88 protein-coding genes and 1 other RNA gene (2 of these 89 cut by a window edge) are annotated in these 115,343 nt (G+C 63.3%); 58 read left to right on the top strand and 31 right to left on the bottom strand.

Annotated features, from left to right (window positions below; translation table 11 throughout):
• The 3 genes in view from EK416_RS13995 to exbB are tightly spaced (at most 4 nt apart) and all read right to left on the bottom strand, a layout consistent with a single transcriptional unit that may run on beyond the window.
• Window positions 1-229, bottom strand: partial view of an energy transducer TonB gene (locus EK416_RS13995; RefSeq protein WP_127078521.1) — the 5' portion only. 641 nt of this gene lie to the left of the window's left edge; 229 of the gene's 870 nt are visible here — the first part of the coding sequence; its start codon is at window positions 227-229; its stop codon lies off the left edge, out of view.
• Entirely contained in the window at window positions 226-684 is a 459-nt protein-coding gene (exbD, locus tag EK416_RS14000; protein WP_127078523.1) for a TonB system transport protein ExbD, read from the bottom strand. The genes EK416_RS13995 and exbD overlap by 4 nt, the downstream gene beginning before the upstream one ends.
• 4 nt (window positions 685-688) lie before the next feature.
• On the bottom strand, window positions 689-1,663 hold the full coding sequence (gene exbB / locus EK416_RS14005; RefSeq protein WP_127078525.1) for a tonB-system energizer ExbB: 975 nt from the start codon (window positions 1,661-1,663) through the stop codon (window positions 689-691).
• A gap of 409 nt (window positions 1,664-2,072) precedes the next feature.
• Between exbB and EK416_RS14010 the strand changes: the two genes are divergently transcribed.
• From EK416_RS14010 to EK416_RS14025, 4 genes are read left to right on the top strand one after another with little or no spacing between them, the layout of a single operon-like run.
• A complete protein-coding gene (locus EK416_RS14010) occupies window positions 2,073-3,005 on the top strand; it encodes a siderophore ABC transporter substrate-binding protein (RefSeq protein WP_245434062.1) in 933 nt (310 codons plus the stop codon).
• A gap of 6 nt (window positions 3,006-3,011) precedes the next feature.
• A complete protein-coding gene (locus tag EK416_RS14015) occupies window positions 3,012-3,974 on the top strand; it encodes an ABC transporter permease (RefSeq protein WP_127078527.1) in 963 nt (320 codons plus the stop codon).
• Window positions 3,964-4,929, top strand: coding sequence for an iron chelate uptake ABC transporter family permease subunit (locus EK416_RS14020; RefSeq protein ID WP_127078529.1), 966 nt, complete (start codon window positions 3,964-3,966; stop codon window positions 4,927-4,929). The genes EK416_RS14015 and EK416_RS14020 overlap by 11 nt, the downstream gene beginning before the upstream one ends.
• On the top strand, window positions 4,926-5,684 hold the full coding sequence (locus EK416_RS14025) for an iron ABC transporter ATP-binding protein (protein WP_127078531.1): 759 nt from the start codon (window positions 4,926-4,928) through the stop codon (window positions 5,682-5,684). The genes EK416_RS14020 and EK416_RS14025 overlap by 4 nt, the downstream gene beginning before the upstream one ends.
• A 4-nt stretch (window positions 5,685-5,688) precedes the next feature.
• Here the strand turns inward: EK416_RS14025 and EK416_RS14030 are convergent, their stop codons facing one another.
• On the bottom strand, window positions 5,689-6,648 hold the full coding sequence (locus tag EK416_RS14030) for a helix-turn-helix domain-containing protein (RefSeq protein ID WP_164730032.1): 960 nt from the start codon (window positions 6,646-6,648) through the stop codon (window positions 5,689-5,691).
• 124 nt (window positions 6,649-6,772) lie between these two features.
• Here EK416_RS14030 and EK416_RS14035 point away from each other — a divergent pair, with 124 nt between their 5' ends.
• Window positions 6,773-9,091 carry a TonB-dependent siderophore receptor gene (locus EK416_RS14035; RefSeq protein WP_127078535.1) on the top strand — a complete coding sequence of 773 codons (2,319 nt, stop codon included), beginning with the start codon at window positions 6,773-6,775 and terminating at the stop codon, window positions 9,089-9,091.
• 59 nt (window positions 9,092-9,150) lie between these two features.
• The gene (gene fes / locus EK416_RS14040; RefSeq protein WP_245434063.1) at window positions 9,151-10,725 is read left to right on the top strand and encodes an enterochelin esterase; all 1,575 of its coding nucleotides are present in this window, start codon (window positions 9,151-9,153) and stop codon (window positions 10,723-10,725) included.
• 330 nt (window positions 10,726-11,055) lie between these two features.
• On the opposite strand, the gene EK416_RS14045 is transcribed toward fes, so the two are convergent.
• From EK416_RS14045 to EK416_RS14085, 9 genes are all read right to left on the bottom strand, one after another.
• On the bottom strand, window positions 11,056-14,364 hold the full coding sequence (locus EK416_RS14045; protein ID WP_127078539.1) for an ATP-binding protein: 3,309 nt from the start codon (window positions 14,362-14,364) through the stop codon (window positions 11,056-11,058).
• On the bottom strand, window positions 14,364-15,065 hold the full coding sequence (locus EK416_RS14050; RefSeq protein WP_127078541.1) for a hypothetical protein: 702 nt from the start codon (window positions 15,063-15,065) through the stop codon (window positions 14,364-14,366). The genes EK416_RS14045 and EK416_RS14050 overlap by 1 nt, the downstream gene beginning before the upstream one ends.
• A gap of 1 nt (window position 15,066) precedes the next feature.
• Entirely contained in the window at window positions 15,067-15,921 is an 855-nt protein-coding gene (locus EK416_RS14055) for an endonuclease domain-containing protein (RefSeq protein ID WP_164730033.1), read from the bottom strand.
• Window positions 15,922-16,436: 515 nt separating this feature from the next.
• On the bottom strand, window positions 16,437-18,371 hold the full coding sequence (locus tag EK416_RS14060; RefSeq protein ID WP_164730034.1) for an NYN domain-containing protein: 1,935 nt from the start codon (window positions 18,369-18,371) through the stop codon (window positions 16,437-16,439).
• Window positions 18,372-18,719: 348 nt separating this feature from the next.
• Window positions 18,720-21,893 carry an efflux RND transporter permease subunit gene (locus tag EK416_RS14065; protein WP_127078547.1) on the bottom strand — a complete coding sequence of 1,058 codons (3,174 nt, stop codon included), beginning with the start codon at window positions 21,891-21,893 and terminating at the stop codon, window positions 18,720-18,722.
• A gap of 26 nt (window positions 21,894-21,919) precedes the next feature.
• Window positions 21,920-23,011: an efflux RND transporter periplasmic adaptor subunit gene (locus tag EK416_RS14070; RefSeq protein ID WP_164730035.1), complete on the bottom strand. Its 1,092-nt coding sequence runs from the start codon at window positions 23,009-23,011 to the stop codon at window positions 21,920-21,922.
• A 91-nt stretch (window positions 23,012-23,102) separates the two neighbouring features.
• Window positions 23,103-23,693, bottom strand: a complete 591-nt coding sequence (locus tag EK416_RS14075) for a TetR/AcrR family transcriptional regulator (protein WP_127078551.1) — start codon at window positions 23,691-23,693, stop codon at window positions 23,103-23,105.
• Window positions 23,694-23,904: 211 nt separating this feature from the next.
• Window positions 23,905-24,360, bottom strand: a complete 456-nt coding sequence (locus EK416_RS14080) for a DUF992 domain-containing protein (RefSeq protein WP_127078553.1) — start codon at window positions 24,358-24,360, stop codon at window positions 23,905-23,907.
• A gap of 190 nt (window positions 24,361-24,550) precedes the next feature.
• Window positions 24,551-25,591, bottom strand: a complete 1,041-nt coding sequence (locus EK416_RS14085; protein WP_127078555.1) for a mitochondrial fission ELM1 family protein — start codon at window positions 25,589-25,591, stop codon at window positions 24,551-24,553.
• Window positions 25,592-25,878: 287 nt separating this feature from the next.
• On the opposite strand from EK416_RS14085, the gene EK416_RS14090 reads away from it, so the two are divergent.
• Genes EK416_RS14090 through EK416_RS14100 form a run of 3 tightly spaced genes read left to right on the top strand, consistent with a single transcriptional unit; the run spans window position 25,879 to window position 28,964 of the window.
• Window positions 25,879-27,450 (top strand): ArnT family glycosyltransferase, encoded by a 1,572-nt coding sequence (locus EK416_RS14090; RefSeq protein WP_164730036.1) that lies wholly within the window; start codon window positions 25,879-25,881, stop codon window positions 27,448-27,450.
• On the top strand, window positions 27,435-28,577 hold the full coding sequence (locus EK416_RS14095; protein ID WP_127078559.1) for a glycosyltransferase: 1,143 nt from the start codon (window positions 27,435-27,437) through the stop codon (window positions 28,575-28,577). Before EK416_RS14090 ends, EK416_RS14095 begins: the two co-directional genes overlap by 16 nt.
• Window positions 28,578-28,613: 36 nt before the next feature.
• A complete protein-coding gene (locus EK416_RS14100) occupies window positions 28,614-28,964 on the top strand; it encodes a DUF3147 family protein (RefSeq protein ID WP_127078561.1) in 351 nt (116 codons plus the stop codon).
• Window positions 28,965-29,078: 114 nt separating this feature from the next.
• On the opposite strand, the gene clpB is transcribed toward EK416_RS14100, so the two are convergent.
• Window positions 29,079-31,679 carry an ATP-dependent chaperone ClpB gene (gene clpB / locus EK416_RS14105; RefSeq protein ID WP_127078563.1) on the bottom strand — a complete coding sequence of 867 codons (2,601 nt, stop codon included), beginning with the start codon at window positions 31,677-31,679 and terminating at the stop codon, window positions 29,079-29,081.
• 107 nt (window positions 31,680-31,786) lie between these two features.
• Here clpB and EK416_RS14110 point away from each other — a divergent pair, with 107 nt between their 5' ends.
• Both EK416_RS14110 and ilvD read left to right on the top strand, forming a co-directional pair.
• Entirely contained in the window at window positions 31,787-32,551 is a 765-nt protein-coding gene (locus EK416_RS14110; protein WP_127078565.1) for an MOSC domain-containing protein, read from the top strand.
• Between the two features lie 136 nt (window positions 32,552-32,687).
• The gene (ilvD, locus tag EK416_RS14115; protein WP_127078567.1) at window positions 32,688-34,544 is read left to right on the top strand and encodes a dihydroxy-acid dehydratase; all 1,857 of its coding nucleotides are present in this window, start codon (window positions 32,688-32,690) and stop codon (window positions 34,542-34,544) included.
• Between the two features lie 285 nt (window positions 34,545-34,829).
• Here the strand turns inward: ilvD and EK416_RS14120 are convergent, their stop codons facing one another.
• The 5 genes from EK416_RS14120 to EK416_RS14140 form a co-directional block, all read right to left on the bottom strand.
• On the bottom strand, window positions 34,830-35,630 hold the full coding sequence (locus EK416_RS14120; RefSeq protein ID WP_127078569.1) for a DUF4167 domain-containing protein: 801 nt from the start codon (window positions 35,628-35,630) through the stop codon (window positions 34,830-34,832).
• Window positions 35,631-35,926: 296 nt separating this feature from the next.
• Entirely contained in the window at window positions 35,927-36,847 is a 921-nt protein-coding gene (gene prmC / locus EK416_RS14125; protein ID WP_127078571.1) for a peptide chain release factor N(5)-glutamine methyltransferase, read from the bottom strand.
• Between the two features lie 24 nt (window positions 36,848-36,871).
• Complete coding sequence (gene prfA / locus EK416_RS14130) at window positions 36,872-37,957, bottom strand: peptide chain release factor 1 (RefSeq protein ID WP_127078573.1); 1,086 nt, start codon at window positions 37,955-37,957, stop codon at window positions 36,872-36,874.
• A 260-nt stretch (window positions 37,958-38,217) separates the two neighbouring features.
• Window positions 38,218-40,470, bottom strand: coding sequence for a phosphoenolpyruvate--protein phosphotransferase (ptsP, locus tag EK416_RS14135; RefSeq protein WP_127078575.1), 2,253 nt, complete (start codon window positions 40,468-40,470; stop codon window positions 38,218-38,220).
• A gap of 83 nt (window positions 40,471-40,553) precedes the next feature.
• Window positions 40,554-41,810: an aspartate kinase gene (locus EK416_RS14140; protein ID WP_127078577.1), complete on the bottom strand. Its 1,257-nt coding sequence runs from the start codon at window positions 41,808-41,810 to the stop codon at window positions 40,554-40,556.
• An 84-nt stretch (window positions 41,811-41,894) separates the two neighbouring features.
• Here EK416_RS14140 and ubiG point away from each other — a divergent pair, with 84 nt between their 5' ends.
• Entirely contained in the window at window positions 41,895-42,653 is a 759-nt protein-coding gene (gene ubiG / locus EK416_RS14145) for a bifunctional 2-polyprenyl-6-hydroxyphenol methylase/3-demethylubiquinol 3-O-methyltransferase UbiG (protein WP_127078579.1), read from the top strand.
• Window positions 42,650-43,120, top strand: a complete 471-nt coding sequence (locus tag EK416_RS14150) for a GNAT family N-acetyltransferase (RefSeq protein ID WP_127078581.1) — start codon at window positions 42,650-42,652, stop codon at window positions 43,118-43,120. Before ubiG ends, EK416_RS14150 begins: the two co-directional genes overlap by 4 nt.
• A gap of 468 nt (window positions 43,121-43,588) precedes the next feature.
• On the opposite strand, the gene EK416_RS14155 is transcribed toward EK416_RS14150, so the two are convergent.
• The 4 genes from EK416_RS14155 to EK416_RS14170 form a co-directional block, all read right to left on the bottom strand.
• A complete protein-coding gene (locus tag EK416_RS14155; RefSeq protein ID WP_127078583.1) occupies window positions 43,589-44,107 on the bottom strand; it encodes a prolyl-tRNA synthetase associated domain-containing protein in 519 nt (172 codons plus the stop codon).
• A gap of 11 nt (window positions 44,108-44,118) precedes the next feature.
• On the bottom strand, window positions 44,119-44,991 hold the full coding sequence (locus EK416_RS14160) for a carbon-nitrogen hydrolase family protein (protein WP_127078585.1): 873 nt from the start codon (window positions 44,989-44,991) through the stop codon (window positions 44,119-44,121).
• Between the two features lie 37 nt (window positions 44,992-45,028).
• Window positions 45,029-45,283, bottom strand: coding sequence for a glutaredoxin 3 (gene grxC, locus EK416_RS14165; RefSeq protein WP_127078587.1), 255 nt, complete (start codon window positions 45,281-45,283; stop codon window positions 45,029-45,031).
• Between the two features lie 75 nt (window positions 45,284-45,358).
• Window positions 45,359-46,144, bottom strand: a complete 786-nt coding sequence (locus EK416_RS14170; protein ID WP_127078589.1) for a ComF family protein — start codon at window positions 46,142-46,144, stop codon at window positions 45,359-45,361.
• Window positions 46,145-46,200: 56 nt separating this feature from the next.
• Here EK416_RS14170 and EK416_RS14175 point away from each other — a divergent pair, with 56 nt between their 5' ends.
• A complete protein-coding gene (locus EK416_RS14175) occupies window positions 46,201-47,088 on the top strand; it encodes a methyltransferase domain-containing protein (protein ID WP_127078591.1) in 888 nt (295 codons plus the stop codon).
• A gap of 3 nt (window positions 47,089-47,091) precedes the next feature.
• Here the strand turns inward: EK416_RS14175 and EK416_RS14180 are convergent, their stop codons facing one another.
• Window positions 47,092-47,874, bottom strand: a complete 783-nt coding sequence (locus EK416_RS14180; protein ID WP_127078593.1) for a metal-dependent hydrolase — start codon at window positions 47,872-47,874, stop codon at window positions 47,092-47,094.
• Window positions 47,875-48,119: 245 nt separating this feature from the next.
• On the opposite strand from EK416_RS14180, the gene EK416_RS14185 reads away from it, so the two are divergent.
• Entirely contained in the window at window positions 48,120-48,329 is a 210-nt protein-coding gene (locus EK416_RS14185; RefSeq protein ID WP_181952143.1) for a hypothetical protein, read from the top strand.
• A gap of 309 nt (window positions 48,330-48,638) precedes the next feature.
• On the opposite strand, the gene EK416_RS14190 is transcribed toward EK416_RS14185, so the two are convergent.
• Complete coding sequence (locus tag EK416_RS14190) at window positions 48,639-50,423, bottom strand: B12-binding domain-containing radical SAM protein (protein ID WP_127078594.1); 1,785 nt, start codon at window positions 50,421-50,423, stop codon at window positions 48,639-48,641.
• A 213-nt stretch (window positions 50,424-50,636) separates the two neighbouring features.
• Here EK416_RS14190 and rnpB point away from each other — a divergent pair.
• The 26 genes from rnpB (at window position 50,637) to EK416_RS14320 (ending at window position 82,410) form a co-directional block, all read left to right on the top strand.
• Window positions 50,637-51,110: RNase P RNA component class A (gene rnpB / locus EK416_RS14195), an RNA gene on the top strand.
• 391 nt (window positions 51,111-51,501) lie between these two features.
• Window positions 51,502-52,755 (top strand): Coenzyme F420 hydrogenase/dehydrogenase, beta subunit C-terminal domain, encoded by a 1,254-nt coding sequence (locus tag EK416_RS14200; RefSeq protein ID WP_127078596.1) that lies wholly within the window; start codon window positions 51,502-51,504, stop codon window positions 52,753-52,755.
• Between the two features lie 299 nt (window positions 52,756-53,054).
• Window positions 53,055-53,762 carry a cobalamin B12-binding domain-containing protein gene (locus EK416_RS14205; RefSeq protein WP_164730038.1) on the top strand — a complete coding sequence of 236 codons (708 nt, stop codon included), beginning with the start codon at window positions 53,055-53,057 and terminating at the stop codon, window positions 53,760-53,762.
• 125 nt (window positions 53,763-53,887) lie between these two features.
• Window positions 53,888-54,274, top strand: coding sequence for a cell division protein FtsL (gene ftsL / locus EK416_RS14210; protein WP_127078600.1), 387 nt, complete (start codon window positions 53,888-53,890; stop codon window positions 54,272-54,274).
• A gap of 4 nt (window positions 54,275-54,278) precedes the next feature.
• On the top strand, window positions 54,279-56,162 hold the full coding sequence (locus tag EK416_RS14215) for a peptidoglycan D,D-transpeptidase FtsI family protein (protein ID WP_127078602.1): 1,884 nt from the start codon (window positions 54,279-54,281) through the stop codon (window positions 56,160-56,162).
• On the top strand, window positions 56,089-57,549 hold the full coding sequence (locus EK416_RS14220) for a UDP-N-acetylmuramoyl-L-alanyl-D-glutamate--2,6-diaminopimelate ligase (protein WP_127078604.1): 1,461 nt from the start codon (window positions 56,089-56,091) through the stop codon (window positions 57,547-57,549). The genes EK416_RS14215 and EK416_RS14220 overlap by 74 nt, the downstream gene beginning before the upstream one ends.
• Window positions 57,542-58,975 carry a UDP-N-acetylmuramoylalanyl-D-glutamyl-2,6-diaminopimelate--D-alanyl-D-alanine ligase gene (locus EK416_RS14225; protein WP_127078606.1) on the top strand — a complete coding sequence of 478 codons (1,434 nt, stop codon included), beginning with the start codon at window positions 57,542-57,544 and terminating at the stop codon, window positions 58,973-58,975. Before EK416_RS14220 ends, EK416_RS14225 begins: the two co-directional genes overlap by 8 nt.
• A 203-nt stretch (window positions 58,976-59,178) precedes the next feature.
• Window positions 59,179-60,264, top strand: coding sequence for a phospho-N-acetylmuramoyl-pentapeptide-transferase (gene mraY, locus EK416_RS14230; RefSeq protein ID WP_127078608.1), 1,086 nt, complete (start codon window positions 59,179-59,181; stop codon window positions 60,262-60,264).
• 5 nt (window positions 60,265-60,269) lie between these two features.
• Entirely contained in the window at window positions 60,270-61,679 is a 1,410-nt protein-coding gene (gene murD / locus EK416_RS14235) for a UDP-N-acetylmuramoyl-L-alanine--D-glutamate ligase (RefSeq protein ID WP_127078610.1), read from the top strand.
• Window positions 61,676-62,845, top strand: a complete 1,170-nt coding sequence (locus EK416_RS14240; protein ID WP_127078612.1) for an FtsW/RodA/SpoVE family cell cycle protein — start codon at window positions 61,676-61,678, stop codon at window positions 62,843-62,845. The genes murD and EK416_RS14240 overlap by 4 nt, the downstream gene beginning before the upstream one ends.
• A complete protein-coding gene (gene murG, locus EK416_RS14245) occupies window positions 62,842-63,972 on the top strand; it encodes an undecaprenyldiphospho-muramoylpentapeptide beta-N-acetylglucosaminyltransferase (RefSeq protein WP_127078614.1) in 1,131 nt (376 codons plus the stop codon). The genes EK416_RS14240 and murG overlap by 4 nt, the downstream gene beginning before the upstream one ends.
• Window positions 63,973-64,124: 152 nt before the next feature.
• Window positions 64,125-65,558: a UDP-N-acetylmuramate--L-alanine ligase gene (murC, locus tag EK416_RS14250; protein ID WP_127078615.1), complete on the top strand. Its 1,434-nt coding sequence runs from the start codon at window positions 64,125-64,127 to the stop codon at window positions 65,556-65,558.
• A gap of 4 nt (window positions 65,559-65,562) precedes the next feature.
• Window positions 65,563-66,510 carry a UDP-N-acetylmuramate dehydrogenase gene (gene murB, locus EK416_RS14255; RefSeq protein WP_127078617.1) on the top strand — a complete coding sequence of 316 codons (948 nt, stop codon included), beginning with the start codon at window positions 65,563-65,565 and terminating at the stop codon, window positions 66,508-66,510.
• A complete protein-coding gene (locus tag EK416_RS14260) occupies window positions 66,507-67,439 on the top strand; it encodes a D-alanine--D-alanine ligase (RefSeq protein WP_127078619.1) in 933 nt (310 codons plus the stop codon). Before murB ends, EK416_RS14260 begins: the two co-directional genes overlap by 4 nt.
• Window positions 67,427-68,374, top strand: coding sequence for a cell division protein FtsQ/DivIB (locus tag EK416_RS14265; protein WP_127078621.1), 948 nt, complete (start codon window positions 67,427-67,429; stop codon window positions 68,372-68,374). Before EK416_RS14260 ends, EK416_RS14265 begins: the two co-directional genes overlap by 13 nt.
• Complete coding sequence (locus EK416_RS14270; RefSeq protein ID WP_127078623.1) at window positions 68,371-69,645, top strand: cell division protein FtsA; 1,275 nt, start codon at window positions 68,371-68,373, stop codon at window positions 69,643-69,645. Before EK416_RS14265 ends, EK416_RS14270 begins: the two co-directional genes overlap by 4 nt.
• Before the next feature lie 80 nt (window positions 69,646-69,725).
• On the top strand, window positions 69,726-71,312 hold the full coding sequence (gene ftsZ, locus EK416_RS14275; RefSeq protein ID WP_127078625.1) for a cell division protein FtsZ: 1,587 nt from the start codon (window positions 69,726-69,728) through the stop codon (window positions 71,310-71,312).
• Between the two features lie 322 nt (window positions 71,313-71,634).
• Window positions 71,635-72,597 (top strand): UDP-3-O-acyl-N-acetylglucosamine deacetylase, encoded by a 963-nt coding sequence (gene lpxC, locus EK416_RS14280; protein ID WP_127079791.1) that lies wholly within the window; start codon window positions 71,635-71,637, stop codon window positions 72,595-72,597.
• A gap of 249 nt (window positions 72,598-72,846) precedes the next feature.
• A complete protein-coding gene (locus EK416_RS14285; protein ID WP_127078627.1) occupies window positions 72,847-73,710 on the top strand; it encodes an outer membrane protein assembly factor BamD in 864 nt (287 codons plus the stop codon).
• 202 nt (window positions 73,711-73,912) lie between these two features.
• Window positions 73,913-74,470, top strand: a complete 558-nt coding sequence (locus tag EK416_RS14290; protein ID WP_127078629.1) for a manganese efflux pump MntP — start codon at window positions 73,913-73,915, stop codon at window positions 74,468-74,470.
• 56 nt (window positions 74,471-74,526) lie between these two features.
• Complete coding sequence (gene recN, locus EK416_RS14295) at window positions 74,527-76,230, top strand: DNA repair protein RecN (protein WP_127078631.1); 1,704 nt, start codon at window positions 74,527-74,529, stop codon at window positions 76,228-76,230.
• Window positions 76,220-78,541, top strand: a complete 2,322-nt coding sequence (gene ligA, locus EK416_RS14300; protein WP_127078633.1) for an NAD-dependent DNA ligase LigA — start codon at window positions 76,220-76,222, stop codon at window positions 78,539-78,541. Before recN ends, ligA begins: the two co-directional genes overlap by 11 nt.
• A gap of 129 nt (window positions 78,542-78,670) precedes the next feature.
• The gene (locus EK416_RS14305; RefSeq protein WP_127078635.1) at window positions 78,671-79,435 is read left to right on the top strand and encodes an HAD-IA family hydrolase; all 765 of its coding nucleotides are present in this window, start codon (window positions 78,671-78,673) and stop codon (window positions 79,433-79,435) included.
• Window positions 79,436-79,649: 214 nt separating this feature from the next.
• Window positions 79,650-80,486 carry a hypothetical protein gene (locus EK416_RS14310; protein WP_127078637.1) on the top strand — a complete coding sequence of 279 codons (837 nt, stop codon included), beginning with the start codon at window positions 79,650-79,652 and terminating at the stop codon, window positions 80,484-80,486.
• Window positions 80,487-80,683: 197 nt separating this feature from the next.
• A complete protein-coding gene (locus tag EK416_RS14315; protein WP_164730040.1) occupies window positions 80,684-81,145 on the top strand; it encodes a PRC-barrel domain-containing protein in 462 nt (153 codons plus the stop codon).
• A 59-nt stretch (window positions 81,146-81,204) separates the two neighbouring features.
• Window positions 81,205-82,410 (top strand): MFS transporter, encoded by a 1,206-nt coding sequence (locus EK416_RS14320; protein WP_245434066.1) that lies wholly within the window; start codon window positions 81,205-81,207, stop codon window positions 82,408-82,410.
• Here EK416_RS14320 and EK416_RS14325 read toward each other — a convergent pair.
• Together EK416_RS14325 and EK416_RS14330 are read right to left on the bottom strand one after the other, a co-directional pair.
• A complete protein-coding gene (locus EK416_RS14325) occupies window positions 82,403-83,428 on the bottom strand; it encodes a TorF family putative porin (RefSeq protein WP_127078641.1) in 1,026 nt (341 codons plus the stop codon). The two genes, EK416_RS14320 and EK416_RS14325, sit on opposite strands and share 8 nt — an antisense overlap.
• Before the next feature lie 166 nt (window positions 83,429-83,594).
• Entirely contained in the window at window positions 83,595-86,123 is a 2,529-nt protein-coding gene (locus EK416_RS14330; protein WP_425376126.1) for a ligase-associated DNA damage response DEXH box helicase, read from the bottom strand.
• 142 nt (window positions 86,124-86,265) lie between these two features.
• Here EK416_RS14330 and EK416_RS14335 point away from each other — a divergent pair, with 142 nt between their 5' ends.
• The 4 genes from EK416_RS14335 (at window position 86,266) to EK416_RS14350 (ending at window position 89,711) form a co-directional block, all read left to right on the top strand.
• A complete protein-coding gene (locus EK416_RS14335; RefSeq protein ID WP_127078645.1) occupies window positions 86,266-86,556 on the top strand; it encodes a hypothetical protein in 291 nt (96 codons plus the stop codon).
• Window positions 86,557-86,645: 89 nt separating this feature from the next.
• Entirely contained in the window at window positions 86,646-87,656 is a 1,011-nt protein-coding gene (locus tag EK416_RS14340; protein WP_127078647.1) for a ligase-associated DNA damage response exonuclease, read from the top strand.
• A gap of 52 nt (window positions 87,657-87,708) precedes the next feature.
• Window positions 87,709-88,752 (top strand): Holliday junction branch migration DNA helicase RuvB, encoded by a 1,044-nt coding sequence (gene ruvB, locus EK416_RS14345; protein WP_127078649.1) that lies wholly within the window; start codon window positions 87,709-87,711, stop codon window positions 88,750-88,752.
• A gap of 368 nt (window positions 88,753-89,120) precedes the next feature.
• The gene (locus EK416_RS14350; RefSeq protein ID WP_127078651.1) at window positions 89,121-89,711 is read left to right on the top strand and encodes a hypothetical protein; all 591 of its coding nucleotides are present in this window, start codon (window positions 89,121-89,123) and stop codon (window positions 89,709-89,711) included.
• 511 nt (window positions 89,712-90,222) lie between these two features.
• On the opposite strand, the gene EK416_RS14355 is transcribed toward EK416_RS14350, so the two are convergent.
• On the bottom strand, window positions 90,223-91,281 hold the full coding sequence (locus EK416_RS14355; protein WP_127078653.1) for a L,D-transpeptidase family protein: 1,059 nt from the start codon (window positions 91,279-91,281) through the stop codon (window positions 90,223-90,225).
• Window positions 91,282-92,368: 1,087 nt separating this feature from the next.
• On the opposite strand from EK416_RS14355, the gene EK416_RS14360 reads away from it, so the two are divergent.
• Window positions 92,369-93,025, top strand: coding sequence for a response regulator (locus tag EK416_RS14360; protein ID WP_164730041.1), 657 nt, complete (start codon window positions 92,369-92,371; stop codon window positions 93,023-93,025).
• A 137-nt stretch (window positions 93,026-93,162) separates the two neighbouring features.
• On the opposite strand, the gene EK416_RS14365 is transcribed toward EK416_RS14360, so the two are convergent.
• On the bottom strand, window positions 93,163-93,573 hold the full coding sequence (locus tag EK416_RS14365) for a YchJ family protein (protein ID WP_342634632.1): 411 nt from the start codon (window positions 93,571-93,573) through the stop codon (window positions 93,163-93,165).
• 167 nt (window positions 93,574-93,740) lie between these two features.
• Here EK416_RS14365 and arfB point away from each other — a divergent pair, with 167 nt between their 5' ends.
• Window positions 93,741-94,163: an alternative ribosome rescue aminoacyl-tRNA hydrolase ArfB gene (gene arfB / locus EK416_RS14370; RefSeq protein ID WP_127078657.1), complete on the top strand. Its 423-nt coding sequence runs from the start codon at window positions 93,741-93,743 to the stop codon at window positions 94,161-94,163.
• 48 nt (window positions 94,164-94,211) lie between these two features.
• Here arfB and EK416_RS14375 read toward each other — a convergent pair whose 3' ends face one another.
• Complete coding sequence (locus tag EK416_RS14375; RefSeq protein ID WP_127078659.1) at window positions 94,212-95,576, bottom strand: TrpB-like pyridoxal phosphate-dependent enzyme; 1,365 nt, start codon at window positions 95,574-95,576, stop codon at window positions 94,212-94,214.
• 299 nt (window positions 95,577-95,875) lie between these two features.
• Between EK416_RS14375 and EK416_RS14380 the strand changes: the two genes are divergently transcribed.
• The gene (locus EK416_RS14380; RefSeq protein WP_127078661.1) at window positions 95,876-96,592 is read left to right on the top strand and encodes a TerB family tellurite resistance protein; all 717 of its coding nucleotides are present in this window, start codon (window positions 95,876-95,878) and stop codon (window positions 96,590-96,592) included.
• A 57-nt stretch (window positions 96,593-96,649) separates the two neighbouring features.
• A complete protein-coding gene (locus EK416_RS14385; RefSeq protein WP_127078663.1) occupies window positions 96,650-97,441 on the top strand; it encodes an N-acetylmuramoyl-L-alanine amidase in 792 nt (263 codons plus the stop codon).
• Here EK416_RS14385 and mutY read toward each other — a convergent pair.
• On the bottom strand, window positions 97,438-98,622 hold the full coding sequence (mutY, locus tag EK416_RS14390) for an A/G-specific adenine glycosylase (protein ID WP_210211005.1): 1,185 nt from the start codon (window positions 98,620-98,622) through the stop codon (window positions 97,438-97,440). The genes EK416_RS14385 and mutY overlap by 4 nt on opposite strands.
• Before the next feature lie 39 nt (window positions 98,623-98,661).
• Between mutY and EK416_RS14395 the strand changes: the two genes are divergently transcribed.
• From EK416_RS14395 to lepA, 9 genes are all read left to right on the top strand, one after another.
• Entirely contained in the window at window positions 98,662-99,291 is a 630-nt protein-coding gene (locus EK416_RS14395; protein ID WP_127078667.1) for a DUF721 domain-containing protein, read from the top strand.
• A 96-nt stretch (window positions 99,292-99,387) separates the two neighbouring features.
• The gene (locus EK416_RS14400) at window positions 99,388-100,032 is read left to right on the top strand and encodes a DsbA family protein (RefSeq protein WP_245434067.1); all 645 of its coding nucleotides are present in this window, start codon (window positions 99,388-99,390) and stop codon (window positions 100,030-100,032) included.
• 119 nt (window positions 100,033-100,151) lie between these two features.
• Complete coding sequence (locus EK416_RS14405) at window positions 100,152-100,937, top strand: DsbA family protein (protein ID WP_127078669.1); 786 nt, start codon at window positions 100,152-100,154, stop codon at window positions 100,935-100,937.
• 65 nt (window positions 100,938-101,002) lie between these two features.
• Window positions 101,003-104,461 (top strand): chromosome segregation SMC family protein, encoded by a 3,459-nt coding sequence (locus EK416_RS14410; protein ID WP_127078671.1) that lies wholly within the window; start codon window positions 101,003-101,005, stop codon window positions 104,459-104,461.
• 94 nt (window positions 104,462-104,555) lie between these two features.
• Entirely contained in the window at window positions 104,556-106,715 is a 2,160-nt protein-coding gene (locus tag EK416_RS14415) for a hypothetical protein (RefSeq protein ID WP_127078673.1), read from the top strand.
• Between the two features lie 132 nt (window positions 106,716-106,847).
• Complete coding sequence (locus EK416_RS14420) at window positions 106,848-109,265, top strand: response regulator (RefSeq protein ID WP_127078675.1); 2,418 nt, start codon at window positions 106,848-106,850, stop codon at window positions 109,263-109,265.
• Between the two features lie 292 nt (window positions 109,266-109,557).
• On the top strand, window positions 109,558-110,694 hold the full coding sequence (recA, locus tag EK416_RS14425) for a recombinase RecA (RefSeq protein ID WP_127078677.1): 1,137 nt from the start codon (window positions 109,558-109,560) through the stop codon (window positions 110,692-110,694).
• Window positions 110,695-110,861: 167 nt separating this feature from the next.
• Complete coding sequence (alaS, locus tag EK416_RS14430; protein WP_127078679.1) at window positions 110,862-113,546, top strand: alanine--tRNA ligase; 2,685 nt, start codon at window positions 110,862-110,864, stop codon at window positions 113,544-113,546.
• Window positions 113,547-114,053: 507 nt separating this feature from the next.
• On the top strand, window positions 114,054-115,343 hold the 5' portion of the coding sequence (gene lepA, locus EK416_RS14435; RefSeq protein WP_127079799.1) for a translation elongation factor 4. The gene runs 522 nt beyond the window's last position; 1,290 of the gene's 1,812 nt are visible here — the first part of the coding sequence; its start codon is at window positions 114,054-114,056; its stop codon lies beyond the right edge, outside the window.

The raw sequence follows: 115,343 nt of genomic DNA on the forward strand, positions 1-115,343 counted from the left end.
CCGCATCGATGGAGAGATCGATCATGAGCGCGGGGGGCGGTCCGGCGTTCGCCTGAATCTCAGGCTGTAGAGCAAGACCGAGGCCGACGAGCGCGGCAATCCCCGCAACTGTTGCGCAGGCGGATCCCCAAAGTGCAACCTCTGCGGCGCCGTTGCCGTTCCGCTCCAGCAATCTGTCGGAAAGCCGCATCAACGCGTCGTCGATGCCGCGAAAGCGAGACGCCGTCATGGGGCGCTCGGGGCGGACGGCGGCGGCACACCTACGGTTTCGAGCCCGACGAGCGCAACCTTCAGGTAGCCCGCATCGCGCAGCACGTTCATTACGGCCATGAACTCGCCATAGGGCACGCCCTTGTCCGCGCGGAGATAGATGCGCGTCTCGCGGTTGCCCGACGCAGCGGTGTCGATCGCTCCGGCCAGCGCATCGCGAGAAATCGCCTCATTGCCGAGCGCGAGCGTAAAATCGCCCTTGAGCGTAAGATACAGCGGCTTCTCAGGTTTTTGCGCGGGCTTCGCCGTGGAGGCAGGCAAGTCCACGTTCACATCGACGGTCGCGAGCGGCGCCGCCACCATGAAGATGATGAGCAGCACGAGCATCACGTCGATCATCGGCGTGACGTTGATTTCGCTCGCCTCCGGCAACTCGTCGCCGTTACCATGATTATCCAGAAATCCTCCGGCCATGGTCTTATTCCGCAGCCTGCCCGAAGCGCACGACGCGGCTCGACGGCACCTTGCGATAGTCGAGATCGCGGCTGATGAGGCACAATAAGCCAGCAGCCACGTCGCCGAGCAGCGCGCGGTAGGCCTGTATCCGCCGAACGAAGCCGTTGTAGACGATGACGGCGGGGATCGCCGCAACGAGCCCGATGGCTGTAGCCAGGAGCGCTTCGGCGATACCCGGCGCGACGACGGCGAGGTTTGTCGTCTGAGCCTTCGAGATGCCGACGAAGCTGTTCATGATGCCCCATACGGTGCCGAACAGGCCGACGAAGGGCGCGATGGAGCCGATTGTTGCGAGCACGCCCGTGCCTTGCGAGATGCGCCGCCCGGCCGACGCCTCGATGCGTGAAAGCATGAGTTGCACGCGCTGCTTCAGTCCCTCGCCGCCCGCGTGATCGATGGCACCATCTGACAGGGCCACCTCGCGCGCTGCCGCGGAGACCATTTCTCTTGCGGGACCGCCGTTCCTTTCCGTGGCCGAAAGCGCTTCGGCCATCGTCCGGGCCTCGCGAACGGCGTCGAGCGTGTGTCGCGCGCTCCGCCGGGCCCCGGCAAGCTCGATCGTCTTTGCGAGAAGGATTGTCCACGTCGCCAGCGAAGCCAACGCGAGGCCGATCATGACCGCCTTAACGAGGCTGTCCGCTGCCATGAACATGCCCCAGGGGGACAGGTCGCGCGGGAGATCGGAGCGTTGCACCACCGGTGCGGCTTGCGTGCCGGGCGCCGGCGCGGCTTCCGGCTGCGCGGCGGCCTGGGCCGACAAAAGAGGCGCCGAGCCGCGCTCGTCGCCCGGATGAGCGGATGCATGCGAGGGCGGTGCTGCGGGCGATGGAGGCGCGTTCTGCGCCAGCACCCTCGCGCCGGGATCGAGAGCGAGCGCCGCAAACAGCAGGACAGCGGAAAGCCGGATGGATTTCGCGAGCCGAACGCAATCAGTCATGTGAATTGCCGGTCTTTCGATGGTGACAATGGATGCGCTTCGCCACCTCTGCCCCCCGAACCTTGGTTCAATGATCCCGACGCCACCGATGTTCGCCATTTGGCAAGGGACAAGGCAGCGGACTCTCCTCCGGACGGAAACGCAGCAATGGCAATGCCCCGAACGAATACAGCATTACCATGATGGCGGGCAAGCCAGCCGGGCCTCAATGAATGGTTCTCATCAGAATTTGGTACGGAAGCACAATATTCGTGGCGCAATTGCACGAGATTTATAATTATTCTAATTACGCCGCTTGTTATAATTATTCTAAGTCTCGTATTTTTTACTTTGGCACGTCTGGCGCTTTGATTTTGCGCATGTTAAAGCGATGCGCCCTTTGCAAGGTGGGATGAAAAGGACGCGCGCCGTGTTGGCAAAAATTATACTTAACGTCGCCCTGATGCTGACCGTCGCATTGACGGTTTCGGTCCCTTCAACGGGCGCGCGGGCGGAATTCGTTATCGAGCACGCGCAAGGGCGAACCGTGCTGACGAAAAGACCCGAGAAGGTGCTCGTTCTCGACATCAACACGCTCGACATTGCGGATGCTCTCGGGGCGCAGCCCGCCGGTGTGCTGGGGTCGAACCTTCCGCCATGGCTCAGGAAGTATGCCGATCCGCGATATGCCCGGATGGGAACTTTGTTCGAACCGGATCTCGAAGCCATCAACGCGGCCGGTGCCGATCTCGCAATCGTCGGCGTGCGCTCGCGCGGCAAGCTGAAAGACGTGGCCGCGCTCGTGCCCGCCGTCGATCTCTCATTCGATCAGGACAGGATCGTGGAAAGCGTGAAGGCCAACATCGCAAAGGTGGGCGCGATTTTCGGCAAGGAGGCCGAAGCCGCGCGCCTCGTGGCCGACCTCGATTCCCGGGTGACGGCGTTACGCGCGCGTGCAACAGGTGCGGGAACTGCTCTGATCCTCGTCACAAATGGCGGCAAGGTGGGCGCATACGGCCCGACGTCGCGCATAGGCTGGCTGCATCGCGAACTCGGCTTCAAGACGGTAGAAAGCAAGATCGACGACCGCTTCCATGGCGGCGACGTGGTGTCGTTCGAGTACATCCTTGAGAAAAACCCGGACTGGATCTTCGTCATCGACCGCGACGCGGCTGTCGGGACCGCCAGCAGGGGCGGTTCGGCGGCAGCCGTGCTCGACAACGAACTCGTCCGGCAGACGAGCGCGGCAAAGCTGGGCAAGATCGTTTATCTCGACCCGTCGGCAGCCTATATCGCGCCGGGAGGTTATACGGCGCTGACAATTCTGATCGCGCAGATTCAGGCCGCGCTCGACCGGAAATAACGCGGCATGCGCACCCTCCTCTTAGCCATCGTCGCGATGCTGGCGCTCGCCTGTGTGAGCCTCCTCGTCGGGGTGACGCATATGCCCATATGGGCCCTACTTTCGGGGCATGATGACGGACATGCGGCGCGCATTCTCGCGATCAGCCGCATTCCGCGTACAATGGCGCTCATACTGGCGGGCGCGTCCATGGCCATCGCCGGCCTCATCATGCAGATGATGATCCGCAACCGCTTCGCCGAGCCGACAACATCCGGCACGGTGGAAGCCGCAAGTCTCGGCTTGCTGACCGTCACGATCATGGCGCCCGACCTGCCCGTGATGGGAAAAATGCTGGTAGCGGCCGCTTTCGCGCTCGCGGGAACGCTGCTGTTTGTGCGCCTCCTGCGGCTTGTGCCCCTCCGCGATCCGCTGATGGTGCCGCTTCTCGGCATCATGCTGGGCGGGGTGATCCACGCAGTCGCTACCTTCATCGCCTACCGCTTCGATCTCCTGCAGTCGCTGCTGGCCTGGACCATGGGCGATTTCTCTGGCGTTCTGCGCGGGCGATATGAACTGCTCTGGGTCGGCGGGCTGCTTGCCGCCGTCGCCTGGATCGCCGCCGACCGGTTCACCGTGGCGGGGCTCGGGCGCGACTTCACCACCAATCTCGGCCTCAATTACAAGCGCGTTCTGGCGCTCGGCCTTGTGATCGTCTCAATGGTGACATCGGCGGTCGTCGTGACGGTTGGCATGATCCCGTTCCTCGGTCTCATCGTCCCGAACGTCGTAAGCCTCACCGTCGGCGACAACATGCGCCGTGCGGTGCCGTGGGTGGCCGTGCTGGGCGCGATCTTCGTCCTCTCGTGCGACATCCTCGGGCGCATCATCCGCGAGCCCTATGAAATTCCGCTTGGAACCGTCGTCGGCGTCGTCGGCAGTGCAATGTTCCTTTGGCTCGTTTTGCGGAAGCGTTCGCATGCTGCCTGACCGGAACGCACGGCCGCGCACCGTCCTTTTGCTGCTCGCCGCGCTGGCGGTCGCGGCCATCGTTGCCTTCATGACCGTTGGCGCGAAAGGCAACTGGGACTTCGTGCTGAAGTTTCGCGGCCTGAAGCTCGCGGGGCTGGTGCTTGTCGCATGGGCGATTGCACTGTCGACGGTGCTGTTTCAGACCGTCACCAACAACCGCATCCTCACGCCTGCCCTCATGGGCTTCGACGCGCTCTACATCCTGATTCAGACGATGCTTGTCGCGCTGCTCGGGACGGCGGCCGTCGCCATGCTCGACCATAATTCCGTGTTCGCACTCAACGCCGTCGCCATGGCGCTCTTTTCCGGGCTGCTGTTCCGCTGGCTGTTCGCGGGCGAGGAACGCAGCCTCCACCTTCTGGTGCTCGCGGGGATCATCTTCGGCGTCTTCTTCAAGAGCCTCGCGTCGCTCATGCAGCGGCTGCTCGACCCGAACGAGTTCATGGTCCTGCAAGACAGCTTCTTTGCGAGTTTCAACCGCATCGATGCCACGCTGCTCGGCGTTTCGGCGGCGATCGTCGCTGTCGTCTCTGCCGTAGTGATCCCGATGCTGCCGCGTCTCGATGTGCTCGCGCTCGGCCGACCGATGGCGATAAGCCTCGGTGTCAACTATCGGCGCGAGGTTTCGCTCGTTCTCATCGCGGTGGCTCTTCTCGTATCGGCGTCCACGGCGCTTGTCGGTCCCGTCACCTTCTTCGGGCTGCTCGTCGCGAGCCTCGCGCATGCGCTGATCGGAAACGCTCGCCACGCGATGCTCATTCCGGCCGCTGTTCTTCTCAGCATAATTTTCCTCGTCGGCGGGCAGACGATTCTAGAACGCGTCTTCGGTTTCGACACGGCGCTTTCGGTCATCATCGAGTTCGTCGGAGGCATAGCGTTCATCATTCTCATCGTGAGAAAGGCCATCAGATGATCCTCGCGAACGAAGTCACGAAGCGCTACGGCGACGCGGTGGTGGTCGATGGCCTGAGCGTGACGATCCCGAAGGGTGGCATCACATCGATCATCGGTCCGAACGGAGCGGGAAAATCCACCTTGCTTTCGATGCTGGCCCGCCTCCTCAGAATGGACGGCGGCAGCGTCACCGTCGGCGGCCTCGACGTCACCACCACGGCGTCGGATGTGATCGCGCGGCGACTGGCCATCCTCCGGCAGGACAACCACCTGTCAGCGCGGCTCAGCGTCCGCGACCTCGTCACCTTCGGCCGCTTTCCCTATTCGAAAGGGCGCCCGACGCTGGACGACAAGCGCCACGTCGAGCGCGCGCTTTCCTATCTCGATCTCGGCGCGCTGGCCGACCGCTATCTCGACGAGCTTTCGGGTGGCCAGAGGCAGCGCGCGTTCGTCGCCATGGTATTGTGTCAGGACACGGATTATGTGCTTCTGGACGAGCCGCTCAACAACCTTGACATGAAGCATGCGCAGTCGATGATGAAAACGCTGCGTCAAGCGACGCGCGATCTCGGCAAGACCGTCGTCCTCGTGCTTCACGACATCAATTTCGCGTCGTGGTACTCGGATTTCATCGTCGCGCTGAAGGATGGCAAGCTTGCCGTCGCCGGCTCGGTGGACGAAGTGATCCGCGAAGATATGCTCCGCGGTATCTACGGGATGGAAATCCAGGTCCATGCGGTGGCAGGACGGCGGATCGCCCTCTATTACGAATAAGCCTTCAGGAATTCATGCGCGCGGTGCGCCCGGGCGGGAAGCCGTAGGTTCGCTTGAAGGCGCAGGTGAAGTTCGACGCGTTGGAATAGCCCGCGATGTAAGCCGCCTCCGCGATGGTGATGCCTTCGCGGCAGAGCGCCGTCTTCGCGAGTTCGAGTTTCCTCTGGCGGATGAAGGCCTGCACCGTGATACCGAAATGAGCCTTGAAGGCACGCTGCACGGTGCTGGCGCTTGCCCCTGTTTCACGGGCGATCTGTTCGATCGTGAGATTTTCCGAGAGGTTGGCGATGATGAAGTCGCGCACGCGGCGGCCCTGTCTCGCGGCGCTCAGCGAAGGCAGAGGATCATCCGCTCCCCGCTCCGCGAGCAGCGCATCGAACGCGAAGCGCAGCATGTCGAGCGCGCGCGCGTGCCTGTTGAGGCGGCAAAGCTCGGGACGCGAAACTGCCGGTTCCAGAAGCTCGCGCGCCGCCCAGACGAATTGGCGGCTCGGCGTCCAGGCAAAATGCGACAAATGCCTCGAAAGGAAGTCATGCAACGGCGGCGAACCTTCCGTCTCTTCGAGATAGAGACCGTCCAGCCAGTCCGGCGGGCATGAGATCTGAATTTTCCTCATTCCCGGAGAACTGCCGAAGTGGCCGAGAACACTCGGCCGCGTCAGGTTTATCATCATCGCACGTACCGGTTCAGCGCCGGCGCCACTTTGAAAAACGAAGTCCTGGTGGTCGATACGGAAGCGCTGGCTGCCCTGGAAGATCGCCATCAGCATCAATTTTGGCGGGATCTCGGAGAGGGTCGGAGCCGTTCGTGGCGCGGGAGCGACCGGAACGAGAGGCTTTTCCAGAATGCCCACCTTCGGCAGCAGCCGCTGTCGCTTTTCGACGGCGCTGGCGCCGTCATCGAACGCTTCGATTGCAGAATAGCGACAGTCTGAACCGAAGACGTCGCGATGGTCGTTTTGCATATCCTTTTGACATTCTCCCAAATTTCCAACGTCAGCCCCATAAGATATCCAGAGAAACATCTGGGTGCAAGCTAAGGTTTTCTGAGTATTTAAACCTTAGGTTGCGTAAAAGGGGCGGCAAAAAATGGGCACTACAACTTCAGACTATCAGAAGAATTATTATAACTGTAGATCGGCGACGATTACTGCGAGTTATTCTAGTTCCAGAATTTCAGTAAAGCGCGACCGTGTCCTAGCTCTGCTGGGCTGGAGCCTTGTCACAAGCGCGAGCCTTTTTACCCTGGACGCAGTCACGGTTCCGGTTCAGGCGCAAGGAACGGGCCAGATCGGCGAGATCGTCGTCGAAGGCAAAAAGAAGGTGAAAAAGCCCGCGCCGAGGCAGCAGGCCGCGCAGCCCGTCGAGTTGCCCCGGCAGGAGCCGCAGGCGCAGGAGGAGAGCGGCAACGGCCCGGTTCAGGGCTATGTCGCGCAGAAAAGTCTAACCGGCACCAAAACCAACACCCCGCTCATCAAGACCCCGCAGTCCATCTCCGTCGTGCCGCGCCAGCAAATCGAGGACCAGGCCGCGAAAACCGTGGCTGAGGCGCTCCGCTACACTGCGGGCGTATTTACGGAATATCGCGGCAGTTCGAACCTTCACGACGAAATGTTCGTACGCGGCTTCAGCTACGTGCCGCGCTACCTCAACGGCCTTCTCTACGGCTCCGGCTCTTTCGGCCAGATGGACCCGTATTTCCTTGAAAGGGTGGAGGTGATCAAAGGGCCCGCCTCGGTGCTTTACGGGCAGGCGAACCCCGGCGGCATCGTGAACCTCGTCAGCAAGCTTCCGACTGGCGAGACGCACCGCGAAGTCTTCGTCGAATTCGGCAGCGAAAACCGCTTCGCGACCGGCTTCGATGTCGGCGGTGTGGTCAGCCCGGAAATTTCCTATCGCGTCGTCGGCGTGGGCCTCGATAGCGATGGGGAGGTGAACTACACCGAGAAGAAGCGTGTCGGCATCATGCCTTCCGTGATGTGGACACCCACCGAAAACACAAAGCTCGTCGTGGATGGCATGTACACCTACGAGCCAAACGCGGGCTTTCGGAACTTCCTCGAAGCGAAAGGCACGATGTACCCGACGTCGTATGGCTACGTGCCGCATGACTTCTACATGGGCGAGCCCGGCTACGACAAATACGAACGCACGCAATACTACATCGGCTATCTATTCGAGCACCGCTTCGACCCGACGTTCACGGTGCGCCAGAGCGCGCGCATCTCGCGGATCGAGACCATGTTCAACACAATGGTCGAATGGGGCGTGGTCGACGACAACACCTTTTCAAGAAAGGCTGGGGCCGGCCCTGAGGAATTGACGCAGTTCACGGTCGACAATCAGGTGCAGGCCGACCTCAAGACCGCCTTCGTGAAGCACAAGGTGCTGGGCGGTGTGGATTACCGCTGGTCGCGGCGCGACTACCAGTGGGGCTATGCGGCGACTCTCAGCTATATCGACTGGAACAATCCCGTTTACGGCCAGCCTGTCGATACAAACATCGTCAACAACACCGACAACAAGACGATCACCGATCAGGTCGGCCTCTACCTTCAGGATCAGATCGAGATCGGCCGCCTGAACCTGCTTGCGGGCGTGCGCCACGATTGGGCCTCGAACGAGGTTACGGACTACCTCAAGAGCGGCGCGAAGACCTCACAGGACGACACCGCTACCACCTGGCGGGCAGGTGCGATCTACAATTTCGAAAACGGCATCTCGCCCTATGTGAGCTTCAGCCAGTCCTTCGAGCCGGTAACGCAGGCACCCGCCACGGGACAGGCTCCCTTCAAGCCGACGACCGGCGAGCAGTATGAAGCCGGCATCAAATATGCCCCTCCCGGCACGCGCATGCTGTTCACGGCGGCCGTTTTCGACCTGACGAAACAGAACGTGCTGACGCGCCAGAAATCGTCCGATCCCTATACGCAGATCGGCGAAATCCGCAGCCGTGGCCTCGAACTCGAAGCCCATGCGGAACTGACCGAGAATATTTCTGCGGTGGCGAGCTATAGCCATATCGACATGGAGGTGACGGATAACCTCGACAGCACGATTCTAGGCAAGATGCCGGCGCGCGTGCCGATCGATCAGGTGTCGCTCTGGGGCAAGTACGATTTCAAGGACGGTGCGTTCAACGGCCTCGGCCTCGGCGCGGGCGTGCGCTTCATCGGCGAGAGCTGGGGCAACGATACGAACACCTTCAAGGTGCCGGCGGTCACGCTTTTCGATGCTTCCGTCAGCTACGACCTCAGCGCTTCCTTCCCGAACCTCAAGGGTACGAAGCTTCAGGTCAACGCCACGAACATTTCCGACGAGCAGTATGTGGCATCCTGCGCCAGCGCCGGGGCGTGTTTCTACGGTTCCGGCCGTGCTGTGACGGGGCAGGTCAAATATTCATGGTAAAAGAGCGAACCCCATTCCCTGCCCGGTCTCTTGCCCGGGCGGGCCTTTTCGCGGTGATGATGACAACAGCTTTTCCGCATGCATCCATGGCGGCCGAGGGCCTTCCGCTTCGCCTCGATCCCGGCGCTTCGATAGAAGTGAATGTCGCGGCGACGGCTCCGGTCGTCATCGATGCCGGAACGCGCCCCGGCGATTACGTGGCGGGCGTGGTCGACGCCGGAGGCTCCGCAGTCACGCTCGAACTCTTGGCGGACGGCAAGCTCGTGCGACAGTTTTTCCTCAACGCGGCAGGGAGAAGCGATTTTCGCTATGTCGCCGATGAGGGTGACGTGCTGCGCCTCAGCGCGAGGGGGGCGGGGCGCGTGCTTGTCAGGCTCGACAAGCGCATCGGCGTGGCCGAACAGGTCGCGCCACCGAAAAAGCCGGTCAGCCCGATGATGGCGGACCTCGCCGCGAAAGTGGCGGCGGGCGAGAGCACGGATGCCTTCTGGCGGATTGCTGCCGAGAGGGGGACGCCCCTCGTCGAGCCGGGCCCGGAGGGCAAGGCGATCGTCACCTTCCTGATGCGCGGAGCCAGACGCGGCGTTCGCATTCTCGGCGCCCCGAGCACCGATCACGATCCGATGGAGCGGCTCGGCGACAGCGACGTCTGGTTCAAGACATATGTGCTCCCCTCCTCGACGCGGCTTTCCTATAAAATTGCGCCAGACGTGCCCGACCTCGCGGGCACCGAGCGTGAGCGGCGCGTCGCGATCCTCGCGACCGCAAAGGCGGACCCGCTCAATCGCGCGCCGTGGCCGGCAGAAGCCGGCGACGCCTACAATCAAAGCTCAACCTTCTCATTGCCGGACGCGCCCGCGCAGCCCTGGATCGCCCCCGTCGGCGCGCCTTCGGGCCAACTTTCGACCCTCGCCTTCGCAAGCGCGAAGCTCGGCAATGCGCGCGACGTGACGATTTACACCCCTCCGCACTTCAACCCGGCCGATCCCGGAACCGTGCTGCTCTTCGTGTTCGACGGTCGCGAGTATCAGGGCAAGGTTCCAACCCCGCTTATTCTCGACAATATGATCGCGGCGCGCGTGATCCCCCCAACGGTTGCCGTCTTCATTCCCAACATCGACGGCGATACAAGGGCTACCGAGCTTCCCGGCAACGAAACCTTCGCCGATGCTCTGGCAGGGGAGCTGCTTCCCGAGGTGCTTGCAGCGACCTCGCTCCGGCATAGCCCCGCGCGCACCGCTCTCGCGGGATCGAGCTTTGGCGGGCTGGCCTCATCGACCATCGCCCTTCGTCACCCGGAAGCGTTCGGGAATGCCATCAGCCTGTCGGGCTCCTATTGGTGGCACCCCGACGACGCCGAACCCGCGCGAGCGAATCATGTCGCCGCGCTCGTCGCAAAGACGCCTCGCCGAGACGTCCGCTTCTTCCTGAGCGCGGGGCTTTTCGAGGCTGGAGGCGGCGGACGCCCGAGCATTCTTGAGACAAACCGTCATCTGCGCGACGTGCTCGAAGCGAAAGGCTATGCAGTGATCGCGCGCGAATATGCGGGCGGCCACGACTATCTCGTATGGCGCGGAGCGCTGTCGGATGGGCTGCTGGCGCTCTTCGGCCGCGCTGAAATTAAGGCACCTTGAGGTGGCACGCCTCTGCGCGTTTGCAACTCTTTAAAGAGCGGCGGGTGCGAATCCGCCCTCACATTTTTGCTTTCCGCGAAGGGTTCCCAGCGGGATCGGAAGCTATTCGGCAGGCTGGCACACCCGGCCGAAAAAGATACGCTATCCCACCAATTATAATGGACAGCGAAATCAATAACTTGAAAGGTGTTGACGCACCATAGACATTGAAGATCAGAACTTCAAACGAACGTCTTCGTCGCTCAAGTCTGCGCCCCCATTTTTCCGCGTGCGCGCGTGGTCTAACAATGCGCTGATATCGCAGCGCGTATTCAAACCGAAAGATTGCGGCTACGTCAGCGACCCAGGGTAGGGGTTAATCGACACTGCGCGAGCCTTCTCCATTACCTCCCCAGCCGTCGGCGGGTTCTTGGCGTGCCAGCTCAGACAAAGCGGCGTCTGGATCTTGAACGGGCGGGCGGATCCTTCGGTCGAAAAATAAAACTCACCGAGCTTGAGGCGACCCACATCATCGGCTTCGCCGCCCTTTGCTCGAACCAGATCCTTGATCGCCTCGATGGCAGTCGGTGAACTCATCCTCCCGTAGACGTGCGTCGTGCAATTGGACACGATGCCGTTGTCGATGCCTTTCGGCAGCTGCGTCGCGAGGATCATTCCGAGGCCGTATTTGCGCGCCTGAGCCGCGAGCGACTTCGCACTTTCCTTGCACGGCGTGCCAACTTGCGACGGCACGAAATTCTGAGCTTCGTCCATCACGTAGAGCAAACCGGTCTCGCTCGGATTGGCCTTGATCCAGGTGAAAAGCGCCATCTGCAGCTGGTTCACGAAGGCCTGCTTGGCGGCCTCGCTTGCAAGCCCCGAGAAGTTGATGACCGAAATGCGCGTCCTGCCCTTCGCGCCAAAGAAAAGCTGGGCGGGATCGAGCTTCACACCGGCTGAGCGCAGCAGCGGATTCGTGTCGACAGCGGCGCGAAGCTGGTCGGCCATGTCGCTTGCGAGTTTGTAGGAGTCCTTGATCTGGCTCACTCCGTCGGGAAGCTCGGACAGAAGCCGGATGAAGTCTTCGAGCGAGTCTGTGCCGTCCTTCGCGAAGAAACGAAGCGCAGCGGCAAGCACGCCTTGTCTTAGCGTTGCCCTTTGGCCGCTGCCGCCGAGATAAGGCGTCAGCGTCGCGAGCGCCATGGCGATGGCCTGCTCGCGTTCGTCCTGAGCCTCGCGGCCCTCTCCGATGCGCGAGAAGTCAGGCAACAGCGGCAGCGACATCGGGCGGCCGCTGCTCGCGCCCGGCGTCCAGATCACGACATCCGTGTTCTCGTGATACCTCTCAGCCCTGCCGGCGTCCTCGGCAGACATATCGGCGGGCGTTTCCGGCCAGCGGTCGCCGAGACGCGAAAGGTCGTTGTTGATATCGAGAACGATGGCGGGAATGCCAAGAAGGGCGGCCTCCTCGACGATTCGCCGCAGCAGCACGGTCTTGCCGGAGCCCGATCCGGCGATGATGGCGACGTGGCGCGGCAGGAGGGCTGCGTCGAGAGATACGGGGTCGCCGAGCTGGCCGCGCTCGAACCTCCGCCCGAGCGGGATCAGACGCGGCGCGTTCTTTCGCTCATGCTGGCTGGCATCGCTTCTCGCGTGATCGCCGCTTTTAGGGGAGCCTGCACGCGTGCTGTCGCGCGCCGCGGAATTGCCGGGGGAAGACCCGTTGTCCGCTCCGTTGCCGGCGGGCCCCACCCCTCCGCTTCCGGGGCCACCTGCCGGGCCACCACTCGGCCTGTCGTCACCCGATGGGTTGCCATCGTCCGACAGGAACGGCGGCGGCGCAAGCTCCACGCTCCTGAAGAAATCCGTCTCGAACAACGGCTTCTTGCTGCGCAGCCAAGCCTCGAATTCGATATTGTCCTGCTTCGCGAGCGAACGAAGCGCGGCAAAAATACGGAGATCCTTTTCAGCGGGCACGATGATCTTGCCGCCCGCCTTCCTGAACTGATCCAGCAGCGTTTCGGTTTTCTTGCCCGTCGGGAGCGGAGAAGTGCGCAGCACATAGAGATGGCGGAATTTCAGCGCCGTATCGATGCCGGATGCCGTCATCGCCGCCTTGAGGCGCGACTGGAATGCGATTGCGTTTACGTGCTCGATGATGCGGAAGCAGTAATGCTGTTCGCGGTCGCCCTCGTCATGGAACGTGAAGGACACGCGCCCATGCAGCGAAGGCCGCTTCTGGTCGGGGTCGCGCTGCGCCTCGGCATCGATTGCATCGGGCAAGTCATAATGCTTGACGAGGAACTGAAGCGTGGAATCGAGCAGCGCGCGAAGGTCGTCCTCGCCCGCGGGCGTGAACAGCGGCGCGACATTGGCCGCCGCCACCTCGCGCTCGAACGCTGCTTCGATGTCGGCCCGTGGCGGCGCTGTCTCAGCGGAAGCTGCCTTGTCTTCCAGCGACAGGCATTCTGTAACGCGGCCTTCGGCGACGCATTTCCGGCGAAAGTCTTCGCAGCGCTTCAGAAGCTGGCGCGGCGTGTAGTCGACAGCGGCGTCCAACGACTCGCCTGTAAACGGCCATGTAGGATAGGGCGGCGTAAAGCCGTACTGCTCATAGGCTGGAGCCAGACGCGCTGCGATGAGCGCTTCCGCCGTCTCGCGCGTTTGCAGCGTTTTTAAAGGCAGCCCGCTCAGGTAGCGATCGCGGATCGAAGCCGTTGCGCCGCCCTCGATAATTTTCCAGGTCGCTTCGAGGCATGAAACAACCGTGACTGCTCGCCGCTTCTTCTCATGGATTTCCATCAAGCCTTCAGCGAGAAGCTCCACGATAGCCTTCGCCTCAAGTTCTTCTTCATTCGTTTGCTGTACCGCCCGAGCGCGTGCCTGCGCGTTGCTGGCGCTGACGATCGCATCAATCTGATCGACCGCGATGAGAGTGGGGCCGACAAGACTCATCAGCCATGAAAGCCCCTCGACGACCTTGATCGGTGAGTTCTCTTCCCTCAAACCGAGCGGCCGCGCTTCTTCCTGATCGACGTCCATCCCCTGCAGCCAGGCATGCGCAACGCTATGGTAGTCGAGATCCTCCGAAATCATCAGGACGAGTGCGGTCACCACGTCGCGATGCTTAAGGGTGGCGGAACGATCCACCCTCGACAGCGCCGAAAGGAAGAGTTTCACAATTTCGGTGACGAGCTCGCGGGCATCCTTCTGATACCATTTCGTTGCCGCCGCGAGATCGCTCTTGATACCGAGGTAATCGGCGAGACGGCTTATGAGCAGATCGTATTGGGTTTGCCGGCCAGGTGTCCGTACCTGCAGCGAACTCAGAAAACCGAGCGCAACGGACGACCAGAAATCTTTCACGCCGACGAAGTCGAGAAGGACGAACCATCCGTTTGCCCTCCAGACACGCCGACGCAATTCGCCGATTAGGTGGGTTTTTCCGAAGCCCGCCGGCCCGACAAGAACCTTGCCGAGCGGTTCATTGTCGCTTTCAACCTGCGTCCGCGACAGGAAATAATCCATGATGTCGTCGGTCGCCGACTGGTTGATGTTCGACACGTGATAGTGCGGGTCTGTCCAGACGCTTTTCAACTGTCTTGTCCAGTCGAAATTCACCGAACGAAAGGCTTCAAGCGGAGCTTCGGAAACAGGCATTATCTTTCAATCCAAAGAATATGACGAGGTTCACCGGCAAAGGAAATGGAAGCCGCGCGGTCGGCATCAGTGATCTCCGCGCGATTGTCGAGAGGATAGAGCACGGCAGCATCCTCTCGCTGCATGAGGGTAAGCGCTTCATCCAGCGTAGCGCGCTCCACATCCGCGAGCCGCGTGCGGATGTCCTTCAGAAGGGCACGCGTGTTGAAGCGGCCGCCGGTAGCGTCGAGATACGCGGTGCGGATGCGGTCGCGAAGCGAGCCTGCGGGCACCTTCGGCGGCGTCTTGTCATGGCCGTTCGCGCCATTCACCGGAGGTAGAGTCTGCGCGCCGAGCACGTCTGCCAATGCCAGTCCACGCGCGTTGAGGAAGGCATCGAGCTTTACGAGCCAGCCGCGCAGGATTTCTGCGCCGGCGTTCGATTGCGCGGGCAGCGCATGGCCCAGGTTTTCGTTGGCCCACGCCCAACCCTTGTCCGAAACCTCGATCCAAATCTTCTGGCCGACCTTCCACCATTTGATGAGCCCCGCGTCTTCCAGCGCTTCACGATCCGCCTTTTCCGGCGTCGGTTTCAGATCACCACGAAATGCACCAGCGTTTTCCTTGGCCAGTAGCGCCCACATTATGAGCGCCTGCTTTTCGGGCGACGTCTTCTTTCCGCCAGTCTTCTTGCCAGCTTCGGTCTTGGTCTTGGCTGCCACCTCAAACCTCCATTGTCATCGTCTGGCGGCGCAGGCGCACCAGATCGCGGATCTTTTCGAGGGCTTTTTCGCAGTCCTGCGCGATCTCATCATTGGCAAGGCGAAGCACGACATAGCCGCTCAGCATTAGCTCATAATCGCGATGGCGGTCGCGCGCAAAGGCTGACCGGCTTCCGTGGCTCTCATATCCATCAAGTTCCACAACCAGACGGCCCTCGGCCCACAGAAGATCCACCCGGGGCTGCGTACCGCGTTCGGTCGTGACCGTTTGGTTGAAGGCGAAGAGCGCGCCAAGTTCAGCGTCGGCCGCAAGCATCGTTGCCACCTTCTTCTCGATGTCGCTCAAAGGATGGGGCGAGCCGCGCCAAGGCGCGATCCAAGGGGCAAGGGCTTCGCTTCGTGGCACGGTCGCAGGTGCCCTTTCTCCCACGATGCGCGCGCCATGAAGAATGCGGTCGAAAGGTGGTTCGTTCGGCGGAAGACTGTCGAACAGGACGACGACGCCGCAAAACTGCGCGATCCATTCAAGCGCGCGCACGAAAGCGTCAGACGGCGCGTTGCTTTCGCCATCTGGGAACGTCACCGCCATCACAAGTCCGTCTGGCGCTATCGCCTTCGTTAACTGCTCGATGCTGGCGGCGAGGGAAAAGCCATCGACAAGCGGGAGCCTGGCGTGAAGTGCCGAAAGCGCAGCCAGTTCCGCCCAACGAGGCTGCACGCCCGCGACGTTTTTGGCCGCTTCGTTCGCCAGAACGCGAACGGCATGCCGCCCGAGTGAATCGTTGGTGCAAATGCCGAAGTCGACACCCGCCCCCGCGTACCAACGGGGCCACAGCCGCAACGCGGAAGATGCCATGAAGGAGGCAATCTGCTGGACTACGTCTTGCGAAGATCTCCACGGCTGGGTGGTCCGAAACAGCACCCGAATGAAGTTTCGAGGCAGTTCGGCTTGATCAATGAGTGTCCGCAGGTCGCCTGGCTCTAAACCGGCGAGGGAAAGCGGCATCCCCCGTTTGGCATTCAAGACGAATGTTGCGACATCTGCCGGATTGAGAACTTGGTCGCTATCGCAAAAAGGAAGCAAAGTCTCGTAACATTGATTGATAAACCTGCCGATCGCTTAAGCTTAGACGTGACGGCTTTGATTTGCAAGATTACAATGACCACTGGTGTTCTCTAAAAGCCCTCTGTCTGCAAGGCCTCCCGATGCACGCCATGTCGAGCACGGTCTGTTGGGGAACCGGCTTTTCACGATGCCCCGCTGAATCAAAAAGCTCCCGCCGAGGCGGGAGCTTTGTCAGCAGTGTGAAGGCGGCCACGGGGCCGCTTTTTTCGATGGTTGCGAGTTCACGCGGCGCGGATGCGCGCCCGTCAATGCTTGAAGCTGAACCGCTGTTTCGGCGCCTGCTCCGGCTCCAGCTCGCGATCGAACCCGAAATCCGGCGGGAGCGGAATATCACTGCGGGGATCCGGCGGCGGCAAGGCGGAATCCGCCATGTAGCTGCGTGGATTGGGTGCCGGCCTTTGCACACCGACCGGCGTCAAGGGCGTTGCCTGTTGACCAGCGCTGGAATTGATCGTCGTCTGGCCGACGGCCGACCACTGGCTGGCGCCGAACCAGACCTGAACGAGTTGATGCTCGTCTTCGGTGAGCTTCACTCCCGCATGGTGGCACTTCGCCAGCACGAAATCGCGATAGGCGCGCGCCACGGCCGCCGGGGAGCGGGTATGTTCAAGCCATGGGTCGATCTCGTCCACCGCGTCGAGCACGAAAGACACGTCCTTCATCGCGACGCGAAGCCCCTCGCGCGTGGCCCGCTCGACGACCGCCTGCGCTGTCTTCACGGGAGCGAATCCGCGCTCGTGAACCTCGGTCGCGATGAGCGTGAACAGCAGCTGATATTCGCTTGGAGGAAGCGGCGGCGCCTTGCAGGCGTCGTAGATGCGGGTGATCGAGGTTTGCAGTTCTGCGAGCTTGGACGAGCCCGTTTCCTGCGGCTGAGGTTGCGGAACAGGCTGCCTGTCCACAAGCTTCTGCGGAGCAGGCTGCGGCGACGCCAGATCGACGCGCTCCTCGATCCTGTGCCGCGTGGGATCGTAGACGAAATGCGGCGGCTTGTCCGTGAGACGGAAGTTGTCGGGCAGCGTGGCGTTGAGGAAGTTCAGGAATCCGCCGGAGCCTGCCCAGTTCGTGCCCAGCGTCTTCGCGTGACCGAGGATTTTTTGCGCGCGGTCTGCCAGATAGGCGATCGGAACGGGCTTCTCGGAGGATTGCACCACATCGAGGACGAGATTCAGGATCTCCGCCCCGATCGACTGGAAGTCCTCGATCAGGGATTGCACCGCCGAATTCGCATGCCCCGAAGGCAGCCTGCGCTTTGCCGGTTCCTGCGGAAGGTTATAGCCGCTGTAATTTGGCGCGGCGGGGATCGCCTGCGAAGGTGCTCCATAAGCGGGAGGCGCCGGAATGGCCTGGGCCGGTGCGCCGTAAGCAGGCGTCGGCGCGGGTATCGCCTGTGCGGGCGCGCCGTAGCCCTGAAACGAGGGATGACCGTTGAAGCCGGCTTGCGGCACTGCCGGAAGCGATGACGCTGGCGCATGCGCCGCCGGAAGAGTGGCGGGAGGCGTGTGCGAGCGGCTCTGCTCGTAGCCCGGCTGTCTTGCGCCGTCATAGCCGAGGCGCGGCGCACGGTCCTGACCGATCATCGGCGCATCGCCCGCCGTCTCGCCGAGAAGGAAGGAGATCATGTCGCGTTCTTCGATCCAGCCGTCGCTGAACGCCTTGTAGATATCCGCTGTGCTTTCATTCGCATAGACCACGGTGCGGCGGTCGTGCGAACGAAGATGATGCAGAACGGGCGTGAAATCGGCGTCGCCCGAAAGGACGATGAATTCGCCGAAGCGCGTCGGATGCTCCAGAAAATCGCGGATGTCGCACGCGATCTTGATGTCGGTGCCGTTCTTGAACTGGTTGGAAAGCGGCTGGCAATCCACAACTTCGAGCCCCGCCATCATGAAATTCACGCGGACGTCGGCGAAGTTGTGCGGATCGTGCGGGCCGCCACGGCTGACGAGCTTCCGGCCCGGATTGCCATAGCAGCGCGCCACGGCGAATCGCCGCCGCACATAATCGGAATGCGACTTGAAGCGGACAAGCCCGCCCGTCGCGATTCGAGCCATCCATTCAGCCGGATTGCGGGCGAATCGCCCGGCGGCTTCCTCGCTCTGGCGGCGCAAGGATAGATACACGTTGTCGAAATCGACGAACAACGCGGAAAGGCAGACCTCCGCGGACCCCGGAATCATAGCTCTATACCCCGCTCGGACCATCGTCTGCCAACATGACCCCTCAAACCGGCACACGATAGTTTATTTAAATTTATGGCCATTTAGCAAGGCTCCTGCTCAGCCCGCTCCAACTCCGGCCACTCTCATTTCGGAAACGTGAAGCGAATTGCAAAGCGGGCTCCTTGCCCCAGATCGAGCCTCGTCCGCATTCGAGGCCCGAAATCCCGCTGTCGCTCGCGCCACTCCGAGAAGCTAAGGCATTAAATGTTAAACGGCTCCCCCGTGCAAGCCCAACCTCCGCGCGCGGAGCTTATCCACATGGTGCGGAGCGGAGAGGACTGAAAACTCCCCGCGCCGTTGCATCTCCTATTGACCGGCCTTTACAAGCTCTGGCTGTACCGTGGCGTTTTCTTGCCCGGGCCGTTGGGTTCGTCTCTCGACGCCCGGCACAGCAACCCGGAACACAAGCGCGTAAAGCGCCGGCAGAAATGTCATCGTGAGCACCGTTGCGGCGAGGATTCCGCCCATCATCGCCACCGCCATCGGCCCCCAGAACGAAGACCCCGCGAGCGGAACGAGCGCCAGCACGGCCGCCGTCGCCGTCAGCATGATCGGGCGAAAGCGTCTGACCGCCGAGCCGACGATGGCATTATAGGTGTCGATTCCCGCAGCGAGATCCTGCTGGATCTGGTCCACGAGAATCACCGTGTTGCGCATGATGATGCCCGCGAGTGCGATCACGCCCAGAATCGCCACGAAGCCGAAAGGCATCTGCGTCACGAGCAGAGCGAACGAAGCGCCGATGATCCCGAGCGGCGCCGTCACGAGCACCAGCAGCGTGTGCGAGAAACTCTGCAATTGCACCATCAGCAGAAGGAGGACGACGATGACGAGGATCGGCACCTTCGCGGCAATCGACGTCTGCCCCTTGGCCGATTCCTCGACGCCGCCCTGCATTTCGATGCGATAGCCGAGCGGCAGACCAGCGCGGAGCGGCGCGAGTTCCTTGTAGATGGCGGTGACGACGTCGACCGACTGAACGCCATCCGGGATTTGTCCGCGAACGGTGATCGTCGGCAGGCGGTCGCGCCGCCATTCGACACCCGGTTCAAACACGAGCCGCGCCTTCGCGACCTGAGACACGGGTACGGCCCCGCCCGACGAGGTCTTGACGTAGGCGTTTTCCACCGCTGTAAGCAGGCCGCGCGTGCGATCGGGCTCGCGAAGAACCACGCCTATGGTCTGGTCCTTCTCCCGGAACTCCGCGAGCGTGTTGCCGGACAGCACCGTTTGCAGCGTCTGGCGCACCGCATTCGAGGTGACGCCGATAGCGCGCGCGCGGTCCTGATCGATATCGAGTTGCAGCGTCGGCGCAGGCTCAAGCCAGTTGTCGTGCAAATTGAAGACGAGCGGGTTCGCGGCGGCGGCCTTCGTCACCTCGTTCGCGATACGGCGTACCTCCGCACGGTCGGGCCCCTGCACGCGGAGCTGGATCGCCCAGCCCACCGGCGGCCCCAGCGTCAGCGGCTCTACCTTGAAGCGCACATTGGGGAATTCCGCCGACAGCAACGCGCGGATCCTGTGGACCACCGCATCGCGCATTGCCGTGCCTTCGGTGTTCTTCGGCAAAACGAGAAATTGCGAGAAATTCTTGGTTTGAAGCTGCTGATCGAGTGGGAGGAAAAAGCGCGGCGCGCCCTCGCCTACGAAGGCGGTGAAGGTCGCCACGTCGGGATCGGCGAGCAGCTTCTGTTCGAGCTTCTTCGCCGCGGCATCCGTTTCGGCGTATGACGAGCCCTCCGGAAGCCAGAGGTCGACGAGAATTTCGGGGCGATCCGAGCCGGGGAAGAACGACTTCGGCACGAACGCGAACCCGATGAGCGCCAGGATGAAGGTTGCGGCGGTGATCGAAACGACCTTCCTGCGATGCAGGATGCAAAACGCGATTGCCGCGCGGAGCCGCCGATAGATGGGCGTATCGTAGACGTCATGGTGCTCCGGGTTTTCCACCGGACGGTGACGCAGCATCGTGTGCCCGATATAGGGCGTGAAATAAACGGCGGCGAACCACGAGATGACGAGCGAAAGGCCCACCACCCAGAACAGGGAATTCACATATTCCCCCGATGTGCTCGCTGCGAAACCCACCGGGATGAAGCCCGCTGTCGTTATCAGCGTGCCCGTCAGCATCGGAAAGGCCGTCGATGTGTAGGCAAACGAGGCGGCCCGGACCTTGTCGAAGCCTTCGTCGAGCTTCCGCTCCATCATTTCGACGGCAATCATGGCATCGTCGACGAGAAGGCCGAGTGCGATGATCAGCGCGCCGAGCGAGATGCGCTGGAGATCGATTCCGATGATGAACATGGCGAGGAACGTCGCGGCGAGAACGAGCGGGATCGTCAGCGCGACGACCACGCCCGCTCGCCAGCCGAGCGCCAGCAGCGACACCGCGAGCACAATCAGCAGCGCCTCGCCGAGCGCCTTCAGAAACTCGCCGATGGCCTTCGTCACCACGGCGGGCTGATCGGAAATCTTCGTGAAAGTCACGCCCACCGGCAGTTCGTTATGAATCTGCGCGAGACCGGTTTCGAGCGTCTTGCCGACTTCCACCACATTATAGCCGTTCGACATGACGACGCCGAGCAGCACGGCCTCGTTGCCGTCGTGGCGGATGCGGGCGACCGGCGGATCTTCGAGGCCCCGCTTTACCTCCGCGATATCGCCGAGGCGGACGGTCTGCGCGCCCGCGCGAAGGCGAAGCTCGCGGATTTCATCGACGGTCATGATCGAGCCCTGAACGTCGAGCCGGACCGCTCGCTCGCTTGTCTGCACCGAACCGGCCGGCGCCTGACTGTTCTGCCCGTCCAGCGCCGCCTTGATGTCCGCTACGGCTATATTGCGTTCGGCCAGCACTCGCGACGGAATCTCGATGTAGACCTTTTCCGGTTGCACGCCGAGCAGGTCCACCTTGCCGACGCCCTCAACGCGGAGCAGGACATCGCGTGCGCTTTTCGCGAAGTCGCGCAATTCCGGATAGCTGAAGCCCTTACCCTCGATGGCGTAGAGCGCGAGGTAGGTGTCGCCGAACTCGTCGTTGAAGAAGGGCCCGACGACGCCCGCGGGCAGGTTCTGCTTGATGTCGCCGATCTTCTTGCGAACCTGGTAGAATGCATCGGGCACGTCGCGCCCCCTTGCATCGCCGCGCAATTCCACGAACACCACCGCACTGCCCGGATGAGTGTAGGACTGCACATAATCGAGATGGGGCGTCTCCTGAAGCTTGGTCTCGATCTTGTCGACAACCTGCTCCTGCATCTCGCGTACGGAGGCTCCGGGCCACTCGACCTGAACAACCATCATTCGGAACTGGAAGTCCGGGTCTTCCTTCTGGCCGAGGTTCTTCAGCGCATAGATGCCCATCGCGAGGATAAGAACCAGCAAGAACCGCGTCAGGCTTCCATGGCGAATGGCCCATGCGGAGAGATTGAAGCCGCCGTTGTCTTCGTGCCTTGCGGAAGCACGCTCGTTGGAGGGTTCCATTGTGTCGCGTCCCGATCGAGTTCTGTTCAGTAGGTCCGCGAGCCGTGGGCGGCTACCGTCGGGGAGAAATCCTGCGAGAGACGCACTTCCATGCCGTCTCTCAGAAACTGAATGCCGCCGCTGACAACGATCTCGCCCGGAATGAGGCCGGACGTTATGCGCACGCCATCCTCCGCCACTCCCCCGAGCGTCACTTCGCGGCGTGCGACCGTCTCGCGCGCCTTGTCAGCGACATAGACAACGGGCTTTCCCCCGTCTTCGGTAAGCGCGGTCAGAGGCACGACGACAGGCGGCGTCGCCTCCTTGACGCGAAATGTAACGGACGTCGTCATGCCAAGGCGCATTTCCGGCTTCGGATGCGCGATCGCCACGCGAACGGCATAGGTGCGCGAGGCCGTATCTGCGGCGCTGGCGATCTCGCGGATCTTGCCGTCGCTGCTTACTTCGGGCGCCGACCAAAGCGCGATGCGGGCAGGTTCGCCGACGCTGAGCCGCGCGATTTCATTCTCCGGCACTGCGGCCGCGACCTCTACGGATTCCGTGAGGGCGAGAGAAATCACCGCCTGGCCCGCGCTCACCACCTGCCCCGGCTCGGCGCGGACAGCCGTTACGATACCGTCCTTGTCGGCGACAAGAAGCGCATAGCTTGTTGCGTTCGCAGCCTGATCGAGCTGATCTTTCGCCGAGGTGTACGCTGCCGTTGCGGCGTCGTAGTCCAGCTTCCGCTGGTCATAGACGGCCTTGGCGATGAAGCCCTTCGGAAGCAGATAGGCCGCGCGGTCGAAGGCATCTTTCGCAACGTCGACGCGCGCCTTCGCGCTCTGAACACTGGCGCGAGCGCTGTTTTCCGCGAGCTTCAGGTCCACTTCGTCAAGGCGCGCGATCTTCTGGCCCGCCTTCACCTGTTCGCCGACATTCACGAAGCGCTCGACGATCTTGCCCGCAACTCGAAAGCCGAGCTGGCTTTCAATGCGAGGCGCAATCACGCCTGAGTAGGTGAGCGTGCGTTCAGCCGATGGCGGCTGGACGACGAAAGTCTTGACCGGGCGAGCGGGTTGCGACGCCTCCTGTTTGTCGCCGCATGCCGCGAGAGCGAGCGGGAGGAGAAGAAGGGTCACAGCACCCCGAACCTGCCACCGGGTGTGAAATGATGAATTCTCATAATCGTCATCAAAGGACAGCATGGATTCAGCCTCTTCTGCTTTTGCCTTAAGCCCTCAGGGCTGAAAGAACGAACGCGGCCATATCCGAGGCCGAAGGCGTCCTTGGGTTTGAACCGAATTGCGCGACGACGACCGGATGGGAGCAGACCATGATTGCGCCAACGGTGCGCCTCGCGGCCTGCTCAGGGTCTTGAGCGCGAAACTCGCCGGACGCAATGCCGCTTGCGATGATTTCGGCAACCATTTCGTCAATGAAACGAAGATGTGGCTCGATTACATCCCACTGCTCGTCCATGGCAACCACAACCATGTCGTGGACCTTCCTGTCATTGATGAGTGTGTTGCGAGTATGGTCCGACAGATGTTCGATGAACCGTGTCAGGCGGTCGCTCGCCGCGCCGCTTGCGCTTGCAATCGTCCGCAGACTGGTATGCAGCGTCGCGATGATGCGGGCGCAGATCGCCTCGTTGATCTCGGCCTTGGACCCGAAGAAACGGTACACGTTGGCGGGTGACATGCCGCATGCATGGGCGATGTCCGCGACTGTGGTCTTGGAGTAGCCGAAATGGCGAAACAGACGCTCGGCCTCCCCGAGGATGCGATCGCGCGTGATCTCAGCGGTCGACGTTTGCGTCATAGGCTATTTTCACCTGCGGCTGACTTGTGACGAATTTCGTTTTTTATCACTAATCAGAGAATGCGGCAGATGCAAGGTGGTTCCGTGGATGGCTGGCATTCACTTTTAGATAAGATTTATTGATAGCTCAAGAACGCGAAAAGCCCCGCAGGGCGGGGCTTTTCAAAGTGACGCTCTCGCTGAGGATGCCTTCGAGGCTTCCGCCGAGGCTTTAGCGCAGCTGCAGCCGAGCCGCGCCGGCGCCGACCGCGAGACCGGTCTGAGCCTTCACGCTGACGGGCTGAAGCGAAACGGTGCGACCGCTGCCGCCGACGAGGACATTCGCGCCCGCGCCGACGCCGAACGAGACGTCAGCCGATGCGCCGACATAATCGCCGCGCAGCGCGTGGCGGCGCAGGCTCGTCGGAGCGTAGACGGCCCAGACGAGGACGGCCTTGTCGCGGATGCCGACATCGGGGCCAAGGCGTTCGATCTTCGCGACGTAGTTTTCACGATGGCCGTAAGCGCTCGTAAAAACGCAGCGGGCTTCCTGCGTGGAGCCGACGAACACGCCCTGCGAAGGCGCCGTGAAGCAGCGCAACACGCCCGCGCGCACGCCGGCGTCGGCGGTCGTGGTCATTCCGAGCGCGATTGCGGCGCCCGAAAAGAAAGCAACAAGTTTATTCATAGTGTTCTCCCTCCATATTCGGTTCCCCACCTTCAAACTCCAGCTATGCGGCAAAGTTCCGGCACAGCGATGGCGGGGACGAATCGGACTCAAAGACAGGCACGATTTGAATGCTGCTATTTGAGTCGCAGCAGCCTCGTCCACAATAAAGTTGTGTCAAAATATTTCCGGTTGATTTGCTTTTATTATACTATCTTGAGTAGAGGTTGCGCAAATGCACCGTGAGTGCCTCCCGCAGAATGTGCGCCACCCGTTCCATCTCGCGGAGAGGCTCGTAAGTCCAGCTTTCTATTCGGCCGTCGAACATGCGAACGCGTCCGCTCCCTTCGAGACGCCGGACGAACTCCCCGAACTTGTTACGGCCGCCTTCTCGTCCGCGCCTGAACGGCAAACGGGCGATATGGACGGGCCTTCCCGTGCTTGCCGCCTCGGTGATCATGTTGATGGAATCGCACGTCACCACGAAGGCGTCCGCGTGCGCAAGCATGCCGAGATAGGGGTTCGCGCCGTTCTGACCGTCATAGATGTACGCGCCGGAGCCTGCCAGCGCCTCGGTGAGCGCGGCCATATTGGCCTCGCCCGTGCGCCGCGACCCGCTGACGAGAAGACCGAACCCTTGCGCCGCAAGCGCGGCAAGCTGCGCGCCCAGCACCGTCATATCCTCAGGGCGAAGGTCGTAGCGCGAATTGACGCCGCCGATCGCCACCGCAACACGGGGGCGGGGGATGGCGGCGAATGCGTCCGCCCAGCGAGGCGCCTCGGCCGCGAGCCTCGCCGGGGTTATGATGTGTAACGAGCCGTCCATCGTGACGATATTGTCACCCGTCACGCCGTCATGCCACGGCACCACGATGCGGTCGAACGAGCCACGCCGCACGACGGGATCCTGTATCTGCACCGTGAAGGTGCGTCCCTCGCTCGCCTCGCGCAGATATATAAGAGGCAGCGCGCCGGGCCGCCCGGTCGCGATGGCGATATCGGGCCACGGCGCTTCGAGCGATGCGCCGCTGCCGCTAAAGGCGAAGCGCTTGAATGCGGTGACGTACGGGCTGGCAATGCGCCACGGCTTGCGCAGCACGACGCGTTTCAGCACCGGTTCGAGGCCCATCGCTTCCGCAAGACCGAGCGACTGATTTTCGAGGCCGGGACGCCCGTCGCCGATAACCCAGCAACTCGGGAGCGGATGCGGCGACAAGCGGTCTCCGGCGGCTTCGGCAACGGTCTCATTCATGGCGTTTGCTCGCTTCTCTCGCCCTTCGCGCCGGTTGGCTTCCGCGCCACTTGACAGCCGAACGCAGAGCCCCGGCGCCGGATGGGTCCGCGCGACGCTCTAGCACGCACCTTCCATGGCGTAAACGGGCAGCCAATCGCAAGCGTACGACCCGGCACAAGGTCGGCCTTATAAAAGCGCCATCTGACGATTGCAGATGCCACCGGAAGGCGCGAGCTGCGCAATTGGAGTTGATGCACCGCGTCGTCTCGGCTATCGAGCCCGGGAACAAGGTTGGAGTTGTGCCGATGGTTTCGGTCGCGGAAGCGGCGTTGCGCGGGAAGGCAGATCCTTCGTCGCGGGCCCCTGTCGGGACCCTGGGGCTGACGCTCGGGCTCTTCGCGGTTTCATGCCTCATCGTCGCACGCTTCGTGCTTGCCGCGACGACCGACCTTGCCGAAGACGAAGCCTATTACTGGATGTGGTCGAAGCATCTGGCAGCCGGATATTACGACCACCCCGCCATGATCGCCTGGTGGATCCGCGCGGGCACCGAGATTTTCGGCGACACGGCTTTCGGCGTGCGATTCGTCGGCCTCCTGAGCACCGTCGCGGGATCATATCTCCTTTGGCGCGCGAGCCTTGCGCTGTTCGCCGACCGCGCGGCGGCGCTTCTTGCCGTCGTGTGGATGAACGGGACTATCCTTTCCGCCGCCGCCGGTATCGTCTCGACGCCCGACACGCCGCTCGCCTTTTTCGCGACATGCGTGCTGTTCGCGCTCGCGAAGCTTATCGAAACGGAGCGAGGCGCATGGTGGCTCGGTGTCGGCGGGGCTCTCGGCCTCGCCTTCATGAGCAAATACACCGCCGCGCTCATGCTGCCGGGCCTTTTTCTGTGGATGGCCGGCACGCGCGAAGGCCGCCGCTGGTTCCTGCGACCTGAGCCGTATCTCGGCGCTCTCGTCGCCATCGCGGCAATCGCCCCCGTCGTCTGGTGGAACTACGCCCACGACTGGGCGTCTTTCGCGAAGCAGGCGGCGCACGGCGTCAAGGACAAGCCTGCAAACGCCTTCGCGAGCGTCGGCGAACTGCTCGGCGGACAGGCGGGATTGGCGACGCCCCTCATATTCCTTTTCTGCCTGTGGGGCAGCTTTTACGCGCTCGCACGCGGATTGCGGCGCGGCGATGCGCGGTGGCTTCTGCTGGGCGGGATCGCCGCCCCGATGTGGGCATTCTTCATCGTCCACGCGGCGAGCCAGAAGATCCAGCCGAACTGGCCGGGGCTCGTGTACCCCTTCGCGATCCTCGCAGCCGTGCACGGCGGCCTTGCGGTGCTGGGGCATCGCCGCGCGCTCACGCTCCGCACCGCCTTCGTTGCCGCCCCTTTCATCGGCGCGGCTTTCACCCTTGTCGCGCTGCTTCAACTTGGCACGGGCGCGATTCCCATCGAGGCGAAAAAAGACCCGACGACGCGCATGAAGGGCTGGTCGGCGCTCGGCGCGGACATCGACCGTCTTCGGCGCGAGCATGGCGCGGGCCTCGTGCTGACGGATCGTTATGCCATCACGGGCGAACTGGCCTTCCACGGCATGGGCGCGGATGGCGTCGTGCAGATCAACGACCGGATCCGCTATTCCAATTTTCCATCGCCGGATGAATCCCGGCTGAAGGACGCGCCCGCGCTGCTGGTGCTCAAGGCGGGATCGCAGCAGAAGGCGTTCCCCGCCTTCGACAGCGCCGTTCAAATCGCCACCGTCACGCGACCGGGCGGATTGCAGCCCCGCGACGCTTATGCTGTATTCCTCCTCAGTGGATATCGCGGCGGCCTCTTCGCCTGCGATCCGGCGACCAGACAGGGCAAGACATGCAGCCAGATGTGACTGAAGCGCGGCGCATCGAGGCCGTACCCGCGATTGCCAAGGGGCCGGATCTCACCGTTATCGCGCCCACGTTCAACGAGCGCGACAACGTCGAGCCGCTGATCGAAAAGCTCGCCGCCGCGCTTTCCGGCGTCCATTGGGAAGTCATCTTCGTCGACGACGACTCGCCCGACGGGACCGCCGCCCATGTGCGCGAAGTGGCCCGCCGCGATTCCCGCGTGCGCTGCGTTCAGCGTCTTGGACGGCGCGGGCTGACGTCGGCCTGTGCGGAAGCCGTCCTCGCCTCCTCCGCCCCCTATGTGGCGATCATCGACGCCGACTTGCAGCACGACGAGACGCTTCTGCCGCGCATGCTCGAACTCCTGCAAAGGGAGCCGGAAACGGATGTCGTGATCGGCAGCCGCTACACGGAAAAGAGCCTGTCGGAAGGCTTCACGCGCGCGCGGCAGGCCATGAGCTTCATCGCCACGCGCCTCGCGCAGACCATCCTGCGGGCGAAGCTTTCCGATCCCGTATCCGGCTTCTTCATGGCGAAGCGCGAAGTCTTCGAGGGCTCGATCCGCAACCTCTCGGGCATCGGCAACAAGATCCTCGTGGATGTGTTCGCGTCGTCGCCGCGCCCCCTGAAGTTCAAGGAACTGGCCTACCAGTTCAAGGCGCGCCTCCACGGCGAAAGCAAGCTCGATACGTTGACCGTCTGGGAATATCTCGTCCTGCTTGCCGACAAGAGCCTCGGGCGCATCGTGCCTGTGCGCTTCCTGTTGTTCAGCCTCGTCGGCTTTACGGGCGTGCTCGTGCATCTCGGCGTGCTGCGCGCAGCCCTTGTCGCAACGCCGCTTTCGTTCGCGACCTCGCAGGCCCTCGCAACTCTCGTCGCCGCGATCTCGAACTTCTTCCTGAACAACTGGCTGACCTATCGCGACAAGCGCCTGACCGGCTGGCAGATCATACCGGGGCTGATCACCTTCCTGCTCGCATGCAGCGTCGGCGCGGTCGTGAACGTGGCGTTTGCTGAAACGGTCTTTGAGATGACCGCGCTATGGTGGCTCGCCGGGATCGCGGGCGCGGCGGTCAGCGCCGTGCTGAATTACGCGACGACATCGATCTTCACCTGGCGGAAGCGGTAGCGACGAAGCAAGAGACCAGGACGGGCAGTCGGGCAAATGACCTTTCTCTTCATCAAAGCCTTGGTTTCCGCTGCAATAATCGTCGCCGTTTCAGAAGTAGCGAAACGAAGCTCCACCACAGGCGCGCTCATTGTTGCTCTGCCGCTGGTGTCGGTGCTGAGTATGATCTGGCTCTGGGCTGAAACGGGCGATCGCGCGAAAATAGCGGCCCTTTCCGAAGCCACGCCGTGGTTCATTCTGCCAAGCTTGCCGATGTTTTTTCTGATCCCCGCGATGCTGCGTGCGGGTTATGGCTTCTGGATCACGCTTGGAGCGGGGCTTCTGCTCACCGCCGCGCTCTATATGCTGATAACCGTGATCCTTGCACGTATGGGCATTGCCCCGTAGTCGCGGCCTGTTTCCGTGTGACGCCTCTTCGCTCGTAAACGTTTCGGGCAAGAAGGCCGGGCGCTCGCCCGGCCTTCTGTCTTCTCAAAACAGCTTAAGTGATTGCGCCGCGCGTCAGGCCGCGAGGCTGAACGGGCGGTCGTTGATGATGAGCCCGTCCGAACCCGCCGTGATGCGCACCGTGTCGCCATCCTTCACGGCGCCCGCAAGGATCAACTCCGACAGCGGATCCTGCACCGCGCGCTGGATGACGCGCTTCAAGGGCCGCGCGCCATAGGCCGGCTCGTAGCCGCGATCCGCAAGCCAGTTCCGGGCCTTCTCATCGACATCGAGCACGATCTTGCGCTCGTCGAGCAGCTTCTGCAGGCGCTTGAGCTGGATGTCGACAATCGCACCCATCTCATCGCGGCGCAGCCTGTGGAACAGGAGAATGTCGTCGATGCGGTTCAGGAACTCAGGCCGGAAATGCGCCCGCACCACCGCCATCACCTGCGCGCGCACCTCAGCTTCGCTCTCGCCCTCCGGCTGGTTGACGAGATATTCCGAGCCGAGGTTCGATGTCATGATGATGATCGTGTTGCGGAAATCGACCGTGCGGCCCTGACCGTCCGTCAGGCGGCCATCGTCGAGCACCTGAAGCAGGACGTTGAACACGTCCGGGTGCGCCTTCTCGATCTCGTCGAACAGCACGACCTGATACGGCCTGCGGCGCACGGCTTCGGTCAGCGCGCCGCCTTCCTCGTAGCCGACATAGCCGGGAGGTGCGCCGATAAGCCGGGCGACGGAGTGCTTCTCCATGAACTCCGACATGTCGATGCGCACCATGGCGCTTTCGTCGTCGAACAGGAACGCCGCGAGCGCGCGTGAAAGCTCGGTCTTGCCGACGCCGGTCGGACCGAGGAACATGAACGAGCCGATGGGCCGGTTCGGGTCTTGCAAGCCCGCCCGCGCGCGCCGCACGGCGGTCGCCACGGAGCGCACCGCCTCCTCCTGGCCGATGACGCGCTTGCCAAGCTCGTCCTCCATACGAAGCAGCTTGTCCTTCTCGCCTTCGAGCATCTTTTCGACGGGGATACCCGTCCAGCGCGACACAACGCCCGCGATGTGGTCCGGCGTTACCGCCTCTTCGACCATGCCGGTTTTGCCTTCTCCCGCGGTTTCCATCGCCTTGAGCTTCTTCTCAAGCTCGGGAATCACGCCGTATGACAGTTCGCCCGCGCGCGCGAGGTTGCCCTTGCGCTGCGCCTGCTCAAGTTCGTTGCGAGCGGCGTCGAGTTCTTCCTTGACCTTCTGCGAGGAAGCGAGCTTGTCCTTCTCCTCCTTCCAGCGGCGCGTGAGGGCGTCGGATTTCTCCTCCAGATCCGCGAGATCCTTCTGAAGGCGTGCGAGACGATCCTTCGACGCGACGTCGCTTTCCTTCTTCAGCGCTTCGCGCTCGATCTTGAGCTGGATGATGCGCCGGTCGAGTTCGTCGAGTTCCTCGGGCTTCGAGTCGACCTGCATGCGAAGACGGCTCGCTGCCTCGTCCATCAGGTCGATGGCCTTGTCGGGCAGGAAGCGGTCCGTGATGTAGCGGTTCGACAGCGTCGCCGCCGCGACGAGCGCCGAGTCGGTGATACGCACACCGTGGTGAAGCTCGTACTTTTCCTTGAGGCCGCGCAGGATGGAGATGGTGTCCTCCACCGTCGGCTCGCTCACGAACACGGGCTGGAAGCGGCGGGCAAGCGCCGCGTCCTTCTCGATATATTTGCGGTATTCGTCGAGCGTGGTGGCGCCGACGCAATGCAGTTCTCCGCGTGCGAGTGCCGGTTTCAGGAGGTTCGATGCGTCCATCGCGCCCTCGGCCTTGCCCGCGCCGACGAGCGTATGCAGTTCGTCGATGAACAGGATGATGCCGCCCGCCGCTGCCGTGATCTCCGAGAGCACGGCCTTCAGGCGTTCCTCGAACTCGCCGCGATATTTCGCTCCCGCGATGAGCGCGCCCATGTCGAGCGCGAGAAGCTTCTTGTCGCGTAAGGATTCCGGCACGTCGCCATTGACGATGCGCAGCGCAAGCCCTTCGGCGATGGCGGTCTTGCCGACGCCCGGCTCGCCGATCAGCACGGGGTTGTTCTTCGTGCGCCGCGAAAGCACCTGGATCGTGCGGCGGATCTCCTCGTCGCGGCCGATCACGGGGTCGAGCTGGCCCTTCGCCGCCGCGTCCGTGAGGTCGCGGGCGTAGCGCTTCAGCGCGTCGTAAGCTTGTTCGGCGGATGCGCTGTCGGCGGTGCGGCCCTTGCGCAGATCGTTGATCGCGGCGTTGAGCCCGGTCGGCGTGACGCCCGCATCCGCGAGGATCTTCGAGGTCTGCGCGTCCTTCTCCATCGCAAGAGCAAGCAGAAGCCGCTCGACGGTGATGAAGCTGTCGCCCGCCTTGTCGGCGATCTTCTCCGCCTGATCGAGGACGCGCGCGAGTTCGGGCGCGATGTAGATCTGGCCCGCGCCTTGCCCCGTCACCTTCGGTATCTTGGCGAGCGCCTGCTCGACGCGCGCAAGCGCATCCTCGGGTCGGCCGCCCGACTTGGCGATCAGTCCGGCGGCAAGTCCCTCGCTGTCGTCGAGCAAGACTTTCAGAAGGTGTTCAGGTGTAAGTCTTTGATGTCCTTCGCGCAGGGCGAGCGACTGCGCGGACTGGAAGAAACCTTTCGAACGGTCGGTCAGTTTCTCGAAATTCATGGTTGCCTCGGTGGCTGCTAGACGCAGCCGCGTATCTGGACAGGAAGCAGGTTGATGCCGTCATATATGGCAGCATCATTCGTCAAAAAAAGGCTTCAGGCGCTCGCATGTCGGCTACGCCCAAGATAGTTTCACTGGTCCATTATCCCATGAAAGGGATGAACGGGATCGACGCGCCGAAAGCAGACTTAACACCCGGTGAAGGCATGCCTTTCGACCGGATCTACGCCATCGAAAATGGCGGTCACGCTTTCGACACGCTGAGCCCGAAATGGTTCCCGAAGGTGCATTTCCTGCAATTGATGCGAAACGAGCGGCTAGCCAGCCTGCACCTTGCCTTCGACGAGGACAGCCACACGCTCACGCTGTTCCGCGACGGCCGGCAGGTTGCGCGAGGCGCGCTGAAAACCAGGCTCGGCCGTCAGATGATCGAGCAGTTTCTCGCGGCCTACATGAAGGATGACCTGAAGGGACCACCGCGCATCGTGCATGCCGACGGCGATCAGTTTACCGACATCGCCGCGAAGGCTCTGCATGTCGTCAATCTGGAGACGGTGCGCGACGTTTCCCGCGTAACAGGCGTAGACCTCGCCCCCGCGCGCTTTCGCGCGAACCTCTATTTCGAGGGCTTGCCCGCGTGGGAAGAGCGGCACTGGGTCGGCAAGACGTTGACCTGCGGCGGCGCGCAGCTTGAGGTGTTCGCGGAAACGGCGCGTTGCGAGGCCACGAGCGTCGACCCGGCGACAGCGCAGCGCGGGATTTCCATTCCGGCGGCGCTGCAAGGCACATGGGGTCACAAAAACCTGGGGCTTTACGCGAAGGTTACGCGCGGCGGCGCGGTCGGCGTCGGCGATGTGCTCACGGTTGCTTGAGATACGCCACTTCATGAGCGCGCGCATCCTTGCCGCCGGGCAAAGAAAGCGCGACATACGTTTTTCGCTAGATAAGACAGCGCTCGCGGGTCTATGAACTCGCCGTAGTTATTCTAAAACAAGAAGGCGCACGACAATGCCGGACTATCGCTCCCGTACCTCGACCCATGGCCGCAACATGGCGGGCGCTCGCGGTCTCTGGCGTGCGACCGGCATGAAGGACGGCGATTTCGGCAAGCCGATCATCGCCATCGCCAACTCGTTCACGCAGTTCGTCCCCGGCCACGTGCATCTGAAGGATCTCGGCCAGCTCGTCGCACGCGAGATCGAGAAGGCGGGCGGCGTCGCCAAGGAATTCAACACCATTGCCATCGACGACGGCATCGCGATGGGCCATAGCGGCATGCTTTATTCTCTGCCGTCGCGCGAAATCATCGCCGACGCGGTGGAATATATGGTCAACGCGCATACCGCCGACGCGCTCGTGTGCATCTCGAATTGCGACAAGATCACGCCCGGCATGCTGATGGCGAGCCTGCGCCTCAACATTCCGACGATCTTCGTTTCCGGCGGCCCGATGGAAGCGGGGAAGGTCACAGTTGGCGGCAAGACGCACGCGGTGGATCTCATCGACGCGATGATCAAGGGCGCGGACCCAACCGTGTCTGACGAGGTGGCCGAAGCCTATGAGCGCGACTCGTGCCCGACCTGCGGCTCGTGTTCGGGTATGTTCACGGCCAATTCCATGAACTGCCTTACCGAGGCGCTCGGTCTTTCGCTGCCCGGCAACGGTACGATGCTGGCCACCCACACCGACCGCAAGGACCTGTTCCTCGAAGCGGGGCGGCGCATCGTCGAAATCACGAAGCGCTATTATGAAGGCAACGACGCCAGCGTGCTCCCCCGCTCCATCGCCAATTTCGAGGCCTTCGAGAACGCGATGACGCTCGACATCGCGATGGGCGGCTCGACCAACACGGTGTTACACTTGCTCGCCGCCGCGCAGGAAGCGGGCGTGCCCTTCACCATGACCGACATCGACCGGCTGTCGCGCCGCGTGCCGTGCCTCTCGAAGGTCGCGCCGAACATCGCCAATGTCCATGTCGAGGACGTGCATCGTGCGGGCGGCATCATGGGAATCCTCGGCGAGCTCGACCGCGGCGGGCTGATCAATCGGGGCTGCGGCACCGTTCATGCGCCGACCATCGCGGATGCGCTCGACAAGTGGGACATCGCGCGCACCAATTCGCCGGAGGTGCAGACCTTCTACAAGGCCGCGCCCGGCGGTGTCCGCACGGTCGAGGCCTTCAGTCAGGCCGCGCGCTGGGACGAACTCGACGCCGACCGCGCCAAAGGCGTCGTCCGCTCCGTGGAGAACGCGTTCTCGAAGGATGGCGGCCTCGCCGTGCTGTTCGGCAACATCGCGCTCGATGGCTGCATCGTGAAGACGGCGGGTGTCGACGCCTCGAACCTCACCTTTACCGGTCCCGCCGTGATCTGCGAGAGCCAGGAAGAGGCGGTGGAGAAGATCCTCGGCGGCGCGGTCAAGGAAGGCGACGTGGTGCTCATCCGCTATGAGGGGCCGAAGGGTGGCCCCGGCATGCAGGAAATGCTCTACCCGACGAGCTATCTGAAAAGCATGGGCCTCGGCAAGAAATGCGCGCTGATCACCGACGGGCGCTTTTCCGGCGGTACCTCGGGCCTGTCCATCGGCCACGCCTCGCCCGAAGCGGCAGAAGGCGGCGCGATCGGCCTCGTCGAGCAGGGCGACATCGTCGTCATCGACATTCCGAACCGCCTGATCCGCGTCGACCTGCCCGACGAAGTGCTGGCGAAACGCCGCGCGGCGATGGAAGCAAAGGGCGGGGCTGCATGGAAGCCTGTCAGCCGCGTTCGCCATGTGAGCCAGGCGCTGCGGGCCTATGCGGCGCTGACAACGAGCGCGGCGCGCGGCGCGGTTCGGGACGTTTCGCAAGTCGAGCGCAAGGGCTGAACGAGCAGCGCTCCCGTCTGAAAGGCTCGCCGCTGGCGTTGTTCCGCGACGGGCATCGGGTGCAATAGATAAGCCCGCCTACGATCGGCATCGATTCGACGCAAAAGCCGATTCGGCTGCGCCAATATCACTGCGTCGTGCCGCGTTCGATTGCGGCATGACCGCTGCAAGAACAGCGACAGGCGCGAAAAAAGCCCCGAGCGTCAGCGTCGGGGCTTTTCCAATTTTGCACTCTCGCGAGCCGCCAGAACGCTATCGAGGGCGTGCGCGACCGCTCCCGGCGTGTCAGGACGTGGAGTCGTCGGTTTTGGGGTCGATGACCGCCGCCACGGCAGGCGCGGCATTGGACAGCGCGGCGGTTCCGCTGCGGCCCGTGTAAGTCTTCACCGGAGCGGCTTCACCGATCGGGCGGCGGCGGCGGCGGCGCGGCAGGCGGTCGCCGTCCGGCGCGCCGTTATAAGCCTCGCCGTTTGAAACGCCGTTGACCGGCTGCGGTGCGCCGTCAACCGCGCTGCTGGGCTGCGGAGGAAGCACCACCGGCTGTTGCAGGAACTGCGGGAAAGCGTTCTGCGGGATATAGGGCTGCGGCTGCTGATGTTGATTGTAGGATGGGACGCGCTCGGGGCGCTCGCCGCGATCCGGGCGTTCGCCGCGCTCGGGCCGCTCGGCGCGTTCTGGGCGCTCCCCGCGGTCGGCGCGCTCGTTCCGCTCGGGCTGAAAGCGTTGCTGGGGAGCAAAATCGTCCCCGTCGCCATCATCGTCATCGGAGTCGAAATCGCGCGAATAGGCATCCTGTCCGCCGAACCGCCCGCCGTTGAGCGGCTGCTCGCCGCCGGTATTCTGAGCCTGCGCGGCAAGGATGATGCGGTTGTAATGCTCGGCATGCTGAAGATAGTTTTCGGCGGCCACGGAATCGCCGGAAGACATCGCGTCGCGAGCAAGAGACGTGTATTTCTCCGCGATATGCATCGCTGTGCCACGGATCTTGACGTCGGGACCACTCGATTCGTAGTTCCGGCTCATGGAATTCTGTGGCTTGCGGCCGCCACGATTGCGGCCTCTGCGGCTTTGCTGTCCTTGCCTCATGGGTCCTGTCTTGTCGAAGGTCACAAAAGCTCACCTCATGCAGACATGGCGTGTTGGTGCCGGTAAATGCCTGCAACAGTATAAAATCTCAGTCCAGCCTGCCTGTCAGTTCGAAGCAACGCTAACTTGAGAAGCAGATGTTTCTAGGCTCCGCGCAGTAAGAAACGTGAACCACGGATACCGCCGATGCCTGAAATCAGCACCCGGTCATAGCATCAGTTTTTTGGTAGCCTACGTTCCTACGCCTCGTCGTGTCTCAACCGCTGCGGGTTGACGAGGCCGCCTCTGCATTGACCCTATCCCGATCCAATCGGATTTCCAACCTTTTTTTTGCCGCGCATCGCGTCGTCAGACGGCTGTCTCACTCCTGCAACGGCTCGCTCGATCCCCGCCAGATCCGCAAAAATTTCCGTTTGGAATCCGACGTCGAGTTCCGTCAGCATGTCTCTAACCGACCGTGCCTGACGATGCCCCGTCTCGAAAACCACGATTCCTGACATGCGCAAAATGCGCGAAACTTGCGGCACAATATCCCGGTACGCCTTAAGCCCGTCTTTCCCCCCGTCCAGCGCAAGCGGGGGATCGAAATCCCGCACCTCGGCGCTCAATCCCGCGATGTCGGCTGTTTCAATATAAGGAGGGTTACACGTAATGATGTCAAAAGTTGCATCGGCAAGGGCACTGCCCCAATCTCCGCACAGGAAAATGGAACGGGACGCGAAGCCGAGCCGCGCGAAGTTCCTCCGTGCCGTTCGCAACGCCCCTTCGCTGCGGTCGATGCCGATTCCCGTCGCGTTCGGCAACTCCGACAGAAGGGCGGCGAGGATGCAGCCCGTGCCGGTCCCAAGGTCGAGGATGCGAAGCGGCGCGTTCGCGCAATGCCGGTCGCGCGCCCATACCAACGCGGTCTCGACGAGAACTTCCGTGTCCGGACGTGGATCGAGTGTATGCGGCGACAGCTCGAACGGCATGCCCCAGAACTCGCGCACGCCCAGGATGCGTGAAACCGGCTCGCCCGCGAAACGCCGCTGAGCGACATCGATAGCCCGATCCAGCACTGCGTGCGGAAGCGCTTCGTCGCGCCGGGTGACTGCCTCTTCCGGCGAGAAGCCGGCGGCATGCGCCGAGAGAAGACGCGCATCGAGAGCCGCCGACTCGATACCGGCCTGCCTGAACCTTTCGGTGAGATAGCGCACCAATTCCCCGAACGTCGTCATCCGCGCTCCGCTGCGCCCGTTGCCTCAGGCATGGGCCGCGGTTTCCGCGGCAAGCTGGCCAGCCTGATGCTCCGTGATCAGCGCATCGATGATCGTGTCGAGCCCGTCGCCCTCCATGATCTGCGGCAGATTATAGAGCGTCACATTGACGCGATGATCGGTCACGCGGCCCTGCGGAAAATTGTACGTGCGGATACGCTGCGAGCGGTCGCCGGAGCCGATCTGGTCCTTGCGTTCCGCTGCGCGGGCTTCGTCGGCCTTCGTGCGCTCCATGTCGTAAAGGCGCGCGCGAAGCACCTGCATGGCGCGCGCGCGGTTCTGATGCTGCGATTTCTCGCTCGACGTCACGATGATGCCGGTGGGAAGGTGGGTGATCCGAACCGCCGAATCGGTGGTGTTCACATGCTGGCCGCCAGCGCCGCTCGCCCGCATCGTGTCGATGCGGATGTCCTGCTCGCGGATTTCGATGTCGATATCCTCCGCCTCCGGCAACACGGCCACCGTCGCCGCCGAAGTGTGGATGCGGCCCTGGTTCTCCGTTTCGGGCACGCGCTGCACGCGATGCACGCCCGACTCGAACTTCATCCGCGCGAACACGCCCTTGCCGCTGATGGCCGCCACGATTTCCTTGTAGCCTCCGGCGTCCGCATCGCTGACCGAAAGCACGTTCACTTTCCAGCCCTTGAGGTCCGCATAGCGCTGGTACATGCGGAACAGGTCCGCCGCGAACAGCGCGGCTTCCTCGCCGCCGGTGCCCGCGCGCACTTCGAGGATGGCGCTTTTCTCGTCCGCCGCGTCCTTCGGCAGAAGCATGATCTGAAGCTCGTGCTCCAGCTTCTCGACGCGCGGCTCGGCCGCCTCCAGTTCCTCGCGCGCAAGCTCCACCATGTCCGGCTCGGAGGCCGGATCTTCGATCATCTGGCGCAGGCTGTCGCGCTCGTCTTCAGCGGCTTCGAGCGTCTTGATGGCCGCGACGAGCGGATCGAGGTCCGAAAATTCCTTTGAGAGCTTCTTGAACGTCTCCTGATCGCAGCCTTCCGAAAGCTGTGCCTGGATGGTTTCCCAGCGCCCGACGAGCCGCTTCAGTTTTTCTTTCGGTATGGATGCCATGAGTCGATCCCTGTTCATCACGACCAAACCCCACGGCCGGCGCGACGAAAACTTGTTATTTGCCTGATCGGCTGGCGCCAGGGCGCATACGTTTGATTACCGTCGCCTCAAGCTCGCGATCAAGCGTACACGCCCAAAGGGCACAAGCAACTAATTGAATAAGCGGAGTGAATTTCACATTTGATGGGAGTGCCGCAGCCTGTCGCGATCAAATGTCAAGTTCACTGCACCGGGCGTGCGCAGCAGCCCATATCCGTTCTCTAGATATCAATGTTTTCCTTCCGCGCAAACTCGGTCAGTTCGCGCCGGATGGTCGGGCAGTTTCCGTCGACGAGACCGTTCAGGGTCTCTGCGAGCTTCTGCGTGTCGAGGGAAAGGACCATGGCCTTGATGGGCCCCACCGATGCGGGCGCCATGGAGATGGAGCGGAAGCCGAGCCCGATCAACGCCATCGCATCGACAGGCCGCCCCGCCATCTCGCCGCACAGTGCGAAGTCGGTCTTGTGCGCTATGGCCTTCGTCGCGATCTCGCGCAGCACCTTGAGCGCTGACGGGTGCAGCGGATCGAATCGCCTGGCCACGCGCTCGTTTTCGCGATCCGCAGCAAAGAGGAATTGCAGAAGGTCGTTGCTGCCGACCGAAATGAAGTCCACCAGCGGAAGGATCTGATCGAGCTGGTAGAGAATGGCCGGGATTTCGACCATCACACCGATGCGCATCTCCGACGGCAATTCGTGACCGTGCCGCTTCGCGTGCTCGACTTCCTTGTCGATGAGTGCCTTTGCGCCGAGAAGCTCGGAAACGTCGGCGATGAAAGGCAGCATCAGCGAAAGCTCGCGTCCCGCCGCCGCGCGCATCAGGGCGCGGGCCTGCGTCCGGAACAGCGCGGGCCTGTCGAGGGACATGCGGATCGCGCGCCAGCCCAGCGCCGGGTTTTCTTCCTTCACGCGCCGAAGGTACGGCAGCACCTTGTCGCCGCCCACGTCGAGCGAGCGGAACACGACACGGCGGCTGGCGGCCATGTCGAGGATGCGGTTATAAGTCTTGCGCTGCTCCTCCATTTTCGGAAAGCGCGACGCGACCATGAACTGAAGTTCGGTTCGGTACAGGCCGATGCCATCGGCGCCGCTTTGATAGAGATGCGGCAGATCCACCGTGAGCCCGGCGTTCATGTTGAGCAGAACGCGCTCGCCGTCCTTGGTGATCGCCTGCACATGGCGAAGCTTGGAGAAGCGGGCCTGCCGCCGCGCGCGAAAACGCGCCTTGTCGGCGTAGGCGCGGATGAGTTCGAGCGACGGGCGAACGTGGAACTGCCCGGTCGCGGCATCCAGAATCGCCGGGTCGCCGTGATCGGCGATCGACAGCACGTCCGGCACCTGCACGAGCACCGCGAGATTGAACGAGCGCGCCACGATGGACACGTGCGAGGTCGCGCCGCCTTCCTCGATGACGAGGCCGCGCAGCTTGCGTGGATCGTAGCTCAGAAGTTCGGCCGCGCCCATATTGCGGGCGACGAGGATTGCGTCGTTCGGCAGGCGCTCGACATGCGTCTCCTGCCCCTGAAGCGTCCGCAGAAGCCTTGTCGACAGGTCGTCGATGTCGTGGCTGCGCTCGCGCCAGAAGTCGTCCCCAACCTTCATGAGTTGCGTGCGCATGTTCTGCTGAACGCGTTCCACAGCCGCCTCGGCGGTGAGCCCGGCCATGACGGCATCGCGCATGCGCCGCGCCCAGCCCTTGTCGTTCGCCAGCATCTGCACGGCTTCGAGAACGGCCTTGTGCTCGCTGTCCTGGGGCGAATCTTCGTGTTCGAGATGGCGCCTGATATCGTCCTTGAGGCGTTCGAGCGCGTCTTCGAGGCGCTTCAGTTCCGCAGGGATGTTGTCCGCGAAAAACTTCAGCACCACGGGGCGCGGCTCGTGCAGCGCGATGTGGCCGAGCGCGAGTCCATCCGCAAGCGGCGTGCCCTTGAGCGTGACCGACGTTTCGCGCCGCCCCGGCGCGTGGGATACCGCGCCCGCGAAAGCGCCCGATCCGATGAGTTCCGCTAGCACCATGGCCGTCGTTTCGAGCGCCTCCACCTCTTCCGTCGTATAGCGGCGCTCGATCTTGTTCTGCACCGTGAGAACGCCGATGGTGCGCCGCTCGCGCACGATCGGCACGCCGAGGAAGGAGTGGTAGTTCTCTTCGCCTGTCTCAGGCTTGTAGGAGAACGAGGGGTGTTTCTGAGCGTCGGGCAAATTGATGGGCTGTCCCCAGTCGGCGATCAGACCGACGAGACCCTCGCCCTTGTTCATGCGGAGCGCGTGAACAGCCTCTTTCTTCAAGCCCTCGGTAGCGAAAAGCTCGAGCGACTCGTCCGGCAGGCGGACATAGATCGAACTCACCTCGGCGATCATGTTCGAGGCGATGACTTTGACGATGCTATCCAGCTTGGCTTGCGGCTCTGACGCACTCGCCATGATTGCCCGCAAGCTTCGGATCAGCACCCATGGTGGACGTTGTGTCCAGGGCATCTGCCTGGTTCCAATAACCTGTTAGGTTGCGAGGGTAAGGCGCCCCTGCCACGCGAGCGCCCGAATTTCCGGTTCGTGTCGTTTCAGGTTCGGTCCAGACCGAACAAGCTATGCAGTGTGTTGACCGCCTCCTCGGTATGCGCCGCGCCGATGAGCACGCTGATCTTGATTTCGGACGTCGAGATCGCCTGGATGTTGATGCCCTTCTTGGCGAGAGCCTGAAACATCTCTGCGGCCACGCCTGCGTGGCTGCGCATGCCGACGCCGATGACCGACACCTTCACCATATCCGTGTCGCCGCGAAGGTCGCGATAGCGGATCGTATCCTGATTATCGCGTAGCACCTGTAGAGCGCGCGGCAATTCCGATGCCGCCACGGTGAAGGTGAGGTCGGTTTTCCGGCCATCCTCGGAAATGTTCTGCACGATCATGTCGACGTTGATGTTCGCTTCCGACAACGGCACGAAAATGCTCGCGGCAACGCCCGGCTTGTCCTCGATGCTCAGGACCGTGACCTTTGCCTCGTCTTTCGCGTAAGCAATGCCACTGACAACGTGATGTTCCAGCATTTCCGTTTCGTCGCAAACGAGCGTCCCGCACTTTTCGGATACTCCGGAGCGAGCGGGTTCGCATGATTCAGGGTTATCGAAGCTAGAACGAACTTGTACACGCACGCCTTGAGCCATTGCAAGCTCGACAGAGCGCGTCTGGAGCACTTTCGCGCCCAGAGACGCCATTTCCAGCATCTCCTCATACGAAATGCGGGGGAGCCTGCGGGCGGCGGGCACAATGCGCGGGTCTGTTGTATACACCCCATCGACGTCCGTGTAGATATCGCAGCGCTCCGCCTTGAGAGCGGCCGCCAGCGCAACCGCGCTCGTGTCGGAACCGCCGCGCCCGAGGGTGGTTATACGTCCTGAAGGGGCAATGCCCTGGAAGCCTGCCACGATGGCAACTTCTCCGCCTTCGACGCTCGCGAGCAGGTCAGACGTTTCGACGCGATCAATGCGCGCGACGCTGTGCGAATCGTCCGTGACAAGCGGGATCTGCCAGCCCTGCCAGGATCGCGCCCTGACCCCGATGGACTGGAGAATGATCGCCATCAACCCCGCCGTGATCTGCTCGCCCGACGACACGACGGCGTCATACTCGCGCAGGTCGTACAGCTCGTGAGCCTCCTTGCACCATCCGACGAGACGGTTCGTGTGGCCCGCCATGGCGGAAACCACGACAGCGACGCGATTTCCCGCTTCGACCTCACGCTTGACGTGGAGCGCCGAATTTCTGATGCGGGCGATGTCTGCGACGGAAGTTCCGCCAAATTTCATGACGAGCAGCATGGGACTGGCTATATGGTGCGAGAGTGAAGATAACGGTGCGACCGTATGCAGATTTCGCGCCGCAGGAGATCAGGAACGCCATTGATGGGGATTGAGGCAGAAACACGGCAGAGTCCGTCTCTGGACGAGACAGAGTTGCGGCATTTCGAGAGTCTCGCGAAGGAGTGGTGGGACGAACGCGGCAAATTCAGCGGTTTGCATGCTTTCAATCCTGCGCGGCTCGCATTTATCGTGGCGGAAGTCAAGCGCTGGCGAAAGAGCCAGCCTAATGAATTCCGCCCGCTTCAGGGGCTTGACGTTGTCGATATCGGCTGCGGCGGCGGCATCCTGTCGGAGCCGCTGGCCAGGCTGGGCGGCACTGTAACAGGAATCGACCCGGTAGAGGAGTCCGTCGGCGTCGCCCGAGCGCACGCGGCCAAGCTGGGCGTTCCGGTGACGTACCGCAACGCTACCGCCGAGGATCTGGCGCGCGAAGGGCTCACATTCGATGTCGTCGTCGCCTCGGAGGTGATTGAACATGTCGCCGACCCGCAGTCCTTCCTGAAGACCTGCCGCAGCCTCGCGAAGCCCGGCGGGCTGATCGTGCTGTCCACGCTGAACCGCACGTCGAAATCATACGGCCTTGCCGTGTTCGCCGCCGAACGCATCCTCGGCCTCGTTCCGCCCGGCACGCACGACTGGAAAAAGTTCATCAAGCCGGACGAACTCGCGGGCGCGCTGTGGGACGCGGGCTTCGCGGCCGCTCGGCGCGCGGGCATGATTTACAAGCCGCTGTCGGGTTCCTGGACGCTCTCCGACACGGACCTGTCGATGAACTACCTCATGTCCGGCGAGGCCGTTTGACGCTTCCCTGCCGCATCCGCGCACCCGTCCCCGGCGACGAGGCCGGATGGCGCAGGCTGTGGCAGGACTATCTCGCGTTCTATGGCGTTGCGGTTCCGCCCGATGTGACCGACGCGCTCTGGCGGCGCATCCTGGAGCCGCGCGAGCCGGTGCATGCGCTCGTCGCGGAAACGCGCCTCGGCTTTTTCAGCGCGGGTCAACTTGTCGGCTTCGCGAATTACGTGCTGCACGCGCACACGCTCGGACCGCAACCCGTTTGCTATATGGAAGACCTGTTCGTGGCGGCCGACGCACGCGGGCAGGGCGTCGGCCGCGCGCTCATCGAAGCGCTGATCCACAAGGGGCGGGTGGAGGGCTGGCCGCGCGTCACCTGGCACACGCATGAGGCGAACGAAGCCGCCCGCGCGCTTTACGACAAGATCGTGCCCCGCGACCCGTTCATTCGTTACAAGGTGAAGCTGCGGTAGCGGAGGTGAACGCAGCATAAACAAGCGCGCGCAAAGCCTTCCGTGTCCAGGACCAAAAGAGAAACCGGTTTCTGCTAAAGCTGTATCCGAATTGACCGATGGAGACGAGCTTGGTCCGGGTCCGGTTCTTCAGGGTGGTACTGGCGCTTCCGGCGGTGCTTTTTCTCGGCGCCCTTCTGATGTCATATGCGTCGGTGATCGACGTTCTGACGCTTTTCTTCCTGCTCTGGATCGCGGCAATCATTCACGTCGTCTTCCTTTTCGCCTTCCGCTGCCCGCGCTGCGATGTCTCGGCCTATGCGATGCACGCCGAGCATGGCGTCCGGGCTGCGTTGCCCGTGCCGAACCGCGTTTGCGTGAATTGCGGGTATGACTTCATCAAGGGCGACGCTGCGGCGCCCGAAGCGCCCGTCGCCGAACCCGCGTTAACCGTCACGAAAAGCGTCTCCGAGGTGGACTGGCGCGAACTCAGGGTTCCTCCGGCGGAGCCTTCAGAGGAAGTTCGCACCAACGCGGCTCGTGCCCGTTTACGCGAAGGAGCCGCATCAGGCCGTCCATCGCGATCGTCGTCGTCATGGTATTGACGAGCGGATGAGCGCTGACCGTTCTCGCCACGCGCATGCGTTCGTCGAAAATCGGCAGGACGCGCCGCTCCGTATCGTTCACCAGCGCGAACGGTGTGACGCTTCCCGGCAGCACTTTCAAAGCCGCCCCCATCGTTTCCGGCGAGGCAAAGGAGAAGCGCCCGTTTGCGCCGAGCTGTTTCGCAAGCGCCTTCAGATCGAGCGGCGGCGTAAGCAGATGCATGGTGACGAGGTAAAGCTGCTTTGCCTTGTCCTCGACCACGATATTCTTGACCGGAAACTCCCAGCGCGACACGTCACGGTCCGCGAGCCCCTGCGCCGTGTGCACTTCCTCGTGCTCCACTGTGTCGGACGCAATGCCGAGCGACGCGAGAAGACCGAAGAAGGCGCGCCAGTCATTCATGAAGACGCGCGTCAGCCGATCGCCTGAAGTGTGGCGCCCTTCGGCATCTGCACCACGCTGACCTCGAAGTCGCGCGCGTGATCAAGCGCCGGAATGCGGGCACGCACGCTGTCCACTTCCGCCGGATCGATGTCCGCGACGATCACGCCCGGATCGGTGTCGCCCTCGGCGATGATTTCCCCCCAGGGCGAGATGATCAGGCTATGCCCGAAGGTCGTGCGTCCATTTGCGTGACGGCCAGCCTGCGCGGCGGCGAAAACGAAGCAGCCGTTTTCGATGGCCCGAGCGCGAAGAAGCGTATGCCAGTGCTTCTCGCCCGTGACTTTCGTAAAGGCCGACGGCGCGGTGAGAAATTTCGCGCCCGCCTGGGCCAGCGCCTTGAACTGCTCTGGGAAACGGATGTCGTAGCAGGTGGCGACGCCGAGCGCGCCCCACGGAAGCTGCGCAACATAAGCGCGGGCGCCGGGGATGAAGGTGGCGGACTCGCGGTATGTCTCGCCGCTCGGCAGATCCACGTCGAACATGTGGATCTTGTCGTAGCGAAGCACGATATCGCCGTTCGGCGTGAACAGAAACGCGCGATTCGCCGCCTTGTCGTCGCCGATCTTCACCGCGATGGAACCGATGTGAAGCCACACACGCAACGTTTTCGCCAGGTGGGCGAAGTGTGCCACGCCTTCCGTTTCGGCCTCGGGAGCGATCTTTGCGAGGAGGTGGGGCGCGTCCACCTCCATCAAAAGCGTATTTTCCGGCGTCTGGATATAATGCGCGCCCTTGCGTGCCGCATCGCGTATCAGCGCTTCCGCCTCCAGAAGATTATCTCGAACGTCTTTCCCCGTCCGCATCTGGACGAGGCCCACTCGAAACGGATCTCTTTCGGCCATGCTCTTGCCTGCTCCTTAAAATGTCAGTCTATTTTGCTCAGCTTTGCAGCAGAGGATCAAGTTCGCCTTTCGCATCCAAGGCATGAAGGTCGTCACATCCGCCAATATGTCGCGATCCGATGAAGATCTGGGGAACCGAGGTGCGGCCGCCGACGAGGTCCGACATTTCGGCGCGCTTCGCCCGATCCGACACGTCGATTTCTTCGAAGGTTACGCCCTTGCGAGCGAGAAGGGCCTTGGCGCGACGACAATAGGGACAGGACGGCGTGGTGTAGATGGTCACTGGCTGCATGATGTGTTTCCTGGCGTTCAGACCCGCAAGCAGATGGTGTGCAAAGCGCCGCTGGTCCAGAGCCGGGAGCGTGAGCTAAAGCACATCTTCGCCTTCGTCAAGGAAAGCGGGAGCACCTCGCCAGACGAGTGCCACGGCGAGAACGTCGACTGCCCGCGCCCCCGCCGCGAGAAGCGCCGCCGCGCAAGCATTTGCGGTCGCTCCGGTCGTAATGACATCGTCCACGAGCAGCACGCGCTTTCCCGCTACGGCGCGCCGCCGGTCCGCACTGATGGCGAACGCTTCCGCGACGTTCGCGCGGCGCGCGTCATGCTGAAGGCCGACCTGCGCTTTCGTCCGCTTCGTCCGCTTAAGCGCCATGACCGAAGCCGGAACGCCGGACGCGCGCGACAGTCCCTGCGCGAGCAGCGCCGACTGATTGAAGCGGCGTTGCAGGAGCCGGAACCGGTGCAGCGGCACGGGCACGATGATGTCCGCGTCGGCCAGCAGGTCGCGCCCCGCATCGCGCATCAAGCGGAGAAACAGGGGCAGCGGCTCGTGCCGATCCTCGAACTTGAACCGCACGACGAGTTTTCGAATCACGCCGCCGTAAACGCAGGCCGCTCGTGCACGGTCGAAAATCGGTGGATCGGCGAAACCCTGAACCGAGAGATGCGGCCCGCTGCCATCATAGCCGGGAAGAGGGATGCCGAGCCTGCCGCAATAGGGCGCCGTGATTGGAACGAGGCCGCCCCAGCATTTCGCGCAAAGAAGGTTGTGCCGCGTGACCGGTGCGGCGCATGATACGCAGACCGGAGGCAGAATGAGTTCCGCCGAATAGCGCAGGCTTTCGGCGGCGAAACGGGCAACGGGCTTAAACATCGAATGCAGGGAAGAATGAATTTGTCTGAAATCGACAGTAATCCCGGACGAACGCATTGACCAGTCCCGGAATTTTCGACCGGAACCAGATTCGCCGCGCGCTGGCCCGCGCAAGCGGCACGCTTCCCGCGTCGGATTTCCTCATCCGGCACGCGGCGGAGGAGCTTGCGGATCGGCTCGGCGGGATAAGGCGGGAATTCGCGCGCGTGGCGGATGTCGGCGCTCATCACGGCGTCGTGGCCCGCACGCTTGCCGCGCGCTTCCCCGGCCCAGCGCCCCTTTCTCTTGCGCCGACGCTGTCGCTCGCTGAAGCCTGCCCGAAGCCCGCGGCGGTCGCGGATGCGGAGGCGCTGCCGCTGAAGCAAGGCGCGTTCGACCTCGTCACCTCGGCGCTGTCGTTGCATTTCGCGAACGATCTACCCGGAGCGCTGATCCAGATCCGCCGCGCACTCCGCCCGGACGGCCTGTTCCTCGCCGCGCTGCTTGGCGGCGACACGCTGATCGAATTGCGCCAGGCATTCATGCAGGCGGAAACCGAAACGGCGGGGGGCGTGTCGCCCCGCGTCTTCCCAACCGCCGACTTGCGCGACATGGGCGGACTTCTCCAGCGCGCGGGCTTCGCGCTGCCGGTTGCCGATTCCGAGCAACTGACGGTGACCTATGCCGATGCGCTTGCGCTCATGCGCGACCTGAAGGCGATGGGCGCGGCGAACCCTCTCGCGGCCCGCTCCCGGCGTTTCATGCGACGCGACACGCTGTTTCGCGCCGCCGCGATTTACGCCGAGCGTTTCGCGGGCGTCGATGGCCGCGTCCGCGCCACCTTCGAGATCATCTATCTGTGCGGCTGGTCGCCTCACGAAAGCCAGCAGCAACCCGCAAAGCCCGGCTCCGCCACGGCGCGCCTCGCCGACGCGCTCAAGGCGAAGGAACAGGGCTTTCGCTGAGCTTCAAGGGGCCACGGACGTCTTCAGGTCTGCCGCCGTCTTGACGGGCTCTGCTCCTACCGACTTCGGCAGTTCGATGCCGAACCAGTTCCCCTTCGGCAGCATCCGCTCCTTGAGGAACGTGAGCACCGTCGGCGGCGCCATGATGTCCTCGAATTCCCGCGAGGGCGGGGCGCCCGCCACCACTGCGCCGAAAGCGACACCCATCATCGCCGATGCGCGCCACGATTTGCGATCCACGACCTTCAGCGCGGTGCCGAAGGACTTCTTGATCTGCGCACCCTCGATATCGACGGAATAAAGCTCGTCGAGCACGAGATGGATAAGGAAGCCGAGCAGCACGAATAGGCCGGTGAGCCACGCGAGCGCGGCCGGTTCGCCGAAAATGCGGGCGAAGATCACCGCCGTCAGCACCATGAAGAAGCCGCCCGCGAGCAGCGAATGGAAAATGCCGCGGTGGCGCGTGCGGGCGTGGAAAATCCAGTAAACGCCGTACCGCACAACGCCGTACACGCCGAGCCAGACGATCCAGAGTTCCGCGATGGAATAGTGCTTTTCGAGCGAGAACAGCGCGATGAAAGCAGCGATCACGCCCAGCGCCGAGAACAGGATGCGCGAAGGGATCGCCTTTTCGAGGTCGATGTCGGGGAGGATGCCGCCGATGGTGCCCGCGAGGGTCAGCGTCAGGAGGTAGTTGTTCGGCGCTGCGTTTCCCGCCAGCGCGACCGTTGCGCAAAGCCCGCTGCCGACCGCCGCCACGGCGAGATGCGTATTGAAGTTCGCCATTTGTGCCCTCCGTTTGCAGAAGATTAACTGATTCGGCGCGCCCGGATGGGTGGAGCAGCGGCGTTGTCCGCTCAGATCGGCGTGAACGAGGGCGCCGTGAAAAGGCAAGGCTTGCGTTTAGCCGCAAAAAAGGGTAAAGAAACTTGTCTGGTTTTTATTGCCTAGGTTTTTCAGATATGCGCCATTTACTCACAAGCCTTATTGCCCTTTCGGTCTCATCCGCAGCCTTCGCCGCAGATACGTACGTGCGAGGTTACACTCGCAATGACGGCACCTACGTCGAGCCGCATTACCAGACGAGGCCGAACAATAATCTCAACGACAATTTCAGCACCAAAGGGAATGTGAACCCGTACACCGGGCGCGAAGGTTGGATCGACCCGAACCGTAATCTCTACGGTTCGGGCTCGTCCAACGGCCAACGTTCCGGCTATTCGAATGGCTGGGGTCGCTAATGATCCGATTCCGACATTTGCATCCGTTTGCAGCACGCTTGCGAGCAAATGTCGGAATCGAAAGGACCACGAGCAACATCATGATTCTAGTGGAGCTTTTGAATTTGAGATTTGAGCGAGAGTTCGCAGCAACCGGAACTCAAATGTCAAATTCGCTCCACTAAAGGCGTAACGAGGGCCACCCCGCTAAGAACGGGGTGCACTTGCGTCGAACCGAGTCCGATGCCGGGACGCTGATCGACAATAAGAGCCTGCAAAGGCATGCCGCGTCCGATTTAGCACCGCGTCGCAATGTCGTGGCGGCGGACATTACTCGGCGGCGGCGCGCGCCTTGATCGCCTCCCGCGCCGCGTCCTCGCCGCGTCGCTTGGTGACGGCCTCTGCGCCCCCGCGTGTCGTCTGGAACATTTCGAGGCTGGCGAGTTCGTCCGGAACATCGGTCTGCAGGGCAAGGTCGAAATAGGCATTCCGGTTCGCATCGCGCAGGATCTGCCGCCGCCAGGAGTCCATGCGCGCGATCCAGTAGCCCATCAGCAGATGCTTGCGAACGGTTTCATAGAGGTAGCGCGGGTAGAATGTCAGCCAGCTTTCACGCGGCAGTGAGGGGCGCCGGTCGCGGCGGTATTTAAGGCGGAGATAACCGCTTTCCAGCGGATGCACGCCCTCGTACCGGATCGAGAAGAAGAACCAGTACATCATGACCATGACCTTGCCCGGCTTCATGCCGCAGGCGACGGCCCGGCGCATCACGGTTTTCATGTGCTCCGGCGCGTAGAACGAGCGCCACGCGGCCCGGTAGGTCTCTTCCCACTCCGCCTGTGTCATGCGCGGGTGATGGGTGACGGCGTGATTGATGTCGTACTTGTTCATGTCCGGGTCCATCCAGACGCCGTTGCGATAGAGCGTCTGATGGTCCTCAGAGCCGGGAAGCGGCGTCAGCATGAAGAATTCGAGCACATCGACGGGCAATTCACGCTTGATGATCTCGATATCGCGCGCGACCGTATCGGGCGTGTCGTTCGGGAAACCGATGATATAGCCCGCATAGGTGACGACGCCGCGCTTCTTCCACGCCTGAAGCATCGCGCGGTAATCGGTGATCTTGTTCTGTCGCTTTTTCGCGCCGAGCAGACTGTCCGGGTTGATGTTTTCGAGGCCGATGAAGACGCGGGACACGCCCGCCTTGCTGGCCTTTTCCACGAATCCCGGGATCTGGTGGCAGAGCGTGTCGACCTGAATCGTGAACTTCACCTTGATGCGCTCGCGCTCCCGAAGCGCGATGACGCGGTCGAACAGGGCTTCCCAGTTGCGATTGCGCGCAAAATTGTCGTCGGTGATGAAAAAGCGATGGATGCCCTGGGCGTGGTTCTCGCGGATGATGGCTTCGAGGTCGTCCGGCGAACGGAAGCGGCTCTTGCGGCCCTGCACGTTGATGATCGTGCAGAAGGAGCACTGATACGGGCAGCCGCGGCCGAGGTCGAAGCTGGACGTGACGCCGAGAGTCCGCCGCACATGCTCGCGCGGCAGCATGGGATGGGGCTGATGCGTCATGTCCGGCAGGTCGGACATGAAATTGTAAAGCGGTTGCAGCGCGCCTTCGTAAGCGTCGCGCAGCACGATGTCGAAGCGCCCGTCCTCCGCCTCGCCCGCGAAAAGGCTGATGCCGTGCTGTTGCGCCGCGCGGATGTCGGCCGGCAGCTCCGGCAGCATCGCAACACATCCCGAGACATGGAAGCCGCCGATGGCGACCGGCAGGCCCGCCTTGCGGAATATCATCGCGAGATCGACCGCGCGGGGAAACTGGTTCGTCTGCACGCCGACGATGGCGACAAGAGCCTTCTCGCCGGGCTTTATCGAGCTGATGATGGCGTCCGGCCGCACGCGCCGGTTGGTCTCGTCGTAAGTCGCGATGGAAAGCTCGACATCGTCTCCGAGCACCGCGCGTGCCTTGCAGTCTTCCGCGATGCCGTTGAGGCAGGCTAGCGTATTCGACGGGATGGCGGAGCGCAGCCACTGGATCGGGTAGCCGTCATCGTCGTAATGCGTGGGCTTGATCAGGATCAGGTGAAAGATTTCGCCAGAAGTTCCGTCCATGCCCGTCCTACGCTCATAAAAGAGGAATTCGGATATTCTGCCCTTCTAGAGACATGACACCTGGCATACAAGGTGCACTTATGGCTTGTTAACAGTATTTTACACAACCTGACGCAGCAGCCTTGAGAATTGCAATGCCTCGCGGTTGTCATGCGCAGGTGATTGCCATCATCGCTCTTGACGCCGCAGCCATTCACCCCAATAGGTAAAGGGCCAGTTGGCCGGATGGCCGCTGTTCGCGCGCTCCTTATGGGCCGAGAGGTCGTGAGTGCGTGAATGGAGGAAAGTCCGGGCTCCACGGAAACACGGCGCCGGATAACGTCCGGCGGGGGCAACCCCAGGGACAGTGCCACAGAAAGCAAACCGCTGCATCCTGTGCCCATCGCGCTTCTGCGCAGCTTGAGGCCGTTCGGCTTCAGGATTGGGCTTCCGATGCAGCAAGGGTGAAAGGGTGCGGTAAGAGCGCACCGCGCGGCTGGCAACAGGCGCGGCAAGGTAAACCCCGCCGGGAGCAAAACCGAATAGGGACGGCACGGCTCGCGGGCTTCGGCTCGCGGCGGAATGCGTTTCCGCATCGCCGTCCGGGTTGGTTGCTTGAGGCGCGCGGCAACGCGCGTCCCAGATGAATGGCCATCGCGGCGGAACAATCCGCCGGCACAGAACCCGGCTTACAGGCCGACTGGCATTTTTTCTCGACGGCGCGAAATCGGTTGCCGAGGCCCTGCAATGGGCTGCGATTCTGACGCCGGTTTCGCTCTATTCCTCGATTTCATCGATACGTTTCGGGACATGTCGGTGCGATCTTCTCGTTGCGCTGCGCTGGCGTTCTCGCGGCGGGGATCTTTCGATCCGGGCATTTGCTCGCAAGCGTGCCGCTAACGAATGCAAATGTTGTCGGCCGACCTCAGGCGGGGACCGGTAATTCGGCGGGCAAAGGCTCCATAGCAAATATGCGCCACGTCTGCGGTGCAAGCTCGCAGTGCCGCGCGCCTAAACGCCATGCGGCGCAATTTCCCTCGACATCTCAAGGCAGGGCGATTATTCGTGACGCCCTCACCAGCATAAGCAGGCTTGATCGATGATAGAGGCCAAAACGCCAAGCGTCTGGTCGCCCGAAGTGGCCGAAGCGTTGCCGCGCGATCTCTGCACCGATTGCGGCGTCTCGCGCTCTTCCGATCCCCGCCGCTGCGGGCGCGCCTGCCAGTTCATCAAGCCCGACTATCCAAAGATGGAAGCGCATGTTCATGGCCGCGCGCGCAATCCGCTTCGCGAGGACGAGCGGTTTTTCGGCCCCTACAAGCGCATGGCCCGCGCCGCGATGAAGCGCCCGCGCGAGGGGGCGCAATGGACCGGCATCACCACCCGCATCGGCGAGCGCCTGCTCGAAAGCGGCGCGGTCGATGCGGTGCTGACCATGGTCGCGGACGACGCCGACCGCTGGCGTCCGAAGCCCGCGCTCATCACCCGCGCCGCCGACATGGCGAGGGCGCGCGGCATGCGCATGGGATACGCGCCGCTGCTCGCGCTGCTCGAACCGGCGCGAGAAGCGGGCCACAAACGCATCGCGGTCATCGGCGTGCCATGCCAGATCTACGCGCTGCGCGGGATCGAGCGCGACCTCGGCTTCGAGCGCGTCTATGCCATCGGCACGCCGTGTTCGGACAACACGACGACCGAGAATTTTCACAAATTCTTAAACCTGCTGTCCGATAAACCGGAAACAATTACCTATCTGGAATTTCGGGCTGATTACCATGTCGAACTGCGCTTCCAAAACGGCAAGGTGAAGGAAATTCCGTTCCTCATGCTGCCGATCTCGAAGCTTCCCGCCGATTTCTTCCCGCTGACCTGCCGGACGTGCGTCGATTACACGAATTCGCTCGCCGACATCACGGTCGGATACATGGCCGGGCAAGGCCAGCAATGGCTGATCGTGCGCAACGAGACGGGCGAAGAATTGCTGAGGCTTCTCGGCGACGAGGTTTCGCTTTCGGAGCCGGGCACGGCCGGCAAGCGCGAAGGCCCGGTGAAAGGCTTTCTCAAGAACACGGAACTTGCGGCGGGCGGGCTGCCGATGCGCAGCATGCCGAACTGGGCACGCCCGATAGCCGGCTGGCTGATGCCGAAGGTCGGCCCGCGCGGACTCGAATTCGCCCGCGCACGCGTCGAGATGAAAGCGGTCGAGACTGTGCTTCATCTTCGCGCAAAACTGCCGAAACGCATTCACAACATGGTGCCCGGGCATGTCTGGACGCTCGTCGAGCGTTACGGACTTACTCCAAGCTTGAGCGAGAGAGTCTCGTCGAGACGACATGGGACTGGCGATCTGTAAAATTGATGGCTAGACTTATTGTCGCAAATGACGTTTCTGTCTCGAAAAGCTTTCACGATCGTGTAATCACTAAAATGTGATTTCACCGTCACCAAAAACTGTCGGGTGGAGGGGAACGGTTCATGAGGAACGTAGAGCGAATTTCTGGTTCTGCTTTTTTTCCGTCTGGTAATCTCTCTGGTGCCTCACGTTCCACACCCCCCTCAGCTTCCATTTCCGATGCACAGGAACGCCAGAAGCGCCTGGCGTCCGTAATTGCCCAGGAAATCATTCCCCGGCTCATTCAGATCCATCATGAAGTGCTCAAGCCCTGTGCCTGCGAGCCCTTCGCGCCGACGCATGCGGAAATCGAGGAACTTGCGCTTCTCGTGCTCGGACCGGACATGCAGGCCGCGCACACCTACATGCAGCGCGTGAAGCGGCGTGGCCTCTCTCTCCATGTGCTCTTCACGGAACTTCTCGAACCTGCCGCGCGCCATCTCGGCCGCATGTGGGACGAAGACCGCTGCGACTTCCTCGATGTGACGCTCGGCGTCGCGCGTCTTCAGGAACTGCTCGCGGTGTTCAACGACACGCACAGCATCCCGGCCATGGGCGACATGCGCCGCGTCGTCACGCTTACGGCGCCCGGCGAGCAGCATCGCTTCGGCCTCGCGGTTGTCGAGAAGTTCATGCGCGCGGCGGGATGGCATGTCCGCTCCGAGGCGGGCGCGTCGCTCGAAACCGTCATCAAGGCCGTTCACGCGGAATGGTTCGCCGTCGCGGGCATTTCTCTCAGTTGCGACTCGCGTCTGGACGTCATCGAAGACACCATCAAGGCGATCCGCCAGCACTCCTGCAACCCCTCGATCACCATCATGGTCGGCGGTGCCGCGTTCAAGGACGCGCCGCATCACGCAAAGACCGTGGGCGCGGACGGCGCGGCTGACAGCGCGGCAACGGCGGTGCTTCTCGCGCAGAAGCTGCTGGACCAGTCGCTGACGCGCCGGGCCTACTCGGTCGCCTGACCTGCATCGCGCCCGTCCCAGGCTGGCCCGTCTCCCGTCCACGAAGCAGCTTGTTAACCTTCCTTGTACGAAAAATTTACGGCCCCCGTGCACTATCAGGCTACGCTCGCGCAGGGATCACCGTTATGCGTTCACTTTGTCTTCTCGCCTTCGGCTGCCTCGTAGGATTGTTCGCCTACACATACGACCTGAAGATCAAGACGCGCGCGCTCGAAACCGATGCGCGCGAACTTATTACCGCCCTTCAGGACGAAAGCGATTTTCTCGCGCTCATGCGCGCGGAGGTGAGCTATCTTTCGCGCCCGGAACGCATCGAGGAGATGGCGAAGAAGACGCTCAAGCTCGAACCGATCTCCTCGCAGCAGCTCGTGGCATGGAGCGCTGTCACCGGCACAGTTACCGGTGTAAGCGTGCAGCCGTCCTCCTCCTTCGCCACGCCGGTTCGCAAGGATGGTATCGCGGCGCTTATCGAAAAAACCTCGCTTCAGGCGGCGGTCTCGGGAGAGCGTTAAGCCCATGGTGACGCTGGCCTCGCTGTGCCGCAGGATTGGCGGCGCTGAAAGCGCGGAGCGTGCCGCGCAGAACGCGCGGCAGGCGCAACGGCTGCTGGCCGCGTGCTTCGCGGCTGGTTTTCTGGCGCTCTCCGTGCAGATAACGCGCTACGGCATGATGCCCAGCGAGATGCCTTCGCTGTCCTCGCAATCGGCGCCCGTCGCGCTCGCGAAAGGTCGCCCGGATATCGTCGACCGTAATGGCAGGCTGCTCGCGACCGACATCCGCGTTTACTGGCTGGTGGCGAACCCGAGCCAGATCGTGAACCCGGACGATGCCGCCGAAAAGATCGTCGCACTGTTCCCGGATCTCGACCAGGGCGCGCTCGCTCGCAAGTTCCGCGACAAGAACAGCCGCTTCGAATACGTCAAGCGCGGGCTGACGCCCAAGCAGGCAGAAGCCGCGCACGCGCTCGGCATCCCTGCGCTTTCACTCATGCCGACCGTGCAGCGCGTCTATCCCGCCGGAAACGTCGCCGCTCACATTCTCGGTATCACGAATGTCGATAACGAGGGGCGGAGCGGCGTTGAGTGGTACATCGACCAGAAGCTGGGCACGCAGCTGACCCCGACCTCGCTCGCCGAACGTCCCATTGTGAAGCTCTCGCTCGATCTTGGCGTGCAACATGCTCTGACCGACGAGCTATCAAAAGCCATGGAGCGTTACAATGCCCAGGCGGCCATGGGCATCGTGCTCGACGTACGAAATGGCGAGGTGGTTGCGTCGGCGTCGCTGCCCGACTTCGACCCGAACCGCCGCGAGCAGGCTGCCGGACAGAACCGGCAAAACCGCGTCGTGACCGATGTTTACGAACTCGGCTCGGTGTTCAAGTCCCTGACCATCGCGATGGCGCTCGATCAGGGCGTCGCGACCCGCTACGAGATTTTCGACGCGACGCCGTTCAAGCTCGGCCGCTTCACCATGCGCGACCCGCATGCAAGCCGCCGCACCTACTCGGTGGAGGACATTTTCATCCACTCGTCCAACACGGGCTCGGCACGCATCGCGCTGGCGGTCGGCGGAGAGAAGCAGCAGGCGTTCCTGAAGTCGCTCGGCCTGTTCGACAAGCTGGATACGGAGGCGGGATCGTCGCCGACGCCGGTTTTCCCGAAGATGTGGCGGCCCGTGAACGTGGCAACGGTGGCGTACGGCCATGGCATCGCTGTGCCGCCGCTCCTGTTTGCGTCCGCGATGGCTTCTCTCGTGAACGGCGGCGAACGGGTGAAGCCGACGTTCCTGATTTCGGAAAAGAACGCGAATGACGAGCCGCAGCGCGTGATATCGCCGGAGACGAGCGCCACGATGCGCGATCTCATGCGCGCCGTCGTGGAACGGGGCACGGGGCGCAAGGCTGCCGTTCAGGGTCTGGGTGTGGGAGGGAAGACGGGAACGGCGCTCAAGGTGAAAGAGGGGCGCTATTCCTCGGACGTTATCAACAGCTTCGTGGCGGCGGTTCCGATCGACCAGCCTCGATATCTCGTCATGATCACGATCGACGAGCCTCACGCGGAAGCGGGAAGCAGGAGCAACGAGTCGTCGCAAAATGCCGCTCCCACAGCCGGAGCCATCATAAAGCGCATCGCTCCCATGCTCGACATTCTGCCCACTCCCCGGTTTGACGAAGCGGCCGCGACCTCCTATGAACAGCCGGCGCCCTACGACGCGCGCCGCGCGCCATACCGGAAGAATCGTTATGAAACTGGCGGATCTGATCAAGGATATTCCGCTTACTCCCAGCCGCGGCAGCCTCCCGCATACGGATACCGTGACGAGCGTGGCGGCCCGCGGTCTGACGGCGGATACCAGTACAGCGGCGACCCTCGAGATTTCTGGTCTTACCGCCGATAGCCGCCAGGTCAGGCCGGGCACGCTGTTCGCGGCGCTTGCGGGGACGAAGGCGGACGGCATGGCTTACGCGAAGGCGGCGGAAGCAGCCGGCGCCGTGGCCGTGCTTGCGGGCGAGACGGCGAATGCCGAAGGGCTGTCCGTGCCGGTCCTTCGCGCCGCCGAGCCGAGACAGGCGCTCGCGCTTTTCGCCGCGCGCTTCTACCGCTTCCAGCCCGACACGATAGCCGCCGTCACCGGCACGAACGGCAAGACATCGGTCGCGGCGTTCCTTCGGCAGATATGGGCGACGGCGGGCCACGATGCAGCCAGCCTCGGCACCATCGGCATCATCACCAATGCGGGCGAGCGGCCCCTGTCGCATACGACGCCCGATCCTGTCGTCCTGCACAAGACGCTGGCGGATCTCGCGAACGAGGGCGTGACGCATCTCGCGCTCGAAGCATCGAGCCACGGCCTCGACCAGCACCGGCTGGACGGCGTGCGCTTCTCGGCTGGCGCATTCACGAATATCACCCGCGATCACCTCGATTATCACCCATCCTTCGAAGACTATTTCAACGCGAAGATGCGCCTCTTCCGCAACCTCCTGCCCCCCGGCGCGCCCGCAGTCATCGACGCGGACGGCGATCACGCGGACGACGTCGTGGGCGCGGCACGGGCGAGGAAGCTCGACGTGATGACCGTGGGCGAACACGGCGCGGCGCTTTGCCTGAAGGGCGTCGAGCGCGACGGTTTCCGCCAGCGGCTTTCGATCATCTATCGCGGGCGCCTCTTCACCGTGCTGCTGCCGCTGGCAGGCGCGTTTCAGGTGTCGAACGCGCTGGTGTCGGCGGGGCTCGCGCTCGGGCTCGGCAGTTCGCCGGGCGGCGTCTTCGAGGCGCTGGAAACGCTGCGCGGCGCCAAGGGGCGGCTCGACTATGTCGGCGAGACGGCCGAAGGCGCGCCGATATTCGTGGACTATGCCCATACGCCCGACGCGCTGGTGAAGGCCCTGGAAGCGCTCCGCCCTTACGTGACGGGGCGGCTGCACGTGGTGTTCGGCTGCGGCGGCGACCGCGACCGGGGCAAGCGCCCCGAGATGGGCCGCGCGGCGACCGCCAACGCCGATGTGGTTTATGTCACCGACGATAACCCGCGCAGCGAAGAACCTGCCGAGATCCGCGCTGCGATCATGGCCGCCGCACCGGGCGCGACCGAGATCGACGGACGCGCGGACGCCATCGCCACGGCCATCGGCAATCTTGAACGGGGCGACGTGCTGCTCGTCGCGGGCAAGGGCCACGAAACGGGGCAGATCGTCGGCGCAAAGGTCATTCCCTATTCCGATCACGAGGCGGTCGCCGCCGCGCTCGCGCATATCGGCGAACGGAGAGCAAGCCATGGCTGAGCAGACAGCCACCGAACCGCTTTGGACGGGCGCGGAGATCGCGCGCGCGCTCGACATAACGCCGCCCGCCGTCGACGTCGCCGTCTCGGGCATCAGCATCGACAGCCGCACCGTCGAACGCGGCGACCTGTTCGTCGCGATCAAGGGCGAACGCTCCGACGGGCATCGCTTCATCACTGCGGCCTTCGATAACGGCGCGGCGGGGGCGCTCGTCTCTCGCGACTACGCGCCGCAGGTGCCCTTGGCCCCCGACGAGCCGCTTTTCCGCGTGAACGACCCGTTCACGGCACTCGAAGAACTGGGCCGCGTCGCGCGCGCACGCACCGATGCGCGCATCGCAGCCGTGACCGGCAGCGTCGGCAAGACGACCACGAAGGAGATGCTGCGCGCGATGCTGGCCGAGAGCGGCCCCACGCATGCGTCGGTAAAATCCTACAACAATTTCATGGGGGTGCCGCTGTCGCTCGCACGCATGCCCGCATCCTCGCGCTTCGGCGTGTTCGAGATCGGCATGAACCACGCGGGCGAGATCGTGCCGCTTACGAAGCTCGTGCGACCGAACGTGGCCATCGTCACCTGGGTTGCGCCGGTCCACATCGAGTTTTTCGCATCCGAAGCCGAGATCGCGCGCGCGAAGGCCGAAATCTTCGAAGGCTTGGAGCAAGGCGGGGCGGCTATCCTGCCTGCCGACAATCCGCATTTTGAAAGCTTGGCGGCGTTCGCCCGCGAAAAGAGTATGCGCATCGTGCCGTTCGGGCAGAGCCCGAAAGCGGAAGCGCGCCTCGTGAGCTTCGAGCGCACGGAGGAAGGGTCCGTGGTCACGGCCGACATTTTCGATCAGCCCGTCACGTTCGCGCTCGCCGCACCCGGACGACACCTCGCGCAGAACGCCGTCGCGGCGCTCGCGGGCGTGTCGCTTCTGGGTGGAGATGTCGAAGCCGCGTCAGCCTCGCTTGCCCGCTTTGAAGTTCCCGAAGGGCGTGGCAGAAGCGCCAGTTTCGAGACGCCACAGGGCGCGCTGCTCGTCATCGATGAAAGCTACAACGCCAATCCGGCTTCGATGCGGGCCGCCCTCGACGTGCTGGGTCAGGTTTCGTCCACGCGCTACGGGCGGCGCATCGCCGTGCTCGGAGATATGTTGGAGCTGGGCCACGACGCGCCACAATTTCACGCCTCTCTTGCAAGCGCCGTTGACTCGAATGGCATCGATCTCGTTTTCTGCGCCGGTCCTTTGATGGCAAACCTGCATGAAAATCTGCCCGCGGGAAAGCGCGGCGGATGGGCCAGCGTGTCGGAGGATCTTCGCGAGGCGGTTCTCGATGCCGTGCGCGGAGGCGATGCCGTGATGATCAAGGGATCGCTTGGCAGCCGCATGGGACCGATCGCGGAAGCGCTCAGGACGCGTTTCGCATCCTTGAGCGGCTAGCCGGGCGGAGGTTCACACTTCGGCGGCGACATCGGATGCGGAGCCCGCCGAATGGACACGAAACACGGCGCCTGATCGCATGATCGCGCGGCGCCACGGATCGGCCCCGACCCGGATGGACCGGAGCGGCAAGAGCCGAGCGCAAAACTTGAAGCGGGACGACTCGCCGCGCTGGCGGGCACATTCCCAGGTTGGACATTTGCATGCTTTATCTGCTGGCCGAACTGAGCAACCAGGCGCCTGTCTTCAATCTGTTCCGGTACATCACCTTCCGGACGGCCGGCGCTGTCGTGACGGCGATGCTCATCGTGTTTCTCCTCGGGCCGTCGCTCATCAACTCGCTGCGCGTCAGGCAGGGCAAGGGCCAGCCGATCCGCGAGGACGGTCCCAAGTCGCATTTCTCGAAGAAGGGCACGCCGACCATGGGCGGGCTCATGATCCTGCTGGGGCTGTGCGTAGCAACGCTTTTGTGGGCAAATCCATATAATCCTTATGTGTGGATCGTGCTTGCCGTCACCCTGTCCTACGGCCTGATCGGCTTCTACGACGACTATCTGAAGGTGACGAAGCGCAATACGTCCGGGTTTTCCGGGCGATTTCGACTGTCGCTCGAACTCTTGATCGCAGCTGTCGCAACTTACGCGATCATGGTTGCCACCGCTCCATCGATCTCGACGAGCCTCACCGTGCCGTTCTTCAAGGACGTCGTCATCCAGCTTGGCCCGGTGCTGTTCGTGGTCCTCGGCGTCTTCGTGATCACGGGCGCGGGCAACGCGGTGAACCTGACCGATGGCCTCGATGGCCTCGCCATCGTGCCGGTGATGATCGCGGCGGCCACCTTCGGGCTTATCGCGTATCTCGTCGGCAACCGCATCTTTTCTGAATATCTGCAGATCCATTTCGTGCCGGGCGCGGGCGAACTCGCGGTCGTGTGCGGCGCGCTGCTCGGCGCGGGGCTCGGCTTCCTGTGGTTCAACGCGCCGCCGGCCATGATCTTCATGGGCGACACCGGATCGCTGGCGCTCGGCGGCCTCCTCGGCTCCATCGCGGTGGCCGTGAAGCATGAGATCGTGCTCGCCATCGTCGGCGGATTGTTCGTGCTCGAAACGGCGTCCGTGATCGTGCAGGTGCTCTCCTACAAGCTGACGGGCAAACGCGTCTTCCGAATGGCGCCGCTGCATCACCATTTCGAGCAGAAGGGCTGGGCCGAACCGACCGTCGTCGTGCGTTTCTGGATCATCGCCGTGATCCTCGCCCTTGTCGGGCTGGCCACGCTGAAGCTGAGGTAACGCACATGATCGAAGCGCACTCGTTCAAGGGCCGGAAGGTCGCCGTCTTCGGCATGGGGATGTCGGGGCTTGCGGCGGCGCGTTCGCTGATTGCGGGCGGCGCTGAGACCATTGTCTGGGACGACGGCGAGAAGGGGCGCGATGCGGCGAAGGCGGCCGGGCTGCCGGTGCAAGACCTGCGCGAGATCGACTGGCGCGCTTTCGACAGCCTCGTGCTTGCGCCGGGCGTGCCGCTCACGCATCCCGAGCCGCACTGGACGGTGAAGCTCGCTCAAGCGAACGGCATCGAGATCATCGGCGACACGGAGATCTTTTTCCGCGAGCGCAGGCGCGCTGGTGCGCACTGCCCGGTCATCGCCATCACCGGCACGAACGGGAAATCCACCACCACGGCGCTTTCGAACCACCTGCTCAATGCGGCGGGCCGCACGTCAGTTTGCGGCGGCAACATCGGCAAGGCGGTGCTCGACCTCCCGCCGTTCGTCGACGGCCAGCATTACGTGCTCGAACTGTCGAGCTTCCAGCTCGACCTGACGCCGAGCCTCGATCCGGACGCGGGCATTCTTCTCAACATCACGCCGGACCATATCGACCGCCACGGCAGCCTCGAAGGCTACGCCGCCGTGAAGGAGACGCTGTTCGCCAATATGACGGGCGGAGGGACTGCGGTGATCGGCGCGGACGACGCGCTGTGCGACGCCATCGCGGAGCGCGCGACGGCGCGCGGCGTGCGGACGCTTCGCATCTCGTCGACGAAGCCCGTCGCGACCGGCATTTACGGCGAAGGCTCCGGCCTGTTCGAGGTCACGGACGGGGCGCTTCAGAACCGCGCTTCGCTGTCCGGCATCGGTTCGCTGCGGGGCGCGCACAACGCGCAGAACGCCGCGGCCGCCCTCGCCGCGACGCGCAGCCTCGGCCTGCCGTGGGCCACGCTCGTCGAGGGGCTGAAGAGCTTTCCCGGTCTCGCCCACCGCATGCAGGAAATTCGCCGCATCGGCCATGTGCTGTTCGTCAACGACTCGAAGGCCACCAACGCGGATGCCGCCGAGCGCGCGCTGCTCTCCTTCACCAACATCTACTGGATCGCGGGCGGCAAGCCGAAGGCGGGCGGCATCGAACCGCTGACGCCGTTCTTCCCGCGCATCAAAAAGGCATATCTCATCGGCGTCGCGGCGGAGGAGTTCGCGCGGACCATAGGCGGGCGCGTGCCGGTGTCGATGGCGGGCACGCTCGACCGCGCGGTGGCGGAAGCCGCAGCCGACGCCGCAGCGCAAGACGGCGGCGAGGATGCGGTCGTGCTGCTGTCTCCCGCCTGCGCCTCCTACGACCAGTATCCCAACTTTGAAATTCGCGGCGATGCCTTCCGCGTGGCCGTCGAAGCCCTGTCCGCGCCCGCGAAGGAAAAGGCGGCATGAGCTTCAGCCGCGCGGAGCGCGCCGTCGTCACCGACTGGTGGATCACGGTCGATCGCACGCTCCTTGCGCTGATTTTGATCCTCGCCGTAGCGGGTCTTGCGGCCTCCTTCGCGGCGAGCCCATACATCGCGCAGAAACTCAAGCTCGAACCGTTCTATTTCGTGAAACGGCATACGCTCGGCATGATAGCCGCGCTCGCGACCGTGTTCATCGTCTCGCTGGCCAATCCACAGCAGGTCAAACGCCTCGCGCTGATCATGTTCGGGGTCGGGCTCTTGCTGATGGCGCTTGCACTGCTGCAAGGCATGGAGCGCAACGGCGCCGTGCGCTGGTTGAACCTCGGCGGCGTGCTGCTTCAGCCGTCCGAGTTCGCGAAGCCGGGTTTCGTGGTGCTCTCAGCCTGGCTTTTTTCTGAAAGCGTAAAACGGCAGGACATGCCAGCGCTCGAACTGGCCGGACTGACACTCGTGGCATTCGTCGCGCTGCTCGTGCTTCAGCCCGACATGGGGCAGACGATCATCGTCGCGGCGGTGTGGTGTGCGCTGTTCTTCCTGTCCGGCTATTCGCTCCGGTTCGCCCCAATCTTCCTCGGGCTCGCCGCCGTCGGCCTCATCGCCGCCTATTTCACGATGCCGCACTTCATGTCGCGCATCAACCGCTTCGCGGGCGGCGGGACCGAGTCGCTGCAAACGGTGCTGGCGATGAACGCCTTCCGCGACGCGGGCTGGCTCGGCCACGGGTTCGGCGAGGGCTTCGCAAAGGGCAGGCTGCCCGATGCACACAACGATTTCGTCTTCGCTGCCATCGCCGAGGAGATGGGCATCGCGGCCTGCCTTTTTCTGGTCGCGATTTATGCCTTCATCGTCTGGAAAGCCTTAACGGCCGCATTTCGCGAAAGCGATGTCTTCATCCGGCTCGCTGCGGCAGGTCTCGTGATGCTTTTCGGATTTCAGGCGCTGGTGAACATGGCTGTTAACCTCAACCTGATCCCTGCGAAGGGCGTCACGCTACCGTTTGTTTCCTATGGCCGCTCATCGCTCCTTGCGACGGCCGTGACATTGGGCATGATCGTTGCCCTGACGAGAAGATCGGTGTTCAAATACTCTGCCCAAGTGCTGCCCCCCTTGGGCGTCACGGTGACATCCGGAAGGGAGACGCGTTCATGAGCCGCGGTTCGATCATGCTGGCGGCCGGTGGAACCGGCGGCCACCTCTTTCCTGCGCAGGCGCTCGGCGAGGAACTCGCACGCCGGGGCTACGAGGTGGACCTCATCACCGATACGCGCGGAACCGTCTTCGGCGCAGAATTCCCGGCCCGCAAGGTTTACAAGGTCGCTGCCGCCACTTTCAAAGGCCATTCGCCCATTGAGGCAACGAAGACTCTCGGCGTGCTCGGCCACGGCTTCCAGGCATCGTATCGCATCATGGGCGAAGCGCAGCCGCGCGCGATCATCGGCTTCGGCGGCTATCCCACGCTCGCGCCCTTGCTCGCGGCCATGGGCCGCGGCATTCCCTCGGCGATCCACGAACAGAATTCCGTGATGGGGCAAGCGAACCGCTTTCTGGCGCCGATGGTGAAGGCCATCGCCTGTTCGTTCGAGAATACGAAATACCTCGAAGGGCGCCTGCTGCAAAAGGCGCGCGTCACCGGCTCGCCGCTGCGCCAGTCCGTGCTCGCGCTGAAGGCCATTCCCTACCGTCCGCCGTCGAGCCAGGCGCAGCTCAATCTCCTGATCGTCGGCGGCAGCCAGGGCGCGCGTCATTTCTCAGACATTTTGCCGCAGGCGTTGCAGCTTGTGCCCGATCAGATGCGCGACCGCCTATTCGTAATGCAGCAATGCCGCCAGGAAGACATCGATCGCGTGTTCGATACATATGAGGGATGCGGCATCGCCGCCGAACTTGCGACATTCTTTGAGGATCTCCCTAGCAAGATGTCAAACTCGCACCTCATCGTGGCGCGCAGCGGCGCGACGACCGTGGCCGAGCTGTGCGCACTTGGGCGGCCCGCGATCATGGTGCCGTTGCCTCACGCGAAGGATAACGACCAGCTCGAAAACGCCACCCGCATGGAAGCGGCTGGGGCAGGCTGGTGTTTCCCGCAGGCGACGCTTACGCCGGAAATTCTCGCGAGCACTGTCCGTCGTCTTTTCGAAGATCCGACTGCGCTCGTGCGGGCTGCAACCAGCGCGCATTCGCTGGCGAATTACAGAGCTGTGGAGAATCTCGCGGATCTGCTCGAAGAACTGGCGGAAAAGCAAGAATTTACTGCCGGCGCGGCAGCGACCGCTTAATATCCGCACCGTATCATCGTGGGGCTGAACATATCGGGGATCGGGATCGACTGGCTTTTCGGCAAGTCCACTTGGGGTGGAGCAGTCTATCCAATAAGATCCGGAGCATTGCGACGCGACGCGCTCCGGCCCGAGGGAAGAAAGGACATAAGATGATCGATCCGCTTTCCGGCGGCCGGATTCATATCATCGGCATCGGCGGCATCGGCATGAGCGCCATCGCCGAGATCATGCAAGAGCGCGGCATCCCCGTCCAGGGCAGCGATCAGAAAGAGGGCGCCAACACGCGGCGGATTGCTGCGCAGGGAATCAAGGTTTTCATCGGGCAGGATGCGGCCAATCTCGAAGGTGCGTCCGTCGTCTGCATTTCGTCCGCCGTCAAGGAAGGCAATCCCGAGCTTCGGGTCGCGCGCGAACGCGGGCTTCCCGTGTTCAGCCGCGCCGAGACGCTCGCCGCGCTGATGAAAGACTATCGCACGATCTGCGTGACGGGCTCCCACGGCAAGACCACGACCACGTCCATGATCGGCTGGATCATGGAGAAGGCCGGCCTCGACCCGACCGTGCTCGTCGGCGGCGTTCTGCGCTCCTGGGGCACGAATGCGCGCATCGGCGCGAGCCGCTGGATGGTGGTCGAAGCGGACGAATCCGACGCAACCTTCATCAGGCTGCCCACCGAAATCGGCGTCGCGACCAACATCGACCCGGAGCATCTCGACTATTATGGGTCCGTGGAAGCGCTGCATGAGGCATTCCGCACCTTCCTCCGGCAAATCCCGCAAAGCGGCGTGGCAGTTGCCGGCATCGACCATCCCGTGGTGCGCGAGCTGACCCAGGACCTCGCGGCGGCGGGCGAACTGCCGCCGCTGGCATCCTTCGGCCGTGCGCTCGATGCGCGTGTGAAGATCGACAATGTGGTGAGCCAGGGCGCTTCGGTCGTGTTCGACGTGGCTATCGCGGGCGAACCCGGCGAGCCGCCTCTTCGGCACGCGGGCGTGAAGCTTCAGGTGCCGGGCGCACACAACGCGCTGAACGCTGCGGCCGCGATCGCCGCATGCCTTCATGCAGGCCTTACCGCCGACCAGATTTTCGATGGCCTCGCGTCGTTCGAGGGCGTGGATCGCCGCTTCTCGCCGCGCGGCGAGTGGAACGGCGTCGCGATCTATGACGACTACGCGCACCATCCCGCCGAAATCGCCGCCGTGCTCAGCGCCGCGCGCGGGGCTGCCGGAGGCCGCGTCATCGCGGTGGTGCAGCCGCATCGTTATTCACGGCTGCAATCGCTTTTCGGCGAGTTCTGCTCCTGCTTCGCGGATGCGGATACGGTCGTCGTAACGCCTGTCTATTCTGCGGGCGAACAGCCCAACGGCATCGACCGCGATACGCTCGTCGACGGTTTGCGCCAGCAGGGTCACGCCCGCGTCTACCCGGTCGATGGCGAAGATACGCTCGTGTCGACGCTGGCGACGGTCGCCCAGCCCGGCGACCTCGTGCTGACGCTCGGCGCCGGCACGATCTCGGAATGGGCGCGCGCACTTCCCGAGAAGCTGAGCCATTATCCGGCCTTCGCTGGCGCGGCGGAGTAAGGCCGTGTTCCCCGACATCGCACCAGCGCTTCTGGCCGACGCGCCGAAGCTTCGCGGCAAGCTCCTGCCGAACGCGTCCATGAGCGAATTGACGTGGCTTCGCGTCGGCGGCCCCGCGCAGGTGCTGTTAAAGCCCGCAGACGAGGAGGATCTCGCCTATTTCCTTTCGCGCTGCCCGGCTGACATTCCGGTGATGGCGGTAGGCGTCGGCTCGAACCTTCTCGTACGCGATGGAGGCGTGCCGGGCGTGGTTATCCGGCTCGGGCGCGGCTTCAACGCCATCGAGCCGCTTGACGGCGCGCGCATTCGCGTCGGGGCGGCGGTGCCGGACGTGCGGCTCGCGCAGGCGGCGGCGCAGGCGGGCATCGCCAAGCTCGCCTTCTATCGCGGCATCCCGGGCACCGTCGGCGGCGCGCTGCGCATGAACGCGGGCGCGCATGGCGGCGAAACGAAGGACGTGGTCGTTGAAGCGCGCGCGGTCGACCGCGGTGGCGCGGTGCATGTCTACGACAACGCGGGCATGGGCTTCACCTACCGCCATTGCGGCGTGCCTGACGACCAGATCTTCACTCACGCCGTCTTCGAGGGCGTCCCCGGCGACACGGCCGAGATCGAGCGCGAGATGCAGGGCGTCGCCGAATACCGCGAGGCGAACCAGCCCATCAAGAGCCGCACGGGCGGTTCGACGTTCAAGAACCCTCCTGGCAAAAGCGCGTGGCGGCTTATCGACGAGGCGGGGTGTCGGGGCTTCCGCGTCGGCGGCGCGCATATGTCGGAGATGCACTGCAACTTTCTCATCAACGACCAGAACGCCACAGCCGCCGATATCGAGACGCTGGGCGAGACCGTGCGAAAGCGCGTATTCGAGAAGACAGGCATCATGCTCGACTGGGAAATCAAGCGCATCGGCGTGCACGCGCCGACGAGCGCAGCGCTGGCGGCCGCCGAATGACGAAGACCTTTCACCATATCGCCGTGCTGATGGGCGGCTGGTCTTCGGAGCGCGAGGTTTCGCTGAATTCGGGCGGGGCCTGCGCGGGCGCGCTCGAAGCGCAAGGCTACCGCGTCACGCGCATCGACGTCGGCCGCGACATCGCCGACCGGCTCGCCGCACTGAAGCCCGACGCCTGCTTCAACGCCCTGCACGGCAAATGGGGCGAGGACGGCTGCGTTCAGGGCATTCTTGAGACGCTCGAAATTCCGTATACGCACTCAGGTGTGCTGGCATCGGCGCTGGCGATGGACAAGGCGCGCGCCAAGGTTGCGATGAAGGCGGCGGGCGTGCCCGTGGCAGCCGGCGTCGTGGCAAGTCCGGCCAGAGCCGCGCAGCGCCATCTGCTGCCGCCGCCCTATGTGGTCAAGCCTGTGTGCGAGGGGTCAAGCGTCGGCGTATTCATCGTCCGCAACGACTTCGAGTATCCCCCGCAGGAACTGACGCGCTCCGACTGGACGCATGGCGACGTTCTCGTCGAGCGTTACGTCGCCGGCCGTGAACTGACTTGCGCCGTCCTTGGGGATCGCGCGCTCGGCATTATCGAAATCAAGCCCGCCGAGGGGCTCGTCTTCTACGATTACGAGGCAAAATACGCCAAAGGAGGCTCATACCACATTCTGCCGGCACAACTTTCACCGGAAATTTACGAAAATATTCAGAAGATGGCGGTCGACGCGCACCACGCGTTGGGCTGCCGGGGCGTAAGCCGTGCCGATTTCCGTCTGGACGATCGGCCGGAAGGCACGGGCGAACTTGTCTGTCTTGAGGTCAACACCCAGCCGGGGATGACCGCGACATCGCTCGTTCCGGAACTCGCCGCCCATGCTGGATTGTCGTTTGGTGAACTTGTGCGGTGGATTGTGGAGGATGCCTCTTGCAATCGTTAGTTTCGTGTACGGTCGGCGCGAAAGGCCCGGAACCGAGGGCAGCGCAACCGGATAAGGATGCCGCTGCGGCGCCATCCCTGTTTCAGTTCGGGTTGGTGGATGCGGACCGCGCCGCGCGCGCGGGCTTCGTCGTCAGCATGGCGTTTCTGGTCGCGACAGCGATCTATGGCCTCTATCTGTCGGGAGTGACGAAATCGCTGTTCGACGAGGCGGCAAACTTTGCCGACAAGGCAGCATACGATGCCGGTTTCCGGCTCGAAGATCTCGCCGTATCCGGGTCCGACAACACGCCGAAGGAAACGCTGCTGAAGGCGCTGCAACTTCCCTTCGAGCAATCCTCGCTGTCTTACGACGCGGCGGCGGCGCACGATCGCCTGCTCGCGCTCGGCTGGATCAAGTCCGCCGAGGTGCGTCGCGTGCTCCCCTCTCGCCTCGAAGTGGTGCTGACCGAGCGGGAGCCCTACGCGCGCTGGAAGGACGCGGCGGGCGTCGTTCAGGTGGTCGATCGCGAAGGGCGCGTGCTCGGCCCGTCCGAGGGGCAATTTGAAACGCTGCTCCTGTTCTCGGGCGAGGGCGCGCCAGCGGAAGCGGCGGCATTCATCGAGTCGCTTGCCGACCGGGAGACGATCCGCTCCCGCGTGGCCGAGGCGAGCTTCGTCGCCGAGCGATTTTGGCAGGTGAAGCTTGACAGCGGCGTCATCCTGAAACTTCCGCGCAAGGTGGGTGAGTTAACTCTTTCAAGACTTGACTCTGTTCTCGCCAACTCGAAGATTGCGGAAATGGCTCTCGACACCATCGATCTGCGACTGACGCATCGCACGATCCTGCAATTGCGTGAGCCGACCACGGCCAATCGCGACAAAGCGATCGCGCTTTTGACCTCCTCCCCTGCCCCGCAAACGGCATTGCCGCCGAGAAGGGGCAAGGCATTATGACGGACGAACGGCGGCAGGCCTCGCGCGGTCCGTCGCGGTTATGGCCGTTCAAGGGACGAGACGACATCATTACCGTTGTTGACCTTGGCGCGCAAAAGGTGGCGTGCGCGGTCGTTCTGCTCTCGTCACCGCGTTTCGGTTTCGACGTCGGCGCGCGCAATCTCCGCGTGATCGGCAGCGCGCTGGTGCGTTCATCGGGGATTTCCGGCGGCCGGATCGCGAACCTCGCGGCTATAGAGACAAGCATTCGCCGCGCAGTCGGCCAAGCGGAAACGCAGGCCGGCGTGACCGTGGAAGACGTGCTCGTTACTGGCCAGTTCTCCGGGCTTATAGCGGAGGTATTCGAGGCAAGGCTCGGCCATGCGGGGCTTGCCAGAGAGGACATCGAAGCCATCTCGGTGGCAGCCGAAGAGCACTGCGCGCGAACGCAGCGAAAGCTCCTGCATCTCTTCACATCGTCCGGCGAAGCGGGAGCCGAGTCGGCCTTTGCGAACCACCCGCCAAGCGCCGAAACGGATGTGATCGCGATTTCGATGCCGATCCGCGGCCAGCATCAACTCGGAACATGCTTTGGCAAAAGTCTGCTTAACGTGCGCACCGTCCTGGCGGGGCCGATCGCTTCGGCGCTGAGCGTGACGAATGCGCTCGAACGCATGTCAGGCGTGCTCGTGATCGACATGGGCGCGCAGACCACCGGGATCGTGCTGTTCCGGCACGGCGTACCGATGTTTCTGGAATGCCTTGATTTTGGCGGTCAGTCCGTTTCCGAGGAAATCGCGCGCGCCTTTTCGCTGCGGAAGTTCGAGGCCGAACGGCTGAAGGTCCGCTACGGAAGCGTCTACGACAATTTGCAGGCCGACATCGACCTCCCCGTCCAGAATGGCGAGACCGGCGAGCCGGTGTCCAAATTTTCCCTCAATCATATCATTCGATCGAGGGCATCGGACCACCTCAGGGCCGTTAATGAACGGTTAAAAGGTGCAGGATACTCTGTTCCGAATGGGGGCGCGGTGCTGACAGGCGGCGGCAGCCTGCTACCGGGAATCCGCGAGCTTGCTTCGCATCTGTTTGCGGCGGAGGTGAGAATCGCGAAGCCCTTGAGCTTGAACGGTCTCAACGCGGGAAACGTGTTGAGTGCGCTAGTGGGGGGGTGTCTTTATGCAAGCCGGCACCAGTCCGCGGGCGAAATGCCCTATGCGCCTGAGTTGCCGTCTCAAGACAGTAGCTACGCGTCTCGAATCGGCCAATGGCTGCGTACAAGCTTTTTGTGAAGGTTGTCCGCACATTCGGTCGTCGCATATGAGCGGGCGGGCATTTCGCGACGTCCGAAGGGGAAGCTGACGAGGCTGCCATGGGAATTAACCTGCAACTTCCTGGTCTGACGGAGTTGCGGCCGCGCATCACGGTTATTGGCGTGGGTGGCGCTGGCGGCAACGCCGTGAACAACATGGTCGAAGCTGGGCTCGAAGGCGTGGAATTCATCGCCGCGAACACGGACGCGCAGGCGCTCGCGTCGTCCGGGGCCTACACCACCATTCAGATGGGCATTGGCATCACCGAAGGTCTTGGCGCCGGCTCGCGCCCGGAGATCGGCGCGGCTGCCGCCGAGGAAGCGATCGAGGAAATCCGCTCCCATCTCGACGGCGTGCATCTTCTGTTCATCACGGCGGGTATGGGCGGCGGAACCGGCACCGGCGCGGCACCGATCATTGCGCGCACGGCCAAGGAACTCGGCGTGCTCACGGTCGCGGTGGTAACGAAACCATTCGAATTCGAAGGCCAGCGCCGCATGCGCACCGCGGATGCCGGCATCGCCGCGCTCGCGCAACATGTCGATACGCTGATCGTCATCCCTAACCAGAACCTTTTCCTCGTCGCGAGCGAGCGCACCACCTTCGCGGATGCCTTCTCGCGCGCCGACGATGTGCTGCGTTCGGGGGTTTCCTGCATCACCGATCTTATGGTTAAGGAAGGGTTGATCAACCTCGACTTCGCCGACGTTCGCACCGTGATGCAGAACATGGGCACCGCGCTCATGGGCACCGGCGAAGCCGAAGGCGAAAAGCGCGCACTGCAGGCGGCGGAAGCCGCGATTTCCAATCCGCTGCTCGGTGAAGTGTCGATGCGCGGCGCGAAGGGGCTGCTCGTCAGCATCACCGGCAGTTTCGACATGACGCTGTACGAGGTGGAGGAGGCCGCGTCCCGAATCCGCCGCGAGGTCGACCCGGAAGAAAATCCGGACGTGAACATCATCGTCGGGGCGACGTTCGATCAGTCGCTTCAAAACAGGCTACGGGTGTCCGTGGTCGCGACCGGCATTCACTCCGGCGTTGCCTCCCAGCACGTTGCACCGCCGCCGCCCGTGGAGAAAGACGCGGGCCTCGCCGAGCGGATGCAGTCGGTTCAGCAAGAGCCTCCGCAGCGCCGCGCGCCGTTCGGCGGATTGCGCGAGCAACCGGCGCGTCAGCCGCAGGATCGGCGCGTCGTTCTCGAACCGAAGGGAAGACGCGGCGGCGATGACGTCGCGCCGCCCGTTCCGGCGGACAACGGCCAGCGTTTCGAGCCCGTGCCCCCCGCGAAGACCGCTCGCGCCCCGCGGCGACCGCTCACATTCTCGGATTTTCCCGAACTCGGACAATCCGACGGTGGCAGCAACAATGGCGCCTCGAATCGAAGTTCCGGCAAGCCGCGCGGTTTCTTCGACTGGATGGCGGGCCGGGATCGCAGCACGACGAAATCAAACGCCTCGCCGCAGACCAAATCTGTTGCTCTTCAGCCACGCACCAATCATGAAAAAACTGTGGCAGAACAAGGGCGTCGGAATGGCGCAAGCCATGACGACACCGGCGAAGACATGGACGGCGACCCTGCAGCCACGCGCCAAAATGGCGACGAAGCGATTGATATTCCTAAATTTTTTAGAAAACCTGCATCCTGATCGCAGGTTTTCTTTCTCAACCTCTGTGTACGGCGCTTCGGGCCTCTCCCGGGCGCCGTTTTCGGTTGTGTCGAACTGTCAGCCCTCCCCGTAACAGACTGTTAAAAAGCGTGATTTGAAGCACGCCAAGTTGCCCGGCTAACTTTGCCGCAGGTCGGATGTATTGAGCTTCCGCGCGCGTACCGGCAGATCGCCGGCCCAAGAGTAGCGTGTAGCTACCGATGCTCGCATAGAAGCCATTGGGCATCGTCCGGCACACGATGGGGGGTGCATTCCTTCGGCAAAGGAAGGCACCGTGGCACAAAAAAAACGGCGCACTCTTATGAGCTTTCGAAGCTATTCGAACAGGCAAACCACTCTTGAGCGCGAAATCGTCCTGAAAGGGGCGGGCGTGCATAGTGGCGCGGAAGTATCGCTGATCCTCCACCCGGCCGAGGCCAACACCGGCTATAATTTCTACGTCTCCGGCGGTAAGAATGCGGGCCATATCCCCGGCGATTTCCGCTCCGTGACCAATCTGACCCTCTGCACCGTGATCAGCGGCGCCGGCGGCGCCTCCGTCGCCACCGTGGAGCATCTGCTTTCTGCCCTGCGCGGCATGGGCATCGATAACGCGGATATCGAGGTTGACGGCAACGAACTGCCGATCCTCGACGGCAGCGCGGAACCGTTCGTGAGAGCCATCGAAGAGGCGGGCGTTCGCGAACTCGACGAAGCGCGCCGCTACATCAAGATTCTCCGTCCCGTCACAGTCAGGGACGGCGGCTCCATCGGTGAAATCTTCCCCTATGACGGTTTCCGCCTCGACATCGAAATCGATTTCCCCACGCCGTTGATCGGCCGTCAGCGCATCGACCTCGAAGTAACCCCGGCTTCTTTCAAGAAGCACCTCAGCCGCGCCCGCACCTTCGGTTTCATGAAGGATGTGAAGCAGCTCTGGGCTGCCGGTCGCGCGCTGGGATCGTCGCTGGAAAACACTGTCGCCATCGGCGAGGATCGCATCCTGAACCCGGAGGGCCTGCGCTATCCGGACGAATTCGTTCGCCACAAGACGCTCGACGCCGTCGGCGACTTCGCTCTCGCGGGCGCGGCGATCCTCGGCCTCTATCGCTCGAAGCGCCCAAGTCACAAGCTCAATTCGATGATGCTGCACGCGCTTTACGAAAACCGCGACGCGTGGACCATCGTCGAAGCCGCCGACAAGACGCGCCGCCATTACGTTTCGCCGCGCGCCGATTTCGGTATCGCCTTCGCAACACCGAATTTCGCACCTGAAAACGATTGATGAATCCCATCTGCAAATGGCCGGGCTTGTCCCGGTCATTTTGCGTTACGGCGCCAGGCCAATCGCCGGTTTGCCGGTGGCAAATTGCTCACGCGCGCCGACAAGTTTTCCCCCGCAAACGCTTTGACTGAAAAACTCCGCATTTCACCATCATTTTGCGGCTTTTCGCCGTACAAGAACGTAACAATAGCGGAACCCGAGTCGCGCAGTATCGCTCGAACTCGAAATACGGGGCCTGGAGCAAGGACGATGGGATTGCGATCGATCGGGCAAACTCTCGCAGTAGTCATTCTCGCGACGACGCTGACCAGTTCACTTGGCGGCTGCGGATCGATGGGTTCATTGTTTTCAAGTTCCGAATCGACGCCGCTCGACCAGCGCCCGCCGGACCAGATCTATAAGGAAGCTGACGACCTCCTCGGCCAGGGCAAGAACAACAAGGCCGCCGAGATCTTCGAACGGATCGACCAGCTTTACCCCTATTCGGAAGAAGCCAAGAAGGCCACACTGATGGCTGCTTACGCCTATCAGAAAGCCGGCAAGGGCCCTGAAGCCGTCGCCGCCGCGCGCCGTTACCTCGCGCTGCATCCCGGTAGCAAGGAAGCCGCTCTGGCGCAGGAAATCATCGCCAGTTCTTATTTCGAGCGCATTTCCGGGCCGACGCGTGATCAGGGCGAAACGAAGAAAGCCGTCGCAGAACTCGAAACGCTGATTCGCCGTTACCCCGACAGCCGCTATGTGGAAGACGCGAAGCGGCGCATCAAGCTCGCGCGCGACACCCTCGCCGCGTCGGAAATGGAAGTCGGCCGTTACTGGCAGAAGAAGGGCAACTATCTCGGAGCGGTGAACCGCTTCAAGACGGTGGTCACCGACTACCAGCAGACGACACATGTGGAAGAGGCGCTGATGCGCCTGACCGAATGCTACATGGCGCTCGGCATCGTGAACGAGGCGCAGACCGCGGCGGCCGTTCTCGGACATAACTTCCCCGACAGCCCTTGGTACAAGGACGCCTACGCCCTGCTTCAGTCTGGCGGCACCGCGCCGCGCGAAGACACCGGCTCGTGGATCAGCCACGCCTGGAAGCGGACTGTCGGCAGCGTTGCAGGCTAGGCTCATTTTCATAGCACTGCCTAAGTTTTGACATCGGCCATCGGGGCGGCTTAAGGATAGGCCGTCTTCGTGGCCTGATGCTTTTTGTGGCGCCTGGCCGAAGAAAGCCAGCGACCGCGCCACTCAGCGGAAACGTACAAACCCTATTCGCGCCGTCTGCGCCTCAGCGCTCTGCGGCGCCTTTCTTTTTTTGGAAGCCATCGTGACCCCGACCGCAATCGCCGTGCTCGCCTTCACAATGTCCGTCGACGCCTTTGCCGTGTCGCTTGCGCGGGGCGCCGCGTGCAAGAAGCCGCGTTTGCGCGAGGCGCTGCGCACGGGCTTCATCTTCGGCACGGTGGAGGCGCTGACGCCGGTCATCGGCTGGGCGGCGGGCATGGCGGCCAGCAAGTACGTGCAGGCGTGGGACCACTGGATCGCGTTCGCGCTGCTCGGCGGCGTCGGGCTTCGCATGCTCTGGCTCGCCTTGTTCGCGCAGGAAGAAGAGCGGCCCGCCGTCGCACAGTCCTTCCTGCTGCTCGTCGCAACCGCAATCGGAACCAGTATCGACGCCATGGCCGTCGGCGTGTCGCTTGCGATCCTCGACGTGGACATCACCACGATTGCCATCGCTATCGGCCTGGCGACCTTCCTCATGTCGTCGGCGGGCATGATGCTGGGGCGGCTGATCGGCGAACGATTCGGGCGCATGACCGAAGTGGCAGCGGGGCTTGCGCTCTGCATCATCGGCGTTACGATCCTCGTGGAGCATATCGGCTGACGCGCGCGGAGCAGGTGACGGGTGCCGGCGCGCCGAGAATCGCGTAAGGAATCGGCATGCTTGTGGCCCTGTCAATCCGCGACATCGTTCTTATCGATAAGCTCGATCTCGGTTTCGAGAAGGGCTTCACCGTTTTCACGGGCGAGACCGGCGCGGGCAAATCCATCATCCTCGACAGCCTGAGCCTTGCGCTCGGCGCGCGCGGCGACGGCGGCCTCGTGAGGCGCGGCGCGACGAGCGCAAGCGTCACAGCCTCTTTCGACCTCCACGACGCGCACCCCGCGATGGCGCTGCTTGCCGAGCAGGGGTTCGACCGTGAGGACGCGCTCATTCTTCGCCGCGTGCAGGGCGAGGATGGCCGCACGAAGGCCTTCATCAATGACCGTCCGGTGTCGACCGGCCTCCTGAAGCAGCTCGGAAAGATGCTCGTCGAAATTCACGGCCAGCATGACGACCGCGCCCTGCTCGATCCCGCCACCCACCGCCATTTGCTCGACCAGTTCGGCGGCCTCATCGGCGAGGTTCAGGAGGTGTCGCGGCTATGGGAAACGTGGCGCGAAAAGAACAAGTCCGTGGACGAGCTTGAGAAGGCTCTGGCCGTGGCCGAGCGCGAGAAGGACTATCTCACGGCGGCCTGCGAGGAGCTGAACCAGCTCGCGCCGCAGCCGGGCGAGGAAGACGACCTCGCGACCCGTCGCACCGCCATCGTTGCCGCGCAAAAGGCCCGCGCCGACCTCGAAGACATCGCAGACGCGCTGAACGCACCGCAATTCCCCGCCACAAAGCTCAGCGCCGCGCTTCGCCGTCTGGAGCGCACGCCGAATATCCCCGACGCGCTGAAGCCCATACAGGCGGCGCTGGAACGTGTGCTGATCGAGGCGGAGGAAGCGCGTGAACTCGTTGAAGCGCAGCTTCGCGGTGAGAGCGGCGGCAATGTCGAAGCCATCGAGGAGCGGCTGTTCCGGCTGCGCGCGGTCGCCCGCAAGTATCGCGTGACGGTGAACGAGCTGCCCGCGCTCCACGCCCGATTCCGCGCCGACCTCGCGCGCATCGAAACCGGCGAGGAAGATCTGATCGCCGCGCGAAAGGTCGCGGCTGAAGCCGCCGCGATCTATGCCCGAGCCGCCGACGCGCTGACCGAAAAACGCCGCGCGACCGCCGCCCAGCTCGACGCTGCCGTGCAGGCGGAGCTTGCGCCGCTCAAGCTCGACAAGGCGCGCTTCATCACCGAAATCGAGCCCATGCCGGAAGACCGCAGCGGCCTTCGCGGCGGTCCCTTCGGGCGCGAGCAGGCGATGTTCCATGTGCAAACCAATCCGGGCGCAAAGCCGGGACCGCTGATGAAGGTGGCGTCGGGCGGCGAGCTTGCCCGGTTCCTGCTTGCATTGAAGGTGGTTCTCGCCGAAAAGGCGACCGCGCCGGTTCTGGTGTTCGACGAAATCGACACGGGCGTTGGCGGCGCTACGGCGGCGGCCATCGGCGAACGGCAGGCGCGGCTCGGCACCCGCGCGCAGGTGCTGGCCGTGACGCATTCGCCGCAGGTTGCTGCGAACGCGAACCAGCACATCCGGCTTCACAAGGCCGCGCGCGGCGAAGGCGACGCCATCGTCGTCACCACCAGCGCCGAAACGCTGAGCATGGAAGGCCGGCGCGAGGAAATCGCGCGCATGCTTGCAGGCAAGGAGGTCACGGCCGAAGCCCGCGCCGCCGCCGAAAGCCTGATCGGGGCGCGCCATGTCGGAGCGCATCATGTCGCCTGACACGGGGGGCGCCAAGCCCTCGAAGACACCGCGCCGGTCCCGCAAGGCGGGGACGGAGGACGCCGCGCAGCAAGCGCTCGTACGCTCGCTTGAAACGGAGATTGCGCCGCCGCCCGCGCAGAGCGAGGCAGCATTCCGCGACGAGGCGCTGAAGCACGCCGAGCATCTTTCCGCCGAAGACGCGAAGGACGAGCATGACGCGCTCGCCGCCGAGATCGCGCGTCATGACCGGCTTTATTATGAAAAGACCGCGCCGGAAATTTCCGACGCCGAATACGACCGCCTGCGCCTGCGCCTCAATGCGCTGGAAGCGGCGTTCCCTTCGCTCATCACACCGGAAAGCCCGTCGCAGACAGTCGGCGCAACGCCGTCCGACAAGTTCGCGAAGGTGCGCCATACGGTCCGCATGCTCTCGCTTGGCAACGTGTTCTCGGATGAGGATGTCGCCGATTTCGCGGGCCGCGTGCGACGCTTCCTGAAATTCGAGCCCGGCGAGGCGCTCGACGTCACCGCCGAAATGAAGATCGACGGCCTTTCCGTGTCGCTTCGCTATGAGAATGGACGGCTGGCTGTGGCGGCCACGCGCGGCGACGGCTCGGAGGGCGAGGACGTGACAGCGAACGTCCGCACCATCGCCGACATTCCGCAGACGATCCGCGCGAACGATGTGCCCGCCGTGTTCGAGGTGCGCGGCGAGGTCTATATGAGCCACGCCGACTTTCAGGCGCTGAACGAGCGGCAGATCGGCAAGGGTGGCCGCATGTTCGCGAACCCGAGGAACGCGGCGGCTGGCTCGCTGCGCCAGCTCGACCCGGCGATCACTTCTGCCAGGCCGCTGCGCTTCTTCACCTGGGGCTGGGGTGAGGCAAGCGCGCTCCCCGCGGACACGAATTTCGGCGTGCTTCAGGCGATTCATGGGTGGGGCTTTCCACTGCCGCCGGTGGAGCTTTGCCGCTCGGTCGAGGAGATGCTCGCGGTCTATCGCGCCATCGAGATGAAGCGCGCCTCGCTCGGCTACGACATAGACGGCGTCGTCTACAAGGTGAACCGGCTCGACCTTCAAGAGCGGCTCGGCTTCGTCAGCCGCACGCCGCGCTGGGCGACCGCGCATAAATTCTCCGCCGAGAAGGCGACCACGGTGCTGAACGGCATCGACGTTCAGGTGGGCCGGACGGGCGCATTGACACCCGTGGCGAAGCTCGCGCCCGTCACCGTCGGCGGTGTCGTCGTGCAGAACGCGACGCTTCACAACGAAGACGAAATCCGCCGCAAGGATGTGCGCGTCGGCGATACGGTGATCGTGCAGCGCGCGGGCGATGTGATCCCGCAAATCCTCGGCCCGGTGCTGGACCAGCGCCCCGCCGACGCGGAGCCGTTCGCGTTTCCCACGCTCTGCCCCGTCTGCGGCAGCCATGCCGTGCGGGAGGTCCACCCGAAGACCGGCAAGCTCGACGCGGTGCGCCGCTGCACGGGCGGCCTCATCTGCGCGGCGCAGGCCGTGGAGCGGCTCCGGCATTTCGTGTCGCGCCACGCCTTCGACATAGAGGGACTGGGCGAGAAGCACATCCAGGCGTTCTTCGACGAGGGCCGCATCAAGGCGCCCGCCGACATCTTCACGATGGCCGCGCGTGACGGCGTGACCCTGCCGAAGCTCGCCGAGAAGGAGGGCTGGGGACCGCAGTCGGCGGCGAACCTCTTCGCGGCCATCGAGGCGCGGCGCACGATCTCGCTTGAGCGCTTCATCTTCGCACTCGGCATCCGTCATGTGGGCGAGACGACGGCGAAGCTTCTGGCGAAGACGTTCGGCTCGCTGGACGCGCTGCGCGCCGCCATGGCCGAGCCGGACGCCAGCGACCTTCGGGCGGGCGACGAACTTTTGCTCGAACGCGCCTCGGCCGATGACAAGAGGTCGCTGCATAAGGCCATCATTCTGGCCAAACTGAATGAGATCGACGGGATTGGCGACGTCGTCGCGCAATCCATCGTGGATTTCTTCGACGAGCCGCATAACCGCGAGGTGGTGGATGCGCTTCAGCACGAGCTGACCATCGAGGATTACAAGCCCGATCAGGTTTCTTCACTGCTCGCGGGCGCAACGGTGGTTTTCACCGGCAAGCTGGAACGATTCACGCGCGACGAGGCCAAGGCTCAGGCCGAGCGGCTCGGCGCGAAGGTTGCGGGCTCGGTATCGAAAGCCACAACCTATCTTGTTGCGGGTCCGGGCGCGGGCTCGAAGCTGAAAAAGGCGGAAGACCTCGGTCTGAAAGTGATGACCGAGGACGAGTGGCTGGAGTTGATCTCCTCCGCATAACCGCCAAAGAGTCTCTCCTGATGGGAGGGAGGCGGGATGAGAGGAGCCCTCGAACGGTGTTTATCGCCGTTCGCCCCTCATCCCGTCTTTGGATGTCAAGCTGATCCAGGAAGCAAGGGGCTGACGCGCATGGCCGAACTCAGGGCGCTGATTTTCGATGTCGACGGAACGCTGGCCGAGACGGAAGAGGGGCATCGCCTTGCCTTCAACCGAGCGTTCGCTGATGCGCATCTCGACTGGGACTGGACGCGGGCACTCTACACAGATCTTCTTGCTGTGACCGGCGGCAAGGAACGCCTCGCGCACTATATCGAGCGATACCGGCCATCCTTTACGCCGCCGACCGGGCAGCCGCTTGCCGATTTCATCGCCGCGCTGCATGGAGCGAAGACCAGGCACTACGCCACGCTTCTCGCGGGCGGAGGCATTCCGCTTCGGCCGGGCGTAGCGCGCCTTTTGCGCGACGCGAAAAAAGCGGGCGTGCGGCTCGCCATCGCGACGACGACCTCGCCGGAGAACGTGACGGCGCTCTTCGACGCGACGATGCCTGAAGCGCTCGGCTGGTTTGAGGTGATCGGCGCGGGCGATGCCGTTCAGCGCAAGAAGCCGGCGCCCGACATTTACCTCCATGTGCTCGGCGCGCTTCAGTTGTCTCCCGGTGACTGCCTCGCCGTGGAAGATTCCGCACCCGGAGTGCGTGCGGCGCTGGGTGCCGGGCTGAAAGTTATCGTGGCACTGAACGACTATACCGCATCGAACGACTTCGCTGGCGCGACGCTTCTGGTCGATAATCTCGGGGAGCCTGATTCTCCAGCCAAGATTTTGTCAGGCAACGCTAATAGTTGTACTTTTATCGATATTGAGCTTTTGCGTAAATTGGCCGCGACCGATTAGACAAGAGTTGACCTTCAATTCTTCTTTCCTACTTTGCAGCGCCAAAGCTCAAGTATCTTTCTACCTTTCATTAACTCGCGGGGTGATCCAATCACACCTGCGTTCGAGCGCGGTCAGTGGCGTGTGACCGGGTGCGTGCGCAGTTGCAGCGGGGTCGTGAGCGACGACGCGGCAGCGGCAAACACAACCCCAATACAGAGGAAGTGGGTCTCACATGCGAACGAAACGACTTCTAGTCCCGGCGGTGGCAGCGCTGGGATTATCGGCATTCGGCCTCGCGACTGCGGCGGCTGCTGCGCCGTCTCCGCTGGGAGCGAGCAGCGATAATCTGACCGCGAGCGGCGCGCAGAGTTCTGTGACGCTCGTCCGCGATGGCGGACGCGGCGGCTTCGGTGGTGCAGGCTTCAGAGGCGGCGGCTTTAGAGGCGCCTCTCCTATCGGTTCCCGGTTCAGCTATCGTGGCGGCGGCGGGTTTCAGCGCGCCAGCTTTGGCCCCGGTTTCAACCGTGGTTACGCCCGCCCCATCGGGTTCCGGGGCGGCTACTACGGTGGCGGCTGGCGCAGGCCGGTGGCGTTCCGGGGCGGCTATTACGGCGGTTGGCGCCGTCCGGTCGCGTGGCGCGGCGGCTATGGCGGCTGGCGCAGACCCGTGGTTTGGCGCACGGGATGGTATGGGGGCTGGCGTAGGCCGGTGGCCTATTACGGCTGGCGTCGCCCGATCGTCTATGGCGGTGGCTGGGGCTGGCGCAGGCCCGTCGTATATACCGGCACCTGGGGTTATCGCGCGCCGGTGATCTATCGCCCGGTCGTTTACAGCTCCGGCTGGTACGGTGGCGGCTGGCGTCGTCCGGTGGTCTACGGAGCCGGCTGGGGCGGCTGCAATCGTCCTGTCGTCTACAGCAGCGGCTGGGGCGGCTGGGGCGGCGGCTGGGGCGGTCCCGGCATCGGCGTCGGCTTTCGCTCCGGTTGGGGCAGCGGCTGGGGCGGCTGGGGCGGCGGCTGGGGCGGTCCCGGCCTCGGCATCGGCGTCGGCTGGGGTGGCGGCTGGTAAGGTCGTCTTGGACCGCACGTGAAATGGAGCCCCGACCGCAAGGCCGGGGCTTTTTTTGTGAGGGTCGGGTCGTGCCGCAATCAGACGCCGGCGATGGAGAGGCCGGATCTCAGGCAGGTGGCTACCTTCGCTCACTTGTTCGGGGAACGGTGATCACTCATCGCTGTTACCCAGACGAAACGGCAAGGGAATGCGTCATGCGAAAATTCCGCCTTTTCCTTCTTGTCGGTCTTGTCACCACAAGTGCGACGCCATACTCGGCAAAACCGTTTGGCCGCGAAGTGCCTTCCGACGAACCGACACAGGAGCAAGCGGGCGCGCCTGTCTTCCCTTCTGAGCGGACCGTGCTCTGGCGGGCGGAAAGCGTGCTGGGCAAAAACGTCATGACAGTTTCGGGTGAACGCGCCGGGCGCGTTGTCGACGTCCTTGCCGATGGCACCGGCGCCGTACAGGCGGCGGTGATCGAGGTCGGCGGTTTTCTCGGCGTCGGCAGTCGGCGCATCGCCATCTCGTGGGCTCGGTTGCGCTTTGCTTCGGACAGGCACGATGCGCTCGTGGTGGAACTCCCTCGCGAACGCCTCGCCGAAGCGCCGGAAGTCAAGACCGGGGAGCCGGTGGTTGCCATCGGCGCGACGACAGCGGAAGGGCCGGAGCGCTGAGGGAATCAACGAGCGCGCCGGAGCACCAAGACCCACCGCTCGCCGCAGACCGCCGCAAGGTGCCCTCGTGGGAAAGCCTGCGCGGTCTCGACTGGTTCGCTTTTTTTCTCGGCGACATTCAGACCGGCTTTGGGCCATTCCTCGCCGTCTACCTCACGTCCGAAAAGTGGACGCAGACGGATATCGGCCTCGTGCTGTCGGTCGGCTCCATCGCCGCGCTTGTGTTCCAGGTGCCGGGCGGAGCGCTGATCGACAGGGTTCGGTCGGAGTCCCGCGCTGCGGGCGGAGCCGTGGCGGCAATCGGTGCGAGCGCCTTCATCATCGCGGTGTGGCCGGTATTCGCGGCGGTGGCGTTCGCGCGGGTGCTCCACGCGGCGGGAACGGCGGTCGTCGCTCCGGCGGTCGCGGCGATCAGCCTGGGGCTTGTGGGGCGCGAGGCGCTTTCTCCGCGACTTGGACGCAATGCGCGCTACGCCGCCGCGGGCAACGGAACCGCTGCCCTCCTTCTCGGTGCCTGCGGCTATTTCTGGTCGGCGCAGGCTGTGTTTTTCCTGACGGCGCTCTTCGCCCTCCCGGCGATCACAGCGCTCTTGTACATCCGCGAGGCTGAAGTGGATGTCGCAACGGCGCATGGCGAGACTGGCGAAGTGAAGGCCTCCAGCGTGCCCGCCGGCTTGGCGATCCTTCTTCGCAAGCGCGCGTTTCTTGTTTTCATTGCGATCATCGCACTGTTTCAGATGACGAACGCGCCGCTTCTGCCGCTCGTCGGCTCCGAACTGACGACGCGCGCGAGTAACTGGGCCGTCGCACTGATCGCCGCCGCGATCGTGCTGCCGCAAATCATCGTCGCGTTGTTTTCTCCGATGGTGGGGCGGCTGGCGAAGCGGATCGGACGCCGCCCGTTGCTGCTCGCGGCGCTCGGCGTGTTGCCGCTGCGCGCGGCGCTCTTCGCCTTACTGGATGGCGCGGTGCCGCTGGTGGCGATCCAGATGCTTGATGGCGTTTCGGCTGCTGTGCTGGCCGTGCTGATCCCGCTCGTGGTCGCCGACATCTCGTTCGGCACCGGCCATTTTAATCTGGCGCAGGGCGTCGTCGGCATGTCCATCGGTCTTGCCGCCGCGATGAGCCTTCCCGCCGCAGGCTACATCGCCGACACCTTCGGCCGTCCTTCCGCGTTCTGGTGCCTTGCCGCCACGGGCGCGCTCGGCTTCGTCATAACGCTGACGCTGATGCCGGAAACGCGCCCGAAGGAGGACATCACTTGAGAATGTTGGTCTTCACGGTGAGATCGAACGACAGCTTGCCGACAAAGGCCGCGCCACACCATCTGGAGCCAAGCCCGCTCGGATTGATGTCCGTGACGTTTTTCGCGGCATAGGTTGCGGTGTCGTCGCCTGTCAGCACATTGCATTGCGCCACCGAAAGATCGGTGTCGTAGTAGCGAAGGTCGAGCGTCAGCACCTCGTATGTGAAGGCGAGGCCTACGTTCCACGTGGCGTAGTCCGGCAGCGGAACATTGCCGTAGAAGTCTTTTGTATCGCCGAAAAAGTAGTTGCCCCACTCGCCCGAGATGTACCAGCCGAGACCGTCGGGCAGCAGGTTCTTGTCGGGGAGCACGTATTTTCCGGTCCATGAGGCGTAGGTGCCCGGTGCCCCCGTATTCAGCCACGAGGGCGAATAATAGGCCGCGACGCCAAGCGTCAGCTTGTCGTTCGGCGTGTAGGTTGCCTTGCCGTAGACTTCGTAGAAGTCGAGCCGTGCTTCGAGCGTGTTGCACCCGCCGGTTGGCGTATAGAAGCCGTTGGTGCAGTTCAGGAAGGCAGGCTCAAGACCGTTGTAGGTACGGCCGCCGGGATACCAGTAGTACCAGAAACCGAAGTCGAACGCGACCTTGTCGAAGGTCGGACGCACGCCGCCGTAGAAGTCGACCTCTGCGAAGGCGTCGTTCGGAAAATCAAGCGTGTAGATGCTCGTGCCAGCGTAGAATTGCACGTCCTTCTGAGGCGTGTAGCGATATTCGACGTAGGAATTCCACGAGGGATTGCGGTTCGATTGACTGATGCCGCGGAAGATGTAGTCCGTTGCGGCGCCCGCGCCGATGGCAATATCCCAATCCGGGTAAGTCGTCTCGTCCTTCTTGTCCTCGGCCTTGTCTTCCTTTTTGGCCTTTTTCGCGGGCTTGGCGGAGCTTTGCTTCTCGGTGTTGGCTGAATCGTCTTCCGCCGCCATCACGTTTCCGGCGAGAAACAGAGAAAGGGCGGCAAGCAAAAGGGGTTTGCTCATGTCGGTCTCGCTATTGGCCGCCGGGCGCGGCAGGATGATCGAACGCAAACTATGCCAACCATAGGAAGAGTCGTGCTTTCTCAACAACCCGAAAGCGAGAGTTGATTTTGTGATGCACTTCATAGTTGCGCGAATGCATCACGAAACGGCTTTGCCGTTTTTGTGGTCAGCTTCTCCTGATCGAGCGTCCGGCGACCTCCTCCCGGATCTCGTCCATCATGTCTTCCGCGTCGTGCACGATCGCGGCCTGCGCCAGCAGATGCTCCATGCCGGAGCCGCGCACCTGCTCGGTCCGCACATCCGTCAGCACCGGGATCGAAAAGGGCGAGGCGCGCGAAAGCTCGATGAAAAGGAAACGGTCGCGATAGCGCGTCAAAAGTTCGGACAGGCGCTTCAGGTCGAGCAATTCGCGCTCGGCATCGCGCCGCGTGACCTTGAGAAGGATGTGGTCCGGCTCGTGTCGTCGCAAGACGTCATAGATAAGATCGGTCGAGATCGTCATTTGCCGCATGGACTTGCGGGCCGCGTTGTTCTGTTGCTCGACGAGGCCGGTCACCGTCGCCACATGCCGGAAGGAGCGCTTCAGCATCGGACTTTCGAGGATCCATTCCTCCAGTTCGTCGCCGAGGATGTCGGGCGCGAGAAACCGGGCGATGTGATCGCGGGTCGCGGGGACGATGTGCGAAACCACGAGGCCGTAATCGGTGATCTGGAAGCTGATCGGCTTCTGCCCGAGATGCTCCATCCGCCGCGTGACGAGCATGCCGAGCGTCTGGTTCGCGCGGCGCCCCGCGAATGTGTAGAACACCGTTCGATGGAAGCGGCCTTCGAGGAACTGCTCCACGAGAAGCCGGTCGGCGGGCGGGATGACCGAAAAACGCGCCTGAAGGTCGAGCCATTCGCGCACGTCGGCCGGAAGCGTCCGCCACTCGTCCGGGTCGGCCAGCAGATCGCGCACGCCGTCCGCGAGGAAGGTCGACAGCGGCATCTGGCCGCCCGAATAGGCAGGCACCTTCGGCTCGCCGCCCGCAGCCGGCCGGGCTTCGATCATCATGTCGCGCACGCCGACAAAGGCCAGCAGTTCGCCCGCGAAAAAGAAGGTGTCGCCCGGCGTCAGTCCTTGCGCGAAATACTCCTCCACTTCGCCGAGCACGCGCCCGCCGCGTCCCAAACCGCGTTGGCCGTTGCCTGACAGCCGGACCACCTTCAGCCGCGCCGCTTCGACGATCACGCCGATATTCTGCCGGTGCCGCCGCGCGACATGCTGGTTCGCGATGCGAAAGCGCCCGTCCGGCAAGACGGTGAGGCGCTTGTAACGGTCGTAAGCGCGCAGCACATAGCCGCCGTCGATGGCAAACTGGAACAGCCTGTCGAACGTCTCCCGCGAAAGATCGGCGTAGGGAAGCGCGGTGCGGATCTCGTCGAAAAGCGTATCCGGCAAGACGGGGCCGCTGCACGCGCAACTCAGGATATGCTGCGCCACCACGTCGAGCGAGCCGGGGCCGGGCGCTTCACCATCGAGCTGGCCCCTCTCGATGGCGGCGAGAGCGGCGCGGCACTCCAGCGCCTCGAAGCGATTGGCGGGCACGAGAAACGCGCGGCTCGGCTCGTCGAGCCGGTGGTTCGAGCGCCCAACGCGCTGAAGCAGGCGGCTGACGCCTTTGGGCGCCGCCACCTGGATCACGAGATCGACGTCACCCCAGTCTATGCCAAGCTCCAGCGCCGCCGTCGCCACGACGCTGCGGATCTTGCCCGCCGCCATCATCGCTTCCGCCTTGCGGCGCTGCTCGCGGCTGAGCGAGCCGTGATAGACAGCGATCGGCAGATTCTCCTCGTTCGCGTCCCACAGCATCTGCAGCATGAGTTCCGCCTGAGCGCGCGTGTTCACGAACACGATGGACGTGCCCGCGCGGCGGATCGCGTCGTAGATTTCCGGCACGGCATAGCGCGCCATGAAGCCGCCGTATGGCATGCGCGTCCCGTCCGGCACCAGCATGCGGATATCCGGCTGCATCGGCAGGCCGGATTGCAGAAGCGCGGCGGGCGCGCCGACCGGACCGAGCCAGGACGAGAGCGCGGCAGGGTCGGCCACCGTGGCGGAGAGCCCGAAGCGGACCGCCTGGGGCGCGAGCGCTGAAAGGCGCGACAGGGCGAGCGCCGTGAAATCGCCCCGCTTCGTTGCCGCGAAACTGTGCACCTCGTCCACGATCACCGCGCGAAGCCCTGCGAACAGGCGCGCCGCGTCCGGGGAGGACAGCATCAGCATCAGGCTTTCGGGCGTGGTGAGGAACAGGTTCGGCGGCGAGCGGCGCTGCCGCGCGCGTTTCGATTGCGGCGTGTCGCCCGTGCGGCTTTCGACGCTCACGGCAAGCCCCATCTCGGCGATGGGCCGCGTGAGATTGCGCTCGATGTCGTTTGTCAGCGCCTTCAGCGGCGAGACATAAAGCGTGTGAATGCCCTCGGCGCGCGTCTCGTGGATATCGATCAGGCTCGGCAGGAAGCCGGACAACGTCTTGCCGCCGCCGGTGGGCGCGATGAGAAGCGTGGACCGGCGCGCGCGGAACGCCTCGACCATCGCGCGCTGCCATGGCCGCGCTGCCCAGCCGCGCGACGCGAACCACACCTCGACATAAGGCGGCAGCCGATGCGCATTGCTATCGCCCGAAGCGCCTTCTCGCGGGTTAGCCTCCTGCAAAAGCTCCGATGTTCGCCGTTTCGCCAAGGGAAAGCTCTACCGATCCGGGTTGTCCATGGCCGCTCGCCGCACATCGTTCTTGTTTTGTACCATATTCCGCGATAAGATCAAGCAGCCTGCAATCGCTGCGTGAGTGAGGGTGATGACAGACTCGGCCAAACCCGTTCCCGACCTGTTCGGAGAGAATGACAAAGGTTACGAAGGAACGGTACGCATTCTCGATCTTCTGGAAAAGCTTGCCGCCGCCGAAAGCTTGCAAGGCGCGGCCGCAGCGGCCGGCGTGGGCGAAGACCAGATGCGCGCGGGCCTTCGCCAAGCGGCGTCACTGATCCGCCGCGAAGGGGCGCCCGCGGCTGATGACTGGCGCGAATTGTCGGTGGCGGAAGCGCTCTCGATCCTCGCCGACCATGGCATCGGTCAGAAACAGGAGTGACGTTTGGAAAGTAGGGGCATGACGGCTTTGAAAATTGACTGCCCAAAAGTTTCGCGGGTGCTTTGCCGGAGCATGGGTTTTTCACGGCGATGACCCACCCGCGCGAGTGGATGGAGGTGCGGCCCGAGGGGCTTTATTGCAAGCCCGGCGGCTTCTTCATCGATCCTGTCCGGCCGGTCGGCACCGCCATTGTCACGCATGGACATTCGGATCACGCGCGCAGCGGTCATGCGGAGGTGGCCGCGACGCCCGACACGCTTGCCATCATGGCGTGCCGCTATGGCGAAGGCTTCGCCTGCCGACGCATCGATCTCCCCTATGGCCAGCCGATGCAGTGGGGTGAGGCCAGCGTTACGCTCTACCCGGCGGGGCATATCCTCGGCGCGGCGCAGGTGCTGATCGAACACGGCGGCGCGCGGCTCGTCGTTTCCGGCGACTACAAGCGCACGGCCGATCCGACCGCACGGCCTTTCGAGGTGGTGCCGTGCGACGTGTTCGTCACGGAGGCAACATTCGGCCTGCCCGTCTTCTGCCACCCGGACCCGCAGCACGAGGTCGAAAAGCTGCTCAATTCGCTCGCCATTTTCCCGCAAAGCTGCCACGCCGTCGGGTGCTACGCGCTCGGCAAGACGCAGCGGCTCATCGCGGAGCTGCGCCGCGCGGGCTACGACCGCGCGATCTATCTCCACGGCGCGCTGATGAAGCTGACCGAACTTTACGAGGCGCGCGGCGTTGCGCTCGGCCCTTATCAACCCGTGACACCCGCCAACCGCAAGAGCCTCGCGGGCGAGATCGTGCTCTGCCCCCCGTCCGCGCTCGCTGACCGCTGGTCGCGTTCGCTTCCCGATGTCATCCCCGCCGCAGCCTCGGGCTGGATGCAGATCCGTGCCCGCGCCAAACAGCAGCGCGTGGAACTGCCGCTCGTCATCTCCGACCATTGCGACTGGCCCGAACTGATCGACACCATTCAGGAGACCGGCGCGGAGGAAATCTGGGTGACGCATGGCCGCGAGGAAGCCCTCGTCCATTACTGCCGCAAGCTCGGACTTCGGGCGCGCGCTCTGTCGCTGCTTGGTTACGAAGACGAGGAGGCGGAATGAACGCCACGGTTTTGTTTTGCGCGAGCCTGCCAGAATCCGCTAGCGTCTGGCCATGACCGCACGGCTTCTCGACCGCGAAAGACAGGACGAAGACGCGGGTGAGCTTTCGCTCCGCCCGCAACGTCTGGCCGAGTTCATCGGGCAGGCGCAGGCGCGCGCGAACATGAAGGTCTTCATCGACGCCGCGCGTGCGCGCGGGGAAGCGCTGGACCATGTGCTTTTCGCCGGGCCGCCCGGCCTCGGAAAGACGACGCTCGCCCAGATCGTGGCGCGCGAACTCGGCGTGAATTTCAAGATGACGTCCGGCCCCGTTATCGCGAAGGCGGGCGACCTCGCGGCGCTGCTGACGAACCTCGAAGAACGCGACGTGCTGTTCATCGACGAGATCCACCGGCTGAACCCGGCGGTGGAAGAAATCCTTTATCCCGCCATGGAGGATTTCCAGCTCGACCTCATCATCGGCGAAGGGCCGGCGGCGCGCTCCGTGCGCATCGACCTTGCGAAGTTCACGCTTGTCGGCGCGACAACGCGCACGGGCCTTCTCACCACGCCGCTGCGCGATCGCTTCGGCATCCCGATCCGGCTCAACTTCTACACTGACGACGAGCTTGAAGAGATCGTGCGGCGCGGCGCGCGCGTGCTGGACATGACGATGACGGCGGACGGCGCGCGCGAGGTGGCTCGACGCAGCCGGGGCACACCGCGCGTCGCTGGCCGCCTGCTGCGCCGGGTCCGCGACTTTGCCGCAGTCGGCGGAGTGACAGAGGTGGATCGAGCCGTTGCCGATGCCGCGCTTGGCAAGCTGGAAGTGGACAGCCTCGGCCTCGACGCCATGGATCACCGCTACCTCAGATGCATCGGCGTGAATTACAGCGGCGGTCCGGTCGGCATCGAGACGATCGCCGCAGCTCTCTCCGAGGGGAAGGACGCCATCGAGGAAGTGATCGAGCCCTACCTCCTGCAGCAAGGCTTTATCGGGCGCACACCTCGCGGGCGCGTTTTGACATTGAAGGCATTCCGTCATCTCGGCATCGCCGCGCCTCAAGCCATCCGCGACCAGCAATTGCCTCTGTTCGAGGGCTCGCGCGAAGGCTGAGTCGCCCCTCGAATCGCGCCTTTTGCGCTTGTCAAATTTCTCCCACAGGTTTCACACAGGGGATTTCGTAACCGTCCCGCTTTTATAATGACAAGGCGGCGGGAATGACCTCTTATAAAGACAAGCAGCGAGTATGCTGCACGGGTTCCACCACGTGGTTTCAAATGCCACGCTGGTTGGAACAGAACGCCTGACGATTAAAGTTGTGCGTACGTCAGGCGCTTCTGTTACTCTTTTGTAAAGCTCCCTGTCACATAAATTTGTTGGTTCGGCCGCCCTTGCAGCGAACGGTATCATCAATTTGCCTTGATCCCAAACGACCCTGCCGGGTGTAGACGGGACAAGTGCTCTCTATTATTGTGAAGGCCATGAGCAACGCGCACAGCATCTCGAAAACAAGCTTCTCGGCTCTGAAAGTGGTGGGTCGCGCTTCCGTGTACGGAACGCTGATGGCGCTGCCGCTTTGCGGCCTCGTCACGTTCTTCGAGATGACGCGCCCGGCGCAGATGTCCGGCGCCGGGTTTTACGCCACCCAGATGGCGGAAGGCCAGACGACGGTGCCCGCGCAGGCTGGCGCACAGTCTTGGCGGCGCTCACAGCCGGCAGTGACCCGTTTCAAGGGGGTCAGCGCTGAAAGGAAGTCCGACGAGATGCCGGTCACCCCGGTGCTGTCGTCAAGTGACGCCAGGAAGGCGTTCGCCGATGCGCCGTCCGCTCACCTGCGCCCGGGACTTTACACCGAATTCGTGACGAACGATCATCGCCGTCTGGCGCTGGTGATCGTCAGCCGTGAGCCAATCACGGATCAGGTCATACCGGATAACGCCAGGCTCATGTCCATAACAGAGGCCGGAACCGGCAATGTCGTGAGCTTCGCGTGGGGCCGCTGGATCTATCGCGTCGCAATCGAGGACAAAGGCATGGAGCCCGACGCTCCCGTTGTCCAAAAGCGGATCTAGCGGGCTGGTTTTCGGGTTCTGCCGGGCACAGTCCGGGAGCGATGAAATCGGCTCAGCATATTCGCCAAGTTCAGCTTGACCACGAACCTCGTTACGCCGGTTCACATTGGCGAGCTGTGACCTTTTCTGCAGCCTGCCGGTGCTCCTTTTGATCCAGACATTTGCTCGCAAGCTTGCTGCACACGGATGCGAATGTCGAAATCGGACCACCAGATCACCCTGCGCCAAAGCGGCGTCGATGCGACGCGAACAAGCCTGATCCTCTCTGCCATCAGGAGCGTGAGCTACTTCCGGTTTACGGCTCGACGCCATGCGTGCCCAGGCCGTCAACTCGCTTCTGTTCGACAATAATCTTATCTCACGCAGGTTCCTGGCGGCGGGGCTGTGCGACGCGCCACGCGCTGTGGAAGTCCGGGTCACGAAGCGGACACCGCACCCGCGAAAGAAAAAGCGCCCACGGCTGGACCGCGGGCGCTTTTTTTCTTCTGACATCGGGCAAGAAACGCCGCGATCAACGTTCCATCTTTTCCGCGGCGCTGGCCTTGATCGTCAGCTTGGCGTACCTGACGTGCGCGCTGGCGCGCTGCCTGCAATGCGGGAACTTCAGCGGGCAAATCTTGCTGCTGATCGCCGCCTTCAGGTCATGCCCGCTCCGCGAGCCGCCTTCATTGAAGACCTTGTGAAGCGTCGGCATGGTCGCCGGAGCTTCGGGTTGCGGCTGAGGCTTCTGATCGATTGCAACAGGCTTGATGTTGTCGGAGGCGTTGCTGGCCTCGTCCTGACGCGGAGCCTGACGCTGCTTTTCGAGCGGCTTGCAGCCCGGAAGCTGGACAGCGTGGCGAGCCTTGTCGCCGCGGCGGTCGGCGAAATAATAGCGGTTGTCGCAGATATAGGCCATGGGCGGCAGGCGGTCGCGGTCGAACAGAAGATCTGCGCGGCGCAAATCGGACCAGAATTCGTTCAGCTTGCGTGTATCTTCCAGCTCAGGGGCATACTTGGCAAAGCGGAAGGGCAGCGCGAGCACCGGCACATGCGACTGGCCGCCGCGCAGAGCCGCGCGAACCGCGTCGTAGACTTCCTCCACATTCGCATCCTGAATGGCGAAGCAGCCGATCGAGGAGCATTTGCCGTGAATGAGGATGCTCGATCCGCTGCGGCCGTTCATTTTGTCGAACGCATTCGGATAGTTGATGTTCATGGCGCGATGCCAGCGGGGGTTGGGGCCGATGAGGTCATCCCATTCCACGCGATACAGGCCTTCCGGGGACTGGCGATCCCCCTCGTACATCTTCGGGCCGAGGCCGCCCGCAAACTTGCAGATGCCGTAGGTCTTGAAGAGTTCGAAACGCGGACCTTTTTCGACCCAGAGTTCCAGTGTCGAGGTTTGCTTGTAGATCCGGATGAAGACGGGAGAACCGAGCTTCATGCCTTTGCCTTCGAACTCTGCAGCGAGCGCATTTTCCTTCTCAACCGCGCCGCGCGCATCGCGGCTTGTGGCGGAGGCTCCCTGAAAGGATGCCAGGCACAGGACGAACGCGCTTACCAGCACGCAGGCTAATCGATACTGCATCTTCACTCCTTGTAAACTACGCCAGACCAGCGCTCGCGCTGAATGGCGGTTTGAAGCTGTCCCAAGTCATGGGAAGAACAGGCTCAAGCTTCATTTCCAGAATCGGAATGTGATCTAAGTATGACCACGCTAATACAGATTGATACAGCGTTTTAGTACAATTTTATTTAAAGATTTTATCTGCGTTAATTTCAGGAAGCCTAACTTCATAACATTGAATTTGCAAGGCAATATGTTCGCGAAGATAATTCGATAACCTTTCAGACCTGATTTTTCTTCCGAATACTGTAGAAATTAATACGCCATCGCAGACAAGCGAAACCCGACGGAGAGCCGCGCAAGGCTTTGAAAACAAATCGAAAAAACATATCCCTCTGCGCAAGACCGCATCGCCGACAAGACCTCACGCCGAGTTAAAGCGCCCTGATGTCGAGAGCGATCTGCGAGCAACTTGGACAGTTGTCAGCCGCCGGGCTTAATGATCGGCGTTAATCTGCTGCGCGACGGCGCTACGCGGCGCCTTGAGCGTATAATTGCCCCGTTGTTCAGCGCCCTGCGCGCTTTTTGCGCACTTCCACCCGCATCGTAATCGCCCGACGCGCAGCCTCGGAGCGCTTCGATAACCGATCCTCAAGCAGGCGACGGCCAATTTGACAAATTCCGGGCTACCGTCAGCCGGTTTCGCCAGAACGCGCGCTTCTGTCGCAGATACAGGCCGTCATAATATTGCACACCAGAACTCTTGGCACGGCAATTGCTTTAAATCTGCTTGCGCTGCGCAAGCCGTGATGGTCGGATTGGCGTGACGTGACCCAGTTGGAACGGGAAACTCAGTCGCCGGTTGTTCGGGGTACTCCCTTGCCCCCGATAACCGGCGCTTTTTTTGGAAGAACAGGGCGCAGCACCAACCTCAGACTAACTTTCAGCTTTTCCCGCACTTTCATCTCCAGTATGGTCGGATATCCTTGCCGAGCCAATGCTTCGGGCTTTTTACTGAGGGTTCCGTTCGATAATGAGCGATGCTGCCTCCAGCGAACTTATAAAGAATATATTTCGATATGCTTCGTGCATTCTCGGAAACCGGCAATTGAGCCGTATTGCCATTATCGAGGCTTTTAAGGCGCGGGCCCTGAAGGGCGGATCGTCGAGACTTGAGCTTTACCGCCTCGTGAACGAGTATTCCGCGTCGAATGCGCCTCTTGCCGACGTTCGCTTCAGCGGAGGGCGCGGTATCGCCGCTGAACTTCTGCGGCTTTCCGGCGAGCACCGCCAGATCGTGGCCCTGCGCGCTGTCATGGGCCTGCCGTTTGTCGACGTGGCGGAAGTGATGGGGATGACCGAGCCCGCGGTTCGACGGGCATATATTTCATCGATCCGGGAATTGCGCGCCAAACCCGCAGTGCTGATAATCGAAGACGAAGCGATGATCGCGCTCGATCTCCAGAAAATTATCAAGACGCTCGGCCTTTCCGTCGCCGGCATCGCAAAAAATCGAGCCGAAGCCTTGCGCATAGCGGGCCAGTCTCGACCGAAGCTGATTGTCGCCGATTATCGGCTCAGGGACGAAACCGGTATCGATGTGGTGAATGCGATCCGCGAACAGATCCACGCGGACGTCATTTACCTCACCGCGCATCCGGAAGCTGTCACCGAGCAGCTTGGCGCGGCAAGCGAAGTGGTGCTGGCAAAGCCGTTCAACCCGCGCGCACTGGTCGCCGCTGTCCAGTCGAAGCTCGCGGCGTAAGGCGGGGTCCCGAGCGGCTGCCAGAGAAGGCCAGAGCCGGGTCCGATCCATGATCCAACCCGATCGGTGAATCCGCCTTCATTTCCGGAAGAGCCCGTTGCCGATCTGATTGCGAAGCCAGCCCTGCTATGGAACGATCACGGCTGCTTTTCGAAGTCGCCATCGACATAGTACCAGCGGCCATCTTCGCGGACGAAGTGGCTCGTTTCGCGGATTTCCCACACGCGGCCATTCGCCTTGTAACGCGCGACGAATTCGACATCGGCGGTGTCGGGTCCGGTGACATCATGACGCAGAACTTTCAGTCCCAGCCAACGGCGTGCCGATTTCTCGACATCGAGATCGGTCGGACGCGTGCTCTCGTGCCAGGTTGCGAGCAGATAGTCCTGAAGCTTCAGCCCGAACCCCGTATAGCGGGATCTCATCAGCGCCTCGGCGTCCGCCGCAGGCTCGCCATCATGCAATCTTTGGCAGCACCGCTCATAGGTAAGGTGGCTGCCGCAGGGGCAAGGCCCACGATACGTCTTTTCCTCTGTCATGTCGGCCATGTCACTTCCGTTTGCGCACGCTCTCTCAATGGCGGCCAGCAAATCCCGCCATCGAACCGCGTGCTAACCCGCGTTCCTTAATCCGTATCGAAGACGTCGGCGATAAGCTACAAGCGAGGGTGCCTTTTTGGGCGACAAAGCAACACAACCAGGCGGGCAGGATCGGGATGATTGCGGTTACGGACAGGATCGACCTCGACGAGGGCGAGATCGCCGTCACGTTCATCCGCGCGAGCGGCCCCGGCGGTCAGAACGTCAACAAGGTTTCGACCGCAGCGCAACTGCGCTTCGACGCACGCCGCTCGCCAAGCCTGCCTGATGCGGTGCGATGGCGACTTGAGCGCATCGCCGGTTCGCGGTTGACGAAGGAGGGCGAGATCGTGCTCACGGGCGGCAGTTACCGCACTCAGGAGGCCAATCGAAAGGACGTCATCGACAGGCTCGTTCGCATGATCCGGCAGGCCGCCATCGAGCGGCCTGTCCGCAGGCCCACGCGTCCGACGCTTGGCTCGAAACAGCGGCGGCTCGCCGGAAAGTCGAAGCGGAGCGAAGTCAAGCGCCAGCGGCAAGCACCCGCCGCCAGCGATTAGCGTGGTTTCGCCCCGCGTCATCGATTGATGCCGCAGGGCTGCCTCCGGTTAAGCGGCCACGGCGGGCAGCTCGGAAAGGGCTGTCGCAAGCGCGCCTTCATCGTAGTCCTGATCGATCATCCGGCCTTCGAAATAGCTGATGTACGCGCCCATATCGAAATGGCCATGGCCCGAGAGGTTGAACAGGATGGTTTCGGCCTTGCCTTCCGCCTTGCAGCGCAGCGCTTCGTCGATCGCGCACCGCACCGCGTGGGTCGACTCGGGCGCCGGCACGATGCCTTCGGCCCGCGCGAACTGAACGCCCGCATCGAAACACGCCCTCTGGTGATAGGCGCGCGCCTCGATCAGGCCCAGTTCATGGACATGCGAAACCATCGGCGCCATGCCGTGGTAGCGAAGGCCGCCGGAATGCGTCGCGGGCGGCATGAACGTCGAGCCGAGCGTGTGCATCTTGACGAGCGGAGTCAGGTGCGCGGTGTCGCCGAAGTCGTAAGCGTACTTGCCGCGCGTCAGGGTCGGACAGGAGGCGGGCTCCACGGCGATGATGCGACGCTTCCGGCCGCCGCGCAGGTGCAACCCGATGAACGGGAACGCAACGCCGGCAAAGTTCGAGCCGCCTCCCGTGCAGCCGATGACGATATCCGGATCGTCCCCCGCCAGCTCGAATTGCTGGATGGCCTCCAGGCCGATGACGGTCTGGTGGAGCATCACGTGGTTCAGCACCGAACCGAGCGCATATTTCACCGCAGGGTCTTTGACGGCGATCTCCACCGCTTCGGAAATGGCCATGCCGAGCGAGCCCGGGCTGTTCGGGTTTTGCGCAAGGATGGCGCGACCGGACTCCGTCTGATCCGACGGCGAGGCGATGCAGCGCGCACCATAGGTTTCCATCAGCGCGCGGCGATAGGGCTTCTGATCGTAGGACACGCGGACCTGGAACACGGTCACGTCGATGCCGAACAGCGCGCCCGCGAAAGCGAGCGATGCGCCCCATTGTCCGGCGCCCGTTTCGGTGGACAGGCGCCGAATTCCCGCCTCCTTGTTGTACCAGGCCTGAGGCACGGCGGTATTCGGCTTGTGCGATCCGGCGGGCGAGACGCCTTCGTTCTTGTAGTAGATCCTGGCGGGAGTGCCGAGCGCCTGTTCGAGGCGGCGCGCGCGGTAGAGCGGCGACGGCCGCCACATGCGATAAACGTCGCGGATCGGCTCGGGGATTTCGATCTCGCGCTCGCTCGTCACTTCCTGCTCGATGAGCGCCATCGGGAACAGCGGTTCAAGATCGGCGGGACCGGCGGGCTGTTGCGTGCCCGGGTGCAGCACCGTTGGCAGCGGCACCGGCAGATCCGCCGTGAGATTGTACCAGAATTTCGGGATTTGCGTTTCGTCGAGAACGTATTTGAGTTGGTTGCTCATGCGACCTTCCACTGCTGCATTTTTAGGCAACCATACACCAGCTTTGAGGGACGTAACCGTGGCACTTTGCGGCGGCCGTTTTTGATGATGAAATTTGCGGCACATGGCATAGCCCGCGCAATGTAAATTCGTCAGGCGCATCCAGACCGGCATGCGGACAAAAAGAGACCGAAGATTTGGTCTCCCCCGGAAGGCCGATAAACTGTAAAGGCTCCTGCGGCGCTATCCCCTTTCTTTTTCAACCGGCTTTCGGCTAGGATACCTGCTGCAACTTCGCTTTGGCGGCTGGATCCGAAACGATGTCAATTTGGGGAAAACTTGCCGGAGCGGCGGCGGGCCTCGCTTTCGGCGGGCCACTCGGGGCGCTTTTCGGCGGCGTGGCGGGCCACGCGGTGGATCGCACCCTGTCGGATTCGGCCCACGACAAGCAGGTCGCCTTCACCATGGGTGTGATCGCGCTCGGGGCGAAGATGGCAAAGGCCGATGGCGTCGTCACGATAAGCGAGATCAAGGCGTTCAAGGAAGTGTTCAAGATCCCGCCGGGGGAGGAGCACAACGTCGCGCGCGTCTTCAATCTCGCGAAGCAGGACGTCGCTGGCTTCGAGATGTATGCGCGACAGCTTGGCCGCCTTCTGCGCAACGACCGCCAACTGCTTGAAGACGTGCTTGACGGCCTGTTCCATATCGCCATTTCCGATGGCCAGCTTCTTCCGGCCGAGGATCAGTTCCTTGCCGATGTGGCGAAGGAATTCGGCTTTACCCACATGGACTATATGGGCATTCGCGGGCGGCACTATCGCTGCGAGTTGTACGACCCCTACACCGTGCTTTCCGTTTCGCCGAACGTTTCGGACGCGGACCTCAAGGCGAAGTATCGCAAGCTCGTCGCGGAAAACCATCCGGACAAGCTCATCGCGCGCGGCGTGCCCGCCGAGTTCGTCGAGATCGCCACGAAGAAACTCGCCGCCATCAACGCGGCCTATGACGAGATCCGGCAATCCCGTCTCGCCGTTTAGCAACGGAAGCCGGACAGGCGAGCGGCTCAGCCTCAGAAAGCGTAGCGTACAGCCAGCATGACATCCGAAATTGCGACCCCATTTGAGCCCGACTCCGGGCTTGTTTCGCGCATCGTCGCCGCCGAAAACCGCGAGGAAAGGCGCGGGTGCACGAGCCCGAACATCCTCATCCTGCACTACACGGGCATGGAAAGCGCCGAAGCGGCCATCCGCTGGCTCGCGCTTCGGGAGTCGGGGGTTTCCTGCCATTATGTCGTGGACGAGGCGGGCGCGATCACGCAACTCGTGCCCGAAAGCTTGCGCGCCTGGCATGCGGGGCTTTCGATGTGGGAAGGCCGCGACGATGTGAATTCCCGCTCCATCGGCATCGAGATTCACAATCCCGGCCACGGCCTCGGCTATCCCGACTTTCCGCTCGCGCAGATGTTCGCCGTCGAAAAGCTCTGCCACGACATCGTTGCGCGCAACCGCATCGCGCCGCGCCATGTTCTCGCCCATTCGGACATCGCGCCCGCCCGCAAGGAAGACCCCGGCGAGAAATTCAACTGGGCATGGCTGGCGCTCGGCGGCATCGGCCATTGGGTCGAACCCGCGCCGATCGTGGAAGGAGACGCGCTCGACACGGGATCGTGCGGCGGCGCCGTGCGCGAGGTGCAAAAGAAGCTGGCGGCCTACGGCTACGGCATCGACGTCACCGGCGAATACGATGACGCCACGAGGATTGTGGTAAGGGCCTTCCAGCGCCATTTCCGGCCCGCGCTGGTGGACGGGCGCGCGGATCTGTCGACGTTGAAAACGCTCGACGCCCTGCTGGACGCGCTGCCAGCCGCCGACGCTCGGTTGTTTTAGCGCGTCGGCTGCATGGGGAGGCCCAGCGCTTCGAGACCGGACGCGACGGCCTTCTTCATGACGGAGGGAAGGGCGAAGGCGGCGAGATCATCGAGCGCGGCCCATTCGCCGGAAAACACCGCCGCAGCCGAAGGGTCTGCGTTCGCGTCTGCCGCGAAAACGCGAAGTTCGAGATGAAAATGCGTGAAGGTGTGCTGAACGGTGCGCGCCTGCCGCCACGCCACCGAGCCAGCGTGAGCGCTATCCGCAACGGCTGAATCGGGTAACGGCGAGACGGACCTGGCTGCTGCATCGCCCTTCGTTCGTCCGCGCTTCGGGCGCGCCGCCACTTCGACCGCCGCCGTCTCATCGACCACCCATTCCGACATCGGCACTTCCATCATGCCGCCGAGCAGGCCCTTGTCCGCGCGCCGACGAAGCAGGATGCAGCCGCCGCGAACGATGACGAAGGCTTCGCCTCGTCGGGTCGGTCTCGCTGCCTTGGCCGCCCGCAATGGAAAACGCTCCGCATCCCCCGTCCCGGCGGCGGCGCAGAACGCGCGAACCGGACACATGAGACATGAAGGGGTGCGCGGACTGCAAAGGCCCGCGCCGAGGTCCATCATCGCTTGCGCGTAATCGCCGGGGCGCGCTTCGGGCGTCAACTCGGCTGCCCGCTTTCGCAGCTCCGCCTTGGCGGCGGGAAGCGGCGTCTCGACCGCGAATACGCGCGCGAGCACACGCTCCACGTTCCCGTCGACAACGGCGGCGGGCAGATCGAAGGCGATGGCCGCAATGGCCGCCGAGGTGTACGCGCCGACGCCCGGCAGCGCCCGCAGACCCTCCTCGTCGGCAGGGAAGCCGCGCTCGGCGAGCGCTTGCGCGCACGCGTGCAGGTTCCGCGCCCGCGAGTAGTAGCCGAGCCCCGCCCACGCGGCGAGCACGTCGTCGCGCGAGGCGGCGGCCAGCGCTTCGACGGTCGGCCAACGCCGCGTGAACGCCTCGAAATAGGGAATGACCGCCTTCACGGTCGTCTGCTGAAGCATGATCTCCGACAGCCACACGCGGTAAGGGTCGACACGCTCGCCGGGCTTCGCCCGCCACGGGAGATCACGCCGCGCGGCGTCATACCAGCGAAGCAGTGCGTGCTGGAAGCTCCCGGCGGCGAATGGGGGCCGCGCGCTGTGCTTCTTCTGCATCATGTGCACACCAAACGGGGGCACCCGGCGTTTCGCGCCTTCATGTCATGCCTCGAATCAGCCATCGCCCAAGCTATGGCGGTCTTCAACGAACACGGCAAGAGCAGCGGCGCGAGCGCGCCGGCGGTTCCTTACAAAGGTCCGGTTTCCGTCGGGCGATTCATTGCGCCGGTCGCGGGCAAGACGCTCGCGCGGGGCGGCACGGTCATGGCGGAGCTTCTGGCCGAGTGGCCGGCGATCGCGGGCGAAAGCCTTGCGGCGCATACGAAGCCCGAGCGCCTGACGAAAGGCGCGCCGGAACCCGGCTTCGAAGGGCGCACACCGCCATCGGTGCTGCTCCTCAAGGTGGACCCGGCGAAGGCGCTCGACGTGCAATATATCGCGCCGCAGCTTGTGGAACGGATCAATCGCACGCTCGGCTTCCGCGCGGTGAGTGCGCTCCGGATCGTGCAGGGGCCAATCGCGGCGAAGCCCGCAAGACCGGCTCGCCGCGCACCGATCCGGCCCGCTTCGTCCTTGCAGGGAGAAACCGCATCGCCAGGCGCCACCGCCTCGACAGGCGGCACCCCATCCGCGACGCCAGAGCCGCAAGCCGCAATTCCGCAGCCGCAAGATCGCCTCGCCGCCGCGCTTGCCCGGATGGCCGAAGGTCGAAAGGCGCGCGGCCTCTGACCGCGTCTCCCCAGTCTCTTGCACGGTCATGCTTGAATTTTGTTGTCGCGCGCTCCAAAACATCGCAAACGCGGATTTAATTCTGGGAGAGCGCTCGTGTCCTCGAAACTGAAGTTTGCAGTCTACGCCCCGGTGGCGGCCATGGCTCTTGCTCTGGGCTTGTCCACAATAGCCGACGGTCACTTCGTTTCCCCGGCCGCGGCGCAGGAAGCGGCACAACCCGCCCTACCCGATCAGGCGCTTGGAAAGGCCGATGCGCCCGTGACGATCATCGAGTATTCCTCGCTTTCATGTCCGCATTGCGCGACCTTCCATCGTACCGTTCTGCCTGAACTCAAGAAGCAGTTCATCGAAACCGGCAAGGTTCGTTATGTGCAGCGCGAGTTTCCGCTGAATGACGCGGCCTTCGCGGGCTCCGTGCTGGCGCGCTGCCTCGATTCGAGCCGCTTCTTCGCATTCAACGATCTCCTCTTCCAGAAGCAGGAAGACTGGGCCTTCAAGCAGGATGCGCTCACGCCGCTGAAGCTCTATGCGAAGCAGGCGGGGCTGAACGATGCCGAGTTCAACAAGTGCCTCGCGAACGAAGACCTTCAGAAGAAGGTGCTGGCAGTCCGCGAACTCGGGGAGAAGCAGGGCGTGCGCGGAACGCCGACTTTCTTCATCAATGGCAAGAAGTTCGACGGCGCACCCACGATCGAGGCTTTCGCTGAAGCGGTGAAGCCGTATCTCGGCACGCAATAGGCAACATGAGGCGCCGCGAAAGCGGCGTTTTTCATTCATAGTGCCCAGTATGTGAAGGTCGAGGCGAGCCTGAGGGAGGCGTCATCTCGACTTCGACGGGCAAGGAACGGGTGGGACCGATGACCTTTTCAAACGTAGCGCGTCTTGTCGGCGCGGCGTCTTTCGCGGCACTTCTGGCCGGCTGCACCGGTGGCGTTTCATTGCCCGCCATGCCATCCATGCCCTCGCTTCCGTCGCTGTCGCTTGGTTCGGACGAAAGTGCCCAGGCTGACGCGGACAAGCCGAAGTCCGAGAAGCTGATCTCGGCGGCGGATCTCGCGGAGCCGGGCCCGCTCGGCGATCAGGTCATCGGCAAGGCGACCGCCCCGGTGACCATCGTCGAATATCTGTCTTTCACCTGCGCGAACAGCGCGAAGTTTCACGCCGAGACGCTGCCGAAGCTGAAAAAGGCCTATATCGACAAGGGCAAGGTGAAGCTCGTCCTGCGCGACTATCCGATCGGCAAGGCCGCCGCCGCCACCGCCGTTCTGAGCCGCTGCCTCCCGCAGAAGGACTATTCCAAGGTCGTGGAGAAGCTTCTGTCGACGCAACAGACGTGGGTTGCGCAGGAGGTTAAGCCCGATGACATTTACAATGCTGTGAAGTTCACAGGAATAAAGCGGGACAAGTTTGACGAGTGCCTCACGAATCAAAGCATTAATGATGCGTTGGTCCTGGTGAAGCAGCGAGGCCGGGGCTTCGGCGTTTCGGGCACGCCGACATTCTTCGTGAACGGCAAGAAAATGGCCGGTGCCGTGTCGTTCGAAGAGTTGCAGCCGGTTATCGAGGCTGCGCTGGCGAATCCCGCCGCGCCAACGGCGCAGCAGCCGCAGCCCCAGCAGCACGGTTCCGGCAATCCGGCCTGACGCGATCCGCTCGCGTCCACGGCTTGGCGGGCGTGACCGGGCGGTGAAACGGAAGGGCAAGACTTGTGCAGATCACACGGCTTAGGCTTCTTGGCTTTAAATCCTTCGTGGAGCCGACCGAGCTTCTGATCGGTCTCGGCCTGACGGGCGTCGTCGGGCCGAACGGTTGCGGCAAGTCGAACCTGCTCGAAGCGCTGCGCTGGGTGATGGGCGAAACGTCCTACAAGACCATGCGCGCGTCCGCGATGGACGACGTCATCTTCTCCGGCACCGACAAGCGCCCGGCCCGAAACATGGCCGAGGTGATGGTTGCCATCGACAACACGAAGCGCACCGCGCCCGCCGCCTTCAACGATGCCGATGTGCTCGAAATCTCGCGCCGCATCCAGCGCGAGGCCGGGTCCGTTTACAAGGTCAACGGCAAGGAGGTCCGCGCGAAGGACGTGCAGATCCTGTTTGCCGACGCGGCGACCGGCGCGCGCAGCCAGGCGATGGTCCAGCAGGGCACCATCGGCCAGCTCATCAACGCGAAGCCGCAGGATCGCCGCCGCATCCTCGAAGACGCGGCGGGCATCGCGGGCCTCTATACGCGCCGCCATGAAGCCGAACTTCGGCTGAAGGCCGCCGAGGCAAACCTCGAACGCCTGAAGGATGTGCTCGGCCAGCTCGGCAACCAGCTTGCAAGCCTCAGGCGGCAGGCCCGGCAAGCGCAGAAATATCGCGAATTGACGACCGAGCTTCGCAAGCTCGAAGCAATGCAGCAGCATTTGCATTATTCGGCGGCGAACGCAGCCGTGCAGAGCGAGGAAGCGCAGCTTCTCGAAGCCTTGCGCGCTGTCGGGCAGTTCACCCAGGCCGAAGCGGCTGCCCTGCGGCTTCAGGCCGAGGCGGCGGACGCGCTCCAGCCGTTGCGCGACGAGGAAGCGACGCGCGCCGCCGTGCTCCATCGCATCGAGGTTGAGCGCAACACGCTCGACCGTGAGGAAGCCCGCGCGAAGGAGCGCGAGGCCGAGCTTCGCGCGCGCCTCGTTCAGGTGCAGGCGGACGCCGAGCGCGAGGACGCAGCCATCGCGGAGGCGCGGGAGCTGCTCGAAAAGTTCGACCGCGACGAAGAAGCCCTGCGCGCGCTTGGCGATGGCACCGAGGCGCGGGCGGAAGCCGAGGCGCGCGCCGAAAACGCGATGGAGGGACTTGGCGAGGCGGAGGAAATGCTCAACGCGCTCACGGCGAAGGTGGCCGAGCTTCGCGCCGAGCGCCGCCAGCTTGAGGCGCAGATCGGCGAACACGGCAGCCGCGCGGGCCGCTTCGCGCAGCAGGAAGCCGAGCTTTCGCGGCAATTGGCAGACCTTCGCGCCCGGGCCGAGGCCGCTTCGCCCGTGGACGATTTGCGCGAAGACGTCGCCATGCTCGAAGCGCAGATCGAGACCATCGAAGGCGACATCATCGCGGCGGAGGAAGCCGTCGCGGCGGCTCGCCAGCGCGAAAAGGACACGCGCGATGCAGCCGGGGCCGCGCGGCTCCGCGCGAAGAGCCTCGAAACCGAGGTGGCCACGCTCATCAAGCTGCTGAAGCCGTCCGACGCGGGCCGGTTCAAGCCCATCGTCGACCAGATCTCCGTTTCGCCCGGCTATGAGGCCGCACTCGGCGCAGCGCTCGGCGACGATCTCGACGTAACGGCCGATCAGAACGCCCCGACACGCTGGACGCTCGTCAGCGATGCGGGCGGCGATCCCGCGCTGCCTTATGGCGCTGAACGGCTGTCGAATTTCGTGCGCGGTCCGCTTGAGCTTTCGCGCCGTCTCGCGCAGATCGGCGTCGTGGCGAGCCGCGACGAAGGCGAGCGGCTGAAGGCGAGTTTGGCCGTCGGCCAGCGGCTCGTGACGCGCGAGGGCGACCTCTGGCGCTGGGACGGGTTCGTGTCCGCCGCAAACGCACCGTCCGCCGCCGCGCGCCGCCTCGCAGAGCGCAACCGCCTCGCCGGGCTGGAGGAGCAGCTCGACGAGGTGCGCGAAGCCGCAGACCGCGCCGAAGCCGAGCGCCTTGCGGCGCAGAATGCCGCGACCGAGGCGCAGGCGTCCGAGAAGCGGCTTCGCGAAGCCGTTCGCGCGGCGCAGGCTCAACTGGCGCAAAAGCGCGCAACCTTCTCGCAGGCCGAGCGCGCCGCGATGGAGGAGGCGAACAAGCTTCGCAATATCGAGGAAGCGCGCGAACGCGCCGCCTATGCGCGCGAGGAGGCCGAAGCCGCCCGCGAAGATGCGCAGGCCGCGCTCGAAGAGGCTCGCCCGGTCGATCAGGCCGAAGCGGAGCTGGCGCGGCTCAAGGAGCGCGCCGCCGCCGCGCGCGACGTCTACACGCAGGCCAAGGCCGCGCTCGACGGCATCGACCGCGACATCCGCGCCCGCGCCTTTCGACTGAAGCAGATCGGCGAGGAGCGGCTTCGCTGGCTCCAGCGCACCAAGAGCGCGAATGCGCAGATCAACAGCCTCGCCGAGCGGCTCGACGGCATCCGGGCGGAACTGGCCGAGGCGGAGGAGCTTCCGGCGAAGATCGCGGACCGGCGGAACAAGATCCTAACCGAGATCGGGCAGGCCGAAACCGCACGCAAGGCCGCCGCCGACCAACTTGCCGCCGCCACGAACAGCCTGCGCGATGCAGACCGCGCGCTCCGCGATGCGCAGTCCGGGCTTTCAACCGCGCGCGAAACCCGGGCCCGCATTGAAGCGCGGCTCGAAGCCGCGCGCGAGCGCCGCGCGGAATACGCGAACGCGATCCGCGACACCTTCGAGTGTCAGCCGCCGGAGATCCTGAAAGCGGTCGGCCTGGAGGAAGACGCGGCGCTTCCCCCGCCGCAGGAGATCGAACAGCAGATCGTAAAGCTCAAGGCGGAGCGCGAGCGTCTCGGCGGCGTCAATCTGCGCGCCGAGGAAGAAGCGGCGGCGCTCGGCGGCGAGTTCGACGGCATGGAGAAGGAGCGCGCCGACCTTCAGGAGGCCATCGGCAAGCTGCGCACCGGCATTGCGAGCCTCAACAAGGAAGGCCGCAAGCGCCTGCTAGAAGCGTTCGACACGGTGCAAGCCCATTTCGTGCGACTCTTCCAGATCCTGTTCGGCGGTGGCGAGGCCGAACTGCAACTCATCGAAAGCGACGACCCGCTGGAAAGCGGCCTCGAAATCTTCTGCCGCCCGCCCGGCAAGAAGCCGCAGACGCTCACGCTGCTTTCGGGCGGTGAAAAGGCGCTGACCGCGCTCGCACTCATCTTCGCGGTGTTCCTCACGAACCCGTCGCCGATCTGCGTGCTCGACGAGGTGGACGCGCCGCTCGACGACGCCAACGTGGACCGCTTCTGCACCATGATGGAAGAGATGTCGCGCTCCACCGAGACGCGCTTCCTCGTCATTACCCATCACCCGATGACCATGGCGCGCATGAACCGGCTGTTCGGCGTCACCATGCAGGAGAAGGGCGTGAGCCAGCTCGTCAGCGTGGATCTGCAGGCGGCGGAGCGGTTCCGGGACGCGAGCTGACGCGCGAGCCGCGGTTTATATCTGATTACCCATCTCGACCGAAGCGGCGCTTCCGGTTATCACTTGCATAGCTCGGGCTAGTCGGGGACGGGGCATGCAGGATGGATTCGTACGAGAAGTGCGCGCCCCGCAGCAGGCGCGGCGGGCTTTCGGTCGCGCGCTTGCCGATTTCCGCATCAATGGCGCGACGACGCCACGCGGCTTGTACCCGGCTGAAGAGCAACTTCTCGATTGCGCTGCGCGTGGCGAGATTTGCGTAATTGGCGCCGATCTTCCTGACGAAGCCACGGATGATAAGCGGATCCGCACGGGCTTCCTTCGATTTCTGCTGCTCGGCGGCGATGACGAAGCGCCGGTGCACGAGAAGGGCGTCAGAATCGTGGGCGCGTACGTCGACGGACAACTCGACCTAGAAAGTGCGCACGATGTCCGCTCTCTTTATCTCGCGAATTGCAATATTGCCGCCGGCATTAACGGTCGCAGTTCATCTCTCGATGAAATCATTCTCCGCGGCTCCATGACTGGTGGTGTCAATCTTCAGACAGCTTCGATCGCCGGCAATGCATTTTTGAGAGACACTCGGGTTTCCGGCGAGGTGAGTTTGTCTGGAGCAGTGATCGGCGGCAATCTAGACTTCAGCGGCGCGACGCTCGCCCATGTGGGTGGCTGCGCGCTTAATTGCGATAGCGCGAAGGTGACCGGCACCGTCTTTCTGAATTGGTTTGGCGAGCGGCGTTTCGAGGCGCAAGGAGACGTTCGCTTGGTGGGTGCGGAAATTGGTGGCGATCTGAACTGTAGCGGCGCGACATTCGCCAATCCCGGCGACAAGGCGCTTTCTTGCGACCGCGCAAGAGTTGCAGGCAGCGTCTTTTTGAACTGCGACGGTGATCGGCGTTTCGAAGCGCAAGGAGAAGTGCGCTTCTTGGGCGCGGAGATTGGCGGCGTTTTGGTCTGCAGCGGTGCGACGTTCTCAAATCCGGGCGACAAGGCTCTTTCTGGCGACGGCGCGAAGGTCGCAGGCGACGTCATTTTGAGCTGCGACGGTGATCGGCGTTTCGAGGCGCAGGGAGAGGTGCGCCTCCCGGGCGTAGAGATAGGAGGCAATCTGGACTGCACCGGGGCCATACTCACCAATCTGCGCGGCCCCGCGCTTGCTGCAGACGGCGCGAAGGTTAGCGGCAGCGTCTTTTTCAGGCGTGACGGCGTGCGACGTTTCGCGGGTCGGGGAATAGTGCGCTTCACGGGCGCTTCTATCGACGGCGATTTTGCGTGCAATGGAGGTACTTTCACAGCTGGCGGAGCAGTTGCACTCAGTCTCGAGTCGGCACGCATCCGCGGTACCCTTTGGCTTGGGCCAGCAGCGCAACCCGTAAATCATCTTTGTGTCATAGAAGGGGCTCTCGTCCTCCAAGGGGCCCATGCTCACCAAGTTCAAGACGACCCCTCGCTCTGGGACGCGCAAAATAGCACTCTTGATTCGATCTATCTCGACGGTTTCACGTATAATCGCTTTGGTAGCCTCGCAAAAACAGACTGGAAGACACGTGCCGCTTGGCTGGCTCGGCAGCACCCTTCTGACCTTGGTGAGGATTTTCGTCCACAGCCCTTCGAACAACTTATCAAGGTGCTGCGCGACATGGGACATGACGCGAGCGCGCGCCGCATCGGACTTTTGAAGCAGCATTATCTGCAAAAGCGCAAGCGGCCGTGGACGATGCCCTTCCACACATGGCTCAAGGATCCGTTTCGCCAATGGCCGATTAAAAACCCCTTCCCGTGGCTGCTCAGTGTCGCGTTTGGCTGGTCCTGCGGTTACGGCTATCGCCCACACCGGCTCGTGGTCGCGCTTGTCGCGCTGTGGTTGGCGTGCGCCGCGCTTTATGAACGCGGCGCGGCAGGCGGCGGCTTTGCGCCCAAGGATGCGCAGGTCTGGACCAGCAACGACTACAAGGATTGCGCGACGAACTGGACCAACTGCAAAATGAGCGGCGACGCGCCAGGCAAGGTGACCCAGATCCTAGCGTTCAACGCCCTGACCTACTCCGCCGACGTGCTGCTGCCCGCCATAGACCTCGGCCAGCGCTCGGCTTGGACGCCGATGATGCGCAAGATCGAGGTGGATTTTCCAATCGTCGGCAAGGCGACGCTTCCACCTGCGACGCTGCGCGCTGTCTCTTGGGCGGAGAATATCCTCGGCGTGATGGGCGTGATCATGCTCGGCGCGATCCTCTCTGGCGTCATCAAGCGCGATTGAAGCCGCTGCGATGCGCCGTGCGCAGACCATGGTAAGCTTTTCTTAACGCATCGCGCGCGACGGTGACGTTCCATGTGTGAGCCTTGAGGCAAGCCGAATCACTCCATGGTGGGGCCGTTGATGAGGTGACGAATGGGAACTCGGTCGATGGCGTTGGCGCAGAAAACGCCCCATTGGGGCAGCATAGCTGTCGGTGCGGGCGCCGCTGCCGCGGTGACGTTGTCTCTCGTCGGCCAGGGTGAGGCGGCGCTCGCGCTTTTCGCGTTCGCAGGCGCCGCAGGCGGCGTGCTTTTCGCGACCGGCCAGATCCAGTTCAAGCCCTCCGAGGCAACGACCGGCGACACCGCCCACGACATCGTCCGGGCGCATCCCGGCGCAATCGCCGTGACCAACAGGAAAGGGATCATTCAGGGTTGCAGCGATAGCTTCATGACAATCGTGGGCGGCCTCGGCGTCGATCAGAGCCTCTCGCGGCTCGGCGATCGCGACCGCGAAACGGCGGCTGCCGTTTTCCGCCTTCTTTCCGCCGGACGCGAAGGCAGGAAGCACACGGAAACCATCGTTCTCCCGAATTTGGCGGGAGGCGAAACGGCGGTTCTCGGGATAACCCCCATCGGCGATCAGGGGAACCGGGCACAGTTTTTCTTATGGCATGTCGAGCAATTCAGGAAGGATGCATCGGGCGAGCGCCGCACCCCCGATCTGCTCGAAATGCTCCCCGTGGCGGCCCTGACGGTCAACAAGGATCTCAGCGTTCAGAGCGCGAACAAGGCCTTCGAGAAGCTAGCCGGAGGTTCCCCGGTCGGCAGGGAGGCTTGGTCGCTCTTCAGAACGCGGCGCGGCAATCCGCTCACGCGCGCGAGACTTCGCGATGTCATCGCCAAGGCGGGGGGCAACATTCAGGTTCAGGTGGTGAGCGCCACCGGCTTTACCCGGCAGGCCGGGTTGCATCTGGCGGACACCCTCAACGGCGGCGGAGTGTGGCTTGTCACGCCCGCGGATGCCGCAACCGGGCGACTGGACGAGGCATTCGAGACGATCGTCGCCTGCGCACCCGAAGCGATGGCCATTCTGAACACGAAAGGCGTCATCCTCGGCGCCAACGATGTTTTCCGCCGGATCTTCGACACCGAAGGCACAGACGGTTCGCAGGCGCCCGACATTCATGGAAAGGCGTTGGCCTCGCTTCTTGCCGAAGCCTCCGCCCAGACGGTGAAGGAAAAGATTGCGGCTTTACTCTCCGCGCCGGATGCGAATCCCGCCCCGGTCGAGCTTCACGCCGCTCCTAAGGACGCGATCAACCGCCGCGTTCGCCTTGTGATCTTTCCGGCGGCCGACGGGAACCATCTCGTGATAACGGCGGCTGAACCCGTGGCAAGCGCGCTCACCGACGAGAAGGCGGCGCAAGGACAGAAACTTCAGGCCGTGGGCGAACTCGCCGGCGGCATCGCGCACGACTTCAACAACCTGCTTACAGCCATCATCGGCTTTTCAGACTTGCTCCTGCGCCGCTTCCGCGCGTCCGATCCCGCGTTCAAGGACTTGATGAACATCAAGAACAACGCGACCCGCGCGGCGGAACTCGTCAAGCAGATCCTGGCCTATTCGCGTCGCCAGACCTTGCGCCCCGCCATTCTCAGGCTGACGGACGTCATCGAGGAATTCCAGGCGACGATGGGCCGAACGCTCGGCGAAAAGGTCAAGGCCAGGGTGCAGCACGGCCGCGATCTCTGGTTCGTGAAGGCCGACGAGGGTCAGCTTTTCCAGGTCATCATGAACCTCGCGGTGAACGCGCGGGATGCGATGCCCGACGGCGGCGAAATCATCATCTCCACCGCCAATGTTAGCGAGCGCGAGTCCCTTCTCCTCAAGGATCGCGGCGTCGAGCGAGGCGAGTATGTCACAGTCGAAGTGCGGGACACCGGCACCGGCATCAAGCCCGAGATTCTGGAAAAGATCTTCGATCCGTTTTTCTCGACGAAAGAGGTCGGCAAGGGGACGGGCCTCGGGCTCTCCACCGTTTACGGCATCGTGAAGCAGACAGGCGGCACGATTCTCGTCGACAGCGAGATCGGAAAAGGATCGTCGTTCCGCATCTTCCTGCCGCGCTATGTCGAAACCGAACTCGACCTGAAAGCCCTCGAAACCCGCAGCGAAGCGCCCGAGCAGACCGTCGATCTCACCGGCAAGGCGACCGTCCTGCTGGTTGAAGACGAAGACGCCGTGCGTTCCTTCGCGTCTCGCGCACTCGCTACCCGCGGCTACACCGTTCTCGAAGCGGCGAGCGGCGTCGAGGCGCTCGAAATCATGGATCGTCACGAAGGTCAGGTCGACCTCGTGGTGAGCGACGTCGTGATGCCCGAGATGGATGGCCCAACCCTTTTGCGCCATTTGCGTCAGCGAAATCCCGACATTCGCATCGTATTCATGTCGGGCTATGCGGAGGAAGCTTTCCGCAAGAACCTCGCGGCGGACGAAAACTTCATCTTTCTGCCGAAGCCCTTCACGCTCAAGAAACTGGCCGAAACCGTGAAGGCGGCGGCCGCGTAGAGCGGAATTACGATCAGATCGCAGCGTGCGATCGGTAAAATGTTCTTCTTGGGTTCAGAGACAGATTCACCGATCGGGTCGACCCGGTGGCGTGCGCGCCCGGATCGGGCGCCGGAATTCGACGCATGCGGGGCAATCGATCTCGTTTTGCAGCGGGAGTGCCCCAATTGCAACAATCAGAACGAATGATCCAAGGTTGAGCAAAACCACTTGCGCACAAGAACAAACGGGGTACATTCAGTGTCGTTTGCAAGTCCATGACCGCTATGGAATAAACGAAGGATAACGATTCATGAGCGAAACGCCGTTCCGCGTGATCGAAGGGAATTGGGACAGCATGGACAAACAGAAAGCCCTCGAAGCCGCCCTGAGTCAGATCGAGCGGAATTTCGGCAAGGGATCCGTCATGCGGCTGGGCAAGAACGACAAGCCCGTCGAGGTGGAAGCGATTTCCACCGGCTCCCTGGGCCTCGACATCGCGCTCGGAATAGGCGGATTACCGCGTGGCCGCATCATCGAAATTTTCGGGCCGGAATCGTCCGGCAAGACGACGCTCGCGCTTCACGTTATCGCAGAGGCGCAGAAGAAGGGCGGCTCCTGCGGGTTCGTGGACGCCGAGCACGCGCTCGATCCCGTCTATGCGAGAAAGCTGGGCGTCAACCTGGAAGACCTGATCATCTCGCAGCCCGACACGGGCGAACAGGCTCTCGAAATCACCGATACGCTGGTGCGCTCCGGCGCAATCGACGTCATCGTGGTGGATTCGGTCGCAGCCTTGACCCCGAAGGCCGAGATCGAGGGGGAGATGGGCGATGTGCTGCCGGGTATGCAGGCCCGCCTCATGAGTCAGGCGCTCCGCAAACTCACGGGATCGATCTCGAAATCGAATTGCCTTGTCATCTTCATCAACCAGATTCGCATGAAGATCGGCGTGATGTTCGGCAATCCCGAAACCACCACGGGCGGCAACGCCTTGAAATTTTACTCCTCGGTGCGCCTCGACATCCGTCGCATCGGACAGATCAAGGAACGCGACGAGGTCGTCGGCAACCAGACCCGGGTGAAGGTCGTCAAGAACAAGGTGGCCCCGCCATTCAAACAGGTCGAATTCGACATCATGTACGGCGAAGGTATCTCGAAGACCGGAGAACTCGTCGACCTGGGGGTGAAGGCCAACATCGTCGAAAAATCCGGTTCCTGGTATTCGCACGACAGCCAGCGGATTGGACAGGGGCGGGAAAACGCAAAGGCCTTCTTGCGCGGCAATCCGGCGGTGGCCGAAGCGATTGAACGAGACATCCGCGCCAATGCCGGACTGATCGCGACAAAAATCCTCGACGGTGCGGATAGCGACGATGACAACGGCGACGGAGAGCTGCCGGGCGAGGTTGAGGCGCCAAGCCCGGGCCGGAAGGGCGCCAGCCGCTAGGCCGACGTCGATGTGTCAAATCGGACCGCATGTGGCAGGATTGCTGTGGGCGTCTTGCTCGATAACGGGAAATTGCGGTATCGCTGTCGAGTGCCGATATGCTTTATCTCTTGGGCCGGTTTGGCCGCCGGTAAAGCCGCGCTTGTCCACTGGAAACGAATTTGGTTATGAGCACCCTTAACGAGATCCGCGGAACCTTCATCGATTTCTTCCGCAAGAACGGTCACGAGCACGTGCCATCGAGCCCGCTCGTGCCTCGGAACGATCCGACGCTGATGTTCACGAACGCGGGCATGGTGCAGTTCAAGAACGTCTTCACCGGCATGGAGACGCTTCCATTCAAGCGCGCCGTCACCTCCCAGAAGTGCGTGCGCGCGGGCGGCAAGCACAACGACCTCGACAATGTCGGCTACACCGCGCGACATCACACCTTCTTCGAGATGCTCGGCAATTTCTCCTTTGGCGACTACTTCAAGGAGCGCGCCATAGAGTTGGCCTGGACGCTCGTCACCAAGGAATTCGGGCTCGACAAGAAGCGGCTTCTCGTCACCGTCTTCTCCGAAGACGACGACGCGCATGCCCTCTGGAAGAAGATCGCAGGTCTGTCCGACGACCGCATCATCCGCATTCCCACATCGGATAATTTCTGGTCGATGGGGGAAACGGGTCCGTGCGGGCCCTGCTCCGAAATCTTTTTCGACCACGGTCCGAAAGTCCCCGGCGGCCCTCCCGGCAGCGAGGACGCCGACGGGGACCGCTTCATCGAGATCTGGAACCTCGTTTTCATGCAATACGAGCAGGTTTCGAAAACGGAGCGGCTCGATCTGCCGAGGCCTTCGATCGACACGGGCATGGGCCTGGAACGCGTCGCCGCAGTGCTGCAAGGCGTTCACAATAATTACGACACCGACCTCTTTCAGGCTCTGATCCGCGCTTCGGTCGATGCGACCGGCGTGCCGGCCGAGGGCGCAGCGCTTCCGAGCCATCGCGTCATCGCCGACCATCTTCGCGCCTCTGCCTTCCTTATCGCGGACGGCGTGCTGCCCTCGAACGAAGGGCGTGGCTATGTTCTTCGCCGCATCATGCGACGCGCGATGCGCCATTCGCATCTGCTGGGCGCCGAAGAACCGCTGCTGTACCGCCTCCTTCCCGTTCTGGTGCGGGAGATGGGCCAGGCTTATCCGGAACTCGTGCGCGGTCAGGCGCTCATCGGCGAAACGCTCAAGATCGAGGAGGTGCGCTTCCGCAGGACGCTCGCCCGCGGCCTGAGCCTTCTCGACGAGGCGTCCGGTTCGCTCGGCGCGGGCGACACGTTTTCCGGCGACGTGGCCTTCAGGCTGTATGACACCTACGGCTTCCCGCTCGACCTGACGCAGGATGCGCTGAAGGCCCGCAGCATTCGCGTCGATGTCGAACAATTCAACGCCGCCATGGCGCAGCAAAAGGCCGAAGCGCGCAAGGCGTGGGCTGGCTCCGGCGAGGCTGCGACGGACAAGGTCTGGTTCGACGTGCTGGATCAGGCGGGCGCGACGGAATTTCTCGGCTATGAAACTGAGGTAGCCGAAGGCCAGATTGTCGCGATCCTGAAGGATGGCAAGCCGGTCAAGCAATTGAAGACCGGCGAAGAGGGCGTCCTTATTCTCAACCAGACGCCGTTTTATGGCGAATCGGGCGGCCAGGTCGGTGACCGAGGTGTCATCATCGGGCCGAAAAATGCCCACTTCGACGTGACCGAGACGCAGAAGAAGCTCGGCAAACTGTTCGCGCATGTCGGCGTAGCGAAAGAGGGCCCGCTCAAGGTTGGCGACGCCGTCGAAATGCAGGTCGATCACGCGCGCCGCACCGCGATTCGCGCGAACCATTCGGCGACCCATCTGCTGCACGAGGCGCTGCGCGAGACGCTCGGCACGCATGTCACGCAAAAGGGCTCGCTCGTCGATCCGGACAAGTTGCGTTTCGATTTCTCCCATCCGAAGCCGCTTTCCAGGGAGGAACTCGCAGCCGTCGAGGATCTGGCCAATGCAGTCGTGTTGCGCGACAGCCCCGTGGTAACCCGTCTGATGGCGGTGGACGACGCCATTGCTGCCGGCGCCATGGCGCTTTTCGGCGAAAAATACGGCGAGGAGGTCCGCGTCGTTTCGATGGGCGAGGCCAGCCACGACGACCGCGGAAGCCGCGCTTTCTCGGTGGAACTGTGCGGTGGCACGCACGTGCGGGCGACGGGCGAAATCGGCCTCGTCAAGGTCGTGCAGGAGAGCGCCGTCGCCGCCGGTGTCAGACGCATCGAAGCCCTGACGGCCAATGCGGCCCGCCAGCATCTCGCACATCAGGAGGCGGCCCTTCGGCAGGCCGCCGAGCTTCTCCGCGTGGCGCCATCGGAAGTCCCGACGCGCCTGCAAAGCCTGATAGAAGAGCGCAAGAAGCTTGAACGCGAACTGGCCGAGGCGAAGAAGAAGATTGCGCTCGGCACGGGCGGGGGACAGGACGGCGCTGAAAATCCGGTTCGCCGGGTCGGCGACGTGACGATGTTCGCGCGCACCGTCCAGGGCATTCAGCCCAAGGATCTTCGCAGCCTCGTGGATGACGGCAAACGGCAGATCGGCTCCGGGATCGTGGCCATCGTAGGCGTCACGGACGATGGCAAGGCGGGAATCGTTGTCGGCGTGACGGACGATCTCACCAAGCATTACAGCGCGGTCGATCTCGTAAAGGCCGGAGCGGCTGCGGTCGGAGGACAAGGCGGGGGCGGCAGGCCGGATCTGGCGCAGGCCGGCGGTCCGAACGGAGCGAACGCCGAGGCTGCGCTGAACGCCATCGCGGAACGTCTCGCAGGCGCGGCTGCCGCAGCATAAGCGTCTTGCGGGCGGCAGGCGGGGTCAGGCGTGGCGCGGCGTAGTCGGTGGAGGCGGTTCGTTGCCTTCAGCTCAAGTTGCGGTTTGGCAACCCGGGTTGTCCACTCGCTTGCGTCGATGCGGCTATCGCGCGGAGCAGTCCACCGCAAGCGAATATGACACGTGAGCCGCGCAGCCTTTGGTGGCGCGGTAAGCACGGCGGATGCAACGGAGGAACGCGCGATTTGGCAGATTTCCCCGCCCATGCGCCGCAGGCAGGGCAAAGACTGAAGCCGCACCCCGCAACCATTAGACACCTGCGACCATACGACACCTGGGGCGAAGCCTCGAAACCTCAGGCGAAGCCTCGAACGTTCGCCGCCACCCTTTCAGCCTTTTGACTTTTCCATTATGTAAGGCGCCATGACCGAGCCGAAATCGCCCGAGCCAATGAACACCGTGCCTGCAAACGCCGTTGCCGCCACAGCCGCGCCAATAGCGGAGGTCGCCAAGGGAGCGCCCAAACCCGTGACGCCGCTATCGCGCATCCGCAATTTTTCGATCGTCGCGCATATCGATCACGGCAAATCGACGCTCGCCGACCGCCTGATCCAATATTGCGGAGGTATGAGCGACCGCGAAATGGCGGGGCAGGCCCAAGTTCTCGACAACATGGACATCGAGAAGGAGCGCGGCATCACCATCAAGGCGCAGACCGTGCGCCTCGACTACAAGGCAAAGGACGGCGAGCTTTATCAGCTCAACCTGATGGACACGCCGGGGCATGTCGACTTCGCTTACGAAGTCAGCCGCAGCCTCGCCGCTTGCGAAGGCTCGCTGCTTGTCGTCGACGCGAGCCAGGGCGTGGAAGCGCAGACGCTCGCAAACGTCTATCAGGCGCTCGACAACAACCATGAAATCGTCCCCGTTCTGAACAAGATCGACCTTCCCGCCGCCGAACCGGACCGCGTGAAGCAGCAGATCGAGGACGTGATCGGTCTCGACGCCTCCAACGCGGTGGAGATTTCGGCGAAGACGGGCCTCAACATCGACGCCGTGCTTGAAGCCATCGTGCACCGCCTGCCGCCTCCCAGAGAGGGCGACGTGAAGGCGCCGCTGAAGGCGATGCTCATCGACAGCTGGTACGATCCCTATCTCGGTGTTGTGGTGCTCGTGCGCATGGTGGACGGCGTGCTCAAGAAGGGCATGCGCATCAAGCTGATGGCCACCGACGGCGTCTACCCCGTGGACCGCGTCGGCATCTTCCGCCCGAAGCAGGAAATGGTCGATGCGCTGCGCCCCGGCGAAGTCGGCTTTTTCACCGCCGCGATCAAGGAAGTGGCCGACACGCGCGTCGGCGACACGGTTACGGAAGAAAAGCGGCCCACTCCCAAGGCGCTGCCGGGTTTCAAGCCGGTGCAGCCCGTGGTCTTCTGCGGCCTTTTCCCGGTCGACGCGTCGCAATTCGAGGATCTGCGCGACGCAATGGGAAAGCTGCGCCTCAATGACGCGAGCTTCCAGTATGAGATGGAGACGAGCGCTGCGCTCGGCTTCGGCTTCCGCTGCGGCTTCCTCGGCCTCCTTCATCTCGAAATCATCCGCGAGCGTCTCGAACGCGAGTTCAATATCGATCTCATCACCACCGCCCCTTCGGTGATCTATCACCTCTATATGACCGACGGGCAGATGGAGGAGATGCACAATCCGGCCGACATGCCGGACATCGTGAAGATCGATCACATGGAAGAGCCCTGGATCAAGGCCACGATCCTGGTGCCGGACGATTATCTCGGCGCGGTGCTCAAGCTGTGCGAGGAT

Source organism: Rhodomicrobium lacus (assembly GCF_003992725.1).
In the GTDB taxonomy this organism is placed as follows: Bacteria; Pseudomonadota; Alphaproteobacteria; order Rhizobiales; family Rhodomicrobiaceae; genus Rhodomicrobium; species Rhodomicrobium lacus.

Coding starts and splice junctions, on each gene's coding strand:
- exbD (WP_127078523.1), bottom strand. CDS start 684: ATGGCCGGAGGATTTCTGGATAATCATGGTAACGGCGACGAGTTGCCG.
- exbB (WP_127078525.1), bottom strand. CDS start 1,663: ATGACTGATTGCGTTCGGCTCGCGAAATCCATCCGGCTTTCCGCTGTC.
- EK416_RS14015 (WP_127078527.1), top strand. CDS start 3,012: ATGCGCACCCTCCTCTTAGCCATCGTCGCGATGCTGGCGCTCGCCTGT.
- EK416_RS14020 (WP_127078529.1), top strand. CDS start 3,964: ATGCTGCCTGACCGGAACGCACGGCCGCGCACCGTCCTTTTGCTGCTC.
- EK416_RS14025 (WP_127078531.1), top strand. CDS start 4,926: ATGATCCTCGCGAACGAAGTCACGAAGCGCTACGGCGACGCGGTGGTG.
- EK416_RS14030 (WP_164730032.1), bottom strand. CDS start 6,648: ATGCAAAACGACCATCGCGACGTCTTCGGTTCAGACTGTCGCTATTCT.
- EK416_RS14035 (WP_127078535.1), top strand. CDS start 6,773: ATGGGCACTACAACTTCAGACTATCAGAAGAATTATTATAACTGTAGA.
- fes (WP_245434063.1), top strand. CDS start 9,151: ATGACAACAGCTTTTCCGCATGCATCCATGGCGGCCGAGGGCCTTCCG.
- EK416_RS14045 (WP_127078539.1), bottom strand. CDS start 14,364: ATGCCTGTTTCCGAAGCTCCGCTTGAAGCCTTTCGTTCGGTGAATTTC.
- EK416_RS14055 (WP_164730033.1), bottom strand. CDS start 15,921: ATGGCATCTTCCGCGTTGCGGCTGTGGCCCCGTTGGTACGCGGGGGCG.
- EK416_RS14060 (WP_164730034.1), bottom strand. CDS start 18,371: ATGATTCCGGGGTCCGCGGAGGTCTGCCTTTCCGCGTTGTTCGTCGAT.
- EK416_RS14065 (WP_127078547.1), bottom strand. CDS start 21,893: ATGGAACCCTCCAACGAGCGTGCTTCCGCAAGGCACGAAGACAACGGC.
- EK416_RS14075 (WP_127078551.1), bottom strand. CDS start 23,693: ATGACGCAAACGTCGACCGCTGAGATCACGCGCGATCGCATCCTCGGG.
- EK416_RS14080 (WP_127078553.1), bottom strand. CDS start 24,360: ATGAATAAACTTGTTGCTTTCTTTTCGGGCGCCGCAATCGCGCTCGGA.
- EK416_RS14085 (WP_127078555.1), bottom strand. CDS start 25,591: ATGAATGAGACCGTTGCCGAAGCCGCCGGAGACCGCTTGTCGCCGCAT.
- EK416_RS14090 (WP_164730036.1), top strand. CDS start 25,879: ATGGTTTCGGTCGCGGAAGCGGCGTTGCGCGGGAAGGCAGATCCTTCG.
- EK416_RS14095 (WP_127078559.1), top strand. CDS start 27,435: ATGCAGCCAGATGTGACTGAAGCGCGGCGCATCGAGGCCGTACCCGCG.
- EK416_RS14100 (WP_127078561.1), top strand. CDS start 28,614: ATGACCTTTCTCTTCATCAAAGCCTTGGTTTCCGCTGCAATAATCGTC.
- clpB (WP_127078563.1), bottom strand. CDS start 31,679: ATGAATTTCGAGAAACTGACCGACCGTTCGAAAGGTTTCTTCCAGTCC.
- EK416_RS14110 (WP_127078565.1), top strand. CDS start 31,787: ATGTCGGCTACGCCCAAGATAGTTTCACTGGTCCATTATCCCATGAAA.
- ilvD (WP_127078567.1), top strand. CDS start 32,688: ATGCCGGACTATCGCTCCCGTACCTCGACCCATGGCCGCAACATGGCG.
- EK416_RS14120 (WP_127078569.1), bottom strand. CDS start 35,630: ATGAGGCAAGGACAGCAAAGCCGCAGAGGCCGCAATCGTGGCGGCCGC.
- prmC (WP_127078571.1), bottom strand. CDS start 36,847: ATGACGACGTTCGGGGAATTGGTGCGCTATCTCACCGAAAGGTTCAGG.
- prfA (WP_127078573.1), bottom strand. CDS start 37,957: ATGGCATCCATACCGAAAGAAAAACTGAAGCGGCTCGTCGGGCGCTGG.
- ptsP (WP_127078575.1), bottom strand. CDS start 40,470: ATGCCCTGGACACAACGTCCACCATGGGTGCTGATCCGAAGCTTGCGG.
- EK416_RS14140 (WP_127078577.1), bottom strand. CDS start 41,810: ATGCTGCTCGTCATGAAATTTGGCGGAACTTCCGTCGCAGACATCGCC.
- ubiG (WP_127078579.1), top strand. CDS start 41,895: ATGGGGATTGAGGCAGAAACACGGCAGAGTCCGTCTCTGGACGAGACA.
- EK416_RS14155 (WP_127078583.1), bottom strand. CDS start 44,107: ATGAATGACTGGCGCGCCTTCTTCGGTCTTCTCGCGTCGCTCGGCATT.
- EK416_RS14160 (WP_127078585.1), bottom strand. CDS start 44,991: ATGGCCGAAAGAGATCCGTTTCGAGTGGGCCTCGTCCAGATGCGGACG.
- grxC (WP_127078587.1), bottom strand. CDS start 45,283: ATGCAGCCAGTGACCATCTACACCACGCCGTCCTGTCCCTATTGTCGT.
- EK416_RS14170 (WP_127078589.1), bottom strand. CDS start 46,144: ATGTTTAAGCCCGTTGCCCGTTTCGCCGCCGAAAGCCTGCGCTATTCG.
- EK416_RS14180 (WP_127078593.1), bottom strand. CDS start 47,874: ATGGCGAACTTCAATACGCATCTCGCCGTGGCGGCGGTCGGCAGCGGG.
- EK416_RS14190 (WP_127078594.1), bottom strand. CDS start 50,423: ATGGACGGAACTTCTGGCGAAATCTTTCACCTGATCCTGATCAAGCCC.
- EK416_RS14200 (WP_127078596.1), top strand. CDS start 51,502: ATGATAGAGGCCAAAACGCCAAGCGTCTGGTCGCCCGAAGTGGCCGAA.
- ftsL (WP_127078600.1), top strand. CDS start 53,888: ATGCGTTCACTTTGTCTTCTCGCCTTCGGCTGCCTCGTAGGATTGTTC.
- EK416_RS14215 (WP_127078602.1), top strand. CDS start 54,279: ATGGTGACGCTGGCCTCGCTGTGCCGCAGGATTGGCGGCGCTGAAAGC.
- EK416_RS14225 (WP_127078606.1), top strand. CDS start 57,542: ATGGCTGAGCAGACAGCCACCGAACCGCTTTGGACGGGCGCGGAGATC.
- mraY (WP_127078608.1), top strand. CDS start 59,179: ATGCTTTATCTGCTGGCCGAACTGAGCAACCAGGCGCCTGTCTTCAAT.
- murD (WP_127078610.1), top strand. CDS start 60,270: ATGATCGAAGCGCACTCGTTCAAGGGCCGGAAGGTCGCCGTCTTCGGC.
- EK416_RS14240 (WP_127078612.1), top strand. CDS start 61,676: ATGAGCTTCAGCCGCGCGGAGCGCGCCGTCGTCACCGACTGGTGGATC.
- murG (WP_127078614.1), top strand. CDS start 62,842: ATGAGCCGCGGTTCGATCATGCTGGCGGCCGGTGGAACCGGCGGCCAC.
- murC (WP_127078615.1), top strand. CDS start 64,125: ATGATCGATCCGCTTTCCGGCGGCCGGATTCATATCATCGGCATCGGC.
- EK416_RS14260 (WP_127078619.1), top strand. CDS start 66,507: ATGACGAAGACCTTTCACCATATCGCCGTGCTGATGGGCGGCTGGTCT.
- EK416_RS14270 (WP_127078623.1), top strand. CDS start 68,371: ATGACGGACGAACGGCGGCAGGCCTCGCGCGGTCCGTCGCGGTTATGG.
- ftsZ (WP_127078625.1), top strand. CDS start 69,726: ATGGGAATTAACCTGCAACTTCCTGGTCTGACGGAGTTGCGGCCGCGC.
- lpxC (WP_127079791.1), top strand. CDS start 71,635: ATGAGCTTTCGAAGCTATTCGAACAGGCAAACCACTCTTGAGCGCGAA.
- EK416_RS14285 (WP_127078627.1), top strand. CDS start 72,847: ATGGGATTGCGATCGATCGGGCAAACTCTCGCAGTAGTCATTCTCGCG.
- recN (WP_127078631.1), top strand. CDS start 74,527: ATGCTTGTGGCCCTGTCAATCCGCGACATCGTTCTTATCGATAAGCTC.
- ligA (WP_127078633.1), top strand. CDS start 76,220: ATGTCGCCTGACACGGGGGGCGCCAAGCCCTCGAAGACACCGCGCCGG.
- EK416_RS14305 (WP_127078635.1), top strand. CDS start 78,671: ATGGCCGAACTCAGGGCGCTGATTTTCGATGTCGACGGAACGCTGGCC.
- EK416_RS14310 (WP_127078637.1), top strand. CDS start 79,650: ATGCGAACGAAACGACTTCTAGTCCCGGCGGTGGCAGCGCTGGGATTA.
- EK416_RS14315 (WP_164730040.1), top strand. CDS start 80,684: ATGCGAAAATTCCGCCTTTTCCTTCTTGTCGGTCTTGTCACCACAAGT.
- EK416_RS14325 (WP_127078641.1), bottom strand. CDS start 83,428: ATGAGCAAACCCCTTTTGCTTGCCGCCCTTTCTCTGTTTCTCGCCGGA.
- EK416_RS14335 (WP_127078645.1), top strand. CDS start 86,266: ATGACAGACTCGGCCAAACCCGTTCCCGACCTGTTCGGAGAGAATGAC.
- EK416_RS14340 (WP_127078647.1), top strand. CDS start 86,646: ATGACCCACCCGCGCGAGTGGATGGAGGTGCGGCCCGAGGGGCTTTAT.
- ruvB (WP_127078649.1), top strand. CDS start 87,709: ATGACCGCACGGCTTCTCGACCGCGAAAGACAGGACGAAGACGCGGGT.
- EK416_RS14350 (WP_127078651.1), top strand. CDS start 89,121: ATGAGCAACGCGCACAGCATCTCGAAAACAAGCTTCTCGGCTCTGAAA.
- EK416_RS14355 (WP_127078653.1), bottom strand. CDS start 91,281: ATGCAGTATCGATTAGCCTGCGTGCTGGTAAGCGCGTTCGTCCTGTGC.
- EK416_RS14365 (WP_342634632.1), bottom strand. CDS start 93,573: ATGGCCGACATGACAGAGGAAAAGACGTATCGTGGGCCTTGCCCCTGC.
- arfB (WP_127078657.1), top strand. CDS start 93,741: ATGATTGCGGTTACGGACAGGATCGACCTCGACGAGGGCGAGATCGCC.
- EK416_RS14375 (WP_127078659.1), bottom strand. CDS start 95,576: ATGAGCAACCAACTCAAATACGTTCTCGACGAAACGCAAATCCCGAAA.
- EK416_RS14380 (WP_127078661.1), top strand. CDS start 95,876: ATGTCAATTTGGGGAAAACTTGCCGGAGCGGCGGCGGGCCTCGCTTTC.
- EK416_RS14385 (WP_127078663.1), top strand. CDS start 96,650: ATGACATCCGAAATTGCGACCCCATTTGAGCCCGACTCCGGGCTTGTT.
- mutY (WP_210211005.1), bottom strand. CDS start 98,622: ATGATGCAGAAGAAGCACAGCGCGCGGCCCCCATTCGCCGCCGGGAGC.
- EK416_RS14395 (WP_127078667.1), top strand. CDS start 98,662: ATGTCATGCCTCGAATCAGCCATCGCCCAAGCTATGGCGGTCTTCAAC.
- EK416_RS14405 (WP_127078669.1), top strand. CDS start 100,152: ATGACCTTTTCAAACGTAGCGCGTCTTGTCGGCGCGGCGTCTTTCGCG.
- EK416_RS14415 (WP_127078673.1), top strand. CDS start 104,556: ATGCAGGATGGATTCGTACGAGAAGTGCGCGCCCCGCAGCAGGCGCGG.
- EK416_RS14420 (WP_127078675.1), top strand. CDS start 106,848: ATGGGAACTCGGTCGATGGCGTTGGCGCAGAAAACGCCCCATTGGGGC.
- recA (WP_127078677.1), top strand. CDS start 109,558: ATGAGCGAAACGCCGTTCCGCGTGATCGAAGGGAATTGGGACAGCATG.
- alaS (WP_127078679.1), top strand. CDS start 110,862: ATGAGCACCCTTAACGAGATCCGCGGAACCTTCATCGATTTCTTCCGC.